Raw genomic sequence first — 106259 nt, 5'->3', positions numbered from 1 at the left:
TAGAGGTTCCGACTTTTACCTTAGAAAGGAGGTGATCCAGGGCCACCTTCCGGTAGCCCTACCTTGTTACGACTTCGTCCCAGTTATCGACCCCACCTTTGGCGGCTCCCCCCTTTCGGTTAGGATACCGACTTCAGGTGTTGCCAACTCCCATGACGTGACGGGCGGTGTGTACAAGGCCCGGGAACGTATTCACCGCAGTATCGCTGACCTGCGGTTACTAGCAACTCCATCTTCATGCAGGCGAGTTGCAGCCTGCAATCTGAACTGAGACCGGCTTTTTAGGATTGGCTCCGCCTCGCGGCTTAGCTACCCATTGTACCGACCATTGTAGCGTGTGTGTAGCCCAGGATATATAGGCCATGCTGACTTGACGTCATCCCCACCTTCCTCCGGCTTTCTACCGGCGGTCTTGCGTGATACGTGTAACACACAACAAGGGTTGCGCTCGTTAGCGGACTTAACCGAACATCTCACGACACGAGCTGACGACAGCCATGCAGCACCTGTTCAAGCTCCCCGAAGGGTCGTTCTACTTTCGCTTCACTACCACTTGTATGTCAAACCCTGGTAAGGTTCTTCGTGTATCATCGAATTAAACCACACGCTCCGCTGCTTGTGCGGGCCCCCGTCAATTCCTTTGAGTTTTAATCTTGCGACCGTACTCCCCAGGCGGTAGACTTATCGCGTTTGCTTCAGCACTGATTGGTTTTACCCAACCAACGCTCAGTCTACATCGTTTACGGCCAGGACTACCGGGGTCTCTAATCCCGTTTGCTACCCTGGCTTTCGCGTCTCAGTGTCAGTTTAGGCCCAGTAGATCGCTTTCGCCTCTGGTGTTCTTCCGGATATCTACGCATTTCACCACTACTCCCGGAGTTCCATCTACCTCTGCCTCACTCTAGCCCTACAGTCTTGAACGACCTCTCCCAGTTAAGCCGGGAGCTTTCACATCCAACTTGTAGCGCCTCCTACACGCGCTTTACGCCCAGTAAATCCGGATAACGCTCGTCTCCTACGTTTTACCGCGGCTGCTGGCACGTAGTTAGCCGAGACTTATTCTCGTGGTACTGTCCTTCCTCATCCCACGTAAAAGAACTTTACGACCCGAAGGCCTTCTTCGTTCACGCGGCGTTGCTGCTTCAGGCTTTCGCCCATTAAGCAATATTCCCTACTGCTGCCACCCGCAGGTGTATGGACCGTGTTTCAGTTCCATTGTGGGGGATCACCCTCTCAGGTCCCCTACCCGTCTTCGCCTTGGTGGGCTTTTACCTCACCAACTAGCTGATGGGCCGCAGGCCCCTCCTAAAGTAGATTGCTCTTTTACTAATGCCTCTCTAACTAGCACTAGCTTATGCGGTTTTGTCACTCCTTTCGAAGTGGTATTCCCCTCTTTAGGGCAGGTCACCAACGTGTTACTCACCCGTTCGCCACTAGTGTATTGCTACACCCGTTCGACTTGCATGTATTAGGCACGCCGCCAGCGTTCATCCTGAGCCAGGATCAAACTCTCCGCAGAATTTTTATCGGTCTTTCAACCGTTTTTTTCTTCGCTTCGATTCGCCGGAATTGTCTGGTTTGTTTTTATTTCTGCTGCTTCTCAATTGTCAAGGTTCTGCTTCGTTCGTTGCTTTGTTTTTTTGCAACGGGACTTTATTATATGCTTTTTCTTTGTTCTGTCAAGAGATTTCGAAATTTTGTTACAACCAATTTTTTTCTATTTTCTCTCGGCTTCTTTCATATTTTCAAGCCGGAATGTATTTTACCCCCATTCCATCTTCTGTCAATACTTTTCCTAAAAATCAATTTTTTCGTGCGGAATTCCATATCCGCCAAATTATAGCTGCGATCATATTGCAACGGTTCAAAACACAGGAGAAAAAGAGCTTTCCCAAAATTTTTAAATAGAGAAAGAATTCTTTCTCTATTTAAAAAACATGTTAATATTTGTATTTGTTCCATAAAATGACAATTTCAGCGGTTTTTATGAAACTTTCTTTTCCTATTCCATGTAATCCACGGAGCTAAAACCCTTCGCAAATAGTATTTTGCAAAAATCAAGGAAAATCTCGAGCCGCCATCCCGCAGATGAACCCGTAGCATTTCAGGCCAGCAACGGGCATCGGCTGCTATCGTTTTCGCATCATCATGAAGCCGGAAGTTAGCCCAGGTTTGACCGTGCAGGTAATGAAATTGTGTGATTCGAGCTAACCGTACCCAGAGATCATAGTCCATCGCAAAATAAAAGGAATCATCCAGAGGTCCGACTTTTTTCCACAGATCAGCACGAAAGAAGAAAGATTGTTGTGGAATATGGACATATCCGCTTTGCAGCTTCTTCAGATTGGTTTGTCTGGCATTGAATTTACCAATAATATTTCCATCGGAATCGATAAAATTACAATCTCCATAAACAAAACCAATCTGTGGATTCTGAATCAGATAATCAACTGCCGCAGAAACTGCACCAGGCTCATAAGTATCATCAGAATTCAGCCATGCAAGAATGTCCCCATGAGCCTGATTGAATCCCTTATTAATGGCATCGACTTGTCCATGGTCTCGTTCTGAAGTCCAACTGGCAATTCGATCGGAGTATTTTCGAATAATCTCAACGCTGTTATCCTCAGATCCGCCATCACAGATAATGTATTCGATTTTGGGATAATCCTGCGTAAGGACAGACTGGATGGTTTTTTCAAGATATTTGGCTTGATTGAAAGAAGGTGTAATGATGCTGACAAGCGGTTGTTTTTCCATTGAATTATTGAACTCCTCTTAAATCAAACACAAGGTAATCTGCCGTCTGTCGATATACGGTTGCATTGGACATCAGCCAGCGCTGAAGTCGTGGTTGTTGATAGTAACTTTTGAAATCTGTGACAATCAGAAACTCCCGGTTCATCATCGCTTTTCGAATCTTCTCCATGGCATCATACTCATTCAGTTTCTCCACATTTTCTTCCCAGATCAGCGGTGTTCTTAATCCCCAGTAGATCATACCGGCGCCATAATCATCCATGATGCCGATCGTATTAATCTGTCCTTCATAGGGGTCCAATTCAACTGCCAATTCCTGCCAAAGCCTCGGCCAATTCCGATAATCAGCACGCTTGAGTGTAATCGCACTGTCTGCAATCCACCAGCCGAAGAATCCAAAGAGCAATAAAAAGAATAAAATTTTCGAAGATTTTTGTCCTGCTTTAAAGAGCTGAAATCCATTCGCGATGGAATCGGCAATTTTTCCTGTGCCGACAGCGAGAACAGGGAAGAACGGAAGTTGATAATAGTCATGCGTCCCGATATGATGCGGCAGTGCCAATCCATATAGCCCATAACCGGCAAGGAAACCGATCCAAAGCATCCGGTTTTTCTTTTCTGCGATGGTAACAATTCCCAACAGGCTGCCAATAACCAAAGGAATCCCAAATACCTGGTCCTGTTTTCGAATCCAGCGGATATAAAAGGCGGGAGAAATGATTTCTTCAATCAGGAATCTTCCCTGGTATTGCTGCACTAAGAAGCCCTGGATAAAATATCCCCAAAAGTTATATATCAGCATTGGAAGTAAACTCATTAGGGCAATCAGCCAAATCTGTTTGTTCCGCAGGGCTTTTTTCAGCCCAAATTCAGAAAGGACGAAAAACACAGCAGCCATTCCGAAAGGAAATATGGAAACCTGTTTGACAAGAATTGCGACCCCGGCTGCGAATCCGGCTAACAATGCATGTTGAAAGGTCTGTCGGTCATTCCAGGTCAATAGAGCTTCCAACGCCCAGATCAGGAACATGATCATTAATGGATCCGGCTGGAAAGAACGACTCGCAAATATACCATAGGGGAAAAGAAGGAAAAATGCCAGACATACGAAACTGCCTATTCGGTTGGTAAATCTACTACTCAGGCGTAAAATTCCCCAGCCTCCGATGAGCCAGAAGAGGATGGAACATGCACGCGGAATACGTAGATCCGCATCACCAGCTAAAAGGTACAATCGTGCTGTCAGATATTCAAATATCGGCGGTTCTATCCACGGCTCCTGAACGCCACGCATAATTGCTTCATGCTCATATTCCGCATTAAATCCGGGGAGATCTCCTTCATGATTTAAAAACTCAGCCCGTGCAATTAATGCCGAATGAAGCTGCCGCGCCGGATGAAAATCCAGCGGAGGATCATCAAAATCATATAACCGGATCGCCAGCGCAGCGAAGAAAATTAAAACAATCGACCAATGATAAATAATATTCGTATTTCTATTTTTGCTTGTCATCAGCAGATGATTTCCTCAAATCATAAATTGTGAAACCGTTTCCTTCAAAGAAAACCGGCAAAGCTGATAAACGGGTTTTCAGTTCCGGCTGTGCATCCAGTTCATTCGCTACAGTTACCAGGAAAAAATCCTTGTTTTCTGTCTGAGCTTGAAAATAAGATGAAAAATCAGAATTTTCCCTGCCGGCAAGGTTAAACAAAGCAGTATCTTTTAAATCAGGCCAGGAGGCATCCGGGGCACGCCAACCGTAATAAATCAGCCTCAATCCATAATCGGATGTCAAAGCAATGAACGATGAGTCTTCCGGAATTGCTTGAGCTACTTTTCGCCAGCTTGCCGGTTCCAGGGCATAGCTGGTTGCCCGCAAGGAGCCACAGGAAACAAAAGCACCATATCCGGCAGTTAAAAGAATAATGCTGTAAATTCCAACCCTTCGAATAAAATGAAGCGTTTCCATTTTCCTGAACAGGATATCCAGAAGCGGAATCAAGGAAATGGTAATCAACGGAACCAGAATCAGGCTGTAATACTCATGAGTACTGATCTGGTACGGAACCACAAGTCCATACATCAGATATCCCGTCCACCAGCCAAACAGCAGGCCAAGGGTTTTCTTTTCAGCAAGGAATACTCCCCAAACAGCCAGCAATGGAAGAATTAGACCCGTCAAACCTTTGATCAGCGCAATCCAGCTTGCGTAAAATTTAGAGGTAAGAATGAGGCCCGAGAGCGATATCACCCAAAAGCTGAAGAAATCACCGGAACGGGAGGGATTCAGAACCAGATAATAGAGGAGCGATGGAAAAAGCATCAAAGCCCCCATACTGATACCTTGCACGACAATTCGTAAGCCATTTTTTCGCTGGAAGGATGCAATCAGACAACCGAGCAGCATAAATCCGACAAAAAAAGCTGCAAAAACCTTTATCAGAATCGTAAACCCGCCCGCGAGAATGGCGAAAAAGAATCGAATCGGGGTTGGTTTCTCCATCCAGCGATAAAGCGTAAACGCCGTGATCACAATCCACGAGCACATCCATGGATCAGGCTGGATCGAACGGCTCGCGGTCACACTGAAAGGCAGGAAAAAATAAACCAGGAGGCTGCAAATCACAGCAAATCGTGAAGCAAACTTTCGTCCCATCCGATAAATGAAAAATCCGCCAAGCGTCCAGAAAAAAGCACTGAAAATGCGTCCGACCCAAAAATATTCCTGTCCCAAAATCACATCCATCCAGGACATGATTCTTTCCATAATCGGCGGTTCATATACCTCAAGAGAAGCCAGTTTAACCGCATTTTCCACTGTCTCTGATTCAGGTATTTTTGAAGCTTCCAATTCATAGAAAAACGAACGGGCAATAATTGCTGAACGGAGCTGTCGAGTTGCATGGAAATCCAACGGCGGATCTGTCAGATCATAGATGCGCACTCCGAACCCCAACACAAAAACGAACAGTGTCAGGAAAAGTTCAACCGCTGATTTCCCTTTTACTTTAGAGATCCAATCTTTTTGCATATTTCAATTTTACTTGTAAAGGTTAAAAGCGATAATTTCTTCATCATGCAACAAATTTTCTCTCTTTTTTCAAAAGACTTCATCAAATTTTGAGTTGCAGAATTTTTTATTCTCAATTAACTGAAAAGATAGAATGGTTTTTTGGATAAGCCTGCTTTTCAGAGCAGCAATTGGAAATGCGAGAAAGACATTTGTTGTTGTGATGGTTTTGCTCGAAGCATAAAAGCATCACAATAGCAAGTTTTCCCGGATCGATTCGAATAGTAAATCTCCATTTCGAATTGCTGTTTCAAGAGAAAACTTATTAAATATCTTCTTCGGTTATTACTTCAATGCCATTCTGTTTGCAGAGTGCAGCGAATACCCCATCGCCGGAAATTAGCTTTCCCGTAAAATTTCCATCGTAAATTTGTCCAGATCCGCAAGAAGGTGATTTAGATTTGAGAATAGCTTTTTTCGCAGCGGTTATTTTTGCGATAGAGAGCGCTTCTTCTGCGCCACGATGGAATTGTGATGTCACATCCCCGCCGTGCTCTGTTATCACACGATCTCCCTTGATTTGAGAACAAGGCCGAGGAGTCGGTAATCCGCCTAACTGTTCCGGACAAACCGGAATCGCGTTTCCCTCTGCGACCAGGCGAATAACATATTCATTGGACTTATCTTTGCCATCATAACGGCAATGAAGCCCTGCAAGACAGGCGCTGACAAGAATCATTGGTTTCCTCATCATTTCCGTTCCAGAAGATTCAAAAAAGCAACTTTTTCCCAAAAACTTGTTCTATCATACAAGAAAAGAGAACATGGTCAGTCTCGTGATAATGATAAACGAATCAATTCGTCTTCCAAGATCTTTTGAAATGATTTCATTTTCGCCAGTCGATTGATCGATTTTTTTTCAAAAATTGCTGCCGCCTTTTTTGGCGCCACTGCCATCAGCAGCGTTAATGCCAACCGCCGGCGATCTTCGAGAACACGTTCCGGATACGAACAAAAAGCATTCCAATAACGGGAGACCGCCTTCCATGCCATTCCACCATTCGACAAATAATTGGCATCAAGCCAGGCTGCACCGCCTCGAATTCTACGCTGATTCCTTTGATATGTCTGTCTTAACAAAGGATCATTCTCCATCCATTCGACAAGGCGTAACGCTTCTCTCCCGAAATCTGCAGCATGCGCCCGATTCTTTGCCTCTGCATAAAAGCGGGCAGCTGACCATAAAGAATGTGCATAGGCAATTTTTCCGCGGGATGCAATCCGCAGCCAAAGATGGTGATCCAGCAGATAATGATAATCAAGATCGAGACCACCGGCTTTTTCCCAGGCTGTACGACGGAAAAAAACTGCAGGTTGACTGATAATTCGGAATGTCATTAAGTCGTTCATGTCATAGTCTGCAAAGCTCATGACATTCAGCAACTTGCCACCGCCATCCAGTGAAAGCACATCACCATAGACCAGATCTGTATCCGGATGCGAGGCAAAAAAATCAGCCACAGCAGAAAATGTATTGCTGAGGTAAAAATCGTCTGAATTGATCCAGCCAAAAATATCCCCAGAACAACGTGAAAAGCCATTATTGATGGCATCCGCCTGACCGCGATCTTTTTCTGAAATCCATCCGCTTAAGCGGTTTTCATACTTCCGGATAATTTCGACGCTGCCATCTGAGGAAGCTCCATCAATCACATAGTATTCCGATGCCGGATAGTCCTGATACAAAACGGATCGGATTGCAGTCTCCAAATAAGCAGACTGCTGAAAGGATGGCGTTACAATAGAAATCGTCGGACGAATCATCTACTCCTTAGAATAGCGTGTCATAATTGACTTTTGGAAAAACCTGCAATTTTCCGCCAACCGTCGCATCGATAATCTCTCGTCCTTCCGTTTTGTATACTTCTCGCGCCAGCGTGTACGACCTTTCGGAAGTATCCAGATCCGGAAGCTGCCAGCGGAAACCTTTTCCAAAATAACCAGGATTAAAATGATTTGGATCATCACCCTGTGACACAACGGTCTCATTGGGTTTGCCCTTCGTCGCAAAATTATGGTCTACGCCGATCAATATCACTTGCTGGAAACCTAGGAAGAAGGCAGTTTGCAGTGCCATATATGTTACTGTCGCACCTTCCCATAATCGTTTCCGGATATCCTTTGCAAAAGTCGGCCCGGTATAGGTTGAATATAGGAAATAGAGATTATTCTCCGGTTTCAGCCATTTCATTGCCCGCGTTGTTACGAAACGGGGCATTTTCAAATTTTGAATATCCCCCGCAGTTTGTTCAACCACCAGATCATTGACACATAGATAGTACGACGTTTCAAAGCCCATTTCCGGAAACGCCAGGTAAATACGGTTTAATCCGAAAGTGATTTCGTTGCGCAATTTTGACAGGTCTGTGTTCTTGAGGCTGGGGCCATTTCCCATAATAAAACAACGCTGCCCTTTATGGATGTCTTTTAAAGCAGCCAGACGTTCGATGGAATCGCGCCGTTCTTTACTGAAATACGCGTCAGGGATATTACCCAGCCTTTTCAGACTGTCAAATACATCTTTCCCGGTGTTCAGAACCGATTCAGGAATTATTTTTTTTATTGTTTGCTTCATGCTATAGGATCACATGCTTCCAATGAATTTTTTTCAGTTTGTCTCCTCAGGATGATATGACCTGAGAAGGAATTTACATTTTTGTTTTTCACGTTTCAGGGGAAAAACAAAAAAAGAACGCTCGCTTATTTCACCCAATTTCAAATTAACGGGACAGGACAGGAAGAATGCCTGCCCTGCCTTTGGGTTTCTTTAGTATTTCTTCTTAATCTCTTCGAAATTTGAAACATCATATCCCAACGGGATCAATAAATTGCGAATTGTATTCCAATGAACTCTTTCACAAGCCATCGGGCTGTAATTGGAATTGTGCGGCGCAATCATCACATTCTTCATCGACAAGAGCGGAGAATCCATCGGCAGAGGTTCTTTCTCAAAGACATCCAACGCAGCGCCGGCAATCTTTCCGGACTGAAGCGCTTCTACTAACGCTTTTTCGTCAATGACAGGACCTCGTGAAGTGTTAATCAATACTGCCGTCGGTTTCATATAACTGAGCGTTTCACGATTGATCAAATGACGGCTTGAAGGATTTAAATCCGTATGACAGGTAACAAAATCTGATTGCTCAAGCAGATCTTTCAATGGGACAGATTCAATTCTATTCTCGATCAAAAAATCCGGTTTTATCGGAGCGATATCATTGACCAATATTCGACAACCAAAAGCGCGTGCACGGCGAACCATTGCCTGTCCGATATTCCCAACACCAATAATACCCAGCGTGCATTCGGAAAGTGTTGTGATCGGAGGTTTATTCCAGATTCCGGCATGCATATCGTCATCCATAAAGGGCAGTTTGCGCGCAAAGGAAAGAATATATCCCATCGCCGTTTCGGAAACTGGAATTGTAAAAGCATTCAGTGTATTACCAACAAATACACCGAGACGAGTTGCAGTTTCTTTATCAATTGCATCAATACCTGTGCCCCATTTGGATATCACTTTAAGGCGTGGAACACAAGCCTCAATAACACGGGCGCTGTATTCATCATCGCCACAGATTGTACCGTCGAATTGGCCAGCATAAGCGATGATTTCATCCTCCAACAGTTTCTGCTTGATATTCGGGACAATCATCTCGATTCCATAATATCCTTCGAGGAGTTTACGGAAACGTTCTGTCGATGCCATCATATAGGGAGCAGAAAAAATAATCGTATGTTTCATGTACGTTCTCTCCTAATTCTCAAATTTAAGGTTTTTCTTTTAAGACAAAGCAATTCGAAATTACAACAAGCCTGTTGATTTGTAGCTGCCGACGCGCGGTTATTGCAGTTTCCCCTGCTGCCGAAGCATCATCAACATTTCAGTAACATTAAACTCTGTCTCATCATCAATATCCTGCGCTTCAATGGCAGGTATTTCAAACATCATCGGTCGATCTCCAACCCGATTTCGGTTGCGAAGAAGAATATCACGTGTAAATATATAGATACACGAGTTTTCCTCATAAATCGGGGGTAAATCCTGTGTTCTTAGCAAAATAGACATATTATGATTAATCGGTCTGGCAAGTTCATCATAAAACCGCTTCTGAACCCTGGTGACCGAAAAGAGAGAATCATATAAATATGTTTTTTCAAGGAATGTCTGAATGGAGCGCGATATTGTTTCTGCTTTCAGCAACGGGTTTGTACTATGGGTCTGCAGATAGTAATCCGCCTGAATCTGTCCAGTATCATAAATCAGGATTTCATTCATCGGAACGTCGCCTGCACATAATTTCTCCGGACGCAGCAACGTCTTAACCTGAGGAAAGTCTTTCTGCAACCCTTCGATAACAACCGGACTATCGGTATCAACAACAACTTCGTCTATCTCTTTGACTGCCAGCAGCGAATCCATGATATGATGAAAAAGCGGTTTTCCTGCAAGCATCCGATAATTTTTCCCAGAAACACGGACCGAATTGTGACGCATCGGAACAAATGCGACGATCTTCATTTTTTTCTCCTTAAATAATATTTTGAATCTAATTCCTGCTACATATTCCCAAAAAGTCATTCATGAGGAATAACAAAAGGTTTTTGATCTCGTATTCCCTCTTCAATAATTTTAAGATTGGTATTTCGACTTGAATTCAGATCGTCATTTGAAAAAGATTTCAAGGCTACATATCCATTCCAGATCGGATCCGGCTGTATAAATTCTCCAAAAGACAAGGCGGTATGAAAAAATTGATAATATAAAAACTTCCGGGCAGTCTGCTGAAATTCCGGAGGGACATGCCAATCATCCTCAACAAGCATCTTCTGTACCAATTGATGAAATTCCTCAACCGATTGTGGAAAATACGTTATCGGTACCTGTGTATAGCGGGAACGACCGCCTGAAATTACCGCTGCGCCCATAATTGCTGCTTCCAGCCCAATAGTTGAATTGTAAACTAAAACAAATTTTGCATTTTGGATTAATTCATAGGAGCTGAAATATTGATCTGGCCCTACATATAATACGTTCGGGAGCAGATTCACGCGATTGCGAACCACCCAATCGGTGACGGTCTCCAGTGATTCTTTACCAGGACGAATCTCATCCGGATGGGCTCGGATAACAAAAAGTGTATCAGAATGTTGCGCTATCAGCGTTTTTACTTCATCCAGCCAATGAAACATATCTGAAAAAACGACATTTGCATGCTTTTGGCTTGTGTCAAAGATCACATTGGTAAATACCGGAACTATCTGACGAAATGTACGAGCCAAATTCCAGAATTCAGGTGTCAAGCTCTCCATCTGCGGCCAAAATTGAATTCCGGCTGTAGTGAATTTCCCTTGCATTCTGTTGGAGAGATAAGTATCTAACCGTGCATTTCGCTCCGGTGTCATTTCAAAATCGGCCGGCAGCTCGATCGGACAGGCAGTAGCTTCGCCCTCTGTAAAAATCGCTGTAAAGGGCATCAACCCGATCTCATGGGTAAATGTCGGAATATTTAATTGTTTTCCCAGCCACTTTACAACTGCTTCCGGGTACTGCAGCCCATTAAACACAACAATTGCCCGGGGGTTATTTGCGGAAATCCAGTTTTGTGCCTGGCGATAAATACTCCAGGCAGAACAGATGAATCTGCGATGCAATTGAACTGCATTGCGCACACCTGCCAAATGATGCCTCCGCATAATCCAGCGCAGCGATGGAAGTGTTAATTCTCCTAAAGGCACATTCTGATAAACAAAAGACTCCAGAGCTTCCAAATCCAGACCTTCTACTTCATTTGAAAGATTATTGTCAGGAAGGAAAGTCAGCGGGACAGTATTCAATCCCTGGTACATTTTTTTTGACAGACGCATACACTGATTGCAAGGTAATTCTGCAGAAAGGTTGTCTCTTTGAGCAGCCAGCAGGCATGGCTTCAAGCCGCTCATACATACAAAAAATGTCACAGGAATTCCGCTGTTCTGGAGGCTATTGGCAGTCAACCAGGCAAACGCCGCATTAAGACTTGTTCGTGTCAGACGTGCTGACGCGTTAAAGAACAATACCGGCTGATCGGTACTTTGTACATTCCGGCTGGATGCATGATTAATTCGAGAAAATATCTGAGCGTTTTTTCTGTCGGTTTTTTCCATCATCCAATGATTCTGGAATTTTTTAAACAGAATTTTTTCGGTTGGATTTACGTCCATCATGAAGAATTATTTCACTCGTCGAAGCTTTTGCAGACTTGGCAATTCATCATCATAAACTTTTTTAACGCCATCGCCCAAAGCTTCCTCTGTGACGCGGATATATTTCACCAATTTTTCCATACCCTGAGGCTCGACGGATGCCGCCTGATCAGTTCCCCACATAGCTCGATCAAGAGTAAAATGGCGTTCAACCAAACAAGCACCTAAGCTGACCGAAACGACCGAAGGGATTAATCCGACTTCATGCCCTGAATAGCCAACCGGGCAGTCAAATTCCTCGATTAATCTGGGGATCATTCGTAAATTTAATTCATTGGGATTACAGGGATATGCGCTTGTCGCATGCGTGATGATCAGCCGATCCATATCACCAATCAGCTTCACGGAAGCCTGAATCTGTTCCATGGTCGACATACCCGTCGAAAGGATAATCGGCCGTCCGGTAGATAACAATTTTTCAAGCAGCGAATGGTCTGTCAGACTTGCAGAGGGAACTTTATAGGCAATCGGTTGAAACGGCTCCAAAAAATCGATCGCTTCTTCATCCCAGACGGATGCAAACCAGTCAATCCCGATTTCTTTGCATAATTGATCAATTTCTTTATATTCATCCTCACCGAATTCGACACGTTCCCGATATTCCAGGTATGTCATGTAGCCCCAGGGTGTTTCACGCATTCTGGTTTGTTCTTCTAGAGGAACACATATCTTCGGGGTGCGTTTTTGAAATTTCACTGCATTAACGTGAGCGTAATGTGCAGCTTGAATCATGCGCTTTGCAATATTCAGATCCCCGTTATGATTAATCCCAATTTCAGCAATGATATAAGTCGGATGGTCTTTGCCTACCAATTGGTTCCCAAGCATTATTTCTTTCGCCATAAAATCTATTTACCTCCTAATATCATCTCACACAGCTCTCTGACTGCTCCAAAGCCGCCGTTATGTGAAAGAATAATATCAGCGTTTGATTTTGCCATTTTGTTTGCATCTGCAGGAACTACAGCACAATGCACCAGTGAAAAACAATCTATATCATTAATGTCATTGCCCATATAAACTGCTGTGTCTGGATTAATTGAATTTTGTTCAAGAAAATCCGCTAAAACTTTCGCTTTTTCAGAAACGCCATGATGAACCTCTATTCCCAGTTTTTCACATCTTCGAGCAACAACCGGATTTTCTTCACTGGAAATTACGACAATTTTGATACCGGCTTTTTTTAACAATCCGATACCCATTCCATCACTGCGGCTGCAAGCCACCATCTCCTGACCGAATTCGTTTACATAAACACGGTCATCGGTCATCACACCATCAAAATCCATCACAAGCAGGTTCGTTTTCTTGGGAATCCCGCGATGCTGCTTTTTTTCAGGAGTGACCATTTCTAATTTGCCATTATACACCAGCGATTCATACCGTATCCAATCCGCAAGTGTATCGATATCGACTGTAAAAGCCGGATCAATCATAATCGGAAATATCACTTTCCCACTCATCAAATCACCAGCCATAAAAGTTCTTTCAGGGCGGATTGCATCAATATGACCGGTCTGCCAATACGTCGGGGGTAAAATTTGACGAGGAGCGTTGTAAGGTTCGGCAAGACCGTCAATCGGAATTAATCCGCTCATTGCACCGCTGACCGGATCGATTTTCCACATTTTATAAGGATTCTCATTGGACGGGACAACACCTCTTACGGAATCTGCTTCAGGATGATCCAGCAGTATTTGAACAGCTTCGTCAACCAAATGGAGCGGACGAACGGGAGATGTCGGACGAAGCTGCAAGACGATATCCGGCACATATCCTTCATGATCTTTCAGCCATTGCAGTGCATGCCGAAAAACCGGCAGATCCAAAGAATGATCTGTTGCAAATTCCGCCGGGCGCAAAAAAGGTGTTTCAGCGCCCCATTCCCGAGCTACTGCAGCAATTTTCTCATCATCGGTGGAGACGATGGTGCGAGTGACATATTTTGATTGTTTTGCAGCAGCGATGGAATATGCAATCAGCGGAAATCCGGCAAAATTCTTAATGTTTTTCCCCGGAATTCCTTTGGATCCGCCACGGGCAGGAATAATCGCTAAGACTTCCAACTGCTTTACCATGCAGTCCATCCGCCATCGACGACAAGATTGGATCCGGTCATGTAGGATGATGCTTTCGAAGCAAGGAATAGTATTGCGCCATTCATTTCATCTCGTTGTGCCATCCGTCCAATGACAGTCCGAGCAGAATAATGCTTAACGAATTCATCATCATTACCGTTATATATTCCTCCGGGGGTCAGACAATTTGCACGGATACCCGTACCCATATAATAAGTCGCCAAATATTTTGTTAATCCAAGAACACCGGATTTTGTAACAGAATAAAAAACCGGTTTGTATTGCCGCTGGGATGGATCCTGTCCTTCTTTTTCATAAATACGCTGATCCGGTCCAACCAGACCATATGTCGAACAAATGTTAATGATGACTCCGTAATTTTGTTGAATCATCGGTTTTACAGCAGCTTGAGCGCAAAGAAACAGACCGGTTAAATTGACATTTAATGCATCCTGCCATTGTTTGAGCGGATAATCTTCAAAAGTGTTGAAATGTCCTGGGTGGGATGAATCAAATTTTGGGTCCATTGCTGCACTGCAAACAAGAATATCCAGTCGTCCGGTTTTCTCAACAGCCAGGTTTACCATGGCTTTGACTGAATCCGGATCTGTTACATTGACGCCACACGGAATGGCATTCCCGCCTTCTGAATGAATTTCATTAGCCACATCCGCAGCAAGTTTCTTATCTAAATCAGATACGATCACAGAGGCTCCCGCCTGTGAAAGCGTTCTGCAAAACTCTTTTCCAAGCAAACCAGCACCTCCAGTAACCACAGCTGTCTGCCCTTTCAAACTGAATTTCGAAAAAATATCATCCATTGATCCCTCTACATTAGTAAAAATGCCTTTTTATTATAACGGGTATAACAAAATATGATTCCAATTAAAATCCAGCAATTCAAAATATAAGGAGAATTCTTTGTTATTGTGATGTTTTTGCGTCAAGCGCAAAAACATCACAATAACAAATTTCTTCCTTTTTCCTCGTAAGACTTTTTACGTTTTGAATACCAAAATAAAAATCCAGCAATTCGGGAAAAAGTATTGATTTAAATCATATATGCCGTCTAATCCAGACTGTAAAACGCCAAACCTAAAGTTCCCGGTCCCGCATGAACACCAATAACCGGTCCAATTTCGACCGTCATCATATCAAAACAGGAATATTTCTTTCGGACATGTTCTTCGATTTCTGCAGCTTCTTCAGGACAATTGCCATGTAGAATTGCGACGTGAATCGTCTTTCCGGCAGCTTTCTCTTCTAAAATTTCCAAAATTCTGGCGATTGAACGTTTTCGTGTCCGCTGTTTTTCGTAGGTTTCAATTTTTCCATCTTTAAGATAGAGAATTGGTTTGATATGCAGCGCTGAGCCAAAAAATGCAGCAGCACCGCCAATTCTCCCGCCCCGATAGAGGTATTCCAAGGTATCCAAAACGAAAAAGACGTTCATGCGTTCTTTGATTACTTCAATCAGATGGATGATCTCATCGACTTCTTTTCCCTGATTTGCAGCTCGTGCAGCAGCAATCGCAATTAAAGCCTGTCCCCAGGAAGCTGATCCGGAATCAACTGTATGAACAGGAATTTTGGTAAACATCTTTTGAGCCATTTCAGCCGATTGATAGGTGGCACTTAATTTGCTGGAAATTGTAATGGTAATAATCTCATCCGCATCCTCAGCGATTTTTGTATACAGTTCAATAAAATCGTTGGCAGTTGTCTGAGCAGTTGAAGGTAATTTTTTACTGCTCTTTTGAAGCTCATAAAATTCTGATGCCTGAAGATCCACACCGGATCGATAGGTCTTTTCTCCAAAAACGACGTAAATTGGAGCTGCATAAACTCCAAATTTTGCAGCCTCTTCCAAGGTCATTGAACAGGCACCATCAGTGACGATCGCAATTTTCCGTCCCATAGTCTTTCTCCGTTATTTTTCGAATTTATTTTCGTTTTGAATAAGCTCTCCAGCTCACACCGCGCTCATTTCCATTTATTAATCGTTGAATATTGGGTCTTAATGCCCAAACCAATAAGATTTCTGCAATAAAGCCATAAATGAAATAACTCCAAGGAGACAAATTCATCCAGGCGCGAAGCGCGAAAATGATCATGATCGTGAATCCGATACTCATTGTTGTCACAGATGCATAACCAATTCCAAAAAATGCGATTAAGCCGACAATGATGAGATACCAAAAACTGGGGAGCCACAATCCCAAAGCACCGCCAAATGCCGGTGCTCCCCCAGCACCTCCACCAAATTGAATCTTGCCATCTTCTCTTTTTTCGATCAAAAAAATAGAATAATTATGACCAATAATCCCTGCTAATGGAGCAAAGATTTCTACCCAATTGTTACCGGGGACCAGCATTTTTGCCAGCCATACAGCAAAAAAGCCTTTGCTTACATCAAAAATCATTGTTAGTATAGCAACAGGATAACCGCCCGCCCGCATGGTATTGGTCGTTCCTGTCCTGCCGCTGCCAATTTTTCGGATATCAATATGAAAAAATAACCAGGAAAACAACCAGCCAAATGGGATTGCGCCGAATAAATATGAAATAATGATTGTGACTGACAATGTCATTTTTTTACCTTGTTTAATTTTTTTTAAAGTTTCCTGTATCAGTATTTTTTATTCATCATTTTTTCAAAAAAATACTATGATTACTGGAAGAATACAGCTTCGCAAACGTCAATTCTTAAAAAATATAATTCGAAATAAGGAAAGGATTATTTATTATTATGTCGTTTTTCGCGTCCGAAAAAAACAACACAACGATAAAATTTTTCCTTTTTAATTGGCATATTCATATTTCAAATAACTGTATTAAAGTGGTTTTACCTTTTTTCTCCTCGTAAAAAGTCTTTTCGAGTTCCAAATGAACTGTTCAGACTTACTTTTATTATATTGATAATCAAAAAACAAACCTGGTCAATGCATCGGTATATGACAGAACCGATTAAATCAACAAAAATAGAAAATTTTTTTATTGTTAAGATTATTCCAGCAAAATCATAGAGTTTTATTAGAAATGGCAGTCATACTCGTTACAAATTAAATATAGGCATTCAATCTGTTATAATTTACGCGCATTAAAAAGCAATTTTTTAGCGTTTTCTGCTCTCAAATGAGAGAATTTCAGAAAAGCGATGATCGATCAACCAGACTTTACGTCTTCGGCTCTGCCGCAATCGTAAGGATAAATTAAGGAGATTCAATGACAGGCTTAGAGATAAAAAATTTAAGCGTCAATATACACGACAAGGAAATCATAAAGAACTTTTCCCTGAAAGTTCCGAAGGGTGAAATTCATGCAGTAATGGGACCAAACGGAACAGGCAAATCGACCCTTTCTTATTCCATCATGGGACATCCAGCTTATCATCCAACACAGGGAGAAATACTTTTGAACGACCAAATCATCAACGACTGGTCTCCAGATCAACGTTCTCAGGCAGGATTATTTCTTGCAATGCAATATCCGGTAGCTGTCCCTGGAGTGAGTGTCGCCAACTTCTTGCGCACTGCAATGAATATTCGGCGCAAAGCAGCTAATCCATCCGATAAAGGAATTCCGATCCCGGAATTCCGGAAAATCCTAAAAGAAAAAATGGCATATTTGAAAATGGATCCCTCCTTCTCAAGCCGATATTTAAATGATGGCTTTTCCGGCGGAGAAAAGAAACGGGCAGAAGTATTACAGATGGCTATGCTGAAACCGGAAATCGCCATTTTGGATGAAATCGATTCCGGGCTTGATATTGATGCATTGCGCATTGTCGCAGAAGGGATCAATACACTCGCTCAGGAAAATCAGATGGGAATTCTCATAATCACACATTACCAACGGCTGCTTGATTACATTAAACCGGATGTGGTTCACATCATGATGGATGGTCACATTGTTCTCAGTGGAAAATCTGAGCTGGCGCTTGAACTGGAAGAAAAAGGCTATGATTGGATTCGCCAGGAACAACCCCTGCCTTAACGATTTTCGGAGACCATAATGGAAAAATCGCAAGATATACAATTAAAGGGAATCGGCGACAGTGATTACCAATACGGTTTTCAGGATCCGGATGTCTCGGTTTTCAAAACCAGAGAAGGATTGGATGAAGATGTAGTTCGCCAAATCTCCGCTATGAAAGGGGAGCCCGAATGGATGCTCGACTATCGGCTGAAAGGTCTAAAACATTTCCAGCAAAGGCCGATGCCTTCATGGGGACCGGATCTTTCTGATCTTGATTTAGATCATTTAATTTATTATGTACGTCCCAGTGAAAAGTCAGAAAAATCATGGGATGAAGTTCCGGATACGATTAAGAACACATTTGACAAATTAGGTATTCCGGAAGCGGAACAGAAATTTCTGGCAGGTGTCGGTGCGCAGTATGAATCAGAGATGGTTTATCACAGCATCCAGGAACATCTGGAAAAAATGGGTGTGATTTTTCTCAGTATTGAAGATGGGTTGCGCCAATATCCTGATTTATTTCGGAAATACTTTGGGACTGTTGTTCCTTTTACAGACAACAAATTTGCAGCGTTGAACAGCGCTGTATGGTCAGGGGGATCTTTTGTCTACATTCCAAAAGGTGTTCATGTAGATCTTCCTTTACAAGCATATTTCCGTTTGAACATTGCAAACATCGGACAATTTGAACGTTCACTGATTATAGCTGACGAAGGTTCACAGGTTCATTACGTCGAGGGCTGCACAGCGCCGCAATACACCACAAATTCATTTCACAGTGGAGTCATCGAAATTATTGTCGGCAAGAACGCGCGTGTTCGTTATTCAACAATCCAAAACTGGTCAACCAACGTATATAATCTGGTTACCCAGCGCGCTAAAGTATTTGAAAACGGCACGATGGAATGGGTTGATTCAAATTTGGGCTCAAAAATTACGATGAAATATCCCTCCTGTTATTTGATGGAAGAAGGCGCGCATGGAGAAATTCTTTCCATGGCTTTTGCAGGCAAAGGACAAATCCAGGACGCCGGTTCAAAGATGGTCCATTTTGCGCCAAACACATCCAGTAAAGTGACTTCCAAATCCATCAGTAAAAACGGCGGAAGATCGTCTTATCGCGGTCTGGTAAAAATCATGCCAAAAGCTGTCAATGCCAAAGCCAACGTCGTCTGCGATGCATTAATTCTCCACGGGCAATCGCAATCCGATACTTACCCTACTATGGAAATTGATCAACAGAAAGTCTCTGTCGGGCATGAAGCCTCCGTATCGAAAATTGGTGAGGAACAGTTGTTCTACCTCATGAGCAGAGGTTTGAGTGAAGAAGACGCGACCACAATGGTTGTCTCAGGTTTTATCGAGCCACTGGTAAAAGAGCTGCCGATGGAATATGCTGTTGAGATGAATCGCTTGATTCAAATCCAAATGACCGGAGCCGTCGGATGAGAGGAAATATGGATCAAAACAGCCTCATTTCTTTTAAAGATTCAAATCGTGAAAAACTGTTCAATGCGTTGGATTCCTGCAGCCAAAATTACTCGGATGACCGTTTCGAATCAATCATTGAATTTCTGGAGCAATATGATACGCATGCTGTACAGGGCGCTGCACTTGAACTGAAAGATGAAAATGAAATGACATTAGCCGGTCGTTTTCTATGGAATGACGGCATTAAAGGAAATGTGCTGAACGAAACGGCAGAGGCAAGAGGTATCATTTTCAACACATTGGATCAAATAAAACGCGAATCGCCTGATATCTATGAAAAACTGTCCGATTGGCAGAGCATACATCAAAAAGATGGCAGTGGAAGAATGCTTTCAGCCCTTTCAAAAGAAACGATTGTTTTATATATCCCGAAATATGTTTCTGCATCCAAAGAATTTCTGTTGGATCTGATTCTGTCGAAAGAAGGGAAAGGAGCTGCTGTTCAAATCTGGGTATTTCTCGAAAAAGGCGCTCAGGCGGTTTTTACCCTCAATCTGCGATCCCGTGATTCAGAAGCAGACAATTTTTTTACTGGATTATTAAACGTTTTTGTTGGAGAAGGTGCCCATCTCATACTTAACGAGGTTCAGGACTTCCATCAAAAAATGTTTTCCTACACAAGGAAATCAGTCGTTGTAGCAAAAGACGGTGATTTGCAATGGAATATTTGTGAGCTTGGATCGGAAAAGTCCAAGAGTTACAGCGATCTGATTTTATCCGGCAAAGGTTCCAATGCAGTAGTGAATGGTTTATATTTTCCGAACAGGAATCAGTCCTTTTCAATATTTACCAGACAAGCGCATATGGAATCAAATACAACCAGCAACCTTTATTTTAAAGGCGCTGTATCTGACGATGCACGGGCAAATTGGGAAGGGATGATCTATGTGGATCCTATCGCAGAAAAATCTGACGGGTATCAAAAAAATGAAAATCTGATGCTTTCACCCAATGCGCATGCTGCTTCAAAACCCGGATTGGAAATACTTACAGATGATGTACGCTGCTCGCATGGCACGACTATTACAGAAATCGACCCGAATCAGATTTTTTACCTGATGAGCAGAGGAATTCCTGAAACCGATGCCAAGAGGCTGGTAATTCAGGGCTTCTTTGATACCGTGCTTCATAAGATTTCTTATGAACCGATTCGGACAAAATTGCAGGAAAAAATTTATCGAAAGATGGATTAGACAATAAAAATCGATAGAATTAGAATCATCACAGCCAGCAATTCGAAATTTCGAAAAAATACATTATTGTCAACATTTTTTCGTTCTTTATTCGAAAAGCGAATCGATATTTTGAATTGCTGATTATTAAGCAGCACAAATCTTGAAAATAAAAGTGTTAATAAATCAACCTGAAAAAAAATGGTATTAATAAAAACATCTATATACATCAATCATTGAATTGGAATTGCGCAGAATTCCATAGGAGGAAAAATGAACGCAACGCCAAGCATGAGGGCTCCTAGTCCTGAATGTTTGTATGAAGTAGGAGATTTGGTGGAAGTCAATTGCGATCATGACCGCGGTGGAAACCGGATGCATGGTTGGATAAAAGGAATTGTCGTTCAGGTCGATAACAAGATGATCGCAGTTCAATTCCGCGCAAATGTCTACCTGACAGATGGCTGGATGGTTCCGGATCATATTCTCTGGTATCCCTTAACTTCGACAAGTATCCGTCCATATCAAAAAAAGATTGAAAAGTAGATCGGATTTCTATGTCACTCTCAAATATTTTGCAGGATTTTCCAATATTAAATCAGATAGACAAAAACGGGAAACGCTTGTGTTTTCTGGACTCTGCCGCGACAAGCCAGAAACCGGAAACTGTAATTGAGGCAATGAATCATTATTATCGGACCATAAACGCTAATATACACCGCGGAATCTACCAGATTGCAGAAGAGGCAACTGACGCTTATGAAAAGTCACGCAAAAAAATCCAAAAGTTTATTCATGCCGGATCTGCGAGTGAAATAATTTTTACACGCAATACCACAGAATCAATCAATCTGGTTGCCAACACATGGGGCAGAAAGAACCTCCAAAAAGGGGATCTTGTTATTCTGTCAGAAATGGAACATCACGCAAATTTGATTCCATGGCAAATTCTGGCAACCAATCAAGGAATTAATCTTGAATTTATTCCCGTGTTGGAAAACGGCCTACTGAATCTGACAGAGTATAAGCGGCTTTTAGGCCTTCAGCCGAAAATCGTTTGTGTTTCCGGGATGTCGAATGTATTGGGAACTGTACCTCCAATAAAACAGATGGCTGTCGATGCACATAAAGCCGGCGCTTTATTCCTCGTGGATGGGGCTCAAATGGCCCCGCATATGAAAGTGGATGTTCAGGATATCGATGCGGACTTTTTTGCATTCTCTGCCCATAAAATGCTTGGGCCTACCGGAATAGGCATCTTATATGGAAAAGAAGCGCTGCTGGAATCCATGCCTCCCTTCTTGGGCGGCGGTGATATGATCAGTAAAGTTTATCTCCGTTCTTTCACAACGAATGATCTACCATATAAATTTGAAGCCGGAACACCTGCTATTGCGGAAGCGATCGGATTCGGAGCTGCAATCGATTATCTGAACCAGGTGGGTATGGATGCAATATCGAAGCATGAAATGGAAATCACCCGGTATGCCATTCAGAAACTGCAAAAAGTACCTGGGCTGAAGATCATCGGCCCGACAGACGGTTTCCGAGGCAGTGCAGTCAGTTTCACATTGGATTATGCCCATCCCCATGATGTCGCACAAATCTTAGATTCTGAATTTATCTGTGTTCGCGCAGGTCATCACTGCGCAATGCCGCTACACACACGTTTTTCAGTTCCTGCAACTACGCGCGCCAGTTTCTATCTCTACAACACGTTGGATGAAGTGGATCGTTTAATAACCGGGTTGGAAAAGGTACACCATTTATTCGGATAATCAGCCATTCGAAATGATGACCTACCTTTCGGATAAAGAGAAAGAAGGAACCAATGGATGACATGTATCGGGAGATCATCTTAGATCATTACAAAAATCCTTCATACAAAGGAGAATTGGATCCGTGTGATCTGAGTTTTGAGGATGAAAATCCACTGTGCGGTGATCATCTGAAAATATTCTTGAGAGTAAATGAGAATGGAATTGTAACCGATGCCCGATTCAACGGACATGGATGTGCAATTTCACAGGCTTCGGCAGATCTTGTGGTTGAATCGATTATCGGGAAAAATGTGGAAGATTTAAAAAAGATGACCAAAGAAGATGTCCTGGATTTGCTTGGTTTTGAGGATTTGGGTCCCGTACGGCTGAAATGCGCTTTGCTTTCTCTTAAAGTGCTGAAAGGCGGAATTTACGGGGTCAAGGACGCTGAAGAATAGATTTTCTGCATAATAAATCAGCAATTCGAAATATATAATCGCTTTTAGAATAAAGGGAAAAAACTTATAGCTGTGTCGTTTTTACGCAAAGTGTAAAAACGACACAGCTATTTATATTTCTTCTTACTTTCGAGTTGCTGATTCAAAATAAGGACAAATGGCCATGCGAGCACTATCGTGCTGAATCCTGGCATTGCGAGCCACCCAGAGGCGAAGTCTGTCATTGCGAACCCCGAAGGGTGAAGCAATCTCCTTTCACGCAAGAATTCAATAGATTACCGCGTCGGGCTATGCCCTCCTCGCAATGACAAATGGCTATGAGCGCACTCCCGAGTTTCTCGAATTATTGGTAAGAATTCTCCTCATATTTCCAAAACCTGAATCACGAAAAAATCAAGTGAAAAGGCTATACTTTATCAAATATTACTCCTTGACTCTCCCCCAACGGGAGGAACTATACTGTTTTTTGTGAGAGGAAATAAATGTACAAGATCGGTTTGTTTTCAAAAATCAGTAAGACCACGATTAAAACGCTGCGCTATTATGATAAGGAAGGACTGTTAAAGCCAGAAAAAATTGACCGGGCAAACAACTATCGGTATTACACAACCGATCAACTTTTTGTTCTGCACCGGATCATCAGTCTGCGCCAAATCGGTTTTTCAATTCAGGAGATCCGAAATATCCTGGCCGGCCAAAATGAGGATCAAATGATTCTGCAGCGAAAAAAAGAGATCGAGGCGCTTCTGTCTCAGTCATCCGATCAACTCTCCCGAATCAACCAGTATATTTTAGAAAAGAAAGAAGGAGTTATGTTGCAATATCAGGCAGTTATAAAAGATCTTCCGGAATGTATCGTTTATTCGAAACGGATGAGAATACCCGGTTATGATTCCTATTTTCAAATCATCCCGGAAATCGGAGCGAAAGTGGCAGCATCCAATCCGGGAATCGAATGTACCGTTCCTGCATACTGTTTTAATATCTATCACGATAAAGAATATAAGGAAAAAGATATCGATGTAGAATATTGTGAAGCTGTAAACCAATTCGGGAAAAATGAAGACGGGATAATCTTCAAAAAAATTCCATCAGTAAAAGCTGTAAGCACCCTGCATAAAGGTCCTTATAAGAATCTTGGATTGGCATATAGCTTCATATTTCGCTGGATAGAGGAAAACAGTTACGAGATATCCGAACCTCCCCGCGAAAGCTATATTGACGGAATTTGGAATAAAGAAAATGAAGCGGATTGGCTGACTGAAATACAGATACCAATCCGGAAAAAAGCATAATTTTTCAACAGTCACCCCTTAAAGGTGACTGTTTTTTTCAGTATGAAAAAGGTTTGTTTCGCCACGATGTGGCTTCCAATGATAGGATTCGCTACTGTGTGGCTCGCATAGTAGTCTGTCAACGCGAGGGCATAAGCCTGACGCAGCAATCTTAAATATCAGAATAAAAAGGTTATTCGAGATACTCAGGGTATGCACATGGTAAATTGTCATTGCGAGGAAGGCGCCAGCCTGACGAAGCAATCTTAAATATCAGAATAAAAAGGTTATTCGAGATACTCAGGGTATGCACATGGTAAATTGTCATTGCGAGGAAGGCGCCAGCCTGACGAAGCAATCTTAAATATTAAACAAAAAAAATCGGTTTGTTATGCAGGGAGTTTATACCTTTCATACCGAATGAAATTGAAATCACGATTTTCCGGATTTGAATCGTTAAAAAAAACCAGGACAGCGATTTTTCCTTCTTTTTTCAGTAATTCGAAATTTTAATTAATCTTTCGAATAAAAAAAGGAAATTTGTTGTACTTACCATATTTCGACCAACAGATGAAAAATATTTCACATTCAATAATGAAAATTGAACCCTATTTTCATTGGAATTAATGTTCTTTTTTCAGAATGCTTTCTAAAAATCCGAAGAACTGGAGGCGAGTGTTGATAAATGCGATGATTCAACTGGATGAATGCGGTAAATCCGCCAATGATTAATGGTATTTTCTCCAGAATCCCACACCAGGGTAGCCCATGGAGCTCCATTTTCAAATAATGTCGGATAAGTGATATTGATCGTATTAATGACTCCACCCGTATCTGGATCCAGAACAAGCATATAAGCTACCACTCCAATCGGGTTTGCGAGCGCTTTGAAATAATCTGTATCATTCGAAATAAACAATCCTTTCGGATTTCTTACAGATGTAATTACCGAGAAACTGCTGCTTGAATCAACCATCACCAGTCCATTCGCAGCGTATTGATCAACCACTTCGGCAACAATTGGAGCATCATGCAGATAAACCCAAAAGCCATCTTTTTCTTTAATCGCATTTTCTTTTTCAGGTGAAAGCAGCAATGCACTGATCCTTTGCTCATCACCTCCGAATTTTTCATTTCGCATCGTCATCAGCGAAATCGGAGTTCCTGAAATAAAAAGAAAAATCAAGAACAAGTAGAAGGGAATACGCCATTTGGAGCGTAAATTCTGGTGAACAATTCCGGCCATCACTAATCCAAAGGGAGCAGCATAAAACCAATAGCGCATCCAATTCGCCAAAGATCCAAGATAGACCTGTAATATTGTGAATGCAGTAATACTGATCATCACAATGAACACGCTGAAATTGTTACGTTTTTTCGATCGAACTATCGTAAAAAAAGCCAGCAACCCCATTACAGGATAGGCAGGATTCTGTTGAAAAGAGCGGATAACACCTATGCGAATCGCTTCGATGATATTCCCATAAGCAAGGTATAAAGGATGGGTTAACCCTGCAATTTTCGCAATATCAGGGGCATTCGATAAACTGTAAACACTGCGCAGGAAAAACAAAGGATCCCCCATCAATGTCCAGTTAAAAAACAGCCACAGACCAATTCCATAAGCAGGAGGCAACAATACAGCAAAAAGCCATCCTTCTGTTTTCTTGATCCAATCCGGTTCATTATTAAACAGGAGTACGATTACAGCGAATCCAACGCCAGCCATCATAGCCAAAGACTCATAACGAACGAAAAAAGCGCCTGTCAGACTCAATCCGGCGATGACCCAGGAACGCATCGTCAGCGGCATTTCAATCATTCCCAGGAACGTGGCAATCACAAAAAACAGAAAGATTGGTTCAGCCATGCCTGAAGAAAAAAGATAAAAAGTATCTGGATGAAACTGAAGTAATCCGATGAGTATCCAGCGAATCCATGATGAAAAATGGAATTTCGCCAATAAACGATTCATTAAAACTAAGCACAATGCACCAAATATCGATGAAACAATATTCCCGGTAAAATTCACAAATCCAAAATACTTTGTCAATGGTAATAACGGCAATTGCAAAAAACTGGGAAGCGGAGGCCAAACAAAATCGACTGCTGCTAAATGAGGTTCGCGTGAAAACAAAACATAAAACGCATTGGCAGTTCTTGAAAGGGCATCGCTGTTTCCGATTTGAAAATGAAAATACAGGACATATGCCATCATGATATTTAACAAAAAGGAAAAGGCAAAAATCCAGAATCCTTCATGATTGAAGAATTGACCATCTGCCATTGAATTCGTTAAACCGCTTGCGAAACTACTATCTCGCTGTTTTACAGCAGAGGAATAATAAGACTGAAATCTATTTTGACTCATCCTGATTCCGATCTTTTAATTCATTCTCTCCATGATTATTTTGGTATAAACCATGATGTGTCTTTTCCCAAAAATGGGGTTTAAAAATTAGCTGGATAAAACCTTTCCAACTGGCAATGCTGCTCATTGCCCAGTAAATCGGGCTGAGTATTGCCGCCCATACCATATCATAATAACCGCGTCGCATTGCGCCAGCTACATTCACATAAGTAAAAACAAATGTTGCGACATACAGACATATGACTCCCATATAAAAAACGAAAGGAGGGAATAATTTTTGTATAAAACTTGGCTGAAGAACAAGCCAAAGAATTGTGAAAGTCCAGTAAATTGGATTTAGTAAAGCGGAAAAAAAAGTTCCCCCCACAATAAATTGAAAACTCATAAAGTTTTTTATTCCAATTTCCTGTATTAACCGAATGGGATGACGCATATGGACAATCCAGGTTACCATATATCCCTTCAGCCATCGGGAACGCTGACGAAGCCAGTTTTCCGACTTACTGTTTGCCTCTTCATATGTTGTTGAATCCACGATTCTTGTTCGATATCCTCGTTTGAATAACCGGATTCCCAAATCCGCATCTTCCGTCACATTGTGTGGATCCCAGGCGCCAACCTCAAGCAGCGAACTTTTCCGAAAATGATTCGATGTGCCGCCTAATGGAATTGGAGCGTGTTCCGCATCCAATCCAGGTAAAAGAAGATCAAACCACATCGAATACTCTACCGTAAACCATCTTGTTAAGAGGTTCTGCCTTCGATTATAAAAATTCAACTTTGCCTGAATACAGGCAACATTTTCGGGCGCTTTTGAAAAAGCAATAACTACTCGTTTCAATTGATCTCGGTCCGGTACATCTTCCGCATCGTAAATCACAATATACTCCCCTTTGGCATGTATCAATCCATAATTACATGCTTTGGGTTTTGTGCGCGGTTCTGATGCGGGAACAATAATCTTATGAATAAAGCGGGGGGGGTTAATTCGATCGAATTCTGCAATCGTCTCAAAATCATCTGCTTCCAATAGAACCAGAATATCCAACCTGGCAGGAGGATAATCAATTTTCATCAACGAATTTAAGACACCTGATAGTACTTCACTTTCATGAAAAACAGGAATTAATATGGAAAAGATCGGTAATTCTGCATCGGTTAACTCGATAATTTCCTGGTCAGTTACTGGAATCTCTAAATTGGAAGAAACAGCTTTAAAAATGATTTCAAACTTATATAACGAAAATAACAGATAAAAGATAGTTATAACGGCATTTAATAAAACAAAATAGAAACGAGCATTTACGAATATGCCGAAGATGGAGAGAAGGATACAAAATAACAGAAATATTTGCTGTTGTTTGTCAAGTATATGAAAAGCTGAATCTCCAGGCGCTCTTTCCAATAATGAGGATATACTTTCATCGATATAATCCTGTTGGTACACACTTTCCAAAGCTTCCTCAAATTTACTCTCAGAGATCAGCACCAGTCTTACATTCCTCTTCAACCTGGATTTAGCTTCTTCGATTGCGCCATAATTCAACGGATCAACGGTTGCCAGAATTATTTTTTGTTGATCAGCTGAAACAGGTAGCAGACCATTGACACGTTCAAATTTCGCATCGAGCATTTGAACGACATTTTTTTCGATATCAGTTTTCTCTAAATCAAAATACGACAATCCAGATTGTTTTGCTAAGAATTGGAAGAGGACATCCTCCTGAATAAATTGCTTATAGATGAGTGCTTTACCAATTCGAATTCCGTTTTTTTGGGCATAATCCAGCGCATCGTTCAATTGTGAACGCGTTATCATCCCTGCCAGTAATAAAATCGATCCTAATGGAGGTTTTCCTAATTGCCGTTGAATCCCATCCTCTAACATTTTCCTGACAGTTATGATCGGAATTATCGGTTTATCAATGAATTGTTCAATATAATCAATTTTTCCTGGATCAGGTATATCAGAAAATGCGACAACAGTTTTATCATTCTGAAATCGAATTGGAAGCGCCCTCATCTGCTGAGCATCTTCATATGAAAGAAGGCAGGCGGCTGATCCATCTATCGGATCAGAAAATAATTCTCTCTCTATGGGATTCCCGATGGCATCGATTCCAAATTGCGTTTCTTTTCTTAATGAAATATCCTCATAAGGATATTGATAAAAACCCGCTATTGATTTTGCCAATTCTTCAGGATTGATCGAAGAATTTAATTCGATGGCTTCAGCAAGTGGGATAAACGATTTCTTCCGTGCGCCGATTACTGTTATGGCATTTTGACGTGTAATCAAACGTTTGTTAACCAGGTGTTCAATGAATTGGTTTTCAAGTTCTTCTGCGCCTGATCTGTTTTCCGGTTTGCTGTAAATATGGAGTATTTGAGTAAATATTGATTTTTGAACGATAATTGGAACAATTTGTCTTTGACTGATCTTTTGAAAATTCGACAATCCGTCCAAATTAAGAGGATCCGAAATTGCAGTCCAAATTCGAATTTCATCTCGAAACAAAGGGAATACTTTATTTCGATTCAAATCCTCCCAGGAATATTGGGCAATCAACGATTCATCAATAGGAAAATGATCCATACTGTAAAAGGGATAACCCGAAAATAAACTCAAAACTTCCAATAACTCAGAATTTCGGATATAACCCTTTTCTGTTGCAATTTTTAGCCAGGATTTATGCTGCTGGATTCCAACACGAATAGATTTCTGAATTTGATCCAGAGTCAGATAACCTAACTCAGTAATCAGAGACTCCAAATGAATTACCGGAAAAAGATCCCGATAAAATCTTGTCGGATAAATTTTATCAATCCATTTTAAGATGATTTCCGAATCCATCAGACGCAATTCAATCTGACAATGAGAAACAGCCGCTGCTAAATTAATATAATTAAAATTGATCTCATTGATACCAATAATCAAAGTACCAGCATTTTCAAAAATCGGTAAAATCTGAAATTTTCGAACAATCCACGCTGGGATAATATCTTTGCATCGTTGAAGATTCCGTAAAAAATCAGGCGGAATTTCTTCTGAGAGCAACGCTTCACATTTCAATAAATCAGCCCGAGTTTTCAGCCAGATATCCGGTTTAATAATTCGGTTTTCAATGAATAGTTCTCGACATGAGACTCCAGTTTGACGTTCAGTTTCCAAGGCATATTGACCTTGTTCCCGTGTAAGTAGTTTTTTTTGAATCAAAGAATCGATAATTACAGAATTTGAACAATTAATTATCGCAGGTCCGATAAGCGATGAACGACGGTACACAGAACTTAAAACTTCATGACTGGTTAAAACAAGCTGACATTGAAAATCCAAACCTCTTGATTTCTCTTGGAATATCCTGATATTGGATGGATCATCAATCAAACAATACATCATTCCGTCAATCCAGCACATTGGGACAAAATGTTCTCTGTTTAATGATTGGGGAAGCAACAAATCAAGGCCGCTTGCAGAGAACATACACTTGTTGTGAAGGTGCGGAATATTATGAATCAGACTGAGAATCTCAATTTGAGGCTGCATATTTTCTGAACGATTTTCATCAAAGAACAATTTTGAAAATGTATCCGCATCCGGTTTCATTTCCTGATGCGGATAACAGCGGTTTCGAAAATCGACGAAATCATTCAATGGACACAAAAAAAACCGAACCGGATGATTTATTAAGATCCGAATTTTCTCCATGTCATTACTGTCAATCGTTAATGGTCCAGCCAAAATAAGCGTTTTTTCTTCTAAATATAAAGGGACCAACGAGTATTTAATCGATAATTTTTCAGGGAAAATGTCGACGGCATTTCTTACCGGATCAACAGATATAAGACGAACAATGGATGGCAGATCGATTGACAGTTTCTTATTCAACTTATTAAACACTTTCGAAAAAAGATTTACTGTTAGTAGGAATTTCTATATATTTCCATTTGCTATCGAGTTTCAATTCGACAAGAGATCGAATAATTATTTCATGAACAGGAACAAACAGCGTTAAGAAAAAAATTATTTGTTGTGATACGAATTTTAAATAATTCTTTTATTATAAAGATCAACGATCAGAATTTTTCCAGACGCAAATGAATCTTTCAACGTATTTCTACATTCGAAACAATAATAAAAGAATTCAAAAAAACTCCTATTTTAACCTGCAGGCATATTCTTATATTTTGTGAATATCACTATAACGAACGATTGAATTCTCCGTGGTCAAGGCTGTTTGCAATGCTTCTTCACATGCTTCGATTAAAGATTCTGTGGTTCCAGCATCGGTAGGATAACTGACAATACCTATGCGCAGATCAATTGCGATTTTCCGCGATGCCTCCTGCATCAATATTTTGGAGAAAAGAAACGCACCGATTGAATCCGTTTCAGGTAAGATAATCCCATAATAGTTACCGCCGAATGGGATATCGATATCTTTCCGGCAGCTGCGGGATAATAAATCTGCAAGTCCTTGCCGGATGATCTGTTCTTTTTCATCATCCAGGATTCCGCTGGGACGATGCACAGTACCCGTCATGATCAAAGAAAAGTTCTTTTTATACCGTAAAGAACGAGTCAGTTCATCGTCAATCTTTTTTCGAACATATTGCCATAACAGGAGATTCGTATCAGCATCGTATTGAATCAGATTTGACAAAATCTGGATTTCAGTCTGCATCTTTTGATAGGTCTTTGAGATTTTTTGCATGACTAATTTTCCAAGGAAGGCAGTAATAAAGAAAATTAAAGCCATAAAACCTGGAATATATATGTTCTTTGTGGTGAGTTTGAAAATACTAAAAAAGACTGTCCCATAAATAATCGAAGCCATTAACGCTGAAGTCAGCGAGCCATAGACGATTGAGACAATCGTTGAAAAAACAATTACCATAATTAATAGCGCCAACCCTAAAAAATAGAGTTGTTTATCAAGGAAAAGAATTCCTGAAACCGCTATTACAGACCAAATTAAATAGATAACAATTAATATATCTTGAATTCCATTGTTCTTTTTTGCCATAATTACCGTCGTTTATTAATCCAGGCTACTGTGATAACCGTCAACGAAATGAATAATATTGCGGCTGTCAGAATGACAACCCAATCCGGTTTTTGCAATAATTGATTGCCAGAGACCTGCGTTGATTCAGAGTCTTGGATAGCTTTGTCTATCATTGCGCCAGGAATTGTAAATGATGCCGTTTCATTTTCTCCTGAGATGACCTGCAGGTTCCCTGTAAAGTTTTTATAGATCTCCGGATTGTCTATGACCTTTGAAACCCATTCCAGGCTTTCCTGTGAATTCGCCGTAAGAATCAGTTGGAATTTTCCTGCCTCCGTCAGGATTGATTCGATAAATCCGAATTTCCCTGAGGATGAATAAACTGCGGCCATACTGTCGGGGAATTTTGGTTTAACACCTTCCGTATCAAAAGAAACAGGCAATAAATCATTCAGATCTTTGATTGCAGCATTATTGGATGGCAAACCGATCAGAATCTGATACGATCGTTCGAACCTCTCGGACGATTGGTCTGAAGCTGAAAACACTTTAAGGAATAATTGATCCCCTTCTGCAACTCTGCCGATCCGATTGGCTGTGATAATTGTTGTTGAAATAGCTGCCCAATCAACGGTATCGGGAATAATCAACGCCAGATCGGTCAGCGATGAAGCGCTGATCAAATTCTGAGGAAATCCTGAAAGATTTGCCGATAGCTGACTGGTACCGCTCGGGAAAGTGAAGGAAGAATCCGGGTTAATCGTTAACCAGGAATTTGAATAATAATCCTCTGTACAGTATAACGTACTTTGAATGTTTGATATATCCGCTTGAATATTGCTGGTGATTTCAACGGTATTATCGCCTAATTTAAATAATTTCAAGGGTATATTAATAACTACAGAAGTATTTTCACTGTCATGACTGTTCAGAGCAATTCTTTTAACTGGAACACTATTTACTGAAACATCCATGTATGAATTTTTAGCGTTTTCAATCGCAGAATGGGAATAAATCAGATGTAGAGCAGCTTCACCCAACGAATCAAATGCCATTTGTAAAGGAAGATTGAGAAAGACGGATTGTTGACGATTTCCTTCTGCGACAATATTCTTGTAACCCAAATCATCCAGCGAATAAACTAATTTATTAATCGATTTTTCCACTTTATCAGAAGCTGGAGTATCAACTACAATTCCCATTCTGCCGGAAAGTCTGTCAAAAACGGATGTTGTTGCAAAGGCTTCAGCAGCTTTTTGAAGACCTAAAGGAGAGGCGCCTGTTATTGTCATCGCAATTGATTTCGAATCAAAGGATGATGTTTGAAGCCAAAACACACCGGAATCCTTTTCGATCAGGGTTCCATCCAGATTTTTAAATGTAAGTTCTTCTGTTGAACTGGTGCTGTAATCAGGAATAATATCCTCAACGCTACTCAATAATGATTTTGCATTGCCAATATAGATGATGTTACCGAGAGGTTGTGTAATTGATAATTGGTCAAGTGAAAAAACTTCCAACTCCAGTTTATTCCAATCTGCAATTTGTCCCAATTTTGCGCTGACCAATGCGGCTGCATTGATTTCAGAAACAGAGGGTTTATCGGGTAAGACAAGATTAATCCTGTTATTCAATATTGGACTTGGGTCAATAAGGGAACTCGGAAGCTTGTATAAATCCAGTTTTGGTTCTGTAACAGTATAGTCAAAACGAAAAGCAGTAGAATTATGAATTACCGCCCATACGGCAGGATTATCAAAATCCTCACAAAAATCGTCACGAATACCCATATAGAACTGGAAGCTCAATTTATTGTAGCCTGGATTGATTTGTTAGGTGGGAATCCGAAAAGACAAACTACCATTTTCAGCATTTGAATCATCCAAGAGAACGCTCGTAAGTCGAATTCCATTCCAGTCTGCAGCTAAGCTTGATTTCGAATTCAACGAATTGGAATGACTGAAATTTACTATCAAATCGAATGGACTCGAAAAAGTCCAATTTTTCGGCAAATTAATATCATATTGATGACTTACCAAAACACCTCGATATTCAACATCTGTCGTATAACCAAAATCTTTTAACGTATACTCCGCTGTCTTAATTCGACTATCAGAGTAAATACCGTCGTTTACCGATTCATCCGGCAGAGTATGATTGGTCTGCTCAAGTTTTGTTTTCGAAATACTTGCTTCCCTGTTCACTGCAGTTGCAGTCGTTTCAATTTGAGCTGTCAACTGTTCGCCAGAGTGAATTGACTGAGCTGTTGTTGATTCGACAGTACCAGTTGACAAAGAAGATGGCTTCACAGTTTCGGTTGCCTGTTTCAATATTTCAGGAGTTGCCGTCCTCCTCGTTGTGGCAGTCACGATTGGAGTTGCAGTTTTCATCAAGGTCTTGGTTGCCGCAGGAGTATCAGTCTTCACAGCAGTATTGGTTGGAATATTTGTTGGAGTATCAGTCGGGGTAATCGCTGTAGGAGTTGCCTCTTTCATTGGCACATCAGTAACGGATTGTGTCACAATAGCTATTTGAGAAATCGTCTCAGAAGGACTTATCGGAGTTTCAGTCACGACGGCTCCTGAAAGGACATTCGAATTTGGCGATAGGATTATCTGTCCTGATAAAACAGAATGGACAACCTCATCCGTTTCGGATTGATTCAGTACGAATGTCGGGACAACAGTATCTTTTCTTGTCTTTTGAATCACAGGGACAATGCTTGCCATCACCTGTTCTGGTGTCTGATTGACCCCTGAAAGATTTAGATTATTCGTTTCTTCAACCGGCGTATCCGTCAATAAATCGATATGCTGCGTAACATCTTTGGTTCTCTCTGTCGCCATTTTCTGTGCTAACTGGACAAATTGGCTTGTTCGAAAGACCTCTTCATTTTGATGGTACAGCGTTAATAATATTTCTGATTTTGCATCCGATGATAAAGAAAAATCTGCAGGCAATTCCCCATGTATGATTCGTGTTTGTAGAATTGATTCCACAATTTTCGCTTTATAATTTTCAGCCGAATCTCCGGTATCAGTTTTTAAAGCAATTCCGCCTGAATTTGAAGCGAGTCTGTTCAGCCTGTTAAAATCAAATTCTTCATAAGAACTGGTATTTGTATTTCTCGTTACGATAACATTCAAAGAAACTCCGGAAGAAAATAATGCTTCTGCAATTTGTTTTTCACTAATTTTTGCATCGTTATAACCGGCTCCATCAGTGATCAGTATTATCTGGTTATTTACAGGGCTGGAAGTCTTTGTTTCATCAATCAGTTTGAGTGTTTCAAGAAGTGCAAAACTAAAATCCGAGGTTTTGGAATCAAAATTTAATTGATTTAATGCTTCTTCTACTTTATTTCCATCATTTGTCAGCGATTGGATTGAGTTGACTGTACTTCCAAAACTAATTATTCCCAAACGTGTTCTATTCATCAAGACTGAATCATTAATAAATTGATGAATTAAATTTTTAGGAAGCTCTTTTTCTGTTTCAAACACTGTTTTCGAAACATCAATCAGGAAAAATATGTTTATCGGAAGATCAGTGTTGTTTAATGTTTCTACCGCCACATTATCAAGACTTATTTGATCGACAGTCATCGCAGCACGGTCAAATTCCAGTAGTTGATCTTCAAAAAAATTTGAGCATACCACAGAAATTTCATTGTCAGTTTGAAAAAAACGGTTCGCTAAATGATTTTCAACCGTTTGAGCAGAAACCAGTGAGAATAGAAGCAGAAGTTCAACGATATATTTCTTTATCATGATTTAATCCGTTTTAATTTCGTTTAGAATTCAAAAGTATAATCGTGTTCATTATTGGTCGTACATACAATATTTGAGAAAACTACGGTCTTAAAAAAAAATCATCAATATAAAACTATTCCACTTCCCGCCATTGTCTTTTTTAGATAATTTTGAAAACCGAAATATATTGATCAAAGATTTTCCCTAATCATGCAATATGTATGATTTTGATTTAGGTATGATGTATTTGTGTATAAATTCCCAAAGCAATAGTATAACATATTCACCCTGATTACGCAACCTTTTTTCTGTAAATTCGAGTCAGAAATATCCATGTTTCTTTAACAATCCACGGATTTCGCAAAACAATACCTTTTCCCGATCTGCCATTCTTCGCTGGTTTCCATCAACAGCGCCGTCACCAGCCGTAAACAGGACGCTTCATTCGGAAAAACGCCAACCACCCTGGTGCGACGCTTGATCTCTTTGTTCACACGCTCCAAACTATTCGTTGTGCGAATCGACCTGCGGTGCTCCAATGGAAAATCAAACACGGTAAATCCTTCTGTCAGGTTCTCCTCCATCCAGGCAGAAAGCCGAGGAGCAGAGATCGCATATTTCTGGACAGCCGCTTGCAAGCCCTTTTCAGCAGCATTCCGATCCGACGCATTGAAGATCGCCCGGATATTGGCAGCAACTTCTGCTTTCATGGATTGTCTGGGAACGTAGGAACCCGCATTCTGCTGCAAATGGAACTGGCAGCGCTGCCATGGCACACTCCCGAAAACAGCTCTTCTTGCAGCTCCCAGACCCTCATGACTGTCACTGATAATCAGTTTCACTCCATTCAGCCCCCGATCTTTTAAGCTTTTCAAGAAGTCTTTCCAGTGGATTTCCTGTTCGCTCAGAGAGACAGAAACCCCCAGGACTTGCCGCTCGCCTTGGGGAGTGATCCCGGTGGCAATCAGGACCGCAGCGTCCCGAATTTGGCTGTTTTCACGCACTTTCTCATAACGAGCGTCCAGATACAGGTATGTTATTGCTCCAAGCGGCCGATTTCGCCATTCCTGTAAGGTCTGATCCAATTGGGCGGTGGCCCGACTGACCTGTTCGGCGGAAATCTCAAAACCACATAACCTCTCGGTGATTTGTTTCACTTTGCGGGTTGAGACCCCCATCACATACATCTCCGCCAGGGTGGCTGTCAAGGCTCGCTCACTGCGCAACCCTTTTTCCAGGGCAGTCGGATAAAAACCTCCTTCCCGTACCTGGGGAATGGCAAACGTCACTTCGCCCACCCGAGTTTTAACCGTCTTGGGTTTGAAGCCGTTGGCGTGACCTTGTCGCTCCGCAGTTCGTTCGTACTCATCGGCATGCAAGTATTTTGTACGTTCTGCTTGCATGAGGTTGTTGAGCAGCACTCGTAACATCTCTGGAACTGCTTGAAGTCCATTCTGGGTAATCTCCGCTACTAATTCCGGAGACAGGCTATAATCATTTTGGTGAGTCATTGGGTTCTCCTTATTTGGTTTGGTCGCCGTTTAAGGATACTTCTGACTCACCTCTTTTGTTAAGGTTCATGATTTTACAGAAAGAATGATACACCTACTTCACCCTTTATACCGTGCGGTAATTCGGTACCAGCAATTCGAAATATGGATTTACTTTCCGAACAAAGGAAGGAATATTTTCAGCTACATTTTTTTCCTGTGTGCTTTTTCTGATAATGCAAATTTAATAAGGAAATTGGACAATTACAAATTTCAAGAAGTTAGAAAATGACATAACTTTGAAATCAAACAGCAATTCGAAAGTTGGCTTGGATTTCCGAATTGCTGCAAATCGATTTATTCAGTTGGAAGGACTGTTACGCATATTTTTTATAAGAAAGCAAATTGGCAGATAGAAATGAAACGTAAAAACCTGCGATTCAATTTAAGAATGTAAAGCTGTTAATAATTTGTTTCATTATCTCTTGATTGTCATCATACTCAGCAGGTATGGTATGAAAAGAAAGGACATAAATCATTACGTCCTGGTTTACCAGCCATAAATCATGAAACCGCCACCAGGGTTCTCCCCACGGTCGATCGTAGGTTATTTCGTAACCTGAATATTCCTCATTTTGATAAAGCTTTTTTTCAACATTTTTTATTGCAGGAACAGGTTTTTCATAAGCTGCAGTAAACCTATCTGCTAAATCCATTCCCCCTGCAAGCGGGGAACTGGCTACTGAAAAGAAGGCTGTGCCTTGACCAGCAACGTCAGAATTTTGAATTGATACAATTTCCTCCAATTCAAATCCATAATAATTTTTCCTTGGACTGTATCGATCACCCCAAACAGTTTCCATTAATGCCCAACCTTTCGGGATTTCAAAACGGAAATTATCATTTTCAAAAAAACGTTGGGTGATTTTGCTGTCAGGAAACGATTGATCACTTTCATTCAGAGAAATTGATCCGAGAACAAAAGAAATCAACAGTATTATTTCGAAGTAAATAATTCCAATTCTTTTCATGTTTCGGCCTCCTTTCAAATTAACTGTTTTGGTATGAGATTTCAGAAACATCAGAAAACGAATTTGTTATCGTTAAAGTCTTTCTTTAATTCTATTATCGGACAAATCTGACATAATTAATCGACAATCTTTACTACCAGACACGCCTGATGACGGCTGATGCAACAAAATAGCCATGGTCTTTCTCAGTCTTCGGTTACAGTGTCTTTCTTCCATGTCATCTGCTGCAAGTACAGCAAAGAATCATTGCCGAACCACACCACGCCGGAGTTTGTCATTGCGAGCCACAGAGAGACGAAACAATCTCCATGCCCCATAAAAGACGTTAAAAAAATAGAGATGTCGTTTATCCGCATTGGGAAAAAGACATCTCTATTTTTTATTTTGCGATGCAAATTATTGAATTCTTACTTCACTCAATATCATCCAGCGGCAATTTATCGGTAATTTCATCAATAAATTCTGTCGAAAGCCGTTCATCCTTCGCATATTTTCGCACTGTTTCTTTCAATTTATCCAATTGAATAGTGTCATACTTGAAATTTGCTTCCGGATCAAGCTGCGCTTTCGGTCCCAGAAAAATCAGAACCGGATGAATTTTGTCTTCAGGAAAATCAATATCCCGACTGACAAAGTATTTTTTTACAGCTTCGAGATTGGCTGATGCTTCCAGATCAGGACGTCCCAGCGATTCTTGCCCGAACATTTTCATGAATATACTGGCTTTCTTTTGTGTCCAGCGTTGTTTCTTTTCATCGTAACCGATGATACCGCCCTGATAATACGGCATCAGAATAAATGCGCCAGCGGTTCCTACCAACAGATGATCTACCGGATCCATATAATGATATATTGAGAAATTATCACTCAGCCCTTTCAATTTCACATTCATCAGATTATTATTCCCCGGCTCACGCCCCCAACGGGTCGTCATGGAAATCGATGCCTGAGAAAGGAAAACGCCGATGATCAAAGCAAAAAAGGAATACATGAAATATTTTTCTGAAAAAGCAGCGACTGCACCAACTACCAAAATGGCGAAACAAATGCTGGTCAAATATTTAGAAATTTTTTTGTTCTTTTTTAATCGTTTTTCATTGGTATAAATATACATATAAAAAATCCTGTTCTTAAGATAATTTTTCCTGAATTGTCTCTCGAAGGATGGATACCAATTGGATATCCATTGCTTCTTTGACCAGTTTCATTCCATTGAATAATGCTGTGCTGTTAGATCGACCATGCCCAACAAAGGACAAGCCATCGATGCCAAGCAGCGGAGCAGCGCCAATCGCGTTTGGATCCATTTTAACTTTAAGGATCTTAAATGCATCTTTTGCAAGTAACGCGCCAATTTTTGTTTTTAATGATGATAACAGACTTTCCTTCAGCAGATCGGACATCATTTTTGCAGCAGCTTCCGAAGTTTTCAAAAATACATTTCCGGTAAATCCATCCGTCACCACTACATCCGCTTTTCCGGCAAAGACATCCTTAGCTTCGACATTCCCGATAAAGTTCAAACCAGAGCTCTCCAGAAGCGTGTATGTATTACGAGCAAGCTCGTTTCCTTTTCCCGCTTCTTCTCCATTATTCAGCAAACCGACACGCGGAGCTGAAATCTTTTGCATTTTTTCTGCATAGATGGATCCCATCATTGCAAATTGTTGCAGATATTCCGGACGGCAATCCGAATTTGCGCCGATATCTAATACAACACAAAAGCCGCTACGCGTCGGGAATAGTGTTGTAAGAGCAGGACGAGCTACATTTTGAATTCTGCCCAATTTGCGCAGGCTGTTGAACATAGCCGCACCGGTATTTCCCGCCGTAATGAACCCGCCGGCAGCACCTTCCTTGACAAGCTGCAGTCCCACTGCCATGGAGTTATTCGGTTTCAATTGCGCGCTCTTGACTGCTTTTTCACCCATTTCGAGAATATCTTCGGCATGGATGACTTCAATGGGCAATCCGGACAGGTCATTTTCACTGACATGTTGATAGATAATATCGCGATGCCCAACAAGAAATATTTTTTCCCGTGTTTGCGTTGAGAATTGAATAGCTGCCTCAATCTCAGGCTTAGGAAAATCATCACTCCCCATTGCATCTAATACAATTGCCATTGATCACTCCTGGTTATAAATAAATCAACAATTCCGCAATTTTTGATTATTCCTCAGCAAATCTCAATGCGAGGAGGATTATTTGGTATTCTGCAATTCTTGCGCAGCGCAAAAATTTCAGAATATCACAATTTCCAGATTAGTTCAAAAGTCTGATCGATATATCGATTGCTGCTTCAGACGGCACCAATGTCCTTGACAATGTTGCGTAGATGATTATAATACAAAAGCTAAATGCGAAAGTCAATTGCGCTGGTGCTGGAATTGGCAGACAGGCATGGTTGAGGGCCATGTGACGCAAGTCATGGGGGTTCAAGTCCCCCCCAGCGCACAAAATAAATAATGCCGTTCATCAGAACGGCTTTTTATTTTGTTTCCAATCCGTTTCTATTCAGATTACTGTGAAACTGAAATTGAATTGGCAACCAACGTCTTGAATTGTTCTTCTGTTAAATCACAATGATAGAACAATTGATAATAACGGGCAATTTCCGTGTATAGGTCATAATTCGCGACATCCGGATATAGCAATTGTGCCATCCAGATCATCCCAAGGAATCGCTGCGCAGACGGGGGAAACCCCATCCAGTTATATGGGCCAAAAGGCACTTCGTAGTACTTTCCATCTTGAATGGCTTTTACCTGCTGCCAGCCTTCTTTCTCTTTGACCGTCTCATAGATACTGTCCGGATCGAAAAGAATCACATCCGGATTCCACATCAGGATCTGTTCCATATCGACTTCATTTCCGGTTCCTTTTGCAGAAGGATCATCCACAACCGCCAGGTTATTGGATAATAAATCGATAATTTCAGCATGATAGGAATTTTTCGCTATGACATTCTGCCCTTCTGCACCCAGACAATAAAGCAAATTTGCTTTTCCGTTTTCTCCAATCGTATCCAGAATTGTATTCGTTCGGGATAAAATTTCTTCGCAATATAACGCCAATTTCTCCGCCTCATCCTCCATATGCAGAAGTTTACCCAACATTCGGAAGGCATCAGCCATGGTGTTAATGGTTGCCGTCACATGAACAAAAGGCAGTCCAGTCTGTTCCTGTAATTTAGCCAGATCCTCAACAATTGTTTTCTTCGGTTCTCCAACATCAATAACCAATTGCGGGCTCTCGTGCAGCAGTTCTTCCAGGTTCATCTCACCTTTTCCGCCATACAACTGGCCCAAAACCGGAAGCTGATAATAGACAGGATCCAAATATTGTTCTGCCTCTTTTGTCCATTCAGTCGCGATACCGACAAGTTTGTCGGGCGCCAATGCAAATAGAACGATCTGAGCCAGCGGACCGGAAACTGCGATTCGATTGATCTCTACAGGAACTTCAACCTGGCGTCCGACAGAGTCGGTAAAAATGACAGTGGATTGATCTCCCGCTTCTCCTTCCGCTGAACATACAACACACATCGACAAAGAGATCATACATACTATTAAAAACCAAAGTAACTTCTTTTTCATTTGCGTGTATCCTTTTGGGGGCATATTAAATAACGTTGAAATCGCTGCCATTGATTTCAACGAATATCACTTGACTGATTCTGAATCACACTTCGGGGAATACAAACACGAACAGCATCCTGATAAAGACTCATCACTTCAATCTCCACATCATATAGTTCCTGAATGATTTGCCGGCTGATAATCTCTGAAGGACGTCCGTATGCCAACACATTCCCTTCTTTCAAGATCAATACTCTGTCAGAGAATTGAAATGTCTGATCCGGATTATGCGTTGACTGAATAACGGTATAGCCTTCATCGGCCAAAGATTTAATCTGCGTCAGTACTTTAATCTGATTACCGAAATCCAGACTGGCCGTCGGTTCATCTAAAATCAGAATATGCGCATCCTGTGCCAATGCGCGCGCAATAACCGTCAATTGCCGTTCTCCGCCGCTGATTTTTGTAAAACCGCGATCACGCAAATGCTCGATTCCCAAACGCTGCAAGGCTTGTTCCGCCCGCTGAATCTGTTTCTTTCCAGGACTTGACATCACCGAGATCTGTTGGGTCGTCCCCATCAGGACCATATCAAAAACAGAATAATTGAAAGACGGATAATAGATTTGCGGAATATAAGCAATCCGTTTTGCCATTTCCCCTGCAGATAACTTACGAATGTTTTCTCCATCCAGCAAAATTTCACCGCTATATCCGTTCAACAACCCCAGAATACAACGAAATAACGTACTTTTTCCAACACCGTTCGGGCCTAAGATCGAAAGAAATTGGCTTTTTTGAGCAGAAAAATCAATATGATTCAGGACAATGCGCTGATCGTAAGAAAAACTTAATCCTTTGACAACAATGCTCAAAATGAATCCCCCTTTCTTGTCAGGAGATAAATAAAAAAGGGTGCTCCGATAAAAGCTGTCAAGATGCCCAGGGGAATTTCAGTGGGCAGCAGATTTCTGGAAAAATTATCCACGATCAATAAAAATAAAGCGCCTAAAGTCATCGAGGCGGGCATCAAGTGTTTGTAATTATTCCCGACAATTTTCCGTGAAAAATGGGGGATCACAAGACCAACCCAACCAATCATTCCACTGACAGAAACGCTGGCTGCAGTGATCAACGTGGAACAAAGGATGACAGCCAGACGAAGCAATTGAACATTGATACCCATGGTACGCGCCTCATCATCGCCAAGTGTCAAGATATTGATCCGCCACCGCAGCAGATAGAGCGGTATTAATCCAAGCGACATGGGAATGATGACGAATAGAACATCTTTCTTTGTTGTTCCGGAAAGACTTCCCATCAGCCAGTATGTAATCGACGGTAGTTGATCATTGGGATCTGCGACCAGTTTAATAAAAGAAGTTCCGGAAGAAAAGAGCGAACTGACCATGATTCCAGTAAGGATTAATCCAATTACTTTCTTCCCTTCGACATGGAAACTGATGAAATATACGAGAAAAACTGTGAGAAGACTAAACAAAAAAGCGGAAATCGTAATCAGTTTACTGGAAGCATTAAAAAGAATTGCCAATGCTGCTCCAAAAGCAGCGCCGGATAATGCGCCTAAAATATCAGGAGCCGCCATGGGATTTTGGAAAACTCCCTGATAGGCAGCTCCGGCAGCAGATAAGCAACAGCCGACCAGACAAGCCATCAGAATTCGCGGCAGACGAATATTAAAGACCACGGTTTCCATCTTCTCTTCCCAAAAAGGACTGATTGTGAATATTCTTGAAGACAGAATACCCAGCAATTCTTTCGGTGAAACAGGATAGCGACCAAACATAAATGAAATGACGATGGCAGCCAAAAGGACCGCGATTAATATCACATTAACGGATGTAAAATAAATGGCTTTTCGTTCCTGCTTCACAAAGACAATTCCTTTCCAGCGGTAATTGAATCAATATTCAATCCTTGTTTCATTTCAGTGGGAGGATGTATCCATTTGTTCCGGTAAATTATGGAATTCCTGATCCATTAAAATTGCTTCATACAAGCAGTCCCGGTTTTCCGTATCGATGGAATAAAGTTTTACATTCGGATGATTTCGTATGGCGTTCAGAAAAGGAGTATCTTTCATCTTCAAGCTGGCAATCACATGAAAATTCCCATCCAACACTGAAAAAACTGCCTGACAAAACTGAAAAGCTTCCGATTCCATCGTTCCCAATTCATCCATTACAACCAGACTGCCTTCAGGAATGTTATTTAACAGATACGCATGTTGATCAAAAATATTCGAGAAACCGACTGAACCGCCGATCGTACATATTCCGACACAATTTTCCTTCGTATACTTTCTGGGCTGATTTGGAGCGTGTATGTATACATAACTATTTCCGAAAGAATCCGGTTTTTCTTTTTTTGTAAAAAAACCATACACAGGCTCATTCTGCAAAAGTAGAATCTTCGAAATCAGAGTCGATTTTCCTGAGCCGATTTTTCCTGTGATCAGCAGATGCTTTTTTTTGTCCATGATCATCACGAAACCTTAAACATTTCTTCATGAGAAAATAACAGGTCCCGATTTCTGTGCTGCGCCCTATGTAAAATCAGTTCCGCCGTAATACTGATCGCAATTTCCTCAGGTGTCTCTGCCAGTATGGGCAGACCAATCGGGTTATGAATTCTCGCTATATCCGTTTCACAGATACCAGCCTCCCGAAGTCTGGATTGAGTTGCTGCCATTTTATGTCGGCTTCCAATCACTCCAACATATGATGCCGGTGTGCGCAGCGCCTGCTCCAAAACCTGATAATCAGCCTGATGGCCGCGTGTCATAATAACGACATAATCAGAATCTGTGATCGTAATTTTTTCTGAGATGGAATGGAAATTTCCTTGAACGACTTTCACAGCGCCGAGGAACAAAGAAAGGTCAGAAAATTGCTCGCGATCTTCAAAAACAACTGGACGAAATCCAACACGGGCAATCATCGGAACCAGCTCCTGAGATACATGCCCGCCGCCAAAAACATAGACATACCCGCTTTGAGACAAAGGTTCGACATAGTATGCCGGCTCTGTCTGAATGAGAACTGCTTGTGATTTAAAATTTTTTTGGAAATCCTGCGGATATTCTGCCTGTGAAAAAAAAGCGTTACTTTGCCGGTCAAAGAGATTTATATTCCAAATCGATTCTTCATGAATTTCTGTGATCAGCCAAGAATCAACATTCTTATCCAACAACTCATTGATCCGCCGCACTAATTTCAAATACTCCGGTTTATCAGATGTAAAAAACTGAAAATAGACTTTAACATCTCCGCCGCAAATCATCCCCAAATCTGCGACCTGATTGGGCGCAAGTGTAAATGCCTTGGTAAAAGATTTCCGGGTTTGATGAACTTCCAAACCGATCAGACTCGCAGCATGTTCCACTGCACCTCCGCCAATGGTTCCAAGCGTTGTCCCATCTTCAAAAATGATCATTTTTGCGCCAGCGCCACGCGGGGTTGATCCGCTTGATGCAATGATACTGCATAAAACTACGTTTTTCCCATTCGAAAGCGCTTCCTGTAATGCTAAAAACAATTCTTTCATGCTTTTTAATCCCTCCTTCGGTGATTTCCCCGATCCATCGTCTTTCCGCTGATAATAAATTCATCAGGGATATCTTCCGTATCCAACGCAATCAATCCCAGTCTTTTTTCTGAAGGGAGATAAAACGGATATCTGCCCGAAGGATCCTTAATCAGTCGATTTCTGATCATCTCCTCATTAATTCGCTCAGGTTGATCATCCTGACTGTAGATCTGAAAAAAAAGTACAGCATCTTCCAGACTATGAAATGGCTGCCCCATTTGCAGTGAAAAGCGCTCTTTTTGATAAGGAATACTATTTTCATCCAAATCGTTGCATGTTTTTTCAAAAGAATAGCGGTCAAGCACATGGTGTCCGATTGAAAAACGATGCTCATAATAATCTTTTTTTATCAAAATTACTTTCCCAACACATTGCTCACGGGCAATTGTCAATGATTCCTGCGTATTTCCGAAGAAACAAAAAACCATTGCATCATATCGAGTTGATGGTGGACATTCAAAAATATTTCCGAATCGAGGTGAAATATTGGAAATATCGAATTTATGTATATTTTCGGATAATACTTCCAAAGCTTCTTCAGAGCAATCGATGGCAGTGACCGAAGCGGCAAATTGTGCCAGTTTCAGACTTAAATAGCCTAAGCCACATCCCGCATCGCAGATCCGGATTCCTTGTTGGAGATAGGCGAAGATTTTTTCTGCCAATTGTTCATAATAATCAGAATACTCAGATGCATCCCGCAGGAATTTGATTGAAGGAGGTGTCCAAACATACATTTCGAGTTGTTTCTTCCGGATCAAACAGTTATCTGTGAAAATTTATGCTCTTTTTGTTATACAGGAGAGATCACAGAAATAAATTCATACTTTTCTGATAGCATTTTATTACTCAATTATTGATTAGTCAATATGTGATTATTCAACCAATCCGTTCTTAAATAAGCACGAACTCTTTGTCGTTCTTATGGATTTGCACTTTTTGTAAAAAAACCACGATAATAATTTTTCTCGATCATTCCGAAAAAAAAGCTTAAATATCGAATCGTTGGTTGCCATTTCGAAAAAATTCAATTATGATCATAGCATGCAAAATGAACCGGAACTGACAATCATCATACCCGCATATAATGAAGAATTGTCGCTGCAATGGTTTCTTCCCGTTGTGATCGATTTTTGTAAAGAACGAAATTTTCGATTAATCGCAGTCAACGACGCTTCGACCGATAATACGGGTGAAATCTTGAAAAACTATCAGAATTCCTGGAACGGGATGACAATCCTCACCCATAAAGTCAATCGCGGATATGGCGGAGCATTAGCAACCGGAATATCCAATTCAAAAACCAGATTCACCGTGACAATCGATGCAGATGGACAGCATCGTGTGGAGGATATTGATGTTCTATTGCACGCCCGTAACGAGATCGACGCAGACCTGGTCATCGGAAAAAGGACTGAGGGAATAAAGGTATTTCAGGAATCCTACCGTTCTCTTGGGAAAAAAATTATCCGAGGTACGGCAAAATTGATGATGAATGTTCCAGTACAGGATTTGAACAGCGGAATGAAACTATACGATACGGTGTTAGCGCAGAAATATTTAAAACTATGTCCCGACAGTATGGCTTTTTCTGAAGTAATGACACTAATATTTTTACAACAGAAACACCTTGTAATAGAAGTTCCGATAAAAACAGAATCCCGAAAACACGGCACCAGCACAATCAATACGATGACTGCGTTGGACACTATCATTCAGATTTTTAACGTCGTTATGGTTCTGAATCCAATGCGCATATTTTTCCCGATCGGACTGACAGCCCTTTTACTGGGGATTCTATGGGCTATCCCGTTCTTCCTGCGGGGAAACGGACTCTCCACTGTCGCTATGCTGATCATCACAACCGGCATGATCTCCATGATGCTGGGACTGCTTGCAGAACAGCTTGCTCAAATCCGAAAAAGGAATCTTTAACGATCAATTTTCTCTCGATTCAAGCAATTCCTACGAAAATTGAATTCAATTATCGCAGGAATTACACTGAACATTTTGAAATTTGGAAACACCTTTTGTAAAAAGAGAGAAAATTTTTTTCCATTTTTCGAATTGCTGCCTCTTCTCAAGAGGCTTTATTATTTTTTAAATTGCTGAATCAAATGGCTGGAATTTAGGACAATTATGCAGATCGCAATCGTTTAAGTATCTTTTGCAGCGAAATGACAATTGATAAAACCAATATCGGATAGAACAGATAATTCACAAATGAAGTATCCAACGGTTTTAAATTCAAAAAAGCAAACATTTTGTTTACCCAATCTGGTGCATTCATAAAAAGGATATCTGCCTGTATTTGGAATAATGAATTTAGGACTAAGATGATTATGTTTTTCCCGAAAACCCAAATGAGTAATTGCCCGAGAAAAGGATATTTGCCGAATAAGCCTAAGAACGCGAGCAGCATACCGCTCCCGAAAGCTGCAAAATGAGCAGCCGGATTTTGCGGAAAAACAGAATAAATAATCCAGATGTTAGAAACACAAATCCAACATACACAAGCCATTATCAAAATTTTTAGGAACAGATTCAGGATTGAAAATGCATTTCTTTTTATGGATTTCTTATTGGAATTTTCTCCAAGCGTTGTTTTAATGATGGCATTCTTTATTCGTTCTGTCTGAAAAAATTTTTCCTGTTCAGGATCAACTTTTTGCAGAATACTGTCGATAGCTTTTCCATATTCCCGATTAAAGCGAAAAATTGGCAACGGAAAACAGTTTAAATAATTCTTTTCATCACGATAATAAAGGTTAAACGCGAATCCCCACCCAAACGAAGAACCATACTCGATACGTTCTATTCGGGGAATATATATTTTATATATCTTCGGAATGATCGGAAGATATTGCATGGGATATCGAGCGATGATCCAGTTATTATCTATCGTCACTTGCATATAAAACCACACCATCACTTGATAAATAAATATCCAACCAGCCAGGAAACAGGGAATTCCAGCAAAGAATAGGAATAAAAACAGGGATGAAAGTGTAGGAAAATCAGTCCGAAAATTTATGGAAAAGCAAATTGGAAAAATCCAACAGGAAATTCCAATTGGCAATAATAAAAACCATAGCCAAAAACGATCCTTCCAAAAATTAAATCGGAATGTCTTCTTGTCGGATTTTGAATAATTCATTGGTACAGACTCCTGTGACATGAATTATTTTAATTACACTTCTCTTAAGAATTATATCCGTCAAAAAATAAAAAAAATTAGCAGTTCGAAATATGGATTGATTCTTCGAAAAAAGAAATACAACTTGTTGTGGAGAACTGTTTATCCAAGATTCATCAATAAAAAAAATGGGATTCCTCCAAAAACGAGAAATCCCTTCAATCTGATTCTGTTCGAAAAGAAAAAATATGTGTTTATTCTTGAAATATCTCAAATCAATGACCGGCATCCATCAGTCTATTCCGGATAAATTGAATAATTTCATTCCAGGCTTGCGTTGCTTCTGGAAACAGCGGAGAAAATAAAGGGAAACAATGCACCATATTTTTCCAAACACGCAGTGTTACTTCTGTACCCGAATTCTTTGCTTTTTCAGCAAAACTCAATGAATCATCGAGCAGAATTTCATGGTCTCCTACAACAATCATGATAGGCGGCAGATTGCTCAAATCACCGTACAATGGAGAAATCCATGGGTTTTCCGGGTCATTTGAACCATAATAGTATTTACTCCAGACCTCCCATGAACCAAGTATTGAAATGTCTTTGTACATGTTCTTCTGGTAGGATTTCCCGGTACATTTCAGATCTGTCCAAGGAGACAGAGCAACACCGGCTGAAGGCATTGCCAGCCCTTCGTCCCGAAAAGCCAGCAAACTTGCCAGGCACAGCCCCGCACCAGCAGATTCACCGACAATAATCACATCGGAAGATTGCACACCTTGATTCAGCAGCCAGCGATAGGCGGTCAGTGTATCCTCCATTGCCGCGGGAAATGGATTCTCTGGAGCCAATCGATAATCATACAGCAGCGCACTGATACCGGAATCCATCACAAATTTCATCACATGATTACGGTGATCCATGCAATTCCCGCTGACATATCCGCCACCATGTGTGTAAAAAATCGCTTTTGTCCCGGCGGATGGCATTTTGGAGACTCCGATTGGATGAATCCATTCGGCATAGACTGGAGGATTGCCCGGGATTTCCACGGATTCCACACAAAGATTCTCTGGAACGCGGTTAAATTTCTTAGCCCCCTCCAGACATTCGGCTCTGAATTTTTCAATCGAAGAGTCTTGCGTCACGATCTCTCTTCGGAACGGATACCTGAACAGGTGTCGGTTGCGAACACTCCAGAGAATCAATTTACTTTTAAAACTGGACATTTTCTTTCTCTCCTAAAAAAAAGCAATGTAAAATTTTGGCAAGCTTTTCGAATAACAAAGAGAAAATTCTTCGCATACTCCGAAATTCAAGCTCCAAAATCATAGCTGTTCCGATTTCTCCGATTTTGATCCGTTGATAAAAAGACGAATACACGCATCCACAGCGGCTTGGGGATCATATGTTTCTGGTTGAAGATAATACGGTTTGATTGCTGCGATTAATATGTATTCCACAAATCCAACAATCAGATCCGCTGGTAGATCCGTTCGGATATCCCCTTCATCCCTGCCCAGTCGGATAATCTCTTCGATCAAGCTGGATAAACCGCTTTCCATCTCATTACTGATTGGTGAAAACGATAGTGTCAGACGCATGCGATACAGCATATATTTTTCAAATAACGCTTTTTGCCTCCGGATTCCCTGAAGCAGCGTCATCAGTAAAAAAGTCAGACGTTCCTGCGTATTCGGAAGGTTTTGGATTTCTTCGATCCGTTCACGGTCATGATTATAGAAAGACCTTTGAATATACGCTGCGATGACCGTATCTTTCGATGAAAAATAATTGTACAGAGTTCCTTTCGCAACATCAGCCTTCTCAGCAATCTGATCCATGGTCACTTCATCGATTCCAAATTGATCAAAAAGCGTGATCGCGGAATCAATAATTCGATTCCGCATTTCCTCTTTCTTACGATCCATCCGGTTCATCATTGACTGGTTCATCATTCTCCTGAAGTCAAATTGAAAATTGGTATTCGAATGACCAGAGATGTATTTTAAAAACAGCAGTATCGGTCATTGCCAAGTATTTATACTCCGTTCATTATTATACTATATATATTTTTGTACGAAGTACATTTCATTCAATAGTATTAAAAAAAAGATGGTCAATCGTCACGTCGATACCATCATGTTTTCAGGATATTTCATAATCGATGAAATTGCCCTAATACTCAGTAAATGCCGTACCAGCAATTCGAAAAATTGATCAGCCTTTTAGAATACAGGGAAGATAACCATTCATTTTTTAGCAATTAATTTATTAATCATGCTTTTTGAATCAAAAGGGAGAACTGATATTTCTTTCCACAAATCGTATTGTTGCCCATATTTGTAAATCACTGTGATGGCAGGTTTCAGGAGGAAATTTCGATATTGCATTCGTATTTTCATCATTTTCCTCGACACTGTCGATTATGTATAAAAATGTTTTCATCCTACATTAATGTTTTTAAAGTTTTCATCGCCTTTAAAGTAATCCACTTGGAAGGTTTTCCTTTGTGCTCTATCGAAACAAGCGTTTTACCATTGTAAGAGTTTTCCATCAGCCACGTCCCGCTATCAGAGCGTTTGCTTTCGACAACAGCGATGGCATCATCCAACCTGGGATCGTTGATTTGCAAATCCGCAAAAATTCCGAGCAGCTCCAGCACATCCGTCTGATACATCAGCGGAAAGCCAAATTTCAGCCATCCTGGTTTGGATATTGAAAACAAGTCATGGCTCTTTTTGTATAAATGATGTATCAGAAAATACTCGGATAGCTGTTTGATCTTCGCAGTGACCGCTTCACTACGATTCTTCTGAGGAATGGCTGCCAACGCTTTCAGGGCTTTTGCGACTCCCATATGACAGGAATGCAAACCCCAGCATGACGAGAATCTTTCGATAAATGGATCCACCGGCGGTCGTGGATCTCCGTCATCTGTTCGCTGATAACGACAGATCCAATCTATTGCTTTTTGTATTCGCTCGTCTTCCAAATATCCGAATTGGATCAATGCGAAAACCATATTTCCGGTCAAACAGGGAATGATTCCGCCGGACAAACCGGATTGTGTTTTCATACTGTAAGAATGGGAGAAACTGCCGCTTTCCGAATGATAAGAATGTTGAAGAATAAATTCGCATGCATCTTTTACTCGTTTATCCGCTCCATCTGCTCCCAGTTCGGCCAAGATAAGCAGCGTCCAGGATGATCCTTCGTACTTGTCATCATAAAATCTTTCCGGGTTTCCCCAGGATCCATCAGCATTTTGCCGCTGTAATATATTCGGTACAACTCCATGTTCCATGATAGCATTTCGTGCCGATTTCACTTCCGGATCCTCAGCAGAACATCCGCACAAAGTAGTCAATGCTGCATATCGAACGGATGGGTTTTCTTCTTCCAGCAACCAATCAAGAATTCTTTCATTCATTAAATTGTTCTACCTTGATTACAACGATTTGACAAAATATCTGATTTTGATAATATGTTTATCTTTTTTGATAATCCAGAAAGTTTAAAACCCGGTAATACGAAAAAGTGACTTGCCATTCAAGTAAATCGACACAAACAGGATAAGTCCGCTGTTGTGATTGATTATGGATAAAATGAAGTATTCTCAAATCAAGACAAGTTTTTCGGGGCTTAAGGAACTGTTGCTTTGAAATTATCAAAAGCTACCCGATAAGGATTCTTTTCATCCACATCATTCATCGATACCGCAAAAATGATCGCTTTTCCAAAACCGAGGTCAAAATCTGTGATTTCTGCTTCCTTTTGTCCATTGATGTCTAAAATGAGTTTACTTCCCTTACAAGAAAAAACAATTTGTTCAGTGATTTCACCACCATATAATGCATCCGTCTGAATCCAGTCTGTCAGATACATAGCGTTTCCGGCTACTTTTTTGTAAAAACGATATGCGCCACCTCCAGCAGCATCCGGGATGATCGTCACCGAATAAAAATTATTCGGATCATTCTCACGGCAGAAAAAGCCAAAGCCACCCATTCCAGGAGTCACAACTTTTACATCAACTGATATTGTGGTATTCGTAAAAAGCCCGGTAAAATTCCAGGGGACTTCTGCAGAAACATACTTATTTGGTTTTGTAACCTCAAAAACGAGCTCTTCATTCTCATTGAATAAAGAGCCATTCGACAAATCGGACATAATCTTCCAAGCATTCGTTCCTCTTGAAAAATCATCTGTAAACCACTGTTCGACATCTGCGGGAGGGAAAGGTTCGACGGGAGTTGTTTCGGATTGACCAACAGCGGTCTGTTCGATTTCAGCCATCTGAGCCTCTGTCGAAAATTGAAACTCAGTTAAATTGGTATTTGTCTCAGTGTTGAATGGTTGTTGAACTTCATTTTCCGGCATATCCTCTCTGGTCAATTTTTCGACTTTGAATGTCACTTCAAGCGGTGTCGGGATAGCTGCATTCATAGTATTATTGACTTGAAAAACAGGAACAACAGGCTCAGATATTTGTTCGACATACCCTTTGTCAATTTGAATCCATTCACCATTCACATCGACATAAGACGTAATCACACCCGCATTGCGCAACAAGCGGAATTTGCCTTCATTTCCGATAGCATCCAACGTATTCCAGGATGCATCCCGTATTTTTTTATAATCAACCTTTGTTACATACTTATTGCCATTATCCGTTTGGAATGCACCGACACCGATACGTTGATATTTGTCTAACACTCCATTGACTGGAATCCCTTCAACATTTTCAACAGCCATAAAGAAAGCACGACTTTCCCCCGGTTGGTGTTCCGGTAATTCAGTTTTATACGAAGCGATCAGCTCAAAATTGCCGGATAAAATTTCGCCCAGATATACGCTCGCATCTCCGAAAACAGACCCATCCAGTTTTAGCTTTACGGTGGATTCATCAATGATTTCAACACTACCCTGACCGGAAACAACGTCCCATTCAGCCTTTGATAAAGAATTTTGAGGCCCGCTGATCAGACTGATCTCGGACAGCATGCTTTTTGCAACAGCCGGTTCGCCCGGCCATTGTCCGCCATAGATAAAAGTCCAGCCGGTATATAATGTATCTGGAACGTTGATTTGCGTCCTTGATGAAAGATTCCACGTTACTCCATCATCAATACTCCAATACGTGTTAAAGATATCCCCACGGCGGGTCAGCCGCAGCAAAACAGGTAAATCCTGAATCTCTTTGCCGCTTTTTGAAGAAACATCATTAAATATTCGCAATACACTTCGTCCCGATTCTCTGCGCCAGCCACTGCCTATCTGGAGCGTATGAGCGAACAATGAATCTTCAGGAACTTGCCCTGCGAGAAATCCTAAAAACGAATCAGGTGCGTAGATGATGAAATCCAAAGTTACCCACCGGTCGTTCGGCCCAATCAACAATGCTCGTGTCTGAAGGTCAAAATCGCCGGTCACTTTATGCATAAAAACCGGGGAATTATCGCAATAATCCCCGATGCAATCGCCATGGGGGACATCAATCTCCGTTACGCCATTTATTACATGAATCATTGCGTTATAGCCAGGATCTTGCCAGATCCAACCAGCATCCAATGGATCTGATTCGGATGGTCCGGTCACCATTCCTGCTGGTTCCGGGATATCATCACCGATAAAAATATCTTTTGGTTTTAGTCCGTGGTAACGATTTTGTTCGTCAGCGTTGACTGAATAATCACTTAATGCCCCGGAATCTAAATTGATAGCTTTTCCTGCATCAACTTCTATTTCAGTTCCATCCGGAAAAACTGCCGTGACACTCCCTTCATTGACACTCACGGTATGTTCATTCGCCCAGTCTGAAACATAGCTGACAACTGAAAAATCAGTTCCATGTCGAACGATCGTTTTATCGCCAACCTTCACCACAATCGGTTTGCCTCCCTGAGCAGGGCTGGTAAACCGAATTTTGCCTTTTTCCAATCGCACAACCGGCATGCCAGTCGTATCGATATCAAATGAAACTGCGGAGTCTCTTTGAACGGTCAGTCTCGTTCCGTCTCCTAAAACCAAAACTGCCGGACTGTTTGATGTTGTCAGTTTATCTCCTGCATTAAAATTCTCACCGGCAGAGGCAACTGAATCATTCTTAGCAGCCAAAATTTCAAGGGATGCGCTGTAACCCTGTCCAAAACAAGCTCCGGACAGTGGTCCGCTTCCAGCCGGTGCTCCAATCACAATTCTGATCTTTCCTGCTCCGGGAATATCAAATTCTTGCTGCAAATCCGAGTCTTCATTTTGACCGGACAATTCAGCAATTTTCTGTTCGTTTCCGAAAGATTTCCCGATTTTTTGAGCAAAATATACACGCATCGATGAGTTCCAGTTATAGAGGGACCATCTCTGCTGAACAGGCGGACTGCCCTTAATCACAGCCTTCGCCTTAGCCCCTCCTGAGACATTAAATGGGCCAAAAACCTGGGCTGGATCACAAGGTTGGTCAACTCCATGTTCTGCAAAACTGCCACCTCCGGACCAAAGCATCCCGGGGGACATGGGCGGATTGCTGACAGTAATGGAAGCTCCTGATCCGAGTTTCAAAACTGCTATGGGAGGTTTTTTATTTTCGGCAGGAGGAAATACTTTTTTATAATCCGCATAATATTCCTTCATTGCCTTGATATAATCTTCGTGAGATCCCTGCAACAATCGTGAAACGATATAGTAAATGTTGTCCGGATTCAGAGGTAATCCATCTTTTTCCAATTGTGCCCGAATCATTGCATATTTTTGCAGCCAGGCAGCCAGTTTTGCGTTACATTCCTTTTCATAATACTGACAAAGGTCATCCACTTCCAAAGGTTTATCGGTTAGTTCAACATGGTTTTCTCGCAGCCATGTTTTTAGCTGTTCCAAATTTTGGAGATTCTCGGTCTTAATTTTTTCAGTTTGAATCCGTCTGGAAAAGTATTCTTTGATGACAGCTGTTATTTCCTCATCAGTGATATTCGGGTTTTCTTTTCGCATTTCAATGGCTACCTGACGTAAACCACCCTGCTCCAATTTTCCGGGAGCAATCCCATACGTATTCAACATCTCATCAATTCTGCCGTCATATTCGGTGATAAGTTCATTAAACATATTTTCGAGCACGTTATTTTTATACGCCGAAATTCCCAAATTCATCACACCTGCAGATAACCGCGCAACGATATCCACCGCAACAGCCACCGGATAGCCAAATTCCAGCAGTTCAATAAAAGCTTGTCCGCCTGCAGACATGTAACCAATCGATTCTCCCCTTTGTTTCCCCTCCTGATAGGCAGAATAAATCGCATAACCAGCAAATAGTGCATTGGCAGTATACCCCAGTGCTTTAAATGATTTTTCGGCAAACCCTTCAACGGCTTCATCCGCTCCGTGTAAAAGTGCTTTTTCAGAATCATTTAATTGGTCGTATGATCGCCCAAAAACATCCATTGCCCTTTCGTTAAAATAGGTAGTTCCAAATACTCGCTGGGAAATCCGTTCTTTAAATACTTTTGTCATTTGACTGATTTCCTGATATTCATACTTTCCTAATTTTTGAATCGCAATACCTTCCACCTCATTGAAATAACCGGGAGGCAGGTTTGCCATAGCTGCTGCCAATTCGGAAGCGAGTTTTTCCGTTTGTTTTCCGGATGTCATCATATCCAGAAAAGTTTCAGCAACTTTTTTGGACATGTTTTTATTGAGCTGATTCATTCCGTTTAAATAGTGTTCTGCGACGTCTTCTGCGGACATGCCGGTCCGTCTCATCATTTCATTGATTGCATCTTCGGGGGTAATACCGGGTGTTTCAAAAATCCTTGCCAGCCCAACCAGTTCCTGTTCTGCTGGAGTCAGTTTTCCTCCGGCCAGTTCATAAGCCTGAAGATTTCGCAAATCATATTTAAAAGTTTTCAATACTTTTTCACTTTCGGAATACTCTTTAGAAACCAGGATACTTTCGCGGAATTTTATATTATCACTAGCAAAACCGAATGCATCAACCGCAGTCAATGCTTTCGGTTTCTCGCCTGCCAACTTCACATAATTGACATCCCCCAGCGTATCAGCAATCGGGTTATATACCCAGCATTTTGGATTATCGTTGTATAGTTTATTTTCCAGCCAGATGTTTCCACCTTTTGTATTGTATTTTTCATAATTTGCAGCCGCCTCAACACGATCCCCCCAGGTTTCGATTTTCGTTGGATCCAATACATGTACGCCCAAATCATTCGGATCAATCTTCCATTTCTGTATAAATTTCGATGAAAAGTCTTCGGCCGCTTCACTGGCATTGGTTCCTTGAGGAATAAAATCATAGTCGCTCTTCCCAGGAATAAATTTACCTCCCGGTTCACCCCGTTGTCCTAAAGTCCCAACCGGAATGATGTGGCTCAATTTGTTTCCTTGATTCAACGAGACATCACGCCAGGTTTCTCTGCACATACGATAAAGATGATTATCAAGAGCCTCGACTGTATTGCGACTGATTGTGCTGCCCTTAGCATTCACGAAACCTTCATATTCTTTATATTTAGAGAGAACCTTTAAAGCTGATTCCTGGCTGCCACCCGGAGTATTGATCATAGATGCTTCGAATTCTTTGATGAGGCTAGTCAGATCATCCGCAGCCTGCACTGCGAGTGACACAGGGAAAATCATGCAAACAATCAGTAGGATATTTATGACATAATAAATTTTATGAATACAACCGGGATGTTTTCGCATAATTTCACCTCAAATTCTGTATTACAAAGTTTTTGAAAGAGTGATGCTTTTTCTTGCATTTTCCACAAATCAATTTTTTTAAAAACAGCATCTTCAAGTGGAATCGGGAAACATGATTTTAATTTTCGAATGACTGCTTCCTAATAAAATCGAATGATTTAAAAATACTTAACTTTCAGTATAGGTAATTTTTTTATACTTTCCAATAATTGGATTAATCATTAACAGATCTTGTTCATAATTCGAAAAGCTATACAAAATTTCGATTTACAAGAAATAACATGCTCATAAAAATATAAAAAAAAAAGCATAATTCCGAATTTTTATTTTTTGAAATGTAATCAACAATAAAAGGATTCAGCAACTCGAAATATGGGGAAGATTCTTTGTTTTTGTGATGTTTTTCGCGATTGATACAAAAGGCAAAGTGATATTATGAATAAAAGAACTGGATATTCAACTCTTGACATTCCAAAAAAAAGGTTATACACTCGTATGTAAACGCTTCAATCATGTTTGGTTTCAATTTCGAAAAAAATAAAATCGATGACGCAGCATGATTGAGTTTTCTCATATAAAACAACACTTTTCGAAAAATAATCGACAATAATTTATCAATCGTTTCAAAAATTATCATAGTATAGATTTGTTTTTTTGTATGCGGTCACTTTTATATCAAATAATGTAAGCGCTTCCATATGAACAAACGCCAGAATAAAATCACGATTGTAGATGTAGCAACCGAAGCGAATGTCTCTTTTGGTACAGTTTCCAGAGTCATTAATAATGATATTCACGTCAAACCGGAAACCAGAGAGCGGGTTCAGCAAACCATGGAAAGGTTGAATTATGTCGTTAATCGACAGGCTCAAAAACTGGCAGGTGGGCGATCAAATGTAATCGGTTTGCTGGTGCCAGATTTGGGCACCGGTTATATCGGAGAAATTATCCGCGGAATCGATTCTGAACTAACGCTATCGGATTATGACTTAATGCTGTATACAACACACCGCACTGCGAGCAAAGAGGCCGGGTATGTCTTTTCGCTTGCACAAGATATGGTCGACGGTATTTTGCTTGTTTTACCTCGGAATCCAGTCGACTATACCGGCACTTTGGCAAAAAAAAAATTCCCCTTTGTTTTAATCGATCACCAGGGAACGGGTAAAGATTGTCCTGCAGTCGGAGCCTCCAATTGGCAGGGAGCTTTCAATGCAACGGATTATCTGATTCAACTCGGCCATAAACGGATCGGCTTCATCACAGGATCCCTGGATTTAGGTGCCGCGATCGACAGATTGGATGGATATAAAACTGCGATGCGGACCCGTCATATTCCCGTTGAATCAGATTTAATTTATGAAGGGACTTTCGCACAGCCAGACGGGTATACAGGAACCATTCAATTTCTTAATGTAGAGCAGCCCCCTACAGCAATTTTTGCATCCAATGATTGCATGGCAATGGGAGTCATCGATGCAATTCGTGATCATGGATTAAAGATCCCTGATGATATTTCCGTCATTGGATTTGACGACATACCACAGGCTTCCTTAGTAAGGCCGGCGCTTACAACCGTTCAGCAACCGCTTGAACAAATGGGCCGGCTGGCAACGCAGATGCTGTTAGAGATTCTTACAGACACGGACAGCAAACCTCATCGAATAGAACTGCCCACACAATTAATGATCAGAGATTCAACGGCAAAACCAAAAGCAGTCCAGGCTAACCGCGAAGTCATACCTTGACTGCTTTTCGTCCGTGGAATCCCTTCGTAGAAAGGAGGTCCGACAGGGACAAATTATAACCGAATCGTATATGTTGTATTTTCGATCAGTAAAAATGTAAGAGCAACATGATATTGTCCTATGGTAGAAAAATAGAAATTTCCTAATTATCATTAGGAGCTATCAAATGGACAATCGAAATGAGCAATGAAGAACTACTCCGAAAAAGTGTCATTGAAGGAGTACTGGAAAAACGAGAAAGACACAAAGATGCGGCTGCAAGACAAGGGATCAGTGAACGACAATTACGGCGGATACTGCAAAGATATCGATTAGTAGACGTTACGGGGTTGGTATCCAAGAAGTGGGGAGAACCCAGTAATCGCAAGATGGAAGCAGCGAAACAGGAGATTGTTGACAACTTTATCGACACAATAGGACATTTCTAAATTGCCTTGACACGTGCATACTCTGAGTACAAAAGGAGAAACGGTATCGAGAGATTTGGGTAATTTGAAGAATACATGCTGATAATGTGTGACAACTAAACAAAAATCTCGGGTCGTCAAGTGGTCCTTAAGGCAGTTTTGAATCAGGTGCTGTTTGGATAGATTGTTTTGCTGTAGATCTTGTGTTTTAAACCGGCCTCGCCGGTAAAAGATTTTTCAAGGAGAAATATTATGAAAAAAATGGTAGTATTATTGTTGGTATTAGGTCTGCTCCTTTCAGCAGTCCCGACATTCGCTGATGACGAAAAGATTGTAGTTTCCCGATGGGCTGGTGACCATGCCGATGATATGAAATTTGTTGCAGAAAATTACAATGCGGCCAATGTCGTCATTGATGATATCGGCTATGAAAACTTACGACAAAAACAGATCCAGAGTTTTTCAACGACTGGTGATTATGATGTGATCTACTTCCAGGAAATATGGGCAGAGGACTACATTCGGAATGGTTGGCTTGCTCCGCTTGATGAATATATCGAAAAATCCGGTTTAGATATCAGTACATTTAGTCCTTCTTTTGTTGAGGTTAACCAAGCGGATGGAAAAACCTATGGTCTTCCGGCAATGACGCATACCTATATCATGGTTTATGATGGCGCTCAGCTTGAGAAAGATGGAATGTCTATTCCTCAGACTCCAGAAGAGATGGTAGCTCTTGCAAAATTCTATAAAGAAAAAGGATCTGGCATTTCAATTCCAGCTGGTCAGGGACAAGCTGCTGCTGATGTTTTCTCTACAATTTTATTCGGGGCAGGCGGAGACTATTTCGATGCTGATGGCAATCTTGCCTTAACAAGCGAGCCTGTACTTTATGCTTCAAAGATTTGGGATGACCTTTGCAAATATTCAGTAGACGGTGCCACTACTTGGCTCAATGAAGAAGCTGCTGACGCGGTTAGAACTGGTATTGCACCTTTTGGCATCACTATTTCAGATACGAACTTCCTTGATTTAAATCCTGATCGTTCCAGAATCGTTGATACAGTTGTATATTCTCCAATTCCACCGAGGAATGACCTGGTTGGACTTGCTGGTGTATGGTCATTTGGTGTTGCCGCCAACAGTGAGAATAAAGAAGCTGCTTTTGACTTTATCAATTGGATGATCGCGCCTGAACAAGATAAAGCTATGGCTCTTCTCAATTCTCAAACTTCTGCGCTTGCTTCTACCGCTGCAGACCCAGAAGTTGCTAGTAAATTCCCATTCATGGCAGCCGCTTCAGAATCAATGCTTAAGGCTAAGTACAATCCTCTGAATCCTGGTGCATCTGAATTAATGCCTGCTCTTCAGGCAGCTTTATCAGAAATCGCAACGTCAGATAATAATCCCGTAGATGTATTGACTAAGCTTCAAAGCGATCTTGAGAGCATTGTTACTTCAAAGTAAATAAATTATGAATAAGGTATTGTGCTCTAAATCTAAAACTAACAGGAATGATTGTGGTATCTTGCCTGTTGTATTTCTGATGCCAACAATCGTAGTTGTACTATTGGTAATGATTTTTCCACTTATTTATGGTATTTTTATCAGTCTATTTGACTACCATATAGGCATGAAAATCACATCAGACAGCTTCGTTGGTCTGGAAAACTACAAAGCTTTGTTGTATGACAAGGTTCTGCACAGAGCCTTCCTGAATACAGTTTTGTTTGCTCTTCTTGCAAACTTGGGTGAACTAACATTTGGTACATTGATCTCGTTAACGCTGTTGAAATGCAAAAAAGGTATCGCCGATTTTGTACGAGGACTATGCACAATGCCGCTTCTAGTTTCCCCAATTATTACCGGGTTTATCTGGAAATATATGTTTGATCCTTCATTCGGTTTAGTTTACTGGATACTCGGATTTTTTGGAATAGACTCTTCGGAATTCCCGGGATTGGGGAAACCTACAACTGCCTTGCTTTGTGTTGCATTTACACATTGGTGGCAGATAACACCCTTTGTTGTTCTAGTCGTTACCTCCGGACTGCTTTCAATACCGGAGGAACGACTTGAAGCCGCTAATCTTGATGGCGCAAGCGGTATTGAATTATTTTTCCTTATCATGCTGCCGGCATTGAAAAATGTGTATTACGTAGTTCTTATTATCAGCGGTGTGGATACAATTAAGGTTTTTGATTTAATTTACGCCCTGACTCAAGGGGGACCTGCAAATTCGACTTTATCTCTAAGTATCTATTCATTCAGAGAAGCTTTTGAGGTTTATCACATGGGGTATGCAATGGCAGTCTCCGTATTCCTTATGATTACTGCTTTTATAATTTTCGGACTGCCTTTTATTCATGCGAACTCAAGTCAGGAGGAATAGAAAGTGATTTTCAAAAAAAAGGAATCGAATTTCACCAAGATTTCAACGGTTGTGTTCATCTTGGTCATAGTAATTATCGATGTTGTTCCAATTCTTTTGATTGTCAGCAACTCATTCAAACCTTCTTTAGATATTAAGACGTTGCCACCTAATATTATTTTCAATCCAACGCTCAAGCATTTCAAAACAGTTCTTTCTTCGGGTAATTTTGATATTTATTTCAAGAATTCATTAATAGTGGCAACGATAACAACTGCGATTTCAATTATTGTTGGCATATTTGGTGCTTATGGACTTTGGCTAGCAAGATATTCAAAGTGGGGACGTAAAGTTTCCGATTTTATATTGTTGGGAAAACTAGTTCCTTCAATTACAATTCTCATTCCTCTAAATATGCTGCTTTACTCAGTAAAATTGAATGGAACTTATGTGGGTCCAATACTTGCGCATTCATCTGTCAATCTTCCTTTTGTCATATGGTTAATTTTAGGATTTATTAAGCAGCTTCCTGCCGGTTTATATGAATCGGCTCAATTGGAAGGAGCATCTACCATCAGAATTCTTGTCAGTATATTTGTGCCATTATTACTTCCTGCTATCGGATCGGCTTTTATTTTATCAATGCAATATTCTTGGAATGAGCTCCTATTTTCATTGCAGTTGACTTCTATGGACACATATACACTTCCAGTAGGTATTGCTCGTAGTGTTGGGGCTGTTGCTATCGATTGGGGACGAGGGTGCGCCTCTGCTACTATTGCTATGCTTCCGATTATTATTATTGGTTTTATTATGCAAAAATATTTTATTGCTGGTATGACGGCTGGCGCAATCAAGGAGTGAAATAATCTTAGATGTACAGGATAGAGAATTCTAAGCTTCGTGTTATTTTTTCAGAAAAGATGGGACTTCAAGAAATTTACGATAAAGTTGCCGGTCGGAATTATATAGACTCTGATAGTAATAGTCCATTGTTTTGTATTGAATTATCAGAAATTTATAACGGAATAATTCAGAAAGGTAGTATATCAGTTACCTCGTTTTCTGCTAATAAAACTGAAGTCAATGAAAAAAATGGAAACTTGGAGATTAAATTTTTTCAACTTGATTCGCTTGATATCGATGTAATCTGTAAAATACGATTAGAAGAAATAACGGGGTTAAGCTATTGGACAATTAAAATTCAGAACCAATCTCCGTTTGCAGTTCGCAGTGTCAATTTTCCACTTATTTGTGCTATTGCACCACTGAGTGGAAATGGTACAAATGATAGGATTCTGTTGCCTAAAGCTGATGGCTATCTTCTGCCTAGTCCTCTTGTTTCAGATTGGGAAGGGGATTATCCTCATAGACGATTCAATCAGAGGTTTGCCTATCCTGGGGAAGGAAGGGAATTTCCAGAAAATATCTGTTGCCAATTATTAGCCTATTATGATAATAACGGAGGGCTATATATTGCTACATATGACGGGAATGGGCATCCTAAAAGACTTGGCCCGATAATTAAAAATGCCTGTCAGAATTTGTATTTGGACTTTTCTCCTGAACATTTATTTTCGGAAAAACCTTGCACTGATTGCGAAGTTCCATACGAAACAGTAGTCGGCTGTTTTTCAGGCAATTGGCAAGATGCGGCTGCATTGTATAAGAGATGGGCAATAAAACAAAACTGGTGCACTAAAATTCTTGCACAGCGAGATGATGTTCCTGATTGGGTAAAAAAAGGCGCCTTTTTTTTGAATTTCCGGTTGCGGTATCAGAAAGAAGGTGAGAATTATCTTCGTAAGGTTCCCGAATTTTGTAAAGAATGGCAATCTTATCTAAATATGCCGATAGTAGCTATGATGGTGGGATGGGAAAAAAATGGTGAATGGGTAGGTCTGGATTATTTTCCCCTTTATGGTGATCAGGAAAATCGCGAAATGTGTATTTCCTTAAAAATAGAGGGCATAATCCCCTTTCATTTTGGATTATCTGGACTTAAATTACCAATAAGGAAACGAATTGGAAAAGATGCTACGCAACCGGAGCTTTCAATAGATTATAACAATAGACAGAATTTCGATAAAAATTATCGATCTCAAGCAACCATAGACAGCGATGGGAACGTTATGATGGATTCAAATATATCTTCATGGGATGGTCTCCATGGTTATGCTTGTGTATCAACACATCAGGCCTATACTCAAATCGTGGAAGCAGCGAATAGACTTGTTGAAGAATACGATTCTGTTGTTGTTCAGGCTGATCAGATTTTCGGTGGGGCGGTTCCGGAATGCTATTCTGCTGAACACGGACATCCTTTAGGGCGCGGAAAGTGGCAGGTGGACTGTCTACGTAATCTTTATCAAACGACAAGAAAAACTTGTAAGGAGAAAAACAGAGATTTCGCACTTTCACAAGAATTCCCTTCAGAATTATTTATTCAAGATCTGGATATCTGTCATGGAAGAGTATCCGATCAGCCACGAGGTATTTGGGGCGTTCCACTTTTTACTTTCCTATACCATGAATATCTTTCTTGCTATGGTGGTGATTGGTCATCCCTTCTTCCGGATGACACCTGTGGAATATATACACAGGCAAACAACTTTGTATTTGGAAGTCAGTGTGCTGGATCGCCGCAGACTGCATATAAGGATCCGACAAATAAAGAACCTCAGGCATGTTCTCCAGAAATCATGAATATGGCCAAGCAAACCTGCACATTATTTCAAAAATATACCAAATACCTAGTTTTTGGAAAAATGATTCGCACTTATAATTTGGATGTTCCAGACACTGAGGTTGTATTTGTAGGTATGGATTTTTCTGGGTGGAAAAAGAAACCGATTAAGGTTCCTTCGATTCTAAATTGTGCATGGATGGCAACTGATGGAAAAATCGCGTTCTCTCTATCCAATATTTCAGATAAGGAGATCATTTTTACTGTCCCCAATTTGGGAGGCACGCAAAAAGCTATCATAGAAACTTGTACTGAAAAAATTCAATTATTCGCAGACGGCGATTATGTCTTAATAAAAATGAGATCAAACACAGCTGCAATTTTAGAATTCGAATAAATTGAATGCGTCTATAAAAATCAGATCGTTATTATTGTAACTATTGTGTGTGATTAGATCAACTGTTACAGAATGATCTATCTCTTTGCAGAAAAGCAGCTTATCTCCGGTCTGACCGCAGGTGCTGTAAAAGGTTAAATATGAATCGAATCCTTCAAAATCCAGTCTTACCCGGTTTCTATCCGGATCCATCCATTTGCAGAGCAGGCGAAGACTATTATCTGATTTCTTCCACATTTGAGTATTTCCCCGGACTGCCAATTTTTCACAGTCGTGATCTGAGACACTGGCATCAAATTGGACATGTCCTTGATCGCCCATCTCAACTGGATCTGGATGGAATTCGCCCCTCCGGTGGATTGTTCGCACCAACCATCCGGTATCATCAGGGTATATTTTATGTGATCAACACGCTGGTAGACGGAAATCAACCGTACAGCACATTTATTGTGACCACTGAAAATCCAGCCGGTCCCTGGTCTGAACCGCATTGGCTGACAGGGTCCAAAGGATTTGATCCCTCGCTGTTTTTTGATGATGACGGACGGGTCTGGTTCACAGAAAACCGGCCGGTTTTTGAGGGCTTCTACGAAGGGCACTCTGAAATTTACCTGCAGGAACTCGACTTGGAAACGCTTCAATTAATCGGGGATGCCTATTTCCTTTGGGATGGCGCATTAAAAGGCGGCATATGGGCAGAATCCGCCCATATTTATAAAAAAGACGGTTTTTACTATTTAATGTCAGCAGAAGGAGGAACTGCCCATCATCATTCGGTTATGATTGCGCGCAGTAATTCCATCACCGGTCCATATGTGGGCAATCCTGGCAATCCGATTTTGACACATCGCCATTTGGGACTCGATTATCCGATTGTCGGAACAGGTCATGCGGATCTGGTGGAGACGCAAAACGGTGAATGGTGGATGGCTTTGCTGGCGATGCGCCCCTATGGAGGATATTTTTACAATTTAGGGCGTGAGACATTCCTGGCGCCGGTTTGCTGGGAAGATGGCTGGCCGGTTGTATGTCCTGGAATCGGTCGTGTGGAAATGTCATTTCCGGCGCCTGATCTGCCAGAAACGATCTGGCCGATATTGCCGAAAACTGATCATTTTGACAGTCCGCAGCTTTCCTTTCAATGGAACTTGATTCGTACTCCTCGGGAAACGTGGTATTCATTGACAGACCGGCCGGGATTTCTGAGAATCAAGCTGCGTCCGCAGCGCTTATCCAAAAATGAAAATCCAAGTTTTGTTGGCAGAAGACAGCAGCATATTCATTTTTCAGCAAAAACGATGATGGAGTTCATTCCGGAATCACAGAATGAAACTTGCGGAATGGCGCTCATCCAAAATCCGGATTTCTATTATCTCTTTGTATTATCAAAACATGATGACCAAATAGCGTTACAGTTGATCTCCAGAGCGCATGCGCAGGAAAGCATCCTGGCGGAGAAAACTGTCTCTGAAGGACAGATTTTCCTGAAGGTGGAAGCGCATGAACAGCAGTACAGTTTCTATTATGCAGTGAATCCCGATCAATGGATTCCGTTTGTTGAAAACGCGGATGGACGAATCCTGAGCACTCCGGTTGCCGGAGGCTTCGTTGGGGCTTACATCGGCCTTTATGGCAGCAGCAATGGTTGCTTCAGCTCAAACTACGCAGACTTTGACTGGTTTGAGTATTCAGAACTGGCACAATAGGAATCAGAAATAACATGGGAATCACACCGAAACAATTCTATAAAAATTACGTTCCAATCGAAACAAAAGTGTCAGCCCTGATGGAACAAATGACTTTAGACGAGAAGATAGCCCAATTAGGCTCCTGCTGGTTTTATGAACTGCAATCCAATGGCAAACTGGACATGCAGAAAGTGCAAAAAAGATTCAGCAACGGAATCGGACAAATCACTCGATTAACCTGCACTTCCATCTTGCCACCCGTCCAGGCAGCGCAGACAGCCAATTTGCTTCAGAAAGTATTACTGGAGCAAACACGTCTTGGAATTCCAGCCATATTTCATGAAGAATGCAATTCGGGGAGCATTGCCCTGGGCGCAACGATTTTCCCGCAATCGATCGGTCTGGCAAGCACATTTCAGCCCGAACTTGCCCGGCTAATGGCTGCAGAGATTCAGAAACAACTTCGAGCCATTGGAGTCCATCAGGGACTAGCCCCTGAATTAGATGTAGCACGTGATCCGCGCTGGGGACGCATCGAAGAGACATTCGGTGAGGATCCTCTCCTGATCAGTCAATTCGGTATGCAGTATACCCGTGGGTTACAGGGAGCGGATTTCCATCATGGAATCATCGCGACCGGTAAGCATTTTGTCGGGCACAGTCTTTCCCAGGGCGGATTAAACTGCGCTCCGGTTCAAGTGGGGAAAAGGACACTCTGGGAGACCTACCTGATGCCATTTCAGGCAGCGATCCGCGATGCCGGACTTGCATCCATCATGAATGCTTATCCGGAGCTGGATGGTGAAGTCGCTGCCGCGTCAAAGAATCTGCTTACGGATCTGCTCCGCAATCAACTTGGTTTTCAAGGACTTGTTGTCTCCGATTACGAAGCAATTATTATGCTGCACACCTATCATCGAATGGCATCCAGCTGGGCTGAAGCAGCCGCAGCAGCGATGAATGCTGGAATCGATGTTGAACTGCCAACCACGAAATGTTATGCGGAAGATTTAATTCATCAGATCGAAGCCGGAATTGTCCATATGGAGCGCATTGATCAGGCTGTTGCCAATCACCTGACGATGAAATTCAAACTTGGACTGTTTGAAAATCCTTTTGTCGATGAAGGAAAGGTTCTGGAAGTCTTCGAGACACAACAGCAGCGGGATTTAGCGAAGAACATTGCAGCAAAAGGGATGGTTCTGTTAACCAACAACGGAATTCTCCCGCTTTCGAAAAACATAAAAACGATTGCAGTGATCGGACCGAATGCAGATGATGAAAGGAATCTATGCGGCGCCTATTCCTATGTCGGTATGATTGATAACTGGATTTACTCAAAAATTCCCGATTCATCTTTTATCAATCTCGATCGTGATTCCTTAATAAAGGATCAGCCAATCGTCATTACTCCGCTCAATGCCATTAAGGAAAAATTGCCGAATTCGAAAATCCTTTACGCCAAAGGATGTGATGTAAATTCACAGGATCGATCCGGATTTCCGTCAGCAATTCAGGCAGCTCAAAAGGCAGATGCAGTCATCCTGATTTTGGGAGACCGCTCCGGAATGATTCCGGATTGCACATGCGGAGAAACTCGTGACAGTGCTGATTTAAAACTTCCGGGTGTGCAGACAGATTTAGCCGAGGCAATTTTTACTGTCGGGAAACCGGCAGTCGTTGTTTTGATCAATGGACGCCCTTTGGCGATTCCAGACATCGTCAAGAGGGCTGATGCTATCCTGGAAGCTTGGATACCAGGAGAAGAAGGTGGCACAGCCATTGCTGATATCCTTTTTGGAGATCAGAATCCGGGCGGGAAACTCCCCATTACATTCCCGCGTTCCGTCGGGCAGGTTCCCATTTTCTATAATAATAAACCAGCCGGTATGAAATCGAACTGGCATATCGATTATGTCTCAGAAAGCGTCAAACCTTTATTTCCATTTGGCCACGGCTTGAGTTATTCGCATTTTCGATATTCTGACTTCTCCATCGATAAGCCGCAAGCGGGGATGGATGAAACGGTCATCATTTCCTGTACGGTTGAAAACATTGGTTCCATTGCAGGTGATGAAGTCGTTCAATTATATATTTGTGATGAATATGGAAGCATTCCGCGTCCGGTTAAAGAGCTGAAGGGTTTTCAGCGGATCAGTTTAGCTGCCGGCGAATCCAGGACCATTCATTTTCTGCTTCCTGTCAATATGCTGGCATTTTATGATGAAAATTTCGACCTTGTTATAGAACCAGGTAGAATTCTCGTGATGATCGGAAGCTCATCTGAAGATATCCGCATGCAGGGAGCGTTTGAAATCACAGGGGACAGAAAAATGATGATTCACGAACGAATTTTCATATGCCCGACAAAAGTTGAATCATAAAACAATTTACAGTTTGTAAATAAATTTCGACAAAAATATAGTAAAATATGCAATATTTCGTAATTAATCTTCTTTAGTATTAATTCCAATTTTTTCTCCTTTTTTTTATTTGATACTGCCCCTTCTTTTTCAGGGGCAGTATCAATTTTGTACAGAATCGATAGGCCCATTGCATCACACAGATCGTTATATTCCTCATTGCCGGATTAAAAAAAATCAATTCAAAAAACAAATCGACTTAAAGAATCACTCGAGAAAACTTGATATTGTGTTGTTTTGCTCGCTGGGCAAGAACAACACAATATCAAGGAATTCTTCCCATATTTCAAATCGGCTGACATAATCCTGCCGCATAGATTTTTTTGCATTTCGATTTTTTGATATTTTTGTGTTATGATGAATTCATATTTGAATAAAAATAAAGAAAGTGTTGAGTAATTTTATGGAACCAAAGCTTTATGTGGGTAATTTGTCATTTTCTACGACTGAACAAGATCTTCGCACCTTATTCAGCCAGGCTGGCACAATTAAATCAGTCGATGTAATTGTGGATCATCAAACAGGAAGATCAAAGGGTTTTGCATTTGTTACAATGAACAGCCAGGAAGAAGCTGAAAAAGCGATCCAAATGTTCAACGGGAAGGAACTCAACACTCGGACTCTGAAAGTTAACATAGCCCAACCCAAGGAAGAAAAACCGCGCACATTCAACCGTCGGCCAAATCGATACTAAAATTCCGCTGATTTCTCTGAAACGCAGTCGGCAGAGAACGGAACGCTTTCGAAGGCACCGTATTTGCCAGGTGTAATACGATAAAAATCAAAAAAAGAGTCTGTTTTACAGGCTCTTTTTTTTTTACTCTGTAATCAGACCGGGATTTGATTCATTCGAAATGCCGACTTCCTATTCAAATCAATCGGGAAAAACTTGTTATTCTCCTGTTTTTCTCAAATAGTGTCCTGGAATCTATCTACTCCAGTTGTGGAAAGATAGCCACACGAAAAGAGATTGCTTCGTCAGGCTGGCGCCTTCCTCGCAATGACAATTTACCATGTGTATACCCTTGAGTATCTCGAATTAATGTTCTGTAATCACCAAATTTGAGCGTAAAATTGGACTTTTTCCAAAAAGTGAGAAACTCAGGTACTATTCAAATTGATCGGGAATAACTTGTTATTCTGATTTGCATTGCTAATCGAAATTTGGTATGGTTGAAAGATACAGCGTCAGCAATTCCAAATATGGAAAGAATTACTGATATGAAATCCAATCTGTTCCGCACTATAATCATTAAATACAGCCAATTTTCTGACAGAATTTTCCTATTCACATAAACCTAATGAAAAACCATCGGGATTTATAAAATACAGAAGGAGCATTTCATGAGAAAAATCTACAGTCCGATATTTATTCTGAGACCATTCGAAAGAGGAATTCAAGAACAACTGGGAAAATACCGTCGCTTTGTGATGCCAGGTCTTGGCTTTCAAATCCCGATTGTTCATATGATCCGAATTCGCGATGTACGTGAACATACCATGGATATTCACCCGCAGCCGGTAATCACAAAAGATAACGTGGAAATTCAGGTGGATGGAATTATGTGGGTGCGACCGACGATCGAGGAAGAAGCGATCAAAAAGACATTTTACAACATCGACGACTGGAAACGGGCGATCATTCAGTTGGCAATGACCAACCTGCGACAGGAATTCGGCGATCTGACACTGGATGAAAGCCTGGTTGCACGCGAAAAAATTGCGACCAACTTACAGCGGATCCTCAACACGTATGCGGTGGAATGGGGATTGACCGTCAGTAAAGTAGAAATCCGCCTGATCGATCCGCCGGAAGATATTAAAAAAGCGATGCATAAGCAAAAAACTGCAGAACAGGAACGGCGTTCCATGCGGCTCCTGGCAACGGGTGAATTTGAAGCAGCTGAACAGCACAAACTGGCAATGATCCAGCGCGCAGAAGGCGAAAAAGAAGCTGCCATCCAGGTCGCGACCGGAAAGGCGGAAGCCATCCGTCTGGTCAATGAAGCCGCGGAAAAATATTTCACAGGCAATGCGCAGATTTTGAAGCAATACGAAATGACGGAAAATTCCCTGCAGAAAAACGCCAAAATCATCCTGACGGATAAAGGCATCAATCCGACGCTGCTGCTCGGCAGTCTGCCGATTGATTCTGCTCATGAGAATGACAAGCCCGCGAAGTAATTACTATCTGAAATTTGCGGATCAGACCCGAGAATTGGGAGGGATTCATGTTTTTTTGTTTACATGAAAAAAGAAAAACAAGATTCCTCCATTAATTCGAAAAACCGGCAAATATGATAAATTATTGAAAGACAGGCATAACAAATGATCTTCAAAGTGAGGTAAATATGAAGATCATAATGATCTATCCGGAATTTCCAGATACATTCTGGAGTTTCAAACACGCTCTGAAGTTTGTCAAAAAGAGAGCGGCATCTCCCCCGCTGGGATTATTAACGGTCGCAACCATGCTGCCAGACACCTGGCAGCTTCGGCTGATCGATCTGAATGTAACAACCTTGTCCGCATCCGATCTGCGATGGGCAGATTACGTCTTCATCAGCGCCATGATCGTCCAGCGGGAATCGGTCAAGGACATCCTTTCACGCTGCCAGCAGGCAGGCGTCAAAACAGTTGCCGGAGGACCGCTCTTCACCATGGAAGCGGATCACTTCCCGGAAGTCGATATTCTGGTACTGAATGAGGCGGAATTGACGCTGCCGAAATTCGTGACGGATCTGGAAAACGGAACCCCTCAGAAAGTCTATTCTGCCACTGAATATCCGGACATTCATCAGACACCCATTCCGCTGTGGAAACTCGCTGATCTCCGACATTATGACACAGTCAGTATTCAATTTTCACGTGGCTGCCCTTTCAATTGTGATTTCTGTAATGTGACCGCATTACTCGGGCATGTTCCCAGAACCAAAACGGCTGGTCAGATTGTCGCTGAGCTGAACAGTTTATATGCGGTCGGATGGCGTAACAACGTTTTCTTTGTCGATGACAATTTCATCGGTAACAAAAAGCTGCTGAAATCAGAAATTTTGCCGGCATTGATCGAATGGCGCAAAGGTAAAACCGGATTTGCTTTCAGCACGGAAGCCTCCATCAACCTGGCGGATGATCCTGAGCTGCTGACGCTGATGCGGAAAGCCGGATTCACTACCGTTTTCATCGGCATCGAGTCACCCAACGAGGAGAGCCTCGCAGAATGCAGCAAGACGCAGAACCGCGGACGCAACCTGATGGAAAGTGTCAAACGCATCCAGCGTGCCGGATTGCAGGTGGAAGGCGGTTTCATCGTCGGATTCGATCATGATTCGCCATCCATCTTCCAGCAGCAGATTGAATTTATCCAGAAAAGCGGCATCGTGCTGGCAATGGTCGGGCTGCTGCAGGCTCCACGTGGCACAAGTCTGTACCAAAGGATGAAAGCGGAAGGCCGCCTGACGGATGAAATGACCGGAGACAACGCGGACGGTTCAACCAATATTATCCCAAAAATGGGACTTGAATTGCTGCGGGAAGGTTACCGTAGTGTTGTGACTTATTTGTATGAACCCAAACAGTATTATGAACGCACGATCACATTTCTTAAGGAATATCGGTCGCCGGAAATCAAAATCCATTTCGAAGCGCAGTATATCCTGGCGCTCGGCCGATCGATCTATCGGCTCGGCATCCGCGGAACAGAACGCTTCCATTATTGGAAGCTGTTCTTCTGGACATTGTTCCACCGTCCCAGGCTTTTCCCGCTGGCAATCACGCTGGCAATTATGGGATTCCATTTCCGCAAGGTAGCCGCGTTTCCTTCCCCCTGACAGGGAGAAGGGCGCCTTTCGAATTGTCCATCGATGTTATCGTAGGGGCGACCGGCCGGTCGCCCCTACATTGCCACCATTCCCGTAAAATGGCATCTTCCCGATTTCTATCTTTCAAGTGGTAAACATCCGGGCGATCATACCTGATAAACATAAGGCGACTATACCTGGTAAAGTCTAACCCTATCAGTGACAAATGCCCGAGGTAGGCATTTTGTTTTTAATACTTGATCACCACGCAGCAAGCGTTGAGCCGGTCGGGCATGTCTTAATGCCCGAGGTGGGCATTTTGTTTTTAATACTCGGTGCAGCTTCGTGTAACGCTTTTCGCTCAGGTGTCTTAATGCCCGAGGTGGGCATTTTGTTTTTAATACAGGACATACTGGGATAGATTATGCGCTGCCGATGGGAACAGTCTTAATGCCCGAGGTGGGCATTTTGTTTTTAATACTCCAGCATCGTCCCAACGTGTAGATTCACAATACTGTAAGTCTTAATGCCCGAGGTGGGCATTTTGGTTTTAATACTATGATTATGCTTTGCTTGGGACATCTCTTAGTAGGAAGTCTTAATGCCCGAAGTGGGCATTTTGTTTTTCATACTAAGGCGTTTGAAAACTATAAGCTTATTTGAGAGATAGACGTCATAATTGTATTTTGCGATAATTTGACCGATCAAAGAGCAATTAAGGGGGAGATCAACCTGGCTTTAGGTGGGCTGAATTACAACTTATTCTTGAACAACTTGCATGAGCTATGGAATTGAAAACGGTCTGAAAAGGATGGCGGTATTTGGCTTTCAGTAAGTCGTGGAGTATTAATAGGGAACGATGCTTATTAGTAATAAGAAGTACAATATTCATGGCAATCGAATAAGATAGACGAATAATCGTGTTTTAATGGGTCTTCGTGATTGATTAAATTCAAAGGCGATCATATAAAAAACCGTTTATATTCCACATGCAACTTTATCGAGAGTGATTTGTTTTGGATGAATTTGAATGAGCGTCAGATCTAAACGCATTTTGACAATCATTTCTTGATGATTTCTCCTTAATAGATAAATCATTTGGTAATCGTGCGATAGCGTTAGATGTTTGTAATCTATTATCTTGGTCTCTAAGAGAAGAGGCGTCTTCAATCCTAGTAATTGCATTTGCTAAAGGAGGATCTTTTAACTGCCGCTTTTCTAGCGTTATTATTTGCTCCGATGTGTTACCTAAAAGGGAAGAATCTTTTTCACAAATTTCTTTACAACGTTTGGAAAAGCGTTGAGCATTTGCTGTGATTCCTAGTTCATTTTCAACACGATGTATCTCACCCGAACCTTTGTGTATGCTTGCAGGGATAGCTACTGCCTGACCATCTTTTCCAATATGATGATGAACAAGCAATTCATTTTCATATCCCTTATATTGAGGAAAGTTTTTTACAAATTGGGAGTCAACCTTTGGGGACTGATTGTTATTTATTCGGATCATATTTTTTTTACTAAAGTACTCAGGGTGGTTATGAAGTAAGTTCTCGAAATAATACGAACTATTTCTATCCCAGCCTTGCGAGTTAGAACTAGAATGATAATCACCGTTATACCGCATCGAGACCAGTAAATCATCTGGATGATTTAAGGAATAGGGTTTTCCTTCGGAATTCAATCTTTCAGCTTCTAAATCTTGTTGCGAAATCCCGGTGTAAGCATGTATCTTCATCATTCGAAAGCCTCCATTGTGCTAATTACCTCAGCTAATGAATAAGAAAGCAATATTTCTTTCTTTGTATCTGACTCATAACAAAAAGTTTTTAAATCCGAATTATCATAGAATATATGATAACCATCATCATTATAATAGTTAGCACTTCCTATCAAAAAGGTTTTCGAGTGCGGAAATACAGATTGTGCATCAGAATACTGGCGAAATATTGTCCGTAATATTTCTTCTTGTGATGATAATGGTTGAAAGTATAAATAGACACCACCATACTTTCCTGATAAATTTAAGAATAAAAACGTCGTGTAGTATTCTCGCAGTTCTTTACTAATCATAAAACCGACTTTTCCCTCTATTTCGTTCCAAGGTAACGCGATATTTTGAAGCTGAGGTAACCATTCAACTTCCCCTTCTTCATTTGATTTTGACACAAGAAGCTCTTTATTTAAGCCGTTTGTGAAAGTAACTGTTGGTTTAGCTCCGTACGTTTGCTTACTAAAGTTTATTAACTTTTTGAAGTATTCCTCAAAAGCGTTCTTCATATCTTTCATACTGATTCATCCTTTCTTGCATATGCAAAAGACAATTGTTTTTAATACTTCTTGTTGCTGAGAATTTGGTTATTTTGCCGTTATAACAAAGAAATCTTAGCATTGCATCATCAGAATTTAATTTACCCAACTTACTCGCCAATCATATACATTCTTTCCGGTATTTGTAAGTTAGATAATTACGACCGTGTCCATTGATACGATAAAATTTTCACCAAAATCTGCTCAATTTCTACCAGCTTGATTTGAAACATATGTAATCCATTGACTATTGGGTGACCAAGATGGTACTCTTGACCATTTGCCTGAATCCGTGTATGCAAATTTTTTTTACTCTTACCACCTTTATCCATGATCCATATTTCAATACTCTGACTTTCCTCATTCGATTGATATACAATCCAATCGCCAGATGGAGACTAAGCAGGCGCATAATTTTCACTGGAATTTCCTGCTACTAATACTGGAGAATCACCATCTACAGTAGAAATATAAATGAAAGTTCTTTCGCCTTCAAATTCTGCATATTTTTTTTCTTTGTCTACATTTTGTACTCCAAAGTAAAAGACATTGTAACTACTCAGGCATAGAGCTAAATGCACGTAAATATTGTCAAAATCGTAAAACGCAGGCACAATTAGGCGATGGAACCATTCCAGTTACCCAGTGATGAAGAAATCGGCGCGGCCTACGATGAAGGCAAAGCTGCCGTAGTGGCTTTATTTCATCGCACGGTGGGTCAGTTAGCCGCGCGAGTTCAAGCGCTGGAAGATCGGGTTTCCAAGAACAGTCGGAACAGTGGCAAGCCGCCCTCCAGTGATGGATTGGCAAAACCTGCCCCAAAAAGCCTCCGGAAACGGCATGGGAAGAAAAGCGGTGGACAAGCGGGTCATGAAGGCAACACCTTGAAAGCGGTTGCCCATCCCGATCACATCACCGTTCATCCGGTGCAGCAGTGCCAACATTGCCAAGTCTCCTTGGAAGCGGTAACCGTCAGCGGGATTGAAAAACGTCAGGTGTTCGATCTACCTGAGCCACGGATGGAGGTCACCGAATATCAGGCGGAGATCAAGTACTGTCCTTGCTGTGGTGCAAGAGAACCGCGGGTGCTTTCCCTTAGCGGTGACCCAACCCGTCCAGTATGGCCCTGCTGCCCGTGCGCTGGCGGTCTATCTGAATCACTACCAGATGCTGCCCCTGGAGCGGGTGCGTGAGACCTTTGCCGATGTGTTCGACCATTCCCTAGCGGAAGGGACGATCTTCGATGCGGGGCAAGCCGTGGCCGAACGGGTGGCTCCATTCAATGAAGCCATTCAGAAGCACTTGGCCGAGCGAGAAGCCGTGGTGCATTTCGACGAAACTGGCACCCATATCAACGGGAAGCTGCAGTGGTTTCATTCGGCCAGTACCGCGCGGCTCACCGCCTATGCCTGTCACCCCAAACGGGGGCAGGAAGCGACAGATGCCATCGGAATCTTGCCACACTTACACGGGCGGGCCATCCACGACGGGTGGAAATCCTACTTCCGCTATGCGACCCTCCTGCATGGGCTGTGCAATGCCCACCACCTGCGGGAACTGCTCTTCCTGATGGAACGTTACCCTCAGGCGTGGGAACAGGGCTTGCTGGACTTGCTCTTGGAGATTAAGCAGAGCGTTGACCAGGCACGCGATCAACGGACCGAGTTGTCGCCCACTCAGTTGGCTGACTTTGACCAACGATATGATCGTCTCATCGAACAGGGACTGCAAGCCAACCCCTTGCCCGAAGCAGATGCCCAATCTCCGAAGAAACGCGGTCGAACGGCTAAAAGCCCTCCGCGAAACTTGTTTGAGCGGCTGCTCGATCACAAGGACGCTGTGCTAGCGTTTATGTACGATTTTAAGGTACCGTTTGACAACAATCAGGCGGAACGCGATTTGCGCATGATGAAGGTCAAACTAAAAGTATCGGGTGGGTTCCGATCCGATCAGGGTGCGAAGATTTTTTGCGAGGTTCGGGCTTATCTGTCCACTGCGCGGAAAAACGGCCAGCGTATGCTGGCTGTCCTTCGCTTGGCCTTGGATGGAAATCCTTACTGTCCTCGTTTCGTCTCGCTTTCTGCCTGAGTAGTTACGTTTTCTTTTTAATGTTTCTAATTAAATGTAAAAGACCCGATTAGACCATCAATAACTGCCAATAAAAAAAACAGCCCAAAAATAATCAAGAAAATTACACATCCTTTTCTGCAGCTTGGTTTATTAATTGGGGCGTTGGAAGGAAAGATTTGCCACGGACCGAAAATTATTGATCTGATATTTCTATTTGTTTTTACAGGTGCAGGGACCGGCTGTGGGGGAATTCGTACAGGTGTAGGGAACGGCTGTTGCGGAAATCGTACAGGTGTTGAGAACGTCTGTTGAGGAATTGGGGGCGAGATTTTGTTTGTGTATCGTTGATCGGCCGCACACCAGGGGCAGGTGGGCAATCCATTGCGATACTGATGAGCGTTATGGCTCGGGCAGGTCTGTAAGGACTGCTCATACCTGCCCAATGCAGCATGCCACTCCACTGCATTCGGTCTTTGCTTGGGATCCAGCTTTCCAAGCATGAATGCGCGAGTAAACAGATCGGCAATCTCCTCGGGCAAAGTATCTATAGGTGGTACGGCTACTGCTTGCGGCTTATTACCAGGTTTGAAGCAATAGTTATCGTGCTTAATGGCATTGTTACCGACCCCAGGCGAAGCCGTTGAGTCTTGCGCTGTTTCTGCTATCCCGTTGTACGGGGTATAACCGTTCATTAGCAGCTTGAAAATATGAATGGCCAGCGCAAAATTGTCGGTCTGTTGAGTGAAGGTGGGCAGTGGTGCAGTGGCATAAGCATCTTTGGGGTAATTCTCGCACGCTTTCAGTAGTTCAGGTGCCACATAGCCATCCAGGCAAACTATGCAGCGATATGTATTGCCTGTCTTCTGATCCAAAATATGATACGAATCGGTGTCCAGAAAGGCGACTTTTCCTGTAACCAGGTTGACGCCAATATTCAGAGGGTTGAAGTCGCCAAATACATATCCTGCTTTATGCACCTCAGAGATGACTGCACATATATTTTGGGCAACGCAGATCTTTTGACTGATGCTAACGTTCTTATATTTCTGTGGCGGATATTCATACAACTCTTTCAAGGCGACATCAATATTCAGTCTAGGCATAATAAAACCGCAGAATTGCCCAGAAGTCTCATAAAGAACATCTATCGGCCAGGCTACTTGAGCCAATACCGCCTGGCTAGGTGGCCGGTTGACCATGATTTTGAGCTTGCTTTCCAGTTCAGGGGAAACGCGGTCCGAGTGATAGATTTTCGCTACTTGGTTAGGTTGGTTGGAAATATTGTAGATCTCCCCTTCACCTCCATTGCTGAAAGGTTGCCCTTCTAGTTGATATTGTTGTCGATTCAGCCCTTGTACCATACTCATCTGTGTCCCCCTTATTTGCCGGGTTATTATTTTTCTGATTTCGAAATTGTTTTTTTGAGTAATCTATGATCTTTCTATGCAGCCCTATATCCTCTTCTTCTTCCTCAACGATTGGGCTATTTAGTTATCTGTTTCTTCAACGAAAATTTCCTGGGTAGTTGTCGGATTCTTGATTTTCGTATTATCAGAGGTGGCTTGATCGTTGTTTGTCTCATCCGTAAACAAATGAGGATAAGCCTCTCTCTTCCAAGCCTCATTTCTTTTACGCTTTAATTCTGCCCAATCCACTTCTAAATAGTATTCAGGCGGTTGCACTCCTGCTTTTACGGCTGTATTAACTAGAACTGCAATTGTCTTATCATCATTAACCTGCGCATCAGGAATATTGCATATAAACGTCAGGATTCTATCCTGTGTTGCTCCTTCTCCCACTTCATCAATATGTAAGCTATTATTGTCCATTAAGTAACGAGCCAAGGCCACATATATATTTACTTTCTCATCTCGCAAATATATGGGAAAAAAGGTTTCTAACATCCCGTCAGTAGCTAGTAATACACTGGCTACGTTTTCCACCGTTCCAAACTCCCATTTTTCTTTATTGTAAGTAAACGGAAAAACAAACCCATAATCATCACGCTGCTGTTCAGTAATTTTGTTATATAATCCATTCAATTTAAGAACAATTATTCCACTATCCCCGGCGTGACCATAATAAAGGTCATTACTAACCATCACAGCTAATGTTAAGGTTGTCCCATACTGATAAAAATCGTTTTCCTCTTTCGTTGCTTCGTCTTTAATGCTGTTTAGCGCCATTTCAAATGACGATCGAATAACATTAAGAATAGCTTCGCCACTGTCTTTCTTACTGATATTTGAATGGCAATAATTAACAGATGTTTCGGCAGCTATTTTCGAGGCAATATCCGAATACTTTTCACTACCCAATCCATCCGCAACTGCTGCAATTACAATATCATTAGAAATCTTCCCAATTTTGTGCACATCTTGGCATGGAGTATTTGTTTTTATATGGCGAGTACCTTGAGTTGTAATTCCATAAGCATAAATCATTCTAACCTCCGAAAAGCCTTGTATTGTGTTACTTTATTAAGCTTTTTTGAGTCCGCTTTTTCTTTTTTGAAATTGCGGACTCAAAGAGAATTACTCCATCCAACGGGTAGTATCTTTGTCTACAGACTCCGGAAGTGGAATGCCCTTCGGTGTTTCGCTTGGAGCGGACTCTGAAATAGACCGCATACTTTTGTGAATCCAATCGAAGAAACCTGTAAAATCATACCCCTTCAACTTCATCACCTTTTCACCTGAGAGTTGATGAAGCACTTTTGGATCATAACCCTCAACACCGAGTGAGAAAAATTTCAGTTTTCCTTTTTTTTCCATATCATGGATTGTGTTGGCAATCTGATCAACGTTTCCTCCATAGCCATCACTTATCATAATAATCCAGGGTTTGTATGGTTGTGTTCCAGACCGTCGATAGAAGCGCGACCGTTCGTTTACCATCTCAATGGCTTGAGTAATCGCTGGAGCCATTTCTGTACCTCCTCCAGCCGCCAAATTAACCGGCTTCATGAAACCAACTGGCACGAATTCTTGCTCCACACGCGGAAGGTCATTGAAAACCACAATCGCAATATCTAGGAGATCCTGCGTCGCCTTATCCTGGCATACATCTGATTTAAACTTATTTAAGCCTTCATTTAGCTCTCTTATTGGTTCTCCAGCCATGGAACCAGATATATCCAACAAGAGTAAACATGCCATATGTGGTTCATTTGCATTGATTATTGGTGGCACATCATCATTGAAGTACTTTTGCTCTATCATTGTCCTGTCCTCCATATATCCTGTTATTAATTTGGAATCCGCCAAAAAGATTCCATCACAAGTAATGAAAATCATATTCTCCATCAGGTGATAGTTGTATAAGCGAGTTCGCCTGATGCTTTACTAATTATATATACTTCGTTCGTTTGCATCCTGTTAATTGCCTCAGGCTTCACAATATTCTCCCTTTTTGCACTAACACTAGCAGTATTAGTAGATCCTACACCATATAGTCCTGTATAATTTGTGTTTTGGCCGTAAGTAGTACTGATCTCATATTTTTCATACGTACCAATAGCATCAGACCATTTTTGACAGCTAAAAGCTGAAGTATGCCGAAATATCACTATCTTGGATGTTTTCCCAATAAAGGAAAAGAATGAATTTTCATTACCGCCGAATGATGCAAAAACATCATCGGATGACAAAAGAAGATTACATTTGCTTCCACTATTCTTTTCTAGATTTTGTAAAACATCACTTGCCATTATAGGAATATTATCGAGAACGATAAAAACTTTACGCCCTTGTGAAACCAAATATTCGGCCTCATTCAGTATCATGTTAAGTAATAATTTGTTTGTACTGGAAACAATGTCTAATAAAATAATTCTCCTATTTTGCGCTGAATTCCTGATATTAGTTGCCTTGTTCAAGTTGGACTTTTTCGTAAGTATATACCTACTTTGGTTGCCGAATTCTGTAAAGAAGCTATCGATGTTACCTCTCTCAACTTCTCCCTGCATAATTTGGGAAATAATTAACTGAGCTGAATTTCTGTCAATTACGCCTTTCTTTTCGGCCTCATTAACATCATCAATTAAGGTAAGATGAGGGCATGTGATATACATGTTACAGTATGGCTGAATTTTATTTGCCTTAATAAAATTCGTAATTCCTTCGATATAATACTTTCCCTGTCCTTTAATTTCATAACCTTTTGATGTAGACGCTAAAACTAATCGACTGATCTCAGCACTGGATAGACCAAGAAACGGGTCATAAAAAGGATTGTTCGAATTGATAATGCTGACATTGTTTATGCTAAAATAATTAACAATAAGTTTCTCAAGCAGTTGGTTTGAAACATGTAAAATGATTACTGAATAATTCTGAATATATGCAGATCTGACTGCGCCTAATATTGCGCGCGAACGATACATTAAATCGCCACCAGAAACTGCCATATCCGCGAGTTGTTCGGAATCTTCAAAAAAAGCCTCTATTTGACTAGGCATGTAATAGGTAATACCCTGATTTTCGGCGTTCAGCTTATCAATACGTTGAAGCGTCGTCTTTGTACTATGATTATTAATTATTGAGTTGACAAGTCCAATTACATCCCAAAAACCTGAACCATTTCCCATGTTATTTTCCCCCATTTGTGTAAAGATCAAATTGATATTTAAATGGTTTTTCGAATGGATAACCTATAACTGCCTCGCCAAGTTTCAGTTCTACCAATTCCCAGTCTTCCACTACATTTGCATTTCTTCTTTCCTCGTGTATGGAGTTTGTGATAGTTTTATACTGCTCTAGAACAACATTTTTCCCATAAAGATTAGTTATATATTCGCGAGTATTTACATCATTTGCCTTGAATGCAAATATTGTCGAGAACCCTGCAGCAATATTCTTCCCTCGATATTCATCGTAGATTTCAGTTAATTGATTTATACTCTGCAAGCCGGCAATAACTTTAACACCAAGACTTCTGCCAAAATTGACACCATCCTCAATATGCTGTAAATAAGGCAGTAATTTAAATTCATCACAAATTAAAAAAACATTTCCTTCATGATTACTCCTTCCTAAAGCTTCTTTCAAGGCCAAGTCAAACAATAAGCTATACATGGGCGCAAGTATATTACCAAGTGATAGATCGTATTCAATATATAGAACACGTCCGCCTTTTTCCTTAACAAAGTCCCTGATCGAGAATAAGCCTCTATCGGCAAAAATGCCAGTAAACAACTTTCTAAATGTGCCTAATAGTTCTGCATACACGCCTAAGGCCTGACCTCCTGTTCCATCTCCTATATAACTCAACACAGAGGATAATGACGGCTGCGTTTCAATTGCCCTCTTTATATCCATAATAGTTGATTCATCGAAAGATCTTTTAAGCTCTGAATTGTAAAAAAAATCCTTTATATAATTCGGATCTTGCTTCCCGTTTTTTAACATACACATTACAACTGAAGTAAATAAATCTCTTGCCGCATTGGGGAAAAATGGGTCCTTGCTTTTTTCAATTGACTCGCGAAAAATTGACCAGGAAATTTCTTGGGCGTTTTGTTCGATTCGCTCGTCATCCCACCCATCTGCAACAATTTCTTTGAAAATATTCCATTTACTTGAACGTGCAACGTAACAAAAAGAGTTCCCAATGAGCAAATCATCACCCTTGCCGAATAGATTTAAAAAATCCCCTTTTGTATCAAAAATGATCATCACATCTTTAATGGATATTTTTTTCTTAAGTTGTGATACGATATGATAGAAAACATTGGATTTTCCACAACCTGTACCCCCGATCAACAAAAGATGTTTGCTCAAGATATCTTCATCTAGGGTTATTCCTGAATTTTGAGCTTTATACTTACCGGGAATTGAAATAAGAGGATTGGGAACACCATGTACAGGATTTTGATCGAGAATGGAACTGTGTAAAGGTGTGTAATTAATATCCAATGTAATTCCTCCTCCATTATTCGATAATTTGGTAATTAAGACCGCCAATGTTGATTCGTTAAATTGTTTTTTGTTGGGCTCAATTCATAATACTGGAAAAACAATCTGATAGAATTCAATAACGTTATAATATCATGAAGATAGTTGTTATCGTTTTGCTTAATTTCAGTTCTTTTTGCTTTTGGAGATTCTTCAAGGAATTCTTTTTCATCCTCAATATCAGCAAGTAATAAACAAATAATTGCATTTGCTTGTTCAGAATTAATTAACGATCTGTCTACTTCAATTTTTGCCAGAGTATCACTAACTATGGATCTACTTATAGGGGATAGCTTTTGAATAACCCGCTGATAACATTCTATTATTAACCGCCATTCATCCTCTTTAATTTCATATTTCATAAAAGTTCCTATAACCTCCCTTTTTCAAAGATCAATAACGAAAGTATTTCTTCGTTACAGGGAATAGAGTCTAGATATACGTAGCAATTCAAAATATTGACCTGTCTTTCGAATAAAAATTGAAAACTATTTTATTGTGTTAAATCGGTGCTGCGTGCAAAAAAAACCGACATCAAATAATCCTTTCCTCATTTCGAATCGTCAGATCACTATTCAACCTTGGAGCAGTTTTTCCGTAATTTGTAGATTAGAGGAAATTGCTATCTCGGTTCTTTGTGAAAATTCAATCATACAAAAGGGAATTTTTTTATTTTTCTTTTTGCAAAGCAAGTTTATAGAATGTTCTGTCATTGTTATCAACATAGAACAATCATATTCTGCTTACAATCACATGTCAATATTCTATGCTTGAGAAGAGATGACTTGCTGCTTTCTATCAGCAATAAAGATGATGAATGTCCTTTTTAGTTTCCGGAAAATCGTTCAATTCATCTCACTTAATTGCAGAAATCCTGCATCAGCGAAAGGTTGCAGAGATTCAAATATTCAGAGGTTTAAGGTTGCATGCATTACCATAAAAACATCTTTTTCCTTCTCTCTGACAGGGAGAAGGAAAAAGATGAGGGTTGTATGGATATGACAGTTTGTCTTGTTGCGATGAAGACCGGCCGGTCGCCCTTACTTTGTTCGAAACGATCTATTTCATTTTGATAAAAATGGAACCGGTACGCCGCATGTAGTCCTTGTATTTATTGCCGAAGGTATCGAGCATCATTTTTTCTTCCCCCTTCACACGCAGCCGATAAAACGGGATAAACAGCAGCAAACCCAGCGGTCCTGCCAGCCAATTCTGCAGCAGCAGAATCTGCGCCAGACACCACACCCACTGACTGGCATACATTGGATGGCGGATATAGCGGTAAATGCCGGTGGTAACCATTGTATGTCCTTGATATATCTCCTGATAAGGAGTCCAGTTCTTTTTCAGATCGACATGAGCGCGCCCGAATATGATCACAGCACACACCAACAGATATATACCCACACCCCCCATCCAGCCAGGCAGATGATAGTCGGCAAAATCCAGCCAATCGGTTACGGAATAGATCACCGGCAGATATAGCATTCCTAACGCCAGGGACTGGAGCAATATCTTCTCCTGCAATGTACTGCGTTTTTCCACCTTAGGTGTTTTCCGCCAATTTTTCCGTAACGGCCAGCGGATAATCATCTCGATCAGCATTCCCGCCCAATAGACAATTTTCAATAATCCCATAACAATTTTCCTTTATATTCATTTACCGATTTTTAACAGTAATTCGAAATATGAAAAAAAATTCTTGATTGATTCGAAGAGTTTCTCTCATTATCGAAAGGCTAACCAAAATCTCCGATCATCGGTTTGCTGATCAGATTAGGCATTGGTATTGAAAGTATCCAACAATGCCCGATACATCGATTCAACCGGCGCTTCCAATCCCGTCCAAAGTGTAAAACCGATCGCGCCCTGATAAACCAGCATGCCCAGACCGCTGATAATTTTTGCGCCATGTTTTTCAGCTTCCGTCAAAAAGAGTGTATTCGATGTCGGAATGACATCACAAACCACCATGCCTTCACGCAGTGAATCGTATTCGATTTCCGGTTTTTGATCGACGTTGGGATACAATCCGATGGAAGTTGCGTTGATCAGAATGTCAGTATCCTGTGGAATTTTATAGGCATCCACCCATGGAATATAGTCCGCCTGTACCGGCGTTTTCTCGTTCAGCAGCTCGCAGAGCGCCTTGCCGCGATCTTCGGATCGGTTGACGATGCTGATCTGCCTGGCGCCTGCCAAAGCAAGTTCTACTGTGATGGCACGCGCAGCGCCACCCGCGCCGAGAATGACAACGCTGGTTCCCTTTGGATCCACGTGCGCATCCTGCACCAACGCTCTCATGAAGCCCTTTCCATCGGTATTTTCCCCGATCAGCAGATCATCCTTGCGGACAACCGTGTTAACCGCTCCCATCAGTGCTGCATCCGGTTTTACCACATCCAGATATTTCAGAACTTCGACCTTATGCGGAATGGTCAAATTTATTCCACGCATCTGAAATGCTCGCAAGCCTTGCATCGCTGCGCCTAAATCCTCCGGCAACACTTCAATCGTCAAATAGCGCCAATTCAAATTCAGTGCCTGAAAAGCTGCTTCCTGCATAACAACTGTCGGATTTTCGGCAACCGGATGTCCGAAAACACCGACCAGTTCCGCTTTGTAATTTGGATTTACCATTGTGAATTTCTCCTTCGATGTTTCCCATTCGAATTCTTTATTATTATCATCAAATAACATTCCATTTTTGCTACACACCACAATCAATTATTATAAATTTCATTAATGCTACTTTCACATCCAGTAATTCCTACGAAAATTGAATTCAATTTTCATTATCGGATGTGCAATTTCTTTCTTCTGTTGTTCGAAATATGGATTGATTTTTCGAATAAATTAAGAAAATTTGTTGTTCTTATGGTTCTACGCGAAGCGCAAAGCAATAAGAACAACAATGAATTTTTTCATATTTCGAATACCTGTTTCACAACCATTCCCACGGTGCAGCTTCGAAATTTAAATGTCAAAACCTTACCATATACCGGGGAACAAACGAAAACGGACTTTCTTGGCATAGTCCCGATATCCTTCCAATTCATTTTGCAGCGTACGATCCTCAAGGCTGGTGCGAATCACCAGGATCGCAAAAATGATGAAAGCCGGGATCAATGCCCAATAGGAATTTAAGAGAAAAGGCGTCACGAAATAGGATATTCCAGCGCCAGTATATCCCGGATGGCGGATGATTTTATAAGGGCCATCGGAGATCACATGATGACCGCGATCTGTCTGGATGCGTACAACTCCAGAGAAGAAAGTGTTGACGATTAATGCCCATGAAGAGAATGCAATTGCTGCAATCATCAGTACCAATGCAATTACATTGACCGACAAACTGAATGCTTGTGTCCAGTGAAAACGGGCATCCAGGCCTGCAGTGATCGGAATCAGAGCGAATCCAAAAGCAGTCAGTGGAGACAATATTTTATCCCATGATTTTGTGTCTTTCTGGTTAAAATAATTCGATCGCTCCTTAATGATGCCGGGATTTCTCCGCTCTGCAACCACACGGCTGACAACAAACGCCAAAATTTGAACGATGGCATACAACCAGGCTTGCCACCAATTTCGTCGGCCGGAAAGAATCAACGGCGAAAACAGCAAAAACAGTACGATTGCAACCATAACGACAACCAGCAGACCAGGATTTTTCTTTGGGATTGAATTCATTTGATCCTCCAAGCCAGATATTGGAAATTCTCCATGTCCGAATCGGCATTCTCAGTATCGATAGCTATAAAAAATGAAATACTGGCTTTTAATCACTCTATCATAATAGTGGGAACTGTTGCTGTTTATTTTTTCCAACGCTGCAATGATATTTTACTCGCATATCAGCAGTAATAATTCGAAATTTGAAAAAAAATATTGTTGGTGTAAAGTTTTTACGCGGAGTGCAAAAACATCACACCAACAAACAATCCTCTACATATTTCGATTTTCTATGCATAAATAAAAAATGTGTTTCTGTCTTCTATAGTATCAAAAAGGCAGAAACACGATTGAACCATTCTCATTGCACCTGCAGCGCAGGAATTTTCGAGGAAAGTTGATCTTTTCGAGAGTTTACTTCATCAAAACGAATCACTTTTTACTTTTTTGCATCGATGAAATTCATCTCCCAAGCTCCGGAACCGTAAATCTGGAAAATGCGGAATTTATTGTCGATTAAAGATTTTCCTTTGTAAGGTCCAGCTTGATAATAAACCTGTTTGTAACCGGAATAACCTTTCACATCTTCGGAATACTGATACAGTTCAAAATAATCATCTTCATCATAGGACATTTGAAGGATTCGTCCCGGATTTTCAACAAAGACCACAGAAGTTCCCTCTCCTTTAACAGCTACTGGCGCTGTATACACTTCAGCATCCAGAGGCAGAAAAGTCAATGTAAAATCACCAGGATAAGAGACTTCCAGATAGTCGATCTGTTCAATTTCGTTGCCGCCATAGTAAAAACTTCCCTGGTAAGTACAATAGCGATTGAATACATCCAGGACTTCATTATCAGCACCATAAAGCGTAATTTTCATATAGGCATACTCATCTTCACATGGTACCTCAAAATCAATGATCGGATAATCTTCAGCCATGATCGGACCAACCAATACATCGTCACCGGAGCCGGTGAAGACGATCGGTTCTAATGCAGCACCGGCAGTTTCTTCTTCAACTACAGGTTCCGCCTGAGGTGCGATACTGAATGCCATTGAAAAAATGGCTGCAAATATAAGCAGAAAAATAATTTTTTTCATGTCGGTCTCCTATTCACTTTTTTTCACTTCGATCGTCTAAATGAAACAGGGATGGAAGATTTTGTTACAAATCTCTCTCGTTATTAATGAGTATACTGAAATGAATTCGTCTATACAAGAGCGATTTTTTATTAATTTCGTGTAAGATTTTTTGAATAAGGAATCGATTGATGTAACTCATATCACAATACATTGAAATCATCTTTTTTTTTACATCATTAAACAGGAATTCCAAATTTATAAAGAATTCATAGTTGTACTTATGGTTTTGCCAAAAGCATAGAATTTTAAGTTCAACAAGTTTTCTTAATTGATTTGAAAAAGAAATCGACATTTCGAATTACTGATCTTAAAAGAAAAAAGATTTGACCTCATTTAAGTGAGGTCAAATCTTGATTAGGTTGAAATTATTGAAAAAAATTCTATGTTTAGCTTGTTTTACCCTTACGTGTTTGAATCAAGGAAAAAATAAAGACAAAAGAAAACGCCATCGTGTAAGCACACAACATAATCAAGGAAAAGTAATTTTTGTTGCGAATACTGATGATAATACAGATCAAGCCTAAACAAATCAGAATCAGTTCCAGCAGCCAGGAGAAATCCAAGGAAACCTGATACTTGCTTTTCTTCCTGTCACCATCATTATGAATATCGGCATACTTCGGCGTTCTGGTAAATTCCCAAACTCTGTTTGTTAATAAAGCTTTGCCCGCTTCAATTGAGTTACTGGCGCAAATTCCGAAGCCAAGGAAAAAAGCAAAAATCATACTGATCAAATTTTGTCGGATGGATAAATTTTGAGATTTCAGAGCTACCATCATGGATATCCATGGGGCAATGCTGCACAGAATGATTGCAATCGTCAGAATTGACCCGCCCAGCAAGCTGATAATCCTTTCCGCTCCATCCAACTCCAATGTTGCATTGACACTTTGCAGCGTAACTGTATTAACATCCATTATGGAAGTGATGCAGATCAATAAAAATGAAGCCAGCATTAACGGATGCAGCATATAACCGGTCAGATGAATGAAAGTTTGTAAATGTTGTTTGAAATTCAGGCCTTTATTGCGCATCAAACCAGCAAGTAATTTTTTCGCAACGCGTAAAGATCCGCACGCCCAGCGTGCCTGCTGCTTTTTGTAACTGGGAACAGTGGGAGGAATTTCTGCCGGTGATAACAAATCTCTTAAGAAGACTACGCGATAACCCAGTGTCTGCATGCGGTAGCTGATATCTAAATCTTCCGCCAGTGTGTCAGACTGCCACCCGCCTGCTTCGACAATTGCTTTCTTTCGAATCACACCGCCTGTGCCATTAAAGTTTTGCAGACAGTTGGAAGCATAACGGCCAGTTTGTTCCACCATAAAATGAACATCAATTCCAACCGCAATTGCTTTCGTCAATTTACTGTAATCGCGGTTCAGGTGTGTCCAACGGCTTTGAACAACGGCTACGGTATCATCCTGGATAAAATAAGGAATTGTCTGAATTAAAAAATCAGAAGGAGGAATAAAATCGGCATCAAAAATTGCAGTATACTCAGCATCCGTTTTCTCTAATGCGATTTGCAGTGCGCCTGCTTTAAAACCAGCCCGATTTTTTCTGCGAAGCACCTCGATATTGAAATTCTTTTGCTGAAATTCACGGATAATTTCATCCACTTCTTGAATTGTTTCATCATTGGAATCATCCAGAATTTTAATATCGACTTTGTCTTTTCCATACACTTCAGCCATTGCAGCACAAGCTGTGATCAGCCTGCGGATCACATAGCTCTCATTGTAGACCGGCAGGTGGACTGAAACTTTCGGCCGATCAGTAAATGAATCTGACAAAGGCGGCTTTTTGTATTTTCTTGAAGCATATAATAAATAATAATGATTAAAGCCATATAAGAAAAAGCATACTGTAAGTAACATGGATAACACAAAAAAAAGCAACTGGATGAACATCAAGTATCATCCTCCTGGTCGAATGATAGTAAATTTGCAGCTAGACAATCCCGGTCTTTTTTCGTCGTAAAAAAAAGCTTTACAATGTAAAGCGCAAAAAGAAATCCCGTAATATTCATCAAGCCAGTTGATTATAATACGGTATTTCAATTCTTGATCAGGTTCATAATAATTTCCGGCAATTTGAGATTTAAACAACCTTTCGAAGCAATCGTGTATTCAAAAAGTCAATCCATATTTCAAATTACCAGCTATTAACGATTCAATGATTGTTTTATTATAAAGTGATACTCCGGAAGGTGCAAACAGTAATTCGAGTATCAGTAAAGTTCGTTGAAGTGTTATTTTTAAAAATAACGCTTCAATAAGTAATCCTACTCATATTATTGCAGCGAATGAAACCAGAAGTCAGTCCAATTCGAATCCATGCGCATAAGTCTGTTTTTCTTCAGATTTTCCCGCATGATCCAACGAATATCCTTGTCAACAGAAGAGAACCATCGCTCCATGCATTTTTTTCCTTTGTCAGGCAGCGCTGCTACAGCCACACTCCAGCAATAGCCCAGACCTTTCCGAAGTGCGATGAATGCTTCATTCTTTCGGTTTTTCTCTGTCTCGACTGATTCTGTAATGCGTTCCAGAATGTGTAAAGCAGCAATCGCATATTGCGGTTTCATTAAAAGTCTTGGCTCACAGATTGCTGCTGCGGCTGCCCGTTTTTCGTACAAATTTCCTTCACTCCATTGAATGAGTTCGGTTATCAGTTTTTCCATATCAGCATCCCCCAGCAGCTGCATCGCCATCGCAACTGCCTCACGAATCCTCCATCGCGGATCCGAAGCTGCAGATCGGATCAATTTTAGAAATTCATCTGAACCTTCAGCTGTAAGACGTCCAAGGCCAAGCACTCCACAAAAAGCCAGGAATTCGAACGGAGAATTGACGGGAGCAATTTCAGGCGTATATTGCAGATAACGGAGGAATAATTTCTTTTCTCCTTCCAGTGCCGCGGCTTGCGCCAACTCCAAATTTCCTCTGGGACCCGGCAATCCGGATTGCGCCAATAAATACGCATCCCAGTCAGGGAGTTCTCGTAATTGGATGCGGTAATCCGCCATCTTCGACATGGTGTTATTCATCCGCTTGAATTTCAAATTTGCGTGACATCAATTCAGTGTTTAATGCAAATTTTAATGCAGTTTCTCTGGAGATGATTTTGCGGTGAAATAAGTTCATAATACTTGAATCCATACTGACCATACCTTCTGAACCGGAAGAATTAATAAATGAATCGATTTGGTGACTTTTCGATTCGCGAATCATCGTTCGGACAGCATTGTTCACTGTTAGTACCTCAAAAGCCGGTATCAGACTGCCATCTACAGTTGGAATTAGCTGTTGGGAAACCACTTTTTGTAGAATCATGGATAATTGATTTCTGATCTGTTGCTGCTGATTCGGTGGAAACACATCAATGATTCGATCAATTGTATTCGCAGCTCCTACAGTGTGCAGTGTGGAGATGATCAAATGGCCGGTTTCCGCAGCGGTCATGGCAGTTTGAATCGTTATATGATCGCGCATTTCACCAACCAGGATTACATTCGGAGCCTGCCGTAAGCTGGCTCGCAGCGCTGTGATAAAGCTCTCTGAATCCTGTCCGATTTCGCGCTGCGAAATAATGCTTTTCTTGTCTCTGTGCAGATATTCAATCGGTTCCTCAAGTGTGATAATGTGTCCTTCTCTTGTGTTGTTAATGCGGTCAATCAGGCAGGCTAATGTTGTGGATTTGCCTGAACCAGCCGGACCGGTAAATAGTACCAAGCCTTTGGAGATATTTGAAATTTCCATCACATATTCCGGAATTCCCAGTTTTCGATAATCTGGAATTCCAAAAGAAACCATGCGGATGACAGCGGATAATGACCCTCGTTGTTTATAGGTACTCACACGAAATCTGCATAATCCTTGAACCGAAAGCGAGAAATCATCATCACCATTCTGAAATAAAATCGTGATATCCCGATTAGCGATGGAATAAATTTCACGGATCATGGAATCAGTCGCTTCCGGATTCATCCTTTCTTCTTCCTGGGTTTTAATCAGCCCGCTGATTTTAAATGAAATCGGGAAACCGGTGACGATAAAAATATCGGATGCATTTTTTTCTACAGCGCTTTTTAACAATGAAAACAAGTCGTTCATGATCTATTCTCCAGTCCAGACATTTAACCGGTTATCCACGGACCAGCTTCCTGTTGATAGAATGATCCAGGAATTTACCATGATGATACCATTTTTCACAGTGGCTGAAATATGCAGAACTTGTTTTTCATCAATAGGAACTTCAAAGGAAAATGAAAAATTCATTGGATCTTCGAGTGAAGAAACCAGGAAATCCTCCTGTTCAAATTGAGCATAGAATTTATCGATCAGACCAGGCTCAGGGTTTGCATTCAGCATTTTCTGCATTTCAGCAAGAATTTCCTCTGCATGGCTATCCGCTTCATAAAAGTTCAGAACTGCTGCTGCAGTCTTTTCGCTTAATTTACGCTCATAATTGGTCGTGACGAAAGATAAAACTGCAAAAATCGTTAAACATAAAACAGAAAAGACCATGAGGATCGATGTACTTCCGACATGAATTCCTTGAGAATTTCTACCTGCCATGCTGCACACCTCCTGAAGCTATCTTAACAGGAAGGCGAAAAATTACCTCTCCATCCTTCTTTATAAGCGTGATCCACCCGCTTTTAAGAAAAGGGACCTCATCGATTGCCAATTCGAGCTCAAAAGAAACATCTTTGCCCTGCAGAACCGGTTTCCAGTCTTTATCGAAACTGATTCTTAATAACGTATCTGTAACCACACCGGAACCGCCATAGATCACAGCAGTTTCAGCAAGGTTCCCGCCGGTAGATTTGTAGATTTCGGCTATAGATTCCGCTTTATAGACAGCCTGATCTAAATTTCTGCTGGATTGATTCATAGTATATGCCAATGCAAAAATGCGCAGACTAATTGCAGCACAAAGCGCGAAAAAGAAAATGGCGATGATCAGTTCCATGAGGAAAAGACTGGATTTCACGGATCGGCTTTTATTCATCTTGCTTCTCCATTTCCCCGCAGGTGGACGTAAACTTCATTTTGCTGACCATTTAAATCAACACAGGCTATGCGAAGTAATCCGCTCTGAATCAGCTTTAGGTCCAACGACTGAACAGATGCAATTTCGATTCCGCTTTCGGGATCCAACCGGGCGCCTTTTTTCGCGAACAATTCTTTGACAGAATTTCCATCCAAATAGATCAGCGTATGATAAACTTTTCCATCAATTTCTTCCTCAAGCTCTATTGCGTTGCCATCGCCAAAATCGCTTATGAAAACATTCCCAAAAGTATCATAATGATGAATTTTCATGGAGACATAAGACAGAAGCGTCCGCTGATGATACTGATTCTCCAAAGAATCCGCAGTCTGACGGTAAACATTGGCGCCAGCGGCAATCACCAATAATGCCGCACCAGCAAAGACGCAGAAAAGGAGAAACAGTGATAAGATCTCAACAGAGTGCTGATTACGGTTCATATTCTTCCGCGTTTCTTTCGATCACAGTGATCTCCGGCATCAAATTCGAGGCAAAAACCTCATAGGCGACAAAATATTTTTCCTCATCAATACTGACGCCATAATTTTCCCGGATATATTGAAGATCCTGGGGGTACCTGCCCTCCAATGCATAACAACTGATGACTGCGCGCTGTATGCTTTCTTCCGTCAAGCGTATTCCTTCAGCATTTCGCCGGATTTCAGTCTGTCGGATGGCAACGATAATGAAAACCAGGATACATGAGAAAAAGATGATCGAAAGCATATGGCTTTTTATAACCGGAAAGAACTCTGATCCCCAAATTTTCGTTTTCATCATAGCCTTTCATCCGATCGTCGACATGATTCCTGTCAACGGCAACATCACAGTAATTAGTATCATTCCGACCAGAACCGACATGATAATCACCAGTGTCGGTTCCACTTTATTAATTAGTGCGTTGATCTCTGAGTTGACCATGTCCTCTGACCGGTTCGCAATTTCAGACATTACATTATCGGCAACTCCAGTTTTAAAACCGATGGAAAGCATCCTGCTGAATAACGGCGTCAGAATGCCTGTTTCCATAATGGCATCGGTAAATTTTTTCCCATTCTGAATTTTTTGCCGGCATTCTGTTATTTTCTGGCTGGAATTTTTATTTCCGATCAGTTTTTCCGCCATTTGAAGCGCTTCATCATCATTTAAACCGCTGTTCATTGCTAAAGCCATAGCAGATGAAAAACGGGCTTGTGCAATTTTTCGTCCCAATTTTCCTGTAGAAAACAAACGCCAGCCTAATTTCCGCAACAAGAATAAACTTACAGCTACAAGAACTGCTAATCCTCCCAGTACAAATGGCCAATACTCCTTCAACCAGCTCCCTACATTCATCAACATCACAGCAGTTGGCGGAAGGACAGTTCCAATTTGAGCATAAACATCCGCAAAAATCGGAAAAACTTGCGTCACTAATAGAATAATCACAAACAACATCATCAGAAGCAGAATAAGCGGATATAAAACTGCATCCCGAATCATTTGAGTAATCTGAACTTGACGGTTGTAATACTCAGAGAGGGATTTGAAAACCTTTTCCAGCTGTCCGGTTTTTTCGCCAATTGCGACCATATCCAACATGTACTTCGGGAATAAATTTGAGCTGCGCATTGATGCAGTGATAGAGTTGCCAGATTCCATATCAGCAGAAATTTTTAGCAGGCTGCTTTTTACAGGCGGATATTTTTCATCCGCGGCGAGCATAGAAATCCCTTCACTGATAATGATTCCAGCCTTAAGAATCAGTGACACTTCAAGACAAAATGAAGACAGATAACTGTTAGCTAATGTTTCTTGCATAGATTCTTCTCTCAATTCTTCCGGCATTGCTCATTTCAGTCTGTTTAATTAGAAATTCCGTCTGAAGAAGTTTTACCGGACCAACGGTTTTTTTTACGTCCAAAAATACAATGAACACAGATCCATGCTTCGTTTTCTATCATGTTCCAGTATTCAAAAATGGATTTGAACGTAGAAAAAGTAAAATTTCCTGCATAAGATTTTCCTATCGCTTAAAATCAGATTCAATAAACAAATTTTTCCCGATAATTCTTACCATTACCAATATATTTCATAATAGCAGGGCTGGATTTTCCACTGGATGCAAAAGTCGGATCCATTAGTTTCCAGGAAATTCCGTCAAAAAAAATGATGTCATTGATCCATCCGGTTTCTTTGACATAAATACTGATCCAGGCATGATAAATACTTCCAGAATATCCGACCACCAACTTGGTCGGAACACCCAGACTGCGCATCATCGCTGTCATCAAGGCGGCATAATCAAAGCAAATCCCTTTCCGAACTTTCAGGAAAGATTCCAAATCCGGTAAATATCCGCTTTTTACATTTTTTGCCAGAACCGGATCATAAGAAAAATTCTGAATCACCCAGGTGTAAATTTCTTTCACCTGATCAATTTCGGTTACAGCTCCTATGGTCAGCTCCCGAGCGATTGCAATAAGCGAACTGTCGGCATCATAATTCACGTACTGATTTGGATAAAGAAACGGCATAAAATCATTCTTCAACACAACATCCAAACTGGTTGTAAATGCTGCTGCATATTGGTCTTTTTCAATATTTTCATAAACTCCGATTGTATAACGCCCATCTCCAGCCGAAAGGTTAAATACTTCATAGCCTGCTCCTGCGGTCAAGTTATAGACAAATTGCACTTTGTCGGGCGTTCTGATAATCAATTTCACTTTGTGATTTTCTCCCAGGTAACGAACCATCAGATAACCATCAGAAGTGTTGGATGCATCAATCTCCACAACAGGATCACGAATAACATTTGTTCCAGACGCCTCCGGGATGAATACTTTGGATAACAAACCAGATTGATTATTGCCTGCAGATTCGATTAAAGCGAATCCTGATACTTCGAAATCGAAAAATGGATTAATAAAAATAATAAGGAAAATAAAAAAAATAATTGGAATTTTTCTGCAGTTTCGATCCATCATACATTGCGCATTTCAATAATCATTCGGATAATAATAAAATAAGCACAATTCGAAATATGGAAGGAAGTATTTGCAATTGTAGTGTTACTGCACGGAATGTAGAAACAATACAACTGTAAATTTCCTCTGTTTTCTCATAGGGCTTTTTCATATTTCGATTTATTGATAGCTGCTGTATACCATTAATTCGAAATATTGATTATCGTTTCGAATAACGAAAGAAAATTGATTGATATGCTGGTTATGCGCTTCGTGCAAAACCAGCATATCAACCTTAAATCCTTTTCTTATTTCAAATTGGTGGTTATATACTATGTTTATTTGATGATAATCATTTATAATTATAACAAAAGAATAATCTCTAATAAATATCATCCAAATGAGAACAACAACCGGGACATATCAAAATGCCTTTTGGTCTGTTTTCATAAAAATTTGACGTTATAACTGTAGTTTTAAAGGAAAGAACTGGTTCATCTGCACCTTTTTATCGCAATGATGACTCAGAATTTTTTAAATCATTCATTAATAAAGATTATTCCTTAAAAGTTGCCTTTTTATCATAGGACTTCCGTAAGCTGCAGCGCATAAAAATGGAGATTGACATCAGAAAGCCGATAAAACTAAGAAAATGGATATGATTTCCATTTCAAAATTCGTAATCAAAACAGTTATCGAAGCACTCAAAAAAAAGAGTTCTTAATGAAAAATTCAGGATTAATAATTCATACACTGGGCGAATTTTCCATAACGGATATTTCCGGTCAACACGGCTGGAAGCAAAATCGCAGTAATAAAGTGGCGACTTTACTTCAGTATTTGATTCAAAATAGAAAACAGGGAGCAACACGATCCGAATTGCTATTTGCGCTCTTTGGCAGTTCAGACCTGGCAGATCCGGGAAATTCATTAAAATCCTTGATCCACCGAGCTCGAATACTATTGATCGATGCAGGGCTGCCGGATTTCGAATACATCCTGTTCACACAAGGGAAGTATTTCTGGAATAATGAGATCCCCTGTGAAATCGACTCTGAAATCTTTGAAGACGTAATATCGAAAATTGAGAATCCTGATTTGAATTCAGAAGAAAAATCTTTCCTGGCTCGGCAGGCTTTACGCATGTATAAAGGGGATTATCTCCCATACACCAGCACTGAAAGCTGGGTTTCTCCGTTATTAGTTTCCTATCAAGGGATGTATCATAAAGCGCTGCGTGTTTATAACAAACTTATGGCAGAAAAAGGAGAATTTAAAACGCTCCTTCCATATCTGGAATATGCTTTAAAAATCTTCCCCTATGATGAAGAAATTCATTTATTAAGAATTTCCTGTTTATATGAGCTCAAACAATATAAGGAGGCTCTCACAGCATACGAAAAAACAACTTCGATGCTCTTGGAGGAATTAAATATCAATCCATCGAAAGAGATGATCGCTCTATATCACAAAATGTTGAATGGGATCTCATTCCAAACTGAAACACTTCCTGAAATTAAAGAGAAAATCCAGGAAGAATCGAACCTGAACGGAGCATATTACTCAAGTTATTTGGGCTTTGTTGACAGTTACCGTTTCTTGGTTCGTATGATTGAACGCAATGGCAGTTCTGTTTTTCTGCTCCTGGGATCACTCGTAAACTCAAAAAACCTACCATTTGACGCTGAAGATAAAATTGAAAAAGCTGCAGAAGATTTCTTCCACGCCATTAAACATGCATTGCGGCGGGGTGATCTTTTCACACGGTATAGTAAGACACAATTCCTGATGCTTCTAAGTGGCATCAATCAGGAAAATTGTTCCATCGTGGAAAATCGGATTCGCGAATCCTTCAACGCATCGAAAAGCATCCGCGGGGTATATCTTCAATTTAAAGAAATATCCGCTGTGCCGGAACAGAACCTGATAGAAAGTGAATCAAAATCGGTATGGTAGATTCATATAAGGAACCAAGGCTTTTTGAGCATTCTCCCAATTTAGTCTGTATTTGCATCGATAAGATCGATCTTAATATCACAACAGGCAGAATCTTTACATATTACAATTCTGAACCAGTTATTTTTAACAGCGTTGACCAGATTTTTCTGATTCTTGAAAACTTTTTCGATGATATCGATTTTCCACAGGCGTCAACCCAAACACGAGGGTTTGCAGAAGGGAAAACAGCCAATCTTCCTTTAATTTCGACGAAGTCCGGCAAAATCATGCGCTGGGAGGAGTTGACCGGGCATCAAGGTACGCTTGCAACTTTTTTGCTCCATGTAAAATATCGGCAGAATTCAACCTGGCAAGGTAACTTGAAATGGGTTGAAAAGAATAAGACAAGATCATTCCAAAGCGATCTTGAATTCATGGAGCTTGTCAATACCGCCATTGCGGAGAAATAAAATCCAATCCGTTTTTCGCTATTGCAATCTTGAAAATCATAAATTCGAAATATATGGAAGATTGCAAATCAATATTTCGAGTGACTTTGTCGCAATCCAATCATCTGTCTGTTAATATAGAGTTAAATAAATAACCAAAGTACGCTCAGATAACTGAGTCCCTTTTTATCTGTTAACGAACAATGATACAGTGATTCGAAATATAGACTTGCTACTTGCATCAATATTTCGAAATGCTGAAAATGACCATATCTATCTTTACAGTATGGAAACTAATCCTAATCCAATTTTTTCCCGTTTTGCATTCAAAATTCATTTTTGAGAAATATCGATAAACAGATATAGATATTAATCCAAAAAATAATATTGGTTATTATTTGTAACCGATTCTGTAATCTGTCGCTTGTTATACTATAGAAAACAAACAAAAATGGGAAACAATAGACATGAAAAATTCAGGGACAGAGATCGATGCAGCGGGCGAAAGAAAAAAGACGCAAATTAAGAATGGAAAAGGTACTTTTCTCGTCCAAATATTATCCAGAAGAAATGCTACCTGGCAAGGAACAGTAACCTGGGTTGAAAGGAACGAATCCATTAATTTTCGCAGCGCTTTGGAACTCCTGAAAATAATCGACAGTTCTTATGAAAATAAGAATGAAAATGAAAAGGTATTTAAAGTTTAGACAAGATAGGAACCGGAAACACAGACATGCTTTCCGGATAACATACGAAAAAGGCAAACTTTTTGAAAAAAAGGGACGCAAAACCAGAGACTAAAACATCCAAACGTCATGTCCGTCCGGTTACCGCAAAAGGTGTTTAGAGAAAAGGTAATATTATGAAAACACAAGTGACAAAACACAACTTTTTTTTGACAATGATACTGTTTCTGCTGGTATTTACCATAAGCAGCATCATGGTCGTGAATGCGGAAGGAGAAGAAACAGGAATATCCATGGAAGAAAATGGCCTTCCGGTAACGATCCTGGATGAACCGATTCCGCTTGCTGAGCTCCCATTTCGGAATGTTGTGCTGCTGTTAACGGAAGGAGAGAATTACAACGTTGATTTATCCGAGAACGGTAAGTTATCAGCACGAGCATGGATGAAGCAAAATGGGATCACATTTGAAAAGAATTTTGCTGAATCAGTTGATCCTGCATCTGCATCCGGGACAGTTTTTACCGGTTTGTTGAATGGCGAAATCGGCGAGTATAAAAAGACAATCGGTCAGATGATGCTGGCAGCAGGTTATTACACTGCTTATAAAGGCGTTTTCCCAAAATCAACACCTGAACTTGCTTCTTTAGATGGATTCGGCTTCTTTGATTGGACACCGATTACCGATGCTACGACAGCAAATAATCAGGAGATCGCTTCTGATACAATCGCATGGCTCAAGGATACCGGCGCAGTAAAAAATGAAAATGGACAATCATTCTTCCTGGTTGTAAACTTTGCCAGTCTTCTGGATAATGTTCCGTCCGATCCAGAAGAATTTAACAAAGCCTATCTGCAAAGCCTTCAGGAGAACGACAAGCTGGTCTATGACATCCTGCTCACGATGAATGATTTAGGCTTACTGCACGACACGATTATTCTGATGACCTCAACTACCACCGCCAATGCATTGAATGCACTGCAAACAAAGACTGTCAATGTCAACACCATCCGCACACCGATGATGATATACCACCCCAGTTTTGGAGGCGGACAAACCGTCCAGAATATTACCTCACAGCGCGATCTTGCAGTGACACTCCTGGATCTTACGAACGTCGAAGATTTCTTGAAAACGATGATTTTCGGCGATTTGCCCGGTAAAAGTCTGATACCTTATTTAGCTGGAGAAGGCTCCTTAATCGACGAATCCGGGAAAGTCGTCACAATTTCTGAAAGCGGCGTCCCTTTGGCTGAAGATCCGTTCGGAGACAGCATTCCATTCTCCGATCCAACACTCTCTATGGATGGCGTCATCACCAATCAATACATGTTCACCAGAAATAATTCGACCAATGAACGATTCTTGTATGATCTGAATGAGGATCCGGATGGCGTGAAGAATTTGGCTGCTGACCCTGCCTATGCTGATGTCGTATCAACATTGGAAAAGCAATTGACTGGAGAATAAACTACAGAATAAATCACTTGTGAGAATTATTTCGACTGACAGCAAATTTTAACTTATAAAAGGTTTCCCTTTATGAGGGAAGCCTTATTTGTATTTTCCCGATCTGATCGATTCAAAAAACGCCGAAATAAACAGCAGATCTTCCATTTCGTCAATAATTCGGAATAAGAGGATGTTTCCATTCATGTTCTGACGTTATTAAAGAAAATATGAACGAGAAATTTATACCTTAAATCGATTGGTTGGTTAATCAGAAATTCAAATTATAAGGATAATTTATAGATGTTGAGATATGTTTGCGCGAAACGCAAACATATCTCAACATCTTTTTTTCCTTTTTTCTCTAAATAACAAGTCCATAATTTGAATTGATGCTTATAATTGGAAAGATTATTAACAACGATTTGGAATATAACAAAAATTAGTCGATATTTCAAATCACTGCCGTTATCATGCAAAAAAAGGAAAAACAGGGAATATGGCAATAGTAAAAGTCAGTGAAATTTTAAAAATGGCTGATGAAGCGAATACATCCGTTATTGGGTTCAACTGCACAGATTACAATATGGTAGCGTCTGTCTGTCAGGCTGCTGAGATCACAAAAATTCCGGTTTTAGTTATGCTTTATCCGGAACATTGTTTTAAAAACAAAACCTTTGAACTGGAATCATTCGTAGGGATGTTCAACGGTTTGGCTGAAAAGTGCAGCACTCCCATTGCGCTCCATCTGGATCATTGCAGTGACATCAGGTATCTGCTTCGTGCAATCAAGGCAGGATTCACATCGGTTATGTATGATGGATCCAATTTACCTTTAGAGCAAAACATCGAAAATACAAAGTACGTTGTTAGTGTTGCCAAAGAATTCGGTGTTGACGTTGAGGCAGAGTTAGGTCACGTCGGTTTTGCCGCAAATTCCGAACAGGAAAAATTAGATCTTTACACACGTCCTGAGACAGCAAAAGAGTTCTGTGAAAAGACTGGAATTACATCTCTGGCAGTGGCGATTGGAAGTGCCCATGGTGTATATAAACAAACTCCAAAGCTGGATTTAGAACGCCTGGAACAAATCAATAATGCAACAGATACCTTTTTAGTACTGCATGGTGGCAGTGGAATCCCCGCGGATCAGTTGAATATCGCATTCCGAAAAGGTATCAATAAATTCAATGTGGGAACTGAATTTTTCCAACTTTACTATGATACTGTCAGAGAATTCTGCCAGACAAATGGGGATAAAGGTAGCATCATCGATCTTCCAATCGTGGTCCAGGAAAAATTGACTGATTACCTTATTGAAAAAATGCAATTGTCAAAATTTTAAGGAAGAGCATTCTTATAAATCTCTACCTGACAGACAATTCTTTTCGAATTTTTTCAAGCTTTCTTTGAAAATGGAAAGCAAAAAAAACGCATTACGAAGGTCTCCATTCATTTACCATTATGGCAGATTCATATCAATCTATTGATATGAATCTGCCTTTTTTTAGGTATTAATGGAATATCTTACCCGCATAGTCGAGAAATCTCTAATACTTAAAATTTTTTAGGCTTATGCCCTCCTCACACAGTAATTCGAAATATAAAACCATCATTCCGAATCAATTGAGAAAATTTTTTGTTGTGTTGTTTTTGCCCGGAGCGCAAAAACAACACAACAAAAAATTAATTCTCACCATATTTCGAATCGCTGCTCCTCACAATGACATATTGCCATGCGAACCTTATAGAGGTAAAGTTTTTTCATTGCGAGCATAGCGAAGCAATCCTCTGTCACATGAGAACCATAACTACCTTTAAGGGTGCACAAACCTGCTGCTGCACCTGATGGTTATGATTTTTCAAGATCGATTTGAACCAGTTACAACAAAAGCCAATTACAGTTTCAGTCGATAATGAATAATTTTGCACCGGTCGGGGCAAAGGAGCGATGCGGAGCTGTGTCATCCGCTACCTGATAACTCATTCCGGGTTTCAGAACAAAAATCCTGCCATCCGATAATTCTGTGTGAAGTTCGCCTTCGAGACACAGTAAAATGTGTCCCTTGCTGCACCAATGATCCGCCAGGTAGCCGGGTGTATATTCAACTATTCGCACGCGTATATTATCAAACTGCTGCGTTCGCCAAAAAGCGGTTCCAGTTTCTCCATGATGTTCTGTTGGTTCAATTTCTGCCCAATTGGTAGTACCAAAAGGGATATTCTTCATTTCCATATGATTCTCCTATAATTTTCCGATTAAATTTATTGATATTTTTTCCCCGAAATTCTAAATGTGAAGAAGTCGATTGAGAAAAGATAGAAACATCGTTATTGCGTAGTCATATAATGTACGTCAGCGATTCAAAAAATAGATTTATCTTTTGAAGTAAAAGAGAAAAATTTTTGGGTGGTTTTGTACCTCGATCATGTTTTTGTCATCATTCATTTGATCACACCTGAATGAGTTTTACGGCTTCCTGCGGTTCTAATGCTTCATAGAAAAGAAATCCTTGTACATAATCACATCCCAGTGTTTTTAGGCTTTCAAGCTGCGTATTTGTTTCAACACCTTCCGCAATCACGTTCATCCCAAGACTTCGAGCCAGCGCAAGAATCGTTTGGACAATTTCTATTCCGCTATTGTTCTCTTTAATTTGATGGATAAATGAGCGGTCTATTTTTAGCGTATCGACAGGCAGCATATTGAGATATCCTAACGACGAATAGCCGGTTCCGAAATCATCTATTTCAACATGAACACCAATTTCTCGCAACCTGGTAAGTGTCATCGAGACAGTTTCCCTGTTTTCAATAATCAGAGTTTCTGTTATTCCCAGTTTTAAATGGGAGGTTTTTAGTTGATAGTCATCAATGATCGTAGTGATTTTTTCAATCAATTCTTGATCGGAAAATTGTTTTGGAGATAAGTTCACATTCACTGATAAATTCGAGTTATGCGGATTTTGCGTAATCCAGTCTCGAAGTTGTCTGCAAGCTTCCTGAATGACCCAATATCCGATGGGAACAATCAATCCGGTTTCCTCGGCAATCGAAATAAAATCGGCTGGCAACAGCAAGCCCTTTGTCGGATGATTCCAGCGAAGCAGAGCTTCAAAACCGACGATTTTATTTTTGCCCAGTTGGATGATCGGTTGGTAGTAAACAACAAATTGTCCGTTTTCTAATGCGGTGCGCATTGCAGTTTCAAGTTGAAGCTGGGAAATCACATGATCGAGCATCGAAGGATTAAAAATTTCATATCGTCCTCTACCTCTTTTTTTTGCTTGATACATCGCAATATCAGCATCTCTGAGAATATCTTCTGCTTTAGTATAGTTATCTGATCCCAATACAATTCCGAGGCTGACAGATACAAATACTTTATGGTCATCCAAAAGAGCCGGAAATGCCATTTTATGAAGAATCCGCTCGGCTACTTTTACATAGTACCCGGGATCATCGGATTCCTCGAGCAGAATGACAAACTCATCTCCTCCCAGACGCGCTACAGTATCTTCGGATCGAATACATGAGTTGATTCGCTGCGCTGTTTCAATCAGCAACAAATCGCCGGTATCATGTCCAAGATTGTCATTCACTACCTTAAAACGATCCAGATCCATAAAAAAGACAGCATATGAATAATTATTACGTCTCCTGGATCTTTCCAGCGTATGGTTGAGGCGATCGGAGAATAATGCACGATTTGGAAGATTCGTCAGCGGATCGTGCAAAGCTGAATACGATAATTGCTCCTCTGCTTTGCGTCTTTCATTCAGTTCGATTTCCAATAACGCATTCATTTGCTGGAGTTCGGCAGTTCGATCCGCAACTTTTTGTTCCAGCGTGGAATTTAAGATCTGAAGGTGATTGATCATATCGTTGATATAGATATTCAATTTCCCAAACTCATCAGGCAGTGAAACTCCGATTCGCTGGCTAAGATCGCCATTTTCGAGCTTTTTGAACAATCGGATCATTTTTCGAAATGGAAGCGTAAACTCAGAAGCAATCGAAATGGAAAGAAATCCTCCGACAACAATTCCGCCAATTCCAGCTTTGATTAAAATCCGCAAAGTCTCAGACAGCAAAGCAAAGGATTTCGTTGAATCAAGATAGATTTCTTTTGCCTGATTGTAAGAAACCGGAATTACAAGGAGGAGACAAATAAAGACTAATCCCAGTAACGAAACCGTCAATTTCAGCCAAATTGGAATCCCTTTAATACCCGAAATTTGATCATTGAATTGGTCCGGCAATACTGCCATCAGTATTGGCTCAAAGAATTGATCGATGCTCATACTTTCCAGCAATAATATCGCAATTGCTGCTGCAAAAACAGAAAGACTCAAATACAGCATTTGGTCAAACCGAAGATATAACCATTTTGATCCATATAGCAATATTGGAATTAATACCAGGATTATCAGACCCAAAAATTCAAATAAAATGATATTTCTTGAAGCCGTTGTAGCCTGTTTCCATGCCTTTTTCTCCAAATCCGGATGAATATCTTCATTTTTCATTTCTGTCGGAATTGCCAATCTCCGAAAGACAGATTGATTGAACAGATAAAATAAAATCAACATCAGAAGATTGCGGAAAGAAAGACCAATAATTTCAATCAATATCAGTTTTTCCAATTGGAAAGAGTTAAATTGAGCATTTTCATGCGCTGGGATGATGCTCAGAATGACTAATAATGGTGTACTGAGTATCTGCAGGACCAGAAGAATTATTATCGGATAAAACCGTCCCGTTTTTCTAAACAATTTATCTAGGAAAGATACTGGTTCTGGATCGATGTTCATTTTTTGATCCCTTCGATTTTATAAACAACCCATAGCCATGAAATTTTCAAAGATGATCTCTGCAAATTCAGTTATGAATTTTGCTTTAATAATACTAACAAATTTGATTCTATGAACCGTATTGAAATCCAGCGATCAGCAATTTGAAATATGAGAGGGATTATTTGTTATTGTTTTTTTATACGGAGCGTAAGAATAAAACAATAACGAGTTTTCTCGTTTTTCTCAAAGGTTTTTACCAATTTCAAATTATTGTCCAGCGATGCGAAATATAGCCTGACCATTCGAATCAATCAGGAATTCCTAGGTGTTGTGATGTTATGACTCGAAGTGCCACGACATCGCATCAACAAGGAATCCTCCCCATATTTTAAATTGCTGTATCGAAATTTAGCCAGTCTAAAAATGAGAATGATTTGTTGTTATTCTATTGGTTTTATATGATGTAAAACCAATAGAATAACAGACTTTCGGTATTCTTTTAAAAATAAATGGTTATATTGAATGCAGGATGCAGGTATGTATCGTTTCAAGAAAAGGATAAATTCAATTCAACTATTCGGGCTGCTATTCAATTTTTTCGTACTGTGGCGTTCGATCAACTGTCCGGAAATTTGAATATGCAAATTCGGACTGTCAGGGTGAGCGATTCGTTTTAACAGTGTATCAACTGCCAATTTTCCAATACTCGATCGGGAGATCCGCATGGTTGTTAAAGAAGGTGTATTGATCGCACTGAAAGGGATATCATCCACACCAATGACTGAAATGTCATCCGGAATCCTGCAGCCGAATTCCTGCAATGCCTTCATAGCGCCAATAGCGATCGTATCATTATCAGCAAAGAATGCGGAAACGGATTGAATGGCCTTTTGTGCATGATCCTTCTGTAAATAAGCTTTCATATCCGAATAAGCGCCTTGCAGTGTTGGAGTGAGTGGAATTCTTAATGTTTGGTCAAGTTGTAATTTTTCAAGCGCAACTTCATAACCAATCTGGCGTTTTTCAAAATTTGCAACTCGTACACTGCTGTGCAAATATCCAATATTGCGATGACCAATCTGATACAAATATTGCATTGCATCATAGGCGATAGATTCATTCGCCATGACGACGCTGTCTACTCGTTCATAACTCATCGGATTGTCAATGACAATAATGGGCGCATGGATCTGATAAATCATGCGAATCAGATCCTCGCTCATTTCTGATCCCAGTAAAATGACACCGTCAGACGGCTTCGCTGCC

At 40.9% G+C, this 106259-nt stretch carries 82 protein-coding genes, 1 tRNA gene, 1 rRNA gene, 1 pseudogene and 1 riboswitch (1 of these 86 cut by a window edge); of the genes and pseudogenes, 26 read left to right on the top strand and 59 right to left on the bottom strand.

The window, feature by feature from the left end; translation table 11 throughout:
- Positions 1-24 precede the first annotated feature (24 nt).
- From ATC1_RS06400 to ATC1_RS06330, 15 genes are all read right to left on the bottom strand, one after another.
- A 16S ribosomal RNA gene (locus ATC1_RS06400) occupies positions 25-1519 on the bottom strand.
- Between the two features lie 455 nt (positions 1520-1974).
- Positions 1975-2760 (bottom strand): glycosyltransferase family 2 protein, encoded by a 786-nt coding sequence (locus ATC1_RS06395; RefSeq protein ID WP_062279458.1) that lies wholly within the window; start codon positions 2758-2760, stop codon positions 1975-1977.
- Between the two features lie 4 nt (positions 2761-2764).
- A complete protein-coding gene (locus ATC1_RS06390; RefSeq protein ID WP_062279456.1) occupies positions 2765-4273 on the bottom strand; it encodes an ArnT family glycosyltransferase in 1509 nt (502 codons plus the stop codon).
- On the bottom strand, positions 4257-5792 hold the full coding sequence (locus ATC1_RS06385; RefSeq protein ID WP_062279453.1) for an ArnT family glycosyltransferase: 1536 nt from the start codon (positions 5790-5792) through the stop codon (positions 4257-4259). Before ATC1_RS06385 ends, ATC1_RS06390 begins: the two co-directional genes overlap by 17 nt.
- A gap of 304 nt (positions 5793-6096) precedes the next feature.
- A complete protein-coding gene (locus ATC1_RS06380) occupies positions 6097-6510 on the bottom strand; it encodes a DUF523 domain-containing protein (RefSeq protein WP_062279451.1) in 414 nt (137 codons plus the stop codon).
- A gap of 89 nt (positions 6511-6599) precedes the next feature.
- Positions 6600-7595 (bottom strand): glycosyltransferase family 2 protein, encoded by a 996-nt coding sequence (locus ATC1_RS06375; RefSeq protein ID WP_062279449.1) that lies wholly within the window; start codon positions 7593-7595, stop codon positions 6600-6602.
- A 7-nt stretch (positions 7596-7602) separates the two neighbouring features.
- Positions 7603-8406 (bottom strand): 6-hydroxymethylpterin diphosphokinase MptE-like protein, encoded by an 804-nt coding sequence (locus ATC1_RS06370; protein ID WP_082174694.1) that lies wholly within the window; start codon positions 8404-8406, stop codon positions 7603-7605.
- A gap of 192 nt (positions 8407-8598) precedes the next feature.
- On the bottom strand, positions 8599-9576 hold the full coding sequence (locus tag ATC1_RS06365; RefSeq protein ID WP_062279447.1) for a phosphoglycerate dehydrogenase: 978 nt from the start codon (positions 9574-9576) through the stop codon (positions 8599-8601).
- Positions 9577-9675: 99 nt separating this feature from the next.
- On the bottom strand, positions 9676-10353 hold the full coding sequence (locus ATC1_RS06360) for an acylneuraminate cytidylyltransferase family protein (RefSeq protein ID WP_062279445.1): 678 nt from the start codon (positions 10351-10353) through the stop codon (positions 9676-9678).
- Between the two features lie 56 nt (positions 10354-10409).
- Positions 10410-12038 carry a hypothetical protein gene (locus ATC1_RS06355; protein WP_062279443.1) on the bottom strand — a complete coding sequence of 543 codons (1629 nt, stop codon included), beginning with the start codon at positions 12036-12038 and terminating at the stop codon, positions 10410-10412.
- 6 nt (positions 12039-12044) lie between these two features.
- Entirely contained in the window at positions 12045-12920 is an 876-nt protein-coding gene (locus tag ATC1_RS06350) for an N-acetylneuraminate synthase family protein (protein ID WP_062279440.1), read from the bottom strand.
- Between the two features lie 5 nt (positions 12921-12925).
- Positions 12926-14155, bottom strand: a complete 1230-nt coding sequence (locus ATC1_RS14925) for an acylneuraminate cytidylyltransferase (protein ID WP_062279438.1) — start codon at positions 14153-14155, stop codon at positions 12926-12928.
- On the bottom strand, positions 14149-14976 hold the full coding sequence (locus ATC1_RS06340; RefSeq protein ID WP_062279436.1) for an SDR family oxidoreductase: 828 nt from the start codon (positions 14974-14976) through the stop codon (positions 14149-14151). Before ATC1_RS06340 ends, ATC1_RS14925 begins: the two co-directional genes overlap by 7 nt.
- Positions 14977-15224: 248 nt before the next feature.
- A complete protein-coding gene (locus tag ATC1_RS06335) occupies positions 15225-16073 on the bottom strand; it encodes a DegV family protein (RefSeq protein ID WP_062279434.1) in 849 nt (282 codons plus the stop codon).
- Between the two features lie 25 nt (positions 16074-16098).
- A complete protein-coding gene (locus ATC1_RS06330; RefSeq protein WP_062279432.1) occupies positions 16099-16746 on the bottom strand; it encodes a glycerol-3-phosphate acyltransferase in 648 nt (215 codons plus the stop codon).
- A gap of 634 nt (positions 16747-17380) precedes the next feature.
- Between ATC1_RS06330 and sufC the strand changes: the two genes are divergently transcribed.
- The 7 genes from sufC (at position 17381) to ATC1_RS06285 (ending at position 24312) form a co-directional block, all read left to right on the top strand.
- Positions 17381-18151: a Fe-S cluster assembly ATPase SufC gene (sufC, locus tag ATC1_RS06320; RefSeq protein WP_062279428.1), complete on the top strand. Its 771-nt coding sequence runs from the start codon at positions 17381-17383 to the stop codon at positions 18149-18151.
- Between the two features lie 18 nt (positions 18152-18169).
- Positions 18170-19585, top strand: coding sequence for a Fe-S cluster assembly protein SufB (sufB, locus tag ATC1_RS06315; RefSeq protein WP_062279425.1), 1416 nt, complete (start codon positions 18170-18172; stop codon positions 19583-19585).
- A complete protein-coding gene (gene sufD, locus ATC1_RS06310) occupies positions 19582-20820 on the top strand; it encodes a Fe-S cluster assembly protein SufD (RefSeq protein ID WP_062279423.1) in 1239 nt (412 codons plus the stop codon). The genes sufB and sufD overlap by 4 nt, the downstream gene beginning before the upstream one ends.
- 252 nt (positions 20821-21072) lie before the next feature.
- Positions 21073-21345: a hypothetical protein gene (locus ATC1_RS06300; RefSeq protein ID WP_062279419.1), complete on the top strand. Its 273-nt coding sequence runs from the start codon at positions 21073-21075 to the stop codon at positions 21343-21345.
- Between the two features lie 11 nt (positions 21346-21356).
- Positions 21357-22577, top strand: a complete 1221-nt coding sequence (locus ATC1_RS06295) for a cysteine desulfurase (RefSeq protein ID WP_062279417.1) — start codon at positions 21357-21359, stop codon at positions 22575-22577.
- Positions 22578-22630: 53 nt separating this feature from the next.
- Positions 22631-23017: a Fe-S cluster assembly sulfur transfer protein SufU gene (gene sufU / locus ATC1_RS06290; protein WP_062279415.1), complete on the top strand. Its 387-nt coding sequence runs from the start codon at positions 22631-22633 to the stop codon at positions 23015-23017.
- A 482-nt stretch (positions 23018-23499) separates the two neighbouring features.
- Positions 23500-24312 carry a MerR family transcriptional regulator gene (locus ATC1_RS06285; RefSeq protein ID WP_062279414.1) on the top strand — a complete coding sequence of 271 codons (813 nt, stop codon included), beginning with the start codon at positions 23500-23502 and terminating at the stop codon, positions 24310-24312.
- Positions 24313-24940: 628 nt separating this feature from the next.
- Here the strand turns inward: ATC1_RS06285 and ATC1_RS06280 are convergent.
- The 9 genes from ATC1_RS06280 to plsX form a co-directional block, all read right to left on the bottom strand.
- On the bottom strand, positions 24941-26662 hold the full coding sequence (locus ATC1_RS06280) for a hypothetical protein (protein ID WP_062279412.1): 1722 nt from the start codon (positions 26660-26662) through the stop codon (positions 24941-24943).
- On the bottom strand, positions 26649-30551 hold the full coding sequence (locus ATC1_RS06275) for a GspE/PulE/PilB domain-containing protein (RefSeq protein ID WP_062279410.1): 3903 nt from the start codon (positions 30549-30551) through the stop codon (positions 26649-26651). Before ATC1_RS06275 ends, ATC1_RS06280 begins: the two co-directional genes overlap by 14 nt.
- Before the next feature lie 292 nt (positions 30552-30843).
- Positions 30844-31689 carry a GGDEF domain-containing protein gene (locus tag ATC1_RS06270; RefSeq protein ID WP_062279407.1) on the bottom strand — a complete coding sequence of 282 codons (846 nt, stop codon included), beginning with the start codon at positions 31687-31689 and terminating at the stop codon, positions 30844-30846.
- A 2-nt stretch (positions 31690-31691) separates the two neighbouring features.
- Positions 31692-33500: a cellulose biosynthesis cyclic di-GMP-binding regulatory protein BcsB gene (locus ATC1_RS06265; protein ID WP_330218454.1), complete on the bottom strand. Its 1809-nt coding sequence runs from the start codon at positions 33498-33500 to the stop codon at positions 31692-31694.
- Positions 33501-33503: 3 nt separating this feature from the next.
- Positions 33504-35441, bottom strand: a complete 1938-nt coding sequence (locus tag ATC1_RS06260) for a vWA domain-containing protein (protein WP_062279403.1) — start codon at positions 35439-35441, stop codon at positions 33504-33506.
- Positions 35442-35764: 323 nt separating this feature from the next.
- Positions 35765-36934 (bottom strand): IS256 family transposase, encoded by a 1170-nt coding sequence (locus ATC1_RS06255; RefSeq protein WP_062278265.1) that lies wholly within the window; start codon positions 36932-36934, stop codon positions 35765-35767.
- A gap of 419 nt (positions 36935-37353) precedes the next feature.
- Positions 37354-37944, bottom strand: coding sequence for a hypothetical protein (locus ATC1_RS06250; protein WP_062279401.1), 591 nt, complete (start codon positions 37942-37944; stop codon positions 37354-37356).
- 412 nt (positions 37945-38356) lie between these two features.
- Positions 38357-39058, bottom strand: a complete 702-nt coding sequence (locus tag ATC1_RS06245; RefSeq protein ID WP_062279399.1) for an NERD domain-containing protein — start codon at positions 39056-39058, stop codon at positions 38357-38359.
- Positions 39059-39074: 16 nt separating this feature from the next.
- Positions 39075-40070: a phosphate acyltransferase PlsX gene (plsX, locus tag ATC1_RS06240; protein ID WP_062279398.1), complete on the bottom strand. Its 996-nt coding sequence runs from the start codon at positions 40068-40070 to the stop codon at positions 39075-39077.
- A gap of 249 nt (positions 40071-40319) precedes the next feature.
- Between plsX and ATC1_RS06235 the strand changes: the two genes are divergently transcribed.
- Positions 40320-40401: transfer RNA gene (locus tag ATC1_RS06235), tRNA-Leu, on the top strand.
- A gap of 65 nt (positions 40402-40466) precedes the next feature.
- Here ATC1_RS06235 and ATC1_RS06230 read toward each other — a convergent pair.
- Genes ATC1_RS06230 through ATC1_RS06205 form a run of 6 tightly spaced genes read right to left on the bottom strand, consistent with a single transcriptional unit; the run spans position 40467 to position 45871 of the window.
- A complete protein-coding gene (locus ATC1_RS06230; RefSeq protein WP_062283970.1) occupies positions 40467-41543 on the bottom strand; it encodes an ABC transporter substrate-binding protein in 1077 nt (358 codons plus the stop codon).
- A gap of 56 nt (positions 41544-41599) precedes the next feature.
- Positions 41600-42400: an ABC transporter ATP-binding protein gene (locus ATC1_RS06225; protein ID WP_062279395.1), complete on the bottom strand. Its 801-nt coding sequence runs from the start codon at positions 42398-42400 to the stop codon at positions 41600-41602.
- Positions 42397-43419, bottom strand: a complete 1023-nt coding sequence (locus tag ATC1_RS06220) for a FecCD family ABC transporter permease (RefSeq protein ID WP_062279393.1) — start codon at positions 43417-43419, stop codon at positions 42397-42399. The genes ATC1_RS06225 and ATC1_RS06220 overlap by 4 nt, the downstream gene beginning before the upstream one ends.
- A gap of 54 nt (positions 43420-43473) precedes the next feature.
- Positions 43474-44025: a nucleoside-triphosphatase gene (locus tag ATC1_RS06215; protein ID WP_172667727.1), complete on the bottom strand. Its 552-nt coding sequence runs from the start codon at positions 44023-44025 to the stop codon at positions 43474-43476.
- A gap of 5 nt (positions 44026-44030) precedes the next feature.
- Positions 44031-45092, bottom strand: a complete 1062-nt coding sequence (locus ATC1_RS06210; RefSeq protein ID WP_062279388.1) for an XdhC family protein — start codon at positions 45090-45092, stop codon at positions 44031-44033.
- A gap of 5 nt (positions 45093-45097) precedes the next feature.
- Positions 45098-45871 (bottom strand): class I SAM-dependent methyltransferase, encoded by a 774-nt coding sequence (locus tag ATC1_RS06205; RefSeq protein ID WP_062279386.1) that lies wholly within the window; start codon positions 45869-45871, stop codon positions 45098-45100.
- 307 nt (positions 45872-46178) lie between these two features.
- Here ATC1_RS06205 and ATC1_RS06200 point away from each other — a divergent pair, with 307 nt between their 5' ends.
- Positions 46179-47069, top strand: coding sequence for a glycosyltransferase family 2 protein (locus ATC1_RS06200; RefSeq protein ID WP_062279384.1), 891 nt, complete (start codon positions 46179-46181; stop codon positions 47067-47069).
- A 202-nt stretch (positions 47070-47271) separates the two neighbouring features.
- On the opposite strand, the gene ATC1_RS06195 is transcribed toward ATC1_RS06200, so the two are convergent.
- The 5 genes from ATC1_RS06195 to ATC1_RS06170 all read right to left on the bottom strand — a co-directional run bounded on the left by ATC1_RS06195 (position 47272) and on the right by ATC1_RS06170 (position 56994).
- Positions 47272-48291, bottom strand: coding sequence for a hypothetical protein (locus ATC1_RS06195; protein WP_062279382.1), 1020 nt, complete (start codon positions 48289-48291; stop codon positions 47272-47274).
- Between the two features lie 254 nt (positions 48292-48545).
- On the bottom strand, positions 48546-49502 hold the full coding sequence (locus ATC1_RS06185) for an alpha/beta hydrolase (protein ID WP_062279378.1): 957 nt from the start codon (positions 49500-49502) through the stop codon (positions 48546-48548).
- 99 nt (positions 49503-49601) lie between these two features.
- Positions 49602-50231: a TetR/AcrR family transcriptional regulator gene (locus ATC1_RS06180; protein WP_082174693.1), complete on the bottom strand. Its 630-nt coding sequence runs from the start codon at positions 50229-50231 to the stop codon at positions 49602-49604.
- 491 nt (positions 50232-50722) lie between these two features.
- Complete coding sequence (locus tag ATC1_RS06175) at positions 50723-51706, bottom strand: prenyltransferase/squalene oxidase repeat-containing protein (RefSeq protein WP_062279375.1); 984 nt, start codon at positions 51704-51706, stop codon at positions 50723-50725.
- Between the two features lie 212 nt (positions 51707-51918).
- Entirely contained in the window at positions 51919-56994 is a 5076-nt protein-coding gene (locus ATC1_RS06170; RefSeq protein ID WP_062279373.1) for a FecR family protein, read from the bottom strand.
- Positions 56995-57692: 698 nt separating this feature from the next.
- Here ATC1_RS06170 and ATC1_RS06165 point away from each other — a divergent pair.
- The 11 genes from ATC1_RS06165 to ATC1_RS06115 all read left to right on the top strand — a co-directional run bounded on the left by ATC1_RS06165 (position 57693) and on the right by ATC1_RS06115 (position 72544).
- Positions 57693-58742: a LacI family DNA-binding transcriptional regulator gene (locus tag ATC1_RS06165; protein ID WP_062279371.1), complete on the top strand. Its 1050-nt coding sequence runs from the start codon at positions 57693-57695 to the stop codon at positions 58740-58742.
- A gap of 179 nt (positions 58743-58921) precedes the next feature.
- The gene (locus ATC1_RS06160; RefSeq protein WP_062279369.1) at positions 58922-59170 is read left to right on the top strand and encodes a helix-turn-helix domain-containing protein; all 249 of its coding nucleotides are present in this window, start codon (positions 58922-58924) and stop codon (positions 59168-59170) included.
- A gap of 231 nt (positions 59171-59401) precedes the next feature.
- Positions 59402-60616: an ABC transporter substrate-binding protein gene (locus tag ATC1_RS06155; protein ID WP_062279367.1), complete on the top strand. Its 1215-nt coding sequence runs from the start codon at positions 59402-59404 to the stop codon at positions 60614-60616.
- A gap of 61 nt (positions 60617-60677) precedes the next feature.
- Entirely contained in the window at positions 60678-61541 is an 864-nt protein-coding gene (locus ATC1_RS06150) for a carbohydrate ABC transporter permease (RefSeq protein ID WP_201777250.1), read from the top strand.
- A gap of 3 nt (positions 61542-61544) precedes the next feature.
- Entirely contained in the window at positions 61545-62384 is an 840-nt protein-coding gene (locus ATC1_RS06145; RefSeq protein ID WP_201777249.1) for a carbohydrate ABC transporter permease, read from the top strand.
- A gap of 11 nt (positions 62385-62395) precedes the next feature.
- Positions 62396-64603: a DUF6259 domain-containing protein gene (locus tag ATC1_RS06140; RefSeq protein WP_062279363.1), complete on the top strand. Its 2208-nt coding sequence runs from the start codon at positions 62396-62398 to the stop codon at positions 64601-64603.
- 140 nt (positions 64604-64743) lie between these two features.
- A complete protein-coding gene (locus ATC1_RS06135) occupies positions 64744-66309 on the top strand; it encodes a glycoside hydrolase family 43 protein (protein WP_062279361.1) in 1566 nt (521 codons plus the stop codon).
- Positions 66310-66323: 14 nt separating this feature from the next.
- Positions 66324-68675, top strand: coding sequence for a glycoside hydrolase family 3 N-terminal domain-containing protein (locus ATC1_RS06130; protein WP_062279360.1), 2352 nt, complete (start codon positions 66324-66326; stop codon positions 68673-68675).
- Positions 68676-69117: 442 nt separating this feature from the next.
- Positions 69118-69408, top strand: coding sequence for an RNA recognition motif domain-containing protein (locus ATC1_RS06125; protein WP_062279358.1), 291 nt, complete (start codon positions 69118-69120; stop codon positions 69406-69408).
- Between the two features lie 650 nt (positions 69409-70058).
- Positions 70059-70898, top strand: a complete 840-nt coding sequence (locus ATC1_RS06120; RefSeq protein WP_062279356.1) for an SPFH domain-containing protein — start codon at positions 70059-70061, stop codon at positions 70896-70898.
- Positions 70899-71065: 167 nt separating this feature from the next.
- On the top strand, positions 71066-72544 hold the full coding sequence (locus ATC1_RS06115) for a B12-binding domain-containing radical SAM protein (protein WP_062279354.1): 1479 nt from the start codon (positions 71066-71068) through the stop codon (positions 72542-72544).
- A gap of 967 nt (positions 72545-73511) precedes the next feature.
- Here ATC1_RS06115 and ATC1_RS06110 read toward each other — a convergent pair.
- Together ATC1_RS06110 and ATC1_RS06105 are read right to left on the bottom strand one after the other, a co-directional pair.
- Complete coding sequence (locus ATC1_RS06110) at positions 73512-74255, bottom strand: hypothetical protein (RefSeq protein WP_062279352.1); 744 nt, start codon at positions 74253-74255, stop codon at positions 73512-73514.
- The gene (locus tag ATC1_RS06105; protein WP_062279350.1) at positions 74252-74803 is read right to left on the bottom strand and encodes a SecY-interacting protein Syd; all 552 of its coding nucleotides are present in this window, start codon (positions 74801-74803) and stop codon (positions 74252-74254) included. The genes ATC1_RS06110 and ATC1_RS06105 overlap by 4 nt, the downstream gene beginning before the upstream one ends.
- Before the next feature lie 644 nt (positions 74804-75447).
- Here ATC1_RS06105 and tnpC point away from each other — a divergent pair.
- Positions 75448-76912: pseudogene (tnpC, locus tag ATC1_RS14590) on the top strand (IS66 family transposase).
- A 26-nt stretch (positions 76913-76938) separates the two neighbouring features.
- Here tnpC and ATC1_RS06090 read toward each other — a convergent pair.
- The 19 genes from ATC1_RS06090 to ATC1_RS06000 form a co-directional block, all read right to left on the bottom strand.
- A complete protein-coding gene (locus tag ATC1_RS06090) occupies positions 76939-78261 on the bottom strand; it encodes a hypothetical protein (RefSeq protein ID WP_062279347.1) in 1323 nt (440 codons plus the stop codon).
- Positions 78262-78381: 120 nt separating this feature from the next.
- Positions 78382-79338 (bottom strand): protein phosphatase 2C domain-containing protein, encoded by a 957-nt coding sequence (locus ATC1_RS06085; protein WP_062279346.1) that lies wholly within the window; start codon positions 79336-79338, stop codon positions 78382-78384.
- A gap of 90 nt (positions 79339-79428) precedes the next feature.
- Positions 79429-80115 carry a vWA domain-containing protein gene (locus tag ATC1_RS06080; protein WP_236688120.1) on the bottom strand — a complete coding sequence of 229 codons (687 nt, stop codon included), beginning with the start codon at positions 80113-80115 and terminating at the stop codon, positions 79429-79431.
- Positions 80116-80198: 83 nt separating this feature from the next.
- Positions 80199-81482 (bottom strand): hypothetical protein, encoded by a 1284-nt coding sequence (locus ATC1_RS06075; RefSeq protein WP_062279343.1) that lies wholly within the window; start codon positions 81480-81482, stop codon positions 80199-80201.
- A gap of 1 nt (position 81483) precedes the next feature.
- Positions 81484-82809, bottom strand: a complete 1326-nt coding sequence (locus tag ATC1_RS06070; RefSeq protein ID WP_062279341.1) for a type IV secretory system conjugative DNA transfer family protein — start codon at positions 82807-82809, stop codon at positions 81484-81486.
- 35 nt (positions 82810-82844) lie between these two features.
- A complete protein-coding gene (locus tag ATC1_RS06065; RefSeq protein WP_062279339.1) occupies positions 82845-83210 on the bottom strand; it encodes a hypothetical protein in 366 nt (121 codons plus the stop codon).
- Between the two features lie 697 nt (positions 83211-83907).
- Positions 83908-84486: a protein-S-isoprenylcysteine O-methyltransferase gene (locus tag ATC1_RS06060; RefSeq protein ID WP_062279337.1), complete on the bottom strand. Its 579-nt coding sequence runs from the start codon at positions 84484-84486 to the stop codon at positions 83908-83910.
- Between the two features lie 138 nt (positions 84487-84624).
- Positions 84625-85488: a shikimate dehydrogenase gene (gene aroE, locus ATC1_RS06055; RefSeq protein WP_062279335.1), complete on the bottom strand. Its 864-nt coding sequence runs from the start codon at positions 85486-85488 to the stop codon at positions 84625-84627.
- Between the two features lie 351 nt (positions 85489-85839).
- Positions 85840-86538, bottom strand: a complete 699-nt coding sequence (locus ATC1_RS06050; protein WP_062279334.1) for a methyltransferase family protein — start codon at positions 86536-86538, stop codon at positions 85840-85842.
- A gap of 421 nt (positions 86539-86959) precedes the next feature.
- On the bottom strand, positions 86960-87625 hold the full coding sequence (locus ATC1_RS06045) for a hypothetical protein (protein WP_062279332.1): 666 nt from the start codon (positions 87623-87625) through the stop codon (positions 86960-86962).
- A 428-nt stretch (positions 87626-88053) separates the two neighbouring features.
- Positions 88054-89580, bottom strand: coding sequence for a glycosyltransferase (locus ATC1_RS06040; RefSeq protein ID WP_062279330.1), 1527 nt, complete (start codon positions 89578-89580; stop codon positions 88054-88056).
- 383 nt (positions 89581-89963) lie between these two features.
- A complete protein-coding gene (locus tag ATC1_RS06035; protein ID WP_062283964.1) occupies positions 89964-90707 on the bottom strand; it encodes a HEAT repeat domain-containing protein in 744 nt (247 codons plus the stop codon).
- A gap of 4 nt (positions 90708-90711) precedes the next feature.
- Positions 90712-91785 (bottom strand): type IV pilus twitching motility protein PilT, encoded by a 1074-nt coding sequence (locus ATC1_RS06030; protein WP_062279328.1) that lies wholly within the window; start codon positions 91783-91785, stop codon positions 90712-90714.
- A gap of 3 nt (positions 91786-91788) precedes the next feature.
- Positions 91789-92250 carry a hypothetical protein gene (locus ATC1_RS06025; protein ID WP_062279326.1) on the bottom strand — a complete coding sequence of 154 codons (462 nt, stop codon included), beginning with the start codon at positions 92248-92250 and terminating at the stop codon, positions 91789-91791.
- On the bottom strand, positions 92240-92686 hold the full coding sequence (locus tag ATC1_RS06020; protein WP_062279324.1) for a type IV pilus modification PilV family protein: 447 nt from the start codon (positions 92684-92686) through the stop codon (positions 92240-92242). Before ATC1_RS06020 ends, ATC1_RS06025 begins: the two co-directional genes overlap by 11 nt.
- Entirely contained in the window at positions 92683-93168 is a 486-nt protein-coding gene (locus tag ATC1_RS06015) for a DUF4860 domain-containing protein (protein ID WP_062279322.1), read from the bottom strand. The genes ATC1_RS06020 and ATC1_RS06015 overlap by 4 nt, the downstream gene beginning before the upstream one ends.
- A complete protein-coding gene (locus ATC1_RS06010) occupies positions 93158-93508 on the bottom strand; it encodes a hypothetical protein (protein ID WP_062279320.1) in 351 nt (116 codons plus the stop codon). The genes ATC1_RS06015 and ATC1_RS06010 overlap by 11 nt, the downstream gene beginning before the upstream one ends.
- A 6-nt stretch (positions 93509-93514) precedes the next feature.
- Complete coding sequence (locus ATC1_RS06005; RefSeq protein WP_172667726.1) at positions 93515-94528, bottom strand: type II secretion system F family protein; 1014 nt, start codon at positions 94526-94528, stop codon at positions 93515-93517.
- A gap of 224 nt (positions 94529-94752) precedes the next feature.
- Positions 94753-95697 (bottom strand): transglutaminase-like domain-containing protein, encoded by a 945-nt coding sequence (locus ATC1_RS06000; RefSeq protein WP_062279316.1) that lies wholly within the window; start codon positions 95695-95697, stop codon positions 94753-94755.
- A 702-nt stretch (positions 95698-96399) separates the two neighbouring features.
- On the opposite strand from ATC1_RS06000, the gene ATC1_RS05995 reads away from it, so the two are divergent.
- From ATC1_RS05995 to ATC1_RS05975, 5 genes are all read left to right on the top strand, one after another.
- Entirely contained in the window at positions 96400-97632 is a 1233-nt protein-coding gene (locus ATC1_RS05995; RefSeq protein ID WP_062279314.1) for a BTAD domain-containing putative transcriptional regulator, read from the top strand.
- Positions 97626-98084 (top strand): hypothetical protein, encoded by a 459-nt coding sequence (locus ATC1_RS05990; RefSeq protein WP_062279312.1) that lies wholly within the window; start codon positions 97626-97628, stop codon positions 98082-98084. The genes ATC1_RS05995 and ATC1_RS05990 overlap by 7 nt, the downstream gene beginning before the upstream one ends.
- A 446-nt stretch (positions 98085-98530) precedes the next feature.
- Positions 98531-98770, top strand: a complete 240-nt coding sequence (locus tag ATC1_RS05985) for a hypothetical protein (protein WP_062279310.1) — start codon at positions 98531-98533, stop codon at positions 98768-98770.
- A gap of 42 nt (positions 98771-98812) precedes the next feature.
- Positions 98813-98898, top strand: a riboswitch (cyclic di-GMP riboswitch).
- A gap of 27 nt (positions 98899-98925) precedes the next feature.
- Positions 98926-100218, top strand: a complete 1293-nt coding sequence (locus ATC1_RS05980; RefSeq protein WP_062279309.1) for a sulfatase-like hydrolase/transferase — start codon at positions 98926-98928, stop codon at positions 100216-100218.
- A 478-nt stretch (positions 100219-100696) separates the two neighbouring features.
- On the top strand, positions 100697-101542 hold the full coding sequence (locus ATC1_RS05975) for a class II fructose-bisphosphate aldolase (RefSeq protein WP_062279307.1): 846 nt from the start codon (positions 100697-100699) through the stop codon (positions 101540-101542).
- 561 nt (positions 101543-102103) lie between these two features.
- On the opposite strand, the gene ATC1_RS05970 is transcribed toward ATC1_RS05975, so the two are convergent.
- From ATC1_RS05970 to ATC1_RS05960, 3 genes are all read right to left on the bottom strand, one after another.
- Positions 102104-102433, bottom strand: a complete 330-nt coding sequence (locus ATC1_RS05970) for a DHCW motif cupin fold protein (RefSeq protein ID WP_062279305.1) — start codon at positions 102431-102433, stop codon at positions 102104-102106.
- Positions 102434-102650: 217 nt separating this feature from the next.
- Entirely contained in the window at positions 102651-105011 is a 2361-nt protein-coding gene (locus ATC1_RS05965; RefSeq protein ID WP_062279303.1) for an EAL domain-containing protein, read from the bottom strand.
- 551 nt (positions 105012-105562) lie between these two features.
- Positions 105563-106259: the 3' portion of a LacI family DNA-binding transcriptional regulator gene (locus tag ATC1_RS05960; protein WP_062279301.1), read on the bottom strand. 338 nt of this gene lie beyond the right edge of the window; 697 of the gene's 1035 nt are visible here — the last part of the coding sequence; the start codon falls outside the window, past its right edge; its stop codon occupies positions 105563-105565.

This window comes from Flexilinea flocculi (assembly GCF_001192795.1).
GTDB classification, from domain to species: domain Bacteria; phylum Chloroflexota; class Anaerolineae; order Anaerolineales; family Anaerolineaceae; genus Flexilinea; species Flexilinea flocculi.
This window is presented reverse-complemented; position numbering and strand designations above follow the sequence as displayed.

What these genes read in the sequence shown, in the direction of transcription:
- ATC1_RS06395 (WP_062279458.1), bottom strand. Translation starts at nt 2,760, where the DNA reads ATGGAAAAACAACCGCTTGTCAGCATCATTACACCTTCTTTCAATCAA.
- ATC1_RS06390 (WP_062279456.1), bottom strand. Translation starts at nt 4,273, where the DNA reads ATGACAAGCAAAAATAGAAATACGAATATTATTTATCATTGGTCGATT.
- ATC1_RS06385 (WP_062279453.1), bottom strand. Translation starts at nt 5,792, where the DNA reads ATGCAAAAAGATTGGATCTCTAAAGTAAAAGGGAAATCAGCGGTTGAA.
- ATC1_RS06380 (WP_062279451.1), bottom strand. Translation starts at nt 6,510, where the DNA reads ATGATTCTTGTCAGCGCCTGTCTTGCAGGGCTTCATTGCCGTTATGAT.
- ATC1_RS06375 (WP_062279449.1), bottom strand. Translation starts at nt 7,595, where the DNA reads ATGATTCGTCCGACGATTTCTATTGTAACGCCATCCTTTCAGCAGTCT.
- ATC1_RS06370 (WP_082174694.1), bottom strand. Translation starts at nt 8,406, where the DNA reads ATGAAGCAAACAATAAAAAAAATAATTCCTGAATCGGTTCTGAACACC.
- ATC1_RS06365 (WP_062279447.1), bottom strand. Translation starts at nt 9,576, where the DNA reads ATGAAACATACGATTATTTTTTCTGCTCCCTATATGATGGCATCGACA.
- ATC1_RS06360 (WP_062279445.1), bottom strand. Translation starts at nt 10,353, where the DNA reads ATGAAGATCGTCGCATTTGTTCCGATGCGTCACAATTCGGTCCGTGTT.
- ATC1_RS06355 (WP_062279443.1), bottom strand. Translation starts at nt 12,038, where the DNA reads ATGATGGACGTAAATCCAACCGAAAAAATTCTGTTTAAAAAATTCCAG.
- ATC1_RS06350 (WP_062279440.1), bottom strand. Translation starts at nt 12,920, where the DNA reads ATGGCGAAAGAAATAATGCTTGGGAACCAATTGGTAGGCAAAGACCAT.
- ATC1_RS14925 (WP_062279438.1), bottom strand. Translation starts at nt 14,155, where the DNA reads ATGGTAAAGCAGTTGGAAGTCTTAGCGATTATTCCTGCCCGTGGCGGA.
- ATC1_RS06340 (WP_062279436.1), bottom strand. Translation starts at nt 14,976, where the DNA reads ATGGATGATATTTTTTCGAAATTCAGTTTGAAAGGGCAGACAGCTGTG.
- ATC1_RS06335 (WP_062279434.1), bottom strand. Translation starts at nt 16,073, where the DNA reads ATGGGACGGAAAATTGCGATCGTCACTGATGGTGCCTGTTCAATGACC.
- ATC1_RS06330 (WP_062279432.1), bottom strand. Translation starts at nt 16,746, where the DNA reads ATGACATTGTCAGTCACAATCATTATTTCATATTTATTCGGCGCAATC.
- sufC (WP_062279428.1), top strand. Translation starts at nt 17,381, where the DNA reads ATGACAGGCTTAGAGATAAAAAATTTAAGCGTCAATATACACGACAAG.
- sufB (WP_062279425.1), top strand. Translation starts at nt 18,170, where the DNA reads ATGGAAAAATCGCAAGATATACAATTAAAGGGAATCGGCGACAGTGAT.
- sufD (WP_062279423.1), top strand. Translation starts at nt 19,582, where the DNA reads ATGAGAGGAAATATGGATCAAAACAGCCTCATTTCTTTTAAAGATTCA.
- ATC1_RS06300 (WP_062279419.1), top strand. Translation starts at nt 21,073, where the DNA reads ATGAACGCAACGCCAAGCATGAGGGCTCCTAGTCCTGAATGTTTGTAT.
- ATC1_RS06295 (WP_062279417.1), top strand. Translation starts at nt 21,357, where the DNA reads ATGTCACTCTCAAATATTTTGCAGGATTTTCCAATATTAAATCAGATA.
- sufU (WP_062279415.1), top strand. Translation starts at nt 22,631, where the DNA reads ATGGATGACATGTATCGGGAGATCATCTTAGATCATTACAAAAATCCT.
- ATC1_RS06285 (WP_062279414.1), top strand. Translation starts at nt 23,500, where the DNA reads ATGTACAAGATCGGTTTGTTTTCAAAAATCAGTAAGACCACGATTAAA.
- ATC1_RS06280 (WP_062279412.1), bottom strand. Translation starts at nt 26,662, where the DNA reads ATGAGTCAAAATAGATTTCAGTCTTATTATTCCTCTGCTGTAAAACAG.
- ATC1_RS06270 (WP_062279407.1), bottom strand. Translation starts at nt 31,689, where the DNA reads ATGGCAAAAAAGAACAATGGAATTCAAGATATATTAATTGTTATCTAT.
- ATC1_RS06260 (WP_062279403.1), bottom strand. Translation starts at nt 35,441, where the DNA reads ATGATAAAGAAATATATCGTTGAACTTCTGCTTCTATTCTCACTGGTT.
- ATC1_RS06255 (WP_062278265.1), bottom strand. Translation starts at nt 36,934, where the DNA reads ATGACTCACCAAAATGATTATAGCCTGTCTCCGGAATTAGTAGCGGAG.
- ATC1_RS06250 (WP_062279401.1), bottom strand. Translation starts at nt 37,944, where the DNA reads ATGAAAAGAATTGGAATTATTTACTTCGAAATAATACTGTTGATTTCT.
- ATC1_RS06245 (WP_062279399.1), bottom strand. Translation starts at nt 39,058, where the DNA reads ATGTATATTTATACCAATGAAAAACGATTAAAAAAGAACAAAAAAATT.
- plsX (WP_062279398.1), bottom strand. Translation starts at nt 40,070, where the DNA reads ATGGCAATTGTATTAGATGCAATGGGGAGTGATGATTTTCCTAAGCCT.
- ATC1_RS06230 (WP_062283970.1), bottom strand. Translation starts at nt 41,543, where the DNA reads ATGAAAAAGAAGTTACTTTGGTTTTTAATAGTATGTATGATCTCTTTG.
- ATC1_RS06215 (WP_172667727.1), bottom strand. Translation starts at nt 44,025, where the DNA reads ATGGACAAAAAAAAGCATCTGCTGATCACAGGAAAAATCGGCTCAGGA.
- ATC1_RS06210 (WP_062279388.1), bottom strand. Translation starts at nt 45,092, where the DNA reads ATGAAAGAATTGTTTTTAGCATTACAGGAAGCGCTTTCGAATGGGAAA.
- ATC1_RS06205 (WP_062279386.1), bottom strand. Translation starts at nt 45,871, where the DNA reads ATGTATGTTTGGACACCTCCTTCAATCAAATTCCTGCGGGATGCATCT.
- ATC1_RS06200 (WP_062279384.1), top strand. Translation starts at nt 46,179, where the DNA reads ATGCAAAATGAACCGGAACTGACAATCATCATACCCGCATATAATGAA.
- ATC1_RS06195 (WP_062279382.1), bottom strand. Translation starts at nt 48,291, where the DNA reads ATGAATTATTCAAAATCCGACAAGAAGACATTCCGATTTAATTTTTGG.
- ATC1_RS06185 (WP_062279378.1), bottom strand. Translation starts at nt 49,502, where the DNA reads ATGTCCAGTTTTAAAAGTAAATTGATTCTCTGGAGTGTTCGCAACCGA.
- ATC1_RS06180 (WP_082174693.1), bottom strand. Translation starts at nt 50,231, where the DNA reads ATGATGAACCAGTCAATGATGAACCGGATGGATCGTAAGAAAGAGGAA.
- ATC1_RS06175 (WP_062279375.1), bottom strand. Translation starts at nt 51,706, where the DNA reads ATGAATGAAAGAATTCTTGATTGGTTGCTGGAAGAAGAAAACCCATCC.
- ATC1_RS06170 (WP_062279373.1), bottom strand. Translation starts at nt 56,994, where the DNA reads ATGCGAAAACATCCCGGTTGTATTCATAAAATTTATTATGTCATAAAT.
- ATC1_RS06165 (WP_062279371.1), top strand. Translation starts at nt 57,693, where the DNA reads ATGAACAAACGCCAGAATAAAATCACGATTGTAGATGTAGCAACCGAA.
- ATC1_RS06160 (WP_062279369.1), top strand. Translation starts at nt 58,922, where the DNA reads ATGAGCAATGAAGAACTACTCCGAAAAAGTGTCATTGAAGGAGTACTG.
- ATC1_RS06155 (WP_062279367.1), top strand. Translation starts at nt 59,402, where the DNA reads ATGAAAAAAATGGTAGTATTATTGTTGGTATTAGGTCTGCTCCTTTCA.
- ATC1_RS06140 (WP_062279363.1), top strand. Translation starts at nt 62,396, where the DNA reads ATGTACAGGATAGAGAATTCTAAGCTTCGTGTTATTTTTTCAGAAAAG.
- ATC1_RS06135 (WP_062279361.1), top strand. Translation starts at nt 64,744, where the DNA reads ATGAATCGAATCCTTCAAAATCCAGTCTTACCCGGTTTCTATCCGGAT.
- ATC1_RS06130 (WP_062279360.1), top strand. Translation starts at nt 66,324, where the DNA reads ATGGGAATCACACCGAAACAATTCTATAAAAATTACGTTCCAATCGAA.
- ATC1_RS06125 (WP_062279358.1), top strand. Translation starts at nt 69,118, where the DNA reads ATGGAACCAAAGCTTTATGTGGGTAATTTGTCATTTTCTACGACTGAA.
- ATC1_RS06120 (WP_062279356.1), top strand. Translation starts at nt 70,059, where the DNA reads ATGAGAAAAATCTACAGTCCGATATTTATTCTGAGACCATTCGAAAGA.
- ATC1_RS06115 (WP_062279354.1), top strand. Translation starts at nt 71,066, where the DNA reads ATGAAGATCATAATGATCTATCCGGAATTTCCAGATACATTCTGGAGT.
- ATC1_RS06110 (WP_062279352.1), bottom strand. Translation starts at nt 74,255, where the DNA reads ATGATGAAGATACATGCTTACACCGGGATTTCGCAACAAGATTTAGAA.
- ATC1_RS06105 (WP_062279350.1), bottom strand. Translation starts at nt 74,803, where the DNA reads ATGAAAGATATGAAGAACGCTTTTGAGGAATACTTCAAAAAGTTAATA.
- ATC1_RS06090 (WP_062279347.1), bottom strand. Translation starts at nt 78,261, where the DNA reads ATGAGTATGGTACAAGGGCTGAATCGACAACAATATCAACTAGAAGGG.
- ATC1_RS06085 (WP_062279346.1), bottom strand. Translation starts at nt 79,338, where the DNA reads ATGATTTATGCTTATGGAATTACAACTCAAGGTACTCGCCATATAAAA.
- ATC1_RS06080 (WP_236688120.1), bottom strand. Translation starts at nt 80,115, where the DNA reads ATGATAGAGCAAAAGTACTTCAATGATGATGTGCCACCAATAATCAAT.
- ATC1_RS06075 (WP_062279343.1), bottom strand. Translation starts at nt 81,482, where the DNA reads ATGGGAAATGGTTCAGGTTTTTGGGATGTAATTGGACTTGTCAACTCA.
- ATC1_RS06065 (WP_062279339.1), bottom strand. Translation starts at nt 83,210, where the DNA reads ATGAAATATGAAATTAAAGAGGATGAATGGCGGTTAATAATAGAATGT.
- ATC1_RS06060 (WP_062279337.1), bottom strand. Translation starts at nt 84,486, where the DNA reads ATGGGATTATTGAAAATTGTCTATTGGGCGGGAATGCTGATCGAGATG.
- aroE (WP_062279335.1), bottom strand. Translation starts at nt 85,488, where the DNA reads ATGGTAAATCCAAATTACAAAGCGGAACTGGTCGGTGTTTTCGGACAT.
- ATC1_RS06050 (WP_062279334.1), bottom strand. Translation starts at nt 86,538, where the DNA reads ATGAATTCAATCCCAAAGAAAAATCCTGGTCTGCTGGTTGTCGTTATG.
- ATC1_RS06045 (WP_062279332.1), bottom strand. Translation starts at nt 87,625, where the DNA reads ATGAAAAAAATTATTTTTCTGCTTATATTTGCAGCCATTTTTTCAATG.
- ATC1_RS06040 (WP_062279330.1), bottom strand. Translation starts at nt 89,580, where the DNA reads ATGTTCATCCAGTTGCTTTTTTTTGTGTTATCCATGTTACTTACAGTA.
- ATC1_RS06035 (WP_062283964.1), bottom strand. Translation starts at nt 90,707, where the DNA reads ATGTCGAAGATGGCGGATTACCGCATCCAATTACGAGAACTCCCTGAC.
- ATC1_RS06030 (WP_062279328.1), bottom strand. Translation starts at nt 91,785, where the DNA reads ATGAACGACTTGTTTTCATTGTTAAAAAGCGCTGTAGAAAAAAATGCA.
- ATC1_RS06025 (WP_062279326.1), bottom strand. Translation starts at nt 92,250, where the DNA reads ATGGCAGGTAGAAATTCTCAAGGAATTCATGTCGGAAGTACATCGATC.
- ATC1_RS06020 (WP_062279324.1), bottom strand. Translation starts at nt 92,686, where the DNA reads ATGAATAAAAGCCGATCCGTGAAATCCAGTCTTTTCCTCATGGAACTG.
- ATC1_RS06015 (WP_062279322.1), bottom strand. Translation starts at nt 93,168, where the DNA reads ATGAACCGTAATCAGCACTCTGTTGAGATCTTATCACTGTTTCTCCTT.
- ATC1_RS06010 (WP_062279320.1), bottom strand. Translation starts at nt 93,508, where the DNA reads ATGATGAAAACGAAAATTTGGGGATCAGAGTTCTTTCCGGTTATAAAA.
- ATC1_RS06005 (WP_172667726.1), bottom strand. Translation starts at nt 94,528, where the DNA reads ATGCAAGAAACATTAGCTAACAGTTATCTGTCTTCATTTTGTCTTGAA.
- ATC1_RS06000 (WP_062279316.1), bottom strand. Translation starts at nt 95,697, where the DNA reads ATGATGGATCGAAACTGCAGAAAAATTCCAATTATTTTTTTTATTTTC.
- ATC1_RS05995 (WP_062279314.1), top strand. Translation starts at nt 96,400, where the DNA reads ATGAAAAATTCAGGATTAATAATTCATACACTGGGCGAATTTTCCATA.
- ATC1_RS05990 (WP_062279312.1), top strand. Translation starts at nt 97,626, where the DNA reads ATGGTAGATTCATATAAGGAACCAAGGCTTTTTGAGCATTCTCCCAAT.
- ATC1_RS05985 (WP_062279310.1), top strand. Translation starts at nt 98,531, where the DNA reads ATGAAAAATTCAGGGACAGAGATCGATGCAGCGGGCGAAAGAAAAAAG.
- ATC1_RS05980 (WP_062279309.1), top strand. Translation starts at nt 98,926, where the DNA reads ATGAAAACACAAGTGACAAAACACAACTTTTTTTTGACAATGATACTG.
- ATC1_RS05975 (WP_062279307.1), top strand. Translation starts at nt 100,697, where the DNA reads ATGGCAATAGTAAAAGTCAGTGAAATTTTAAAAATGGCTGATGAAGCG.
- ATC1_RS05970 (WP_062279305.1), bottom strand. Translation starts at nt 102,433, where the DNA reads ATGGAAATGAAGAATATCCCTTTTGGTACTACCAATTGGGCAGAAATT.
- ATC1_RS05965 (WP_062279303.1), bottom strand. Translation starts at nt 105,011, where the DNA reads ATGAACATCGATCCAGAACCAGTATCTTTCCTAGATAAATTGTTTAGA.